The 90,637-nt window shown below is 73.1% G+C and carries 77 protein-coding genes, 1 tRNA gene and 2 riboswitches; of the genes, 45 read left to right on the forward strand and 33 right to left on the reverse strand.

Annotated elements, in window-relative coordinates; translation table 11 throughout:
- Positions 1-287 precede the first annotated feature (287 nt).
- The 4 genes from ACFQ8Y_RS18200 to pstB all read left to right on the forward strand — a co-directional run bounded on the left by ACFQ8Y_RS18200 (position 288) and on the right by pstB (position 4,286).
- Positions 288-1,397, forward strand: coding sequence for a phosphate ABC transporter substrate-binding protein PstS (locus ACFQ8Y_RS18200; RefSeq protein WP_430548604.1), 1,110 nt, complete (start codon positions 288-290; stop codon positions 1,395-1,397).
- A gap of 93 nt (positions 1,398-1,490) precedes the next feature.
- Positions 1,491-2,486 carry a phosphate ABC transporter permease subunit PstC gene (gene pstC, locus ACFQ8Y_RS18205; protein WP_430548605.1) on the forward strand — a complete coding sequence of 332 codons (996 nt, stop codon included), beginning with the start codon at positions 1,491-1,493 and terminating at the stop codon, positions 2,484-2,486.
- Entirely contained in the window at positions 2,483-3,451 is a 969-nt protein-coding gene (gene pstA / locus ACFQ8Y_RS18210) for a phosphate ABC transporter permease PstA (RefSeq protein WP_430586340.1), read from the forward strand. The genes pstC and pstA overlap by 4 nt, the downstream gene beginning before the upstream one ends.
- Positions 3,452-3,506: 55 nt before the next feature.
- The gene (gene pstB, locus ACFQ8Y_RS18215; RefSeq protein ID WP_430548607.1) at positions 3,507-4,286 is read left to right on the forward strand and encodes a phosphate ABC transporter ATP-binding protein PstB; all 780 of its coding nucleotides are present in this window, start codon (positions 3,507-3,509) and stop codon (positions 4,284-4,286) included.
- Positions 4,287-4,295: 9 nt separating this feature from the next.
- On the opposite strand, the gene ACFQ8Y_RS18220 is transcribed toward pstB, so the two are convergent.
- Positions 4,296-5,183, reverse strand: coding sequence for an oxidoreductase (locus ACFQ8Y_RS18220; protein ID WP_430586341.1), 888 nt, complete (start codon positions 5,181-5,183; stop codon positions 4,296-4,298).
- A gap of 66 nt (positions 5,184-5,249) precedes the next feature.
- On the opposite strand from ACFQ8Y_RS18220, the gene ACFQ8Y_RS18225 reads away from it, so the two are divergent.
- Positions 5,250-5,852 (forward strand): TetR/AcrR family transcriptional regulator, encoded by a 603-nt coding sequence (locus tag ACFQ8Y_RS18225; protein ID WP_430564353.1) that lies wholly within the window; start codon positions 5,250-5,252, stop codon positions 5,850-5,852.
- Positions 5,853-5,921: 69 nt separating this feature from the next.
- Here ACFQ8Y_RS18225 and ACFQ8Y_RS18230 read toward each other — a convergent pair whose 3' ends face one another.
- Positions 5,922-6,413: a hypothetical protein gene (locus tag ACFQ8Y_RS18230; protein WP_430586342.1), complete on the reverse strand. Its 492-nt coding sequence runs from the start codon at positions 6,411-6,413 to the stop codon at positions 5,922-5,924.
- Between the two features lie 270 nt (positions 6,414-6,683).
- On the opposite strand from ACFQ8Y_RS18230, the gene ACFQ8Y_RS18235 reads away from it, so the two are divergent.
- The 3 genes from ACFQ8Y_RS18235 to ispF all read left to right on the forward strand — a co-directional run bounded on the left by ACFQ8Y_RS18235 (position 6,684) and on the right by ispF (position 8,474).
- A complete protein-coding gene (locus ACFQ8Y_RS18235; protein ID WP_079570762.1) occupies positions 6,684-7,166 on the forward strand; it encodes a CarD family transcriptional regulator in 483 nt (160 codons plus the stop codon).
- Between the two features lie 82 nt (positions 7,167-7,248).
- A complete protein-coding gene (gene ispD / locus ACFQ8Y_RS18240; protein ID WP_430586343.1) occupies positions 7,249-7,977 on the forward strand; it encodes a 2-C-methyl-D-erythritol 4-phosphate cytidylyltransferase in 729 nt (242 codons plus the stop codon).
- Entirely contained in the window at positions 7,974-8,474 is a 501-nt protein-coding gene (ispF, locus tag ACFQ8Y_RS18245) for a 2-C-methyl-D-erythritol 2,4-cyclodiphosphate synthase (protein ID WP_430548612.1), read from the forward strand. The genes ispD and ispF overlap by 4 nt, the downstream gene beginning before the upstream one ends.
- Before the next feature lie 22 nt (positions 8,475-8,496).
- Here the strand turns inward: ispF and ACFQ8Y_RS18250 are convergent, their stop codons facing one another.
- Entirely contained in the window at positions 8,497-9,153 is a 657-nt protein-coding gene (locus ACFQ8Y_RS18250; RefSeq protein ID WP_430548613.1) for a D-alanyl-D-alanine carboxypeptidase family protein, read from the reverse strand.
- A gap of 86 nt (positions 9,154-9,239) precedes the next feature.
- Between ACFQ8Y_RS18250 and ACFQ8Y_RS18255 the strand changes: the two genes are divergently transcribed.
- Positions 9,240-9,947 carry a response regulator transcription factor gene (locus tag ACFQ8Y_RS18255; RefSeq protein ID WP_430548614.1) on the forward strand — a complete coding sequence of 236 codons (708 nt, stop codon included), beginning with the start codon at positions 9,240-9,242 and terminating at the stop codon, positions 9,945-9,947.
- Positions 9,940-11,070: a sensor histidine kinase gene (locus ACFQ8Y_RS18260; protein WP_430586344.1), complete on the forward strand. Its 1,131-nt coding sequence runs from the start codon at positions 9,940-9,942 to the stop codon at positions 11,068-11,070. The genes ACFQ8Y_RS18255 and ACFQ8Y_RS18260 overlap by 8 nt, the downstream gene beginning before the upstream one ends.
- On the opposite strand, the gene ACFQ8Y_RS18265 is transcribed toward ACFQ8Y_RS18260, so the two are convergent.
- Positions 11,067-12,494: a D-arabinono-1,4-lactone oxidase gene (locus ACFQ8Y_RS18265; RefSeq protein WP_430586345.1), complete on the reverse strand. Its 1,428-nt coding sequence runs from the start codon at positions 12,492-12,494 to the stop codon at positions 11,067-11,069. The genes ACFQ8Y_RS18260 and ACFQ8Y_RS18265 overlap by 4 nt on opposite strands.
- A gap of 135 nt (positions 12,495-12,629) precedes the next feature.
- Between ACFQ8Y_RS18265 and ACFQ8Y_RS18270 the strand changes: the two genes are divergently transcribed.
- From ACFQ8Y_RS18270 to rlmB, 3 genes are read left to right on the forward strand one after another with little or no spacing between them, the layout of a single operon-like run.
- Positions 12,630-13,829, forward strand: coding sequence for an alanine racemase (locus ACFQ8Y_RS18270; protein ID WP_430586346.1), 1,200 nt, complete (start codon positions 12,630-12,632; stop codon positions 13,827-13,829).
- A gap of 24 nt (positions 13,830-13,853) precedes the next feature.
- Positions 13,854-15,278 carry a cysteine--tRNA ligase gene (gene cysS / locus ACFQ8Y_RS18275; protein ID WP_430586347.1) on the forward strand — a complete coding sequence of 475 codons (1,425 nt, stop codon included), beginning with the start codon at positions 13,854-13,856 and terminating at the stop codon, positions 15,276-15,278.
- Positions 15,279-15,306: 28 nt separating this feature from the next.
- Entirely contained in the window at positions 15,307-16,287 is a 981-nt protein-coding gene (gene rlmB / locus ACFQ8Y_RS18280; RefSeq protein WP_430586348.1) for a 23S rRNA (guanosine(2251)-2'-O)-methyltransferase RlmB, read from the forward strand.
- A gap of 33 nt (positions 16,288-16,320) precedes the next feature.
- Here the strand turns inward: rlmB and ACFQ8Y_RS18285 are convergent, their stop codons facing one another.
- From ACFQ8Y_RS18285 to ACFQ8Y_RS18300, 4 genes are all read right to left on the reverse strand, one after another.
- Complete coding sequence (locus tag ACFQ8Y_RS18285; protein ID WP_430548620.1) at positions 16,321-17,631, reverse strand: DUF4032 domain-containing protein; 1,311 nt, start codon at positions 17,629-17,631, stop codon at positions 16,321-16,323.
- A 148-nt stretch (positions 17,632-17,779) separates the two neighbouring features.
- Positions 17,780-18,904, reverse strand: a complete 1,125-nt coding sequence (locus ACFQ8Y_RS18290; RefSeq protein WP_430548621.1) for an ABC transporter ATP-binding protein — start codon at positions 18,902-18,904, stop codon at positions 17,780-17,782.
- Positions 18,905-19,130: 226 nt separating this feature from the next.
- On the reverse strand, positions 19,131-19,985 hold the full coding sequence (gene otsB / locus ACFQ8Y_RS18295) for a trehalose-phosphatase (protein ID WP_430548622.1): 855 nt from the start codon (positions 19,983-19,985) through the stop codon (positions 19,131-19,133).
- 11 nt (positions 19,986-19,996) lie between these two features.
- Entirely contained in the window at positions 19,997-21,463 is a 1,467-nt protein-coding gene (locus tag ACFQ8Y_RS18300) for a trehalose-6-phosphate synthase (protein WP_430548623.1), read from the reverse strand.
- 264 nt (positions 21,464-21,727) lie between these two features.
- Here ACFQ8Y_RS18300 and ACFQ8Y_RS18305 point away from each other — a divergent pair, with 264 nt between their 5' ends.
- The 3 genes from ACFQ8Y_RS18305 to ACFQ8Y_RS18315 all read left to right on the forward strand — a co-directional run bounded on the left by ACFQ8Y_RS18305 (position 21,728) and on the right by ACFQ8Y_RS18315 (position 24,819).
- Positions 21,728-23,731, forward strand: a complete 2,004-nt coding sequence (locus ACFQ8Y_RS18305) for a protein kinase (RefSeq protein WP_430586349.1) — start codon at positions 21,728-21,730, stop codon at positions 23,729-23,731.
- 126 nt (positions 23,732-23,857) lie between these two features.
- On the forward strand, positions 23,858-24,697 hold the full coding sequence (locus ACFQ8Y_RS18310) for a DsbA family protein (protein ID WP_430586350.1): 840 nt from the start codon (positions 23,858-23,860) through the stop codon (positions 24,695-24,697).
- A 49-nt stretch (positions 24,698-24,746) separates the two neighbouring features.
- Positions 24,747-24,819 (forward strand) — tRNA-Thr (locus ACFQ8Y_RS18315).
- A 64-nt stretch (positions 24,820-24,883) separates the two neighbouring features.
- On the opposite strand, the gene ACFQ8Y_RS18320 is transcribed toward ACFQ8Y_RS18315, so the two are convergent.
- A complete protein-coding gene (locus ACFQ8Y_RS18320) occupies positions 24,884-25,774 on the reverse strand; it encodes an SGNH/GDSL hydrolase family protein (RefSeq protein ID WP_430564362.1) in 891 nt (296 codons plus the stop codon).
- Between the two features lie 71 nt (positions 25,775-25,845).
- Positions 25,846-26,496 (reverse strand): uracil-DNA glycosylase, encoded by a 651-nt coding sequence (locus ACFQ8Y_RS18325; RefSeq protein WP_430549028.1) that lies wholly within the window; start codon positions 26,494-26,496, stop codon positions 25,846-25,848.
- 227 nt (positions 26,497-26,723) lie between these two features.
- Here ACFQ8Y_RS18325 and ACFQ8Y_RS18330 point away from each other — a divergent pair, with 227 nt between their 5' ends.
- The 5 genes from ACFQ8Y_RS18330 to ACFQ8Y_RS18350 all read left to right on the forward strand — a co-directional run bounded on the left by ACFQ8Y_RS18330 (position 26,724) and on the right by ACFQ8Y_RS18350 (position 30,648).
- The gene (locus ACFQ8Y_RS18330; protein WP_430586351.1) at positions 26,724-27,071 is read left to right on the forward strand and encodes a DUF3263 domain-containing protein; all 348 of its coding nucleotides are present in this window, start codon (positions 26,724-26,726) and stop codon (positions 27,069-27,071) included.
- 144 nt (positions 27,072-27,215) lie between these two features.
- A complete protein-coding gene (locus tag ACFQ8Y_RS18335) occupies positions 27,216-27,881 on the forward strand; it encodes a LytR C-terminal domain-containing protein (protein ID WP_430548628.1) in 666 nt (221 codons plus the stop codon).
- A 142-nt stretch (positions 27,882-28,023) separates the two neighbouring features.
- Positions 28,024-28,227: a cold-shock protein gene (locus ACFQ8Y_RS18340; RefSeq protein ID WP_416344544.1), complete on the forward strand. Its 204-nt coding sequence runs from the start codon at positions 28,024-28,026 to the stop codon at positions 28,225-28,227.
- A gap of 328 nt (positions 28,228-28,555) precedes the next feature.
- A complete protein-coding gene (gene groL, locus ACFQ8Y_RS18345; RefSeq protein ID WP_430548629.1) occupies positions 28,556-30,181 on the forward strand; it encodes a chaperonin GroEL in 1,626 nt (541 codons plus the stop codon).
- A gap of 128 nt (positions 30,182-30,309) precedes the next feature.
- Entirely contained in the window at positions 30,310-30,648 is a 339-nt protein-coding gene (locus ACFQ8Y_RS18350) for an L-rhamnose mutarotase (protein WP_430586352.1), read from the forward strand.
- A gap of 57 nt (positions 30,649-30,705) precedes the next feature.
- On the opposite strand, the gene ACFQ8Y_RS18355 is transcribed toward ACFQ8Y_RS18350, so the two are convergent.
- The 4 genes from ACFQ8Y_RS18355 to ACFQ8Y_RS18370 form a co-directional block, all read right to left on the reverse strand.
- The gene (locus ACFQ8Y_RS18355) at positions 30,706-30,996 is read right to left on the reverse strand and encodes a WXG100 family type VII secretion target (RefSeq protein WP_430586353.1); all 291 of its coding nucleotides are present in this window, start codon (positions 30,994-30,996) and stop codon (positions 30,706-30,708) included.
- Between the two features lie 116 nt (positions 30,997-31,112).
- Positions 31,113-31,817, reverse strand: coding sequence for a hypothetical protein (locus ACFQ8Y_RS18360; RefSeq protein ID WP_430548632.1), 705 nt, complete (start codon positions 31,815-31,817; stop codon positions 31,113-31,115).
- 127 nt (positions 31,818-31,944) lie between these two features.
- Positions 31,945-33,555 (reverse strand): ATP-binding protein, encoded by a 1,611-nt coding sequence (locus tag ACFQ8Y_RS18365; RefSeq protein ID WP_430586354.1) that lies wholly within the window; start codon positions 33,553-33,555, stop codon positions 31,945-31,947.
- Positions 33,552-34,289 carry a response regulator transcription factor gene (locus tag ACFQ8Y_RS18370; RefSeq protein WP_430548634.1) on the reverse strand — a complete coding sequence of 246 codons (738 nt, stop codon included), beginning with the start codon at positions 34,287-34,289 and terminating at the stop codon, positions 33,552-33,554. The genes ACFQ8Y_RS18365 and ACFQ8Y_RS18370 overlap by 4 nt, the downstream gene beginning before the upstream one ends.
- 106 nt (positions 34,290-34,395) lie before the next feature.
- Between ACFQ8Y_RS18370 and ACFQ8Y_RS18375 the strand changes: the two genes are divergently transcribed.
- Positions 34,396-35,646, forward strand: a complete 1,251-nt coding sequence (locus ACFQ8Y_RS18375; protein WP_430564367.1) for a winged helix DNA-binding domain-containing protein — start codon at positions 34,396-34,398, stop codon at positions 35,644-35,646.
- Between the two features lie 15 nt (positions 35,647-35,661).
- Here ACFQ8Y_RS18375 and ACFQ8Y_RS18380 read toward each other — a convergent pair whose 3' ends face one another.
- The 7 genes from ACFQ8Y_RS18380 to ACFQ8Y_RS18410 form a co-directional block, all read right to left on the reverse strand.
- A complete protein-coding gene (locus tag ACFQ8Y_RS18380; RefSeq protein WP_430548636.1) occupies positions 35,662-36,276 on the reverse strand; it encodes an NYN domain-containing protein in 615 nt (204 codons plus the stop codon).
- 112 nt (positions 36,277-36,388) lie between these two features.
- Positions 36,389-37,141, reverse strand: coding sequence for a PspA/IM30 family protein (locus ACFQ8Y_RS18385; RefSeq protein ID WP_430548637.1), 753 nt, complete (start codon positions 37,139-37,141; stop codon positions 36,389-36,391).
- Positions 37,142-37,242: 101 nt separating this feature from the next.
- Positions 37,243-39,309: a TPM domain-containing protein gene (locus ACFQ8Y_RS18390; protein WP_430586355.1), complete on the reverse strand. Its 2,067-nt coding sequence runs from the start codon at positions 39,307-39,309 to the stop codon at positions 37,243-37,245.
- Between the two features lie 73 nt (positions 39,310-39,382).
- Entirely contained in the window at positions 39,383-40,405 is a 1,023-nt protein-coding gene (locus ACFQ8Y_RS18395) for a TIGR03557 family F420-dependent LLM class oxidoreductase (RefSeq protein WP_430586356.1), read from the reverse strand.
- 52 nt (positions 40,406-40,457) lie between these two features.
- Complete coding sequence (locus tag ACFQ8Y_RS18400) at positions 40,458-42,146, reverse strand: DNA repair helicase XPB (protein WP_430586357.1); 1,689 nt, start codon at positions 42,144-42,146, stop codon at positions 40,458-40,460.
- Positions 42,147-42,240: 94 nt separating this feature from the next.
- Positions 42,241-44,745 carry a helicase-associated domain-containing protein gene (locus ACFQ8Y_RS18405; protein ID WP_430586358.1) on the reverse strand — a complete coding sequence of 835 codons (2,505 nt, stop codon included), beginning with the start codon at positions 44,743-44,745 and terminating at the stop codon, positions 42,241-42,243.
- A gap of 106 nt (positions 44,746-44,851) precedes the next feature.
- Entirely contained in the window at positions 44,852-45,775 is a 924-nt protein-coding gene (locus ACFQ8Y_RS18410; protein ID WP_430586359.1) for an NAD-dependent epimerase/dehydratase family protein, read from the reverse strand.
- A 122-nt stretch (positions 45,776-45,897) separates the two neighbouring features.
- On the opposite strand from ACFQ8Y_RS18410, the gene ACFQ8Y_RS18415 reads away from it, so the two are divergent.
- The 5 genes from ACFQ8Y_RS18415 (at position 45,898) to ACFQ8Y_RS18435 (ending at position 52,012) form a co-directional block, all read left to right on the forward strand.
- Positions 45,898-46,611: a TetR/AcrR family transcriptional regulator gene (locus ACFQ8Y_RS18415; RefSeq protein WP_430586360.1), complete on the forward strand. Its 714-nt coding sequence runs from the start codon at positions 45,898-45,900 to the stop codon at positions 46,609-46,611.
- A 166-nt stretch (positions 46,612-46,777) separates the two neighbouring features.
- Positions 46,778-47,161 (forward strand): cold-shock protein, encoded by a 384-nt coding sequence (locus ACFQ8Y_RS18420; RefSeq protein WP_430548644.1) that lies wholly within the window; start codon positions 46,778-46,780, stop codon positions 47,159-47,161.
- A 73-nt stretch (positions 47,162-47,234) separates the two neighbouring features.
- Positions 47,235-48,140: a DUF3027 domain-containing protein gene (locus tag ACFQ8Y_RS18425; protein WP_430548645.1), complete on the forward strand. Its 906-nt coding sequence runs from the start codon at positions 47,235-47,237 to the stop codon at positions 48,138-48,140.
- Positions 48,137-51,370 (forward strand): sacsin N-terminal ATP-binding-like domain-containing protein, encoded by a 3,234-nt coding sequence (locus tag ACFQ8Y_RS18430; RefSeq protein ID WP_430586361.1) that lies wholly within the window; start codon positions 48,137-48,139, stop codon positions 51,368-51,370. The genes ACFQ8Y_RS18425 and ACFQ8Y_RS18430 overlap by 4 nt, the downstream gene beginning before the upstream one ends.
- Positions 51,371-51,403: 33 nt before the next feature.
- Complete coding sequence (locus ACFQ8Y_RS18435; protein WP_430586362.1) at positions 51,404-52,012, forward strand: TIGR00730 family Rossman fold protein; 609 nt, start codon at positions 51,404-51,406, stop codon at positions 52,010-52,012.
- A 12-nt stretch (positions 52,013-52,024) separates the two neighbouring features.
- On the opposite strand, the gene ACFQ8Y_RS18440 is transcribed toward ACFQ8Y_RS18435, so the two are convergent.
- Entirely contained in the window at positions 52,025-52,282 is a 258-nt protein-coding gene (locus ACFQ8Y_RS18440) for a DUF2530 domain-containing protein (protein ID WP_430548648.1), read from the reverse strand.
- 246 nt (positions 52,283-52,528) lie between these two features.
- On the opposite strand from ACFQ8Y_RS18440, the gene ACFQ8Y_RS18445 reads away from it, so the two are divergent.
- From ACFQ8Y_RS18445 to ACFQ8Y_RS18485, 9 genes are all read left to right on the forward strand, one after another.
- Positions 52,529-54,037, forward strand: a complete 1,509-nt coding sequence (locus tag ACFQ8Y_RS18445) for a sugar transferase (protein WP_430586363.1) — start codon at positions 52,529-52,531, stop codon at positions 54,035-54,037.
- Between the two features lie 97 nt (positions 54,038-54,134).
- On the forward strand, positions 54,135-55,598 hold the full coding sequence (locus ACFQ8Y_RS18450) for an NCS2 family permease (RefSeq protein ID WP_430548650.1): 1,464 nt from the start codon (positions 54,135-54,137) through the stop codon (positions 55,596-55,598).
- Between the two features lie 340 nt (positions 55,599-55,938).
- Positions 55,939-57,756, forward strand: a complete 1,818-nt coding sequence (locus ACFQ8Y_RS18455; RefSeq protein WP_430586364.1) for a glycosyltransferase — start codon at positions 55,939-55,941, stop codon at positions 57,754-57,756.
- A gap of 13 nt (positions 57,757-57,769) precedes the next feature.
- A complete protein-coding gene (gene wecC / locus ACFQ8Y_RS18460) occupies positions 57,770-59,032 on the forward strand; it encodes a UDP-N-acetyl-D-mannosamine dehydrogenase (RefSeq protein ID WP_430586384.1) in 1,263 nt (420 codons plus the stop codon).
- A gap of 35 nt (positions 59,033-59,067) precedes the next feature.
- Positions 59,068-62,397, forward strand: coding sequence for a glycosyltransferase (locus ACFQ8Y_RS18465; RefSeq protein WP_430586365.1), 3,330 nt, complete (start codon positions 59,068-59,070; stop codon positions 62,395-62,397).
- 36 nt (positions 62,398-62,433) lie between these two features.
- Positions 62,434-64,218: a glycosyltransferase family 2 protein gene (locus ACFQ8Y_RS18470; RefSeq protein ID WP_430586366.1), complete on the forward strand. Its 1,785-nt coding sequence runs from the start codon at positions 62,434-62,436 to the stop codon at positions 64,216-64,218.
- Between the two features lie 19 nt (positions 64,219-64,237).
- Positions 64,238-65,488 (forward strand): glycosyltransferase, encoded by a 1,251-nt coding sequence (locus tag ACFQ8Y_RS18475; protein WP_430586367.1) that lies wholly within the window; start codon positions 64,238-64,240, stop codon positions 65,486-65,488.
- Complete coding sequence (locus ACFQ8Y_RS18480; RefSeq protein ID WP_430586368.1) at positions 65,461-66,654, forward strand: polysaccharide pyruvyl transferase family protein; 1,194 nt, start codon at positions 65,461-65,463, stop codon at positions 66,652-66,654. The genes ACFQ8Y_RS18475 and ACFQ8Y_RS18480 overlap by 28 nt, the downstream gene beginning before the upstream one ends.
- Positions 66,651-67,781 (forward strand): polysaccharide pyruvyl transferase family protein, encoded by a 1,131-nt coding sequence (locus tag ACFQ8Y_RS18485; protein ID WP_430586369.1) that lies wholly within the window; start codon positions 66,651-66,653, stop codon positions 67,779-67,781. Before ACFQ8Y_RS18480 ends, ACFQ8Y_RS18485 begins: the two co-directional genes overlap by 4 nt.
- Positions 67,782-68,033: 252 nt before the next feature.
- Here ACFQ8Y_RS18485 and ACFQ8Y_RS18490 read toward each other — a convergent pair whose 3' ends face one another.
- Genes ACFQ8Y_RS18490 through ACFQ8Y_RS18505 form a run of 4 tightly spaced genes read right to left on the reverse strand, consistent with a single transcriptional unit; the run spans position 68,034 to position 73,028 of the window.
- Positions 68,034-70,013: a DUF6270 domain-containing protein gene (locus ACFQ8Y_RS18490; protein ID WP_430586370.1), complete on the reverse strand. Its 1,980-nt coding sequence runs from the start codon at positions 70,011-70,013 to the stop codon at positions 68,034-68,036.
- On the reverse strand, positions 70,010-71,152 hold the full coding sequence (wecB, locus tag ACFQ8Y_RS18495; RefSeq protein WP_430586371.1) for a non-hydrolyzing UDP-N-acetylglucosamine 2-epimerase: 1,143 nt from the start codon (positions 71,150-71,152) through the stop codon (positions 70,010-70,012). Before wecB ends, ACFQ8Y_RS18490 begins: the two co-directional genes overlap by 4 nt.
- Before the next feature lie 18 nt (positions 71,153-71,170).
- A complete protein-coding gene (locus ACFQ8Y_RS18500) occupies positions 71,171-72,115 on the reverse strand; it encodes an ABC transporter ATP-binding protein (RefSeq protein ID WP_430586372.1) in 945 nt (314 codons plus the stop codon).
- The gene (locus tag ACFQ8Y_RS18505) at positions 72,102-73,028 is read right to left on the reverse strand and encodes an ABC transporter permease (RefSeq protein ID WP_430586373.1); all 927 of its coding nucleotides are present in this window, start codon (positions 73,026-73,028) and stop codon (positions 72,102-72,104) included. Before ACFQ8Y_RS18505 ends, ACFQ8Y_RS18500 begins: the two co-directional genes overlap by 14 nt.
- Positions 73,029-73,107: 79 nt before the next feature.
- Here ACFQ8Y_RS18505 and ACFQ8Y_RS18510 point away from each other — a divergent pair, with 79 nt between their 5' ends.
- Both ACFQ8Y_RS18510 and rfbB read left to right on the forward strand, forming a co-directional pair.
- Positions 73,108-74,421, forward strand: a complete 1,314-nt coding sequence (locus ACFQ8Y_RS18510) for a UDP-glucose dehydrogenase family protein (protein WP_430586385.1) — start codon at positions 73,108-73,110, stop codon at positions 74,419-74,421.
- A 34-nt stretch (positions 74,422-74,455) separates the two neighbouring features.
- Positions 74,456-75,451, forward strand: a complete 996-nt coding sequence (rfbB, locus tag ACFQ8Y_RS18515; RefSeq protein ID WP_430586374.1) for a dTDP-glucose 4,6-dehydratase — start codon at positions 74,456-74,458, stop codon at positions 75,449-75,451.
- 12 nt (positions 75,452-75,463) lie between these two features.
- Here rfbB and ACFQ8Y_RS18520 read toward each other — a convergent pair whose 3' ends face one another.
- A complete protein-coding gene (locus ACFQ8Y_RS18520; RefSeq protein WP_430586375.1) occupies positions 75,464-76,081 on the reverse strand; it encodes a dTDP-4-dehydrorhamnose 3,5-epimerase family protein in 618 nt (205 codons plus the stop codon).
- A 62-nt stretch (positions 76,082-76,143) separates the two neighbouring features.
- Between ACFQ8Y_RS18520 and rfbD the strand changes: the two genes are divergently transcribed.
- Positions 76,144-77,028, forward strand: coding sequence for a dTDP-4-dehydrorhamnose reductase (gene rfbD / locus ACFQ8Y_RS18525; protein ID WP_430586376.1), 885 nt, complete (start codon positions 76,144-76,146; stop codon positions 77,026-77,028).
- A gap of 22 nt (positions 77,029-77,050) precedes the next feature.
- On the opposite strand, the gene rfbA is transcribed toward rfbD, so the two are convergent.
- The 3 genes from rfbA to ACFQ8Y_RS18540 are packed head-to-tail and all read right to left on the reverse strand — an operon-like array spanning position 77,051 to position 80,969.
- Positions 77,051-77,914 carry a glucose-1-phosphate thymidylyltransferase RfbA gene (gene rfbA, locus ACFQ8Y_RS18530; RefSeq protein ID WP_430586377.1) on the reverse strand — a complete coding sequence of 288 codons (864 nt, stop codon included), beginning with the start codon at positions 77,912-77,914 and terminating at the stop codon, positions 77,051-77,053.
- A gap of 26 nt (positions 77,915-77,940) precedes the next feature.
- On the reverse strand, positions 77,941-79,602 hold the full coding sequence (locus tag ACFQ8Y_RS18535) for a glycosyltransferase (RefSeq protein WP_430586378.1): 1,662 nt from the start codon (positions 79,600-79,602) through the stop codon (positions 77,941-77,943).
- Positions 79,599-80,969 (reverse strand): glycosyltransferase family 4 protein, encoded by a 1,371-nt coding sequence (locus ACFQ8Y_RS18540; protein ID WP_430586379.1) that lies wholly within the window; start codon positions 80,967-80,969, stop codon positions 79,599-79,601. The genes ACFQ8Y_RS18535 and ACFQ8Y_RS18540 overlap by 4 nt, the downstream gene beginning before the upstream one ends.
- 76 nt (positions 80,970-81,045) lie before the next feature.
- Between ACFQ8Y_RS18540 and ACFQ8Y_RS18545 the strand changes: the two genes are divergently transcribed.
- The gene (locus ACFQ8Y_RS18545; RefSeq protein WP_430586380.1) at positions 81,046-82,092 is read left to right on the forward strand and encodes an LCP family protein; all 1,047 of its coding nucleotides are present in this window, start codon (positions 81,046-81,048) and stop codon (positions 82,090-82,092) included.
- 30 nt (positions 82,093-82,122) lie between these two features.
- On the opposite strand, the gene ACFQ8Y_RS18550 is transcribed toward ACFQ8Y_RS18545, so the two are convergent.
- Positions 82,123-82,590 carry a hypothetical protein gene (locus tag ACFQ8Y_RS18550; RefSeq protein WP_430564079.1) on the reverse strand — a complete coding sequence of 156 codons (468 nt, stop codon included), beginning with the start codon at positions 82,588-82,590 and terminating at the stop codon, positions 82,123-82,125.
- Positions 82,591-82,749: 159 nt separating this feature from the next.
- Between ACFQ8Y_RS18550 and ACFQ8Y_RS18555 the strand changes: the two genes are divergently transcribed.
- Positions 82,750-84,096: an MFS transporter gene (locus ACFQ8Y_RS18555; protein WP_430586381.1), complete on the forward strand. Its 1,347-nt coding sequence runs from the start codon at positions 82,750-82,752 to the stop codon at positions 84,094-84,096.
- Positions 84,097-84,130: 34 nt separating this feature from the next.
- On the opposite strand, the gene ACFQ8Y_RS18560 is transcribed toward ACFQ8Y_RS18555, so the two are convergent.
- The gene (locus tag ACFQ8Y_RS18560) at positions 84,131-84,955 is read right to left on the reverse strand and encodes an MHYT domain-containing protein (RefSeq protein ID WP_430586382.1); all 825 of its coding nucleotides are present in this window, start codon (positions 84,953-84,955) and stop codon (positions 84,131-84,133) included.
- A 141-nt stretch (positions 84,956-85,096) separates the two neighbouring features.
- Positions 85,097-86,281, reverse strand: a complete 1,185-nt coding sequence (serC, locus tag ACFQ8Y_RS18565) for a phosphoserine transaminase (RefSeq protein WP_430586383.1) — start codon at positions 86,279-86,281, stop codon at positions 85,097-85,099.
- Positions 86,282-86,429: 148 nt separating this feature from the next.
- Between serC and ACFQ8Y_RS18570 the strand changes: the two genes are divergently transcribed.
- From ACFQ8Y_RS18570 to ACFQ8Y_RS18585, 4 genes are all read left to right on the forward strand, one after another.
- Positions 86,430-87,149 carry a metal-dependent transcriptional regulator gene (locus ACFQ8Y_RS18570; protein ID WP_430548659.1) on the forward strand — a complete coding sequence of 240 codons (720 nt, stop codon included), beginning with the start codon at positions 86,430-86,432 and terminating at the stop codon, positions 87,147-87,149.
- 131 nt (positions 87,150-87,280) lie between these two features.
- A riboswitch (cyclic di-AMP (ydaO/yuaA leader) is annotated at positions 87,281-87,458 on the forward strand.
- Positions 87,459-87,461: 3 nt separating this feature from the next.
- Positions 87,462-88,250, forward strand: coding sequence for a C40 family peptidase (locus tag ACFQ8Y_RS18575; RefSeq protein ID WP_430548660.1), 789 nt, complete (start codon positions 87,462-87,464; stop codon positions 88,248-88,250).
- A gap of 190 nt (positions 88,251-88,440) precedes the next feature.
- A riboswitch (cyclic di-AMP (ydaO/yuaA leader) is annotated at positions 88,441-88,627 on the forward strand.
- Positions 88,628-89,440: a C40 family peptidase gene (locus tag ACFQ8Y_RS18580; protein ID WP_430548661.1), complete on the forward strand. Its 813-nt coding sequence runs from the start codon at positions 88,628-88,630 to the stop codon at positions 89,438-89,440.
- A gap of 174 nt (positions 89,441-89,614) precedes the next feature.
- Entirely contained in the window at positions 89,615-90,583 is a 969-nt protein-coding gene (locus ACFQ8Y_RS18585; protein ID WP_430548662.1) for a universal stress protein, read from the forward strand.
- Positions 90,584-90,637 lie beyond the last annotated feature (54 nt).

Raw genomic sequence — 90,637 nt, forward strand, 5'->3', positions numbered from 1 at the left:
CGCCAACCGCCGCGGCCCCCCGCCCCCCTCGCCCCCCCTCCCAACCCCCCGCCGGGGTGTTGCGGGGGCCCCCCCCGGCGCCGGGGCCCCCCCCCGAACTACCTCGGCGAACTTCGTGCTACCTCGGCGGAACTCGTGCGACCTCGGCGGCTGGTGACCAGCCGCCCTGCACTGTTCACCCCTCGTTCACCTGCTCCTGGGTCCCGAGCCACCTTGCGTGCCTAGCGTTCCCGACGAACGCCGGTACTTCGCCGGTGTCCCTCCGTGTGAACAGGATGGAACGAGACGTGAAGCTCAGCCGATTCTCCCGTGCTGGATCCGCCGTGGCGGTCGGCGCGCTGGCCCTGACCCTCGCCGCGTGCGGCTCGGACCCGGCCGCCCCCGGCGCGGAGTCCACCGGTGGTTCGCAGGACGGCGGCTCGTCCCTCTCGGGCGAGCTCAGCGGCGGCGGTGCCTCCTCGCAGGAGTCCGCCCAGGAGGCGTGGCGCGCCGGCTTCCAGACGGCCAACCCTGACGTCACCGTCAACTACGACCCCGTCGGCTCCGGCGGCGGCCGCACCGGCTTCACCGACGGCTCGTACGCCTTCGCGGGCTCCGACGCCGCTCTGGACGAGGACGAGATGAAGGCGGCCGAGGCCCAGTGCGGCGAGGGCGGCGTCATCGAGTTCCCCGGCTACGTCAGCCCGATCGCCATCGCGTTCAACCTCGACGGCGTCGACTCGCTGAACCTCAAGCCCGAGGTCATCGCGGGGATCTTCTCGGGTGAGATCGCGACCTGGAACGACGACGCGATCGCCGCCGACAACCCGGACGCCGAGCTGCCGGACACCGCGATCACCGTGGTGCACCGCTCGGACGACTCGGGCACCACCGAGAACTTCCAGGCCTACCTGCACGAGGCCGCCCCCGACGCCTGGGACCACGAGCCCGAGGGCGTCTGGCCGATCGAGGGCCAGGAGTCGGCCCAGGGCACCTCCGGCGTGGTCTCGGCCGCGCAGTCCGGCGAGGGCACCATCACCTACGCCGACGCCTCCCAGATCTCCGACCTGGGCACCGTGGCGGTCGGCGTGGGCGACGAGTTCGTGCCGTACAGCGCCGAGGCGGCCGCCGAGGTCGTCGCGCAGTCGCCGCGGGCCGAGGGCACCGCGGACGGCGTGTACTCGATCGAGCTGAAGCGCGACGTCGCCGGCACCTACCCGGTCGTCCTGGTCTCCTACCTCCTGGCCTGCGGCACCTACGCCGACCAGGCGCAGGCGGACCTGGTCAAGGGCTACATGTCCTACCTCGTGAGCGAGGACGGACAGCAGGTGGCCGCCGACGCCGCGGGCTCCGCGCCGCTGTCGGCCGACATCCGCGACGCGGTGCAGCCGTCGATCGAGGCGATCACGGCCGGCTGACCCCGCCCGCAGGCCGCCGGTCGGGTCGTCGAGCAGTCCCTCGACGAGCCCGGCCGGCGGCCGTCACCACCGCACAGGCAACGAGGAGAACGAGTGACCACCACCGTCAGCCCGCCCCCGCAGCGGGTGCCGGGCAGACCGCGCCGACGCGGGCGGACCACCGACCGCGGCTTCAACCGGGTCTTCCGCTGGATCGCCGTAGGCGCCGGCGTCCTGATCCTGGCCGTGCTGGCCGCCGTCGCGGTGTTCCTGCTGCAGCAGGCCTGGCCGGCCCTGACCGCCGGGTCGGACGAGCTGGCGGCCTCGGTGCCGCGCTACCCCGAGGACACGTCGCTGCTCGAGTACGTCGGACCGCTCGTGTTCGGCACGCTGCTCGCGGCGGCGCTCGCCCTCGCGATCGCGACGCCGGTCGCGATGGGGATCGCGCTGTTCATCTCGCACTACGCGCCGCGGCGGCTGGCCCAGCTGCTCGGCTACCTCGTGGACCTGCTGGCCGCCGTCCCCTCGGTGATCTACGGCCTCTGGGGCATCTTCGTGCTCGGCCCGGCCGCGCTGCCGGTGTGGGAGTGGCTGAACTCGTGGTTCGGCTGGTTTCCGCTCTTCGCCGGCCCGGTCTCGCCCACCTCGCGGGTGCTCGCGACGGTGTCCGTCGTGCTCGCGGTGATGATCCTGCCGATCATCACCGCCGTCGCCCGCGAGGTCTTCCTGCAGACGCCGAAGCTCCACGAGGAGGCGGCGCTCGCGCTCGGCGCGACCCGCTGGGAGATGGTCCGCACCGCGGTGCTGCCCTTCGGCCGGTCGGGCGTGATCTCGGCCGCGATGCTCGGCCTGGGCCGCGCGCTCGGGGAGACGATGGCGGTCCTGATGATCCTGTCGCCCGGGTTCCTGTACTCGTTCAAGATCCTCGACAGCGCCCAGCAGCAGACCATCGCCGCGTACATCGCGCTCGACTTCCCGGAGGCGAGCGGGCTCGCGGTGAACACGCTGATCGCCACCGGCCTCGTGCTGTTCGTCATCACGCTGGCCGTCAACATGGCCGCGCGCGCGATCGTGGCGCGCCGCAAGGAATTCTCGGGGGCCAACGGATGAGCACCGCCACCATCGACCCTGCCGGCCCCACGGGCGACGCCACCGCGCGCACGCGGGCCGCGCTGACCGGCGCCGACGGCGCCCGGCGCCGCAAGGACCGCACGATGACGGTGCTGATCTGGGGCGCGTTCGTCGTGGCCATGGCACCCCTCGTGTCGCTGATCTGGACGGTGCTGAGCAACGGCGCCGGCCGCATCAGCATGGACTTCCTGACGCTGTCGATGCGCAACATCTTCGGCGGCGACCCGAGCGGCGGCATCTACCACGCCATCGCCGGCACGCTGATCATCACGGCCCTCGCCACGGTGATCTCGGTGCCGATCGGCCTGCTCACCGCCATCTACCTCGTCGAGTACGGCAAGGGCGCGCTGGCCCGCGCGGTGACGTTCTTCATCGACGTCATGACGGGCATTCCGTCGATCGTGGCCGGCCTCTTCGCCGTCTCGCTGTTCACCCTGATCCTCGGGCCGGGGGTGCGGATGGGCATCATCGGCGCCGTCGCGCTGTCGGTGCTGATGATCCCGGTGGTCGTCCGCTCCTGCGAGGAGATGCTCAAGCTCGTGCCGCACGAGCTGCGCGAGGCGTCGTACGCGCTGGGCGTGCCCAAGTGGCTGACGATCGTCAAGGTCGTGCTGCGCACCTCGGTGGCCGGCCTCACCACCGGCATCCTGCTCGCCGTCGCCCGCGTGATCGGCGAGACGGCGCCGCTCCTCGTCACGGTGGGCGTCACCGACTCGATCAACTTCGACCCCTTCGAGGGCCGGATGATGACGCTCCCGGTGTTCGCCTACCGCCAGTACAGCCAGGGGCTGGCCACCTGCCCGGGCGGGGAGTCGGCGACCTGCGTGGCCGACATCGCGATCCAGAACGCGTGGGGCGCGGCGCTCGTGCTGATCGTCCTGGTGCTCGCCCTCAACCTCATCGGCCGGCTGGTGAACCGCTGGTTCTCCCCGAAGCTGCGCTGACCCGCAGCCCCCGCCCGCCGCAGCCCACCGCGCAGCCCAGAGAAAGAGACAGACGATGGCACAGCGCATCGACGTGAAGGACCTCAACATCTACTACGGCGACTTCCTCGCCGTGCAGGACGTGTCGATGACGATCGACCCGAAGTCGGTGACGGCGTTCATCGGCCCCTCCGGGTGCGGCAAGTCGACGTTCCTGCGCACGCTCAACCGGATGCACGAGGTGATCCCGGGCGCCCGCGTGGAGGGCACCGTGGAGATGGAGGGCGTCGACCTGTACGGCGACGACATCGACCCGGTGGCCGTGCGTCGCAACGTGGGGATGGTCTTCCAGCGCCCCAACCCGTTCCCGACCATGTCCATCCGCGACAACGTGCTCGCGGGCGTGCGGCTGAACAACCGCCGCATCGGCAAGGCGGCCGCGGAGGAGCTCGTCGAGGGCTCGCTGCGTGGCGCGAACCTGTGGAACGAGGTCAAGGACCGCCTCGACCGGCCGGGCTCCGGCCTGTCCGGCGGGCAGCAGCAGCGTCTGTGCATCGCGCGCGCCATCGCGGTGAAGCCGCAGGTGCTGCTCATGGACGAGCCGTGCTCCGCGCTCGACCCGATCTCGACCCTCGCGATCGAGGACCTCATCGGCGAGCTGAAGCAGGACTACACGATCGTCATCGTGACGCACAACATGCAGCAGGCGGCGCGGGTCAGCGACCGGACGGCGTTCTTCAACATCGCCGGCACGGGCAAGCCCGGCCGCCTCATCGAGATGAACGAGACGTCGACGATCTTCTCCACCCCGTCCGAGCAGGCCACCGAGGACTACGTCTCCGGCCGCTTCGGGTGACCGTCCCGCTCACCGGGCGGCGACCTCGGCGGGGAACGTCGTGCCGGTGAGCTCTTCCGAGACCTCCCACAGCCGGTGTGCGACGGCGGTGTCCCTGGCTCGCGCCGACCGGCCGACGAGCGCCGGGGCACCGCGCCCTTCGAGGAAGCCGCTCGGCCCCGCGTAGCTGTCGCCCGGCACGTCGGCGACCGCCGCGTAGAGGGTGGGCAGGGCGCCGTCCTCGGCGCTCTGCGCGACGGGGACCGACACGCGGTGCAGCAGGTGCCGGACGCCGCGGCGCTCGCTCAGCAGCCGCGTGGCGGCCATCCCGGGATGGGCGGCGACGGCGGCCACGGAGGTCCCGGCCGCCGTGAGGCGTCGTTGGAGCTCCGCCGTGAAGAGCAGGTTGGCGAGCTTCGACTGCCCGTAGGCCGCCATCGGGCGGTACCGGCGGCGATCCCAGTTCAGGTCGTCGAAGTCGATGGCGCCGAACCGGTGCGCGTTCGAGGAGACGGTGACGACGCGCCCGCGCACCCGGGGCAGCAGCAGGTTCGTGAGCGCAAAGTGCCCCAGGTGGTTGGTGCCGAGCTGCAGCTCGAACCCGTCGGCGGTGCGCGAGAGCGGCGGCACCATCACCCCGGCGTTGTTGACGAGCACGTCGACGGGCTCGGCGAGGTCCGCGGCGAACGCCCGGACGGAGGCGAGGTCGGCGAGGTCGAGCGGCCGGACGACGACGTCGCCGGACATCGCGCGGGCCGCGGCGCGGCCCCTGTCGACGTCGCGGACGGCGAGCACCACGCGCGCCCCTCGCGCGGCGAGCACCTCCGCGGTGACGCGGCCGATGCCGCTGGTGGCTCCCGTGACGACGACAGTCCGGCCGGGCTGGGCGGGGACCTGGGCGAGCGTAAAAGTAGTCATGGACTACAAAGTAGTCAGTGGCTACTCATGTGGTCAACGGCAACATGGCGCGGCTAGGCTCAGGGCGTGCCCGAGCCCGTCGCCGAACGCCCCTACCACCACGGCAGCCTCCGCGCCGCGCTGCTCGACGCCGCGGAGCGCCGCCTGCGCGCGGACGGGGCGGACCGGCTCTCGCTGCGCGACCTCGCGCGCGAGGTCGGGGTCAGCCACGGGGCGCCCCGGCGGCACTTCGCCGACCGGCAGGCGCTCCTCGACGCGCTCGCGGAGTCCGGGTTCGATCGCCTGGACCGGGTGCTGCGCGAGGCGCTGGACGGCGCCGGCGACGAGTTCGAGCCGCGCCTGCGCGCCGCGGCCGTGGCCTACACCCGGTTCGCGACCGAGAGCACCTCGCTGCTCGAGGTGATGTACGCGGGGAAGCACGGCCCCGGTGCCGACCGGATCCTCGCCGCGGCGGCGGAACCGTTCGGGCGGTTGCACGCGCTCGTCGCCCAGGGGCGCGACGAAGGGCTGCTCGCCGGGGGCGACCTCGACCTGACGTCGACGGTCCTGCTCGCGACGCTCCAGGGGATCGCGGCGCTCGTCAACGGGGGTGTCGTCGACCCGCGGCGGTGCGACGGCCTCGTCGAGGCCGCCGTCGACCAGTTCCTGCACGGGGCGGGCCCGCGCTGACCTCGCCCGTGGGCGGGGACGACGCAGGGCGGGCCGCAGCACGTGCCGCGGCCCGCCCTGCGCGGTGGGTCAGACGCCCGAGGTGTTCGGCACCCAGGCCGCGTACTCGGGGAGCGTGCCGTCCATGACCGGCAGGAAGAAGTTCTCGTCCGTGCCGGCGCCGGACAGCGTCGCGTCGAGGTCGCCGCCCGGGTGGGTGGCCACGGTGCCGAGCTGGGCGTCGACGGCCTGGTCGCTCACCTGGTCGGCGCTCAGGTAGATGGTCTGCCCGGCCGGCACCGTGAGCGAGATCGGCTCGGCGCCCTCGGCGGCGAGCACGAAGTCGACGTCCTCGGCCGAGCCGTTCGCCAGCGCGCCGAGCACGGCGCCGGGCTCACCCTCGCCCTCGGAGACGATCATGAGGTTGATGCCACGCACCTGGTCGGTGAGGTTCACGCGGACGCCGTCGGACGGGGCGTACGGCTTGGTGGTGATCGTGGGGGAGCAGGCGGCCAGCAGCAGGGCGCCCGCCATGACGCTGGCGGCGGCGACGAGGCGTGCGGGGCGGGCGGAGCGGGACACGAGCTCTCCTTCGAAGGCGTCGGCTCGCGGGCGCGGGTGGCCGCGCGGGCGCGGGGCATCAGGGTTCCCCCACGTCAGGCGGGGAGGGGCGGGCCTGCAGGGCCCGCCGACATCTTAACGATGCCGGACGCGCGCTGCGTCCATGATTGCGCTTCCAGGCCTCTGACCTGCGCAAACGGGTTCGTCACAGGGCTGTGGAGAGGCCGTGGGGCGGGGGAGTGTCAGCCTCCCCGTGATAAACTCGTCGACTGGGAAAGGGGACATCTGCAGATGACGTTCACAGTAGGCGAGACGGTTGTCTACCCGCATCACGGCGCCGCGCTGATCGAGGAGATCAAGACGCGCAAGATCCGTGGCGAGGAGAAGATGTACCTCAAGCTCAAGGTTGCCCAGGGCGACCTGACGATCGAGGTCCCGGCGGAGAACGTCGACCTCGTGGGCGTGCGCGACGTGGTCGACCAGCAGGGGCTGGACCGCGTCTTCGAGGTGCTGCGCGCGCCCTACACGGAGGAGCCGACCAACTGGTCGCGCCGGTACAAGGCGAACCTCGAGAAGCTCGCGTCCGGCGACGTGATCAAGGTCGGCGAGGTCGTGCGCGACCTGTCGCGCCGCGACGCGGACCGTGGCCTCTCGGCGGGCGAGAAGCGCATGCTCGCGAAGGCTCGCCAGATCCTCGAGTCCGAGGTCGCGCTCGCGGAGGGCGTCGACGAGGAGAAGGCCGGCGCCATCATCGACGAGGTCCTCGCGTCCTGAGGCCTCCCGTCACCAGCGCTGCACGACGGCGACCTGCGGCTCCGGCCGCCGGTCGCCGTCGTCGTTCCGGTACCGTGACGCCGTGACGACGCTCGCGATCCTCACCGCCGCGGGGTCCGGCACCCGCCTCGGCCGGGACCTGCCGAAGGCCCTGGTCGACCTGGCGGGCTTTCCCCTCGTGGTGCACGCCGCCCGCCGCCTCGCCGCCTCGGGCGTCGTCGACTCCCTGGTCGTCACGTGCCCCGCGGGCCTCGACTCCGCGGTGCGCGACGTCGTCGCGCAGGACCCGCACGTGGACGTGCCGGTCCGCGTGGTCGAGGGCGGCGGCACCCGGCAGGCGTCCGTCGCCGCGGGCCTCGCCCTCGCCGGCCCGGACGACGACGTGGTCCTCGTGCACGACGCCGCGCGCCCGCTCGCCCCGCCGCGTCTGGTGCGCCGGGTCGTCGACGCGGTGCGTGCCGGCCACGGCGCGGTCGTGCCGGGGCTGCCGGTGACCGACACGGTGAAGCGCGTCGTCCCGGCGCCGACCGCGGGCGGGCCGGACGTCGAGCGGGTCGTCGAGACCCCGGACCGCGCGGTGCTGCGCGCGGTGCAGACGCCGCAGGGCTTCGACCGCGTGCTCCTGGCGCGCGCGCACGCGCAGGGCGCGGCCCGGGCCACGGCGGAGGGGCTGGCGGCGACGGACGACGCGGGGCTGGTCGAGGCGCTCGGCGAGACCGCCTACGTCGTCACCGGCGAGGAGACGGCCATGAAGATCACCACCGAGCGCGACCTGCAGGTGGCCGCGCTGCTGCTGGAGGAGGAGTCGTGACCGCGTCGCCCGCGGGGCTGCCGCGCACCGGGCTCGGCGTCGACGTGCACGCCTACGCCCCCGAGGGGTCCGACCGCGAGCTGTGGCTGGGGGGTCTGCGCTGGCCGGGGGAGCGACCGCTCGCCGGGCACTCGGACGCCGACGTGGCGGCGCACGCCGCCGCCGACGCCCTGTTCTCCGCCGCGGGCATCGGCGACCTCGGCACCCACTTCGGCACCAGCGAGCCCGAGTGGGCCGGGGCCGCGGGGAGCACCCTGCTCGCCGAGGCGGCCCGGCGCGTGCGGGCGGCGGGGTTCGAGATCGGGAACGTCGCCGTGCAGGTGATCGGGAACCGGCCCAAGGTCGGCCCGCGCCGGGCCGAGGCCGAGGCGGCGCTCACGGCCGCGGCCGGGGCGCCCGTCTCCCTGAGCGCCACCACGACCGACGGCCTGGGGCTCACCGGCCGCGGCGAGGGCGTCGCGGCGATCGCCACGGCGCTCGTGGTCGCCGCCGGCTGAGCCGGTCGGCACCGGCCCAGCCTCATTGCTGCAGCCGCGGGTCCTGCGACGGGTCGGCGTACGGCTCCGGGCAGCCCTGCGCGGCGGCGTCCGGGCGCAGCTCGACGTGCCACGGCTCGTTCGCGTACACCCGGCACAGCCCGTAGGCGGCGCCGTGGTCCGCCACCCACTGGCTGCCGCCCGACTGCTGCAGGTCGACGGCGTCGCCGCTGACGTGCGACGACGTGTCGGCCGAGGCCACCCAGCGGGCCGCCTCGGCCGCGGACCCGTACTGGGCGACCGCCTCGCGCAGCAGCCGGTCCTGGTAGGCGGCCGAGCGCCAGGCGCTGTTGACGAAGAACGTGACGCCGTCCTGCTCGGCGTCGGCCGCGGCCGCCTGCAGGGCGGCGAGCAGCGCGGGGTCGAGGTTCGCCAGGGCCGGGAGCGCGTCGTCGAACACGGTGGTGCCGTCGGGGACGTGGCCGGCGGCCTCGCCGTCCCGCGCCCCGCGGTCCGGACGGTCGGCGGGAGCCTTCGCCGGCGCGACCGACGTCGTCGCGGGCGGGGGCGACGACGCCTGGCAGGCCGCGAGCCCGGCCGCCGCGGCGGCGACGACGGCGAGCGCGAGCGCGGTGCGGGTCCGGCGGGCCGTCCGGGCGGCGGGGGTGCGGGACGCGAGGGCGTGTCGGTGGTGGAGCATGCCCCCAGTCGAGCCGGGGCGGTGTTGCCCGGGCGTATGCGCTGCTCGATACGCGGACGATAGGTGCCGCTCCGTAGCATCGAGGCATGCGTGTGCTGATCGTCGAGGACGAGCCGTACCTGGCCCAGGCCGTCCGCGACGGGCTGCGGCTGGAGGCCATCGCGGCGGACGTCGCCGGCGACGGCGGCACCGCCCTCGAGCTGCTGGGCGTGAACTCCTACGACGTCGCCGTGCTCGACCGTGACATCCCCGGCCCGTCGGGGGACGAGGTCGCCGCGAGCATCGTCGCGTCCGGGAGCGGGCTGCCGATCCTCATGCTCACGGCCGCGGACCGTCTCGACGACAAGGCCACCGGGTTCGAGCTCGGGGCCGACGACTACCTCACCAAGCCGTTCGCGATGCGGGAGCTCGTGCTGCGGCTGCGCGCCCTCGACCGGCGGCGGGCCCACAGCCGGCCGCCGGTGCGCGAGCTCGCGGGCCTGCGCGTGGACCCGTTCCGCCGGGAGGTCTACCGCGACGGGCGCTACGTCGCGCTCACCCGCAAGCAGTTCGCCGTGCTGGAGGTGCTGGTCGCGGCCGACGGCGGCGTCGTCAGCGCGGAGGAGCTGCTGGAGCGGGCGTGGGACGAGAACGCCGACCCCTTCACCAACGCGGTGCGCATCACGGTGTCGGCGCTGCGCAAGCGGCTCGGCGAGCCGTGGGTGATCGCCACCGTGCCCGGCGTCGGCTACCGCATCGCGACCGGGCCCGAGGACGGGGCCCCGCACGAGGCGCGCGAGGCCCGCCGTGGCTAGGAGCCCCGGCCCGAGCGTCCGGCTGAAGCTCACGCTCAGCTACGCCGGGTTCCTCGTGGTGGCCGGCGCGCTGCTCCTCGCCGTCGTGTGGGTCTTCCTGCTGCGGTACGTGCCGGACACGATCATCGTCGACGTCGCACCGTCCCGCCCCGGGCCCGGGCAGTTCGTCCCCAACCGCTCCGACCTGGAGCGCGCGTTCGCCCCACGGGTGGCCTGGGCGATGGTCTTCCTCCTGGTGTTCGGCCTGCTCGGCGGGTGGTTCCTCGCCGGGCGGATGCTCGCCCCGCTGGACCGCATCACCGACGCCACCCGCCGGGCGGCGGAGGGTTCGCTGTCCCACCGGGTCCGGCTCGCGGGCCGGCAGGACGAGTTCCGCGAGCTCGCCGACGCGTTCGACGCGATGCTGGCCCGGTTGGAGGCGCAGGTCGCCGAGCAGCAGCGGTTCGCGGCGAACGCCTCCCACGAGCTGCGCACCCCGCTCGCGGTGACGCGGACGCTGCTCGAGGTCGGTGCCCAGGACCCGGAACGGGACACGGAGGAGCTCCTGCGCCGGCTCGAGGCCGTCAACGCGCGCGCCATCGACCTCACCGAGGCGCTGCTCCTGCTCAGTCGCGCCGACCGGGGGACGTTCGTGCGGGAGCGCGTCGACCTGTCCCTCGTCGCGGAGGAGGCGGCCGAGACGCTGCAGCCGCTCGCGGACGGGCGGGGCGTCGACGTGCGGGTCGGGGGCGACGTCGCCCTCGCGGCGGGTTCGCACGCGCTCCTGCTGCAGCTCGCCACGAACCTCGTGCACAACGCGATCGTGCACAACCTCCCGGCGCGCGGCACGGTGCGGGTGGAGACCGCCGTCCGGGGCGACGACGTCGTGCTCACCGTCGAGAACTCGGGGGAGCCGCTCGACCCGAGGCTCGTCCCCACGCTCGTCGAGCCGTTCCAGCGCGGCGGCGGGCGCACGCACGGGGAGCACGCGGGCGTCGGGCTCGGCCTGGCGATCGTGCGGAGCATCGCCGAGGCGCACCAGGGCACCCTCGCGCTCGCCGCTCTGGGGGACGGCGGCCTGCGCGCCACGGTGCGGCTCCCGGGGGAGCGGGCCGCCCCACCGGGCTGGTGGCCCCCCGCCTAGTCCGTGCTGCTGTCGGCGGTGCCGAGGACGGTGTCGGTGTAGTCGTTGCGGAAGACGCCGTCCGGGTCGACGGCGGCCCGCACGCGTGCGACGTCCGCCAGGGGGTAGTGGTCGGCCAGGTACTCGGCCGTGCGGGTGTGCATCTTGCCCCAGTGCGGCCGCCCGCCCGCTGCGGCGAAGATCTGCTCGGCCGCGCTGAAGTACCGCTGGTACGGCATCGGCGCGTACTGGTGCACCGCGACGTAGGCCGTCTCGCGGCCGTGCGCCGTCGAGAGCCAGACGTCGTCGGCGGCGGCGAAGCGCACCTCCACCGGGAACGGGACGGGCTCGCCGGAGGCGCGCAGCCAGGCGTCCAGGTCGTCGAGCACCGGGCGCAGCGCGGCGCGCGGCAGGGCGTACTCCATCTCCACGAACCGCACGCGGCGGCGGGTGACGAAGACGTCGGCCGAGGGCGCCAGGTACGTCTTCGCGCCCAGCGCCCGGGCGCTCACCGCGTTGAGCCGGGGGACGATGCCGGGTGCGGCGAACGCGAGCCGGTTCGCCACCTCGAAGACGCCGTTGGACAGCACCTCCTCGTCGAGCAGCGCGCGGGCGCGGGCGCCCGCCGTGCGGACGACGCCGCGGGCGCCGGCCCGGCCGGCCGCCCACCCCTCGACCTCGTCCGCCGTCGCGCGGTTGTTGCGCTTGGTCAGCGCCCGGCGGGTGCCGGGGAACCAGTAGAACTCCGCGTGGTCGTTGCCGTCGACGTACTCGTCGAGCCCTTCCAGCACCCGGTCCAGCGGCCAGGGCTCCTCCTGGGCCCGCAGCCAGAACGCGGGCACCACCTCGAGCGTGACCGCGGACAGCACGCCCGCGACGCCGAGGCCCAGCCGCGCCACCTCGAACAGCTCGCGCTCGGGCGAGCCCGGGGCCGCGGCGTCCGACGCGGACCGGACGACGCCGTCGGCCCCGACCACGCGGACGCCGCGCACCTGCGTCGCGAGGCCGCCCAGCCGCGCGCCGGTGCCGTGCGTGCCGGTCGAGATCGCGCCCGCGACGGACTGGCGGTCGATGTCGCCGAGGTTGCGCATCGCCAGGCCGAGCGCCGCGAGCAGGCGGTTGAGATGGTGCAGCCGGGTGCCGGCCCGGACGGTGACCAGCGACGTGCCGTCGGCCTGCGGCGTCACCGCCTCGATGCCGCTGAGGTGGTCGAGGCCCACGTGCACGCCGTCCGTCACCGCCGCGGCCGTGAAGGAGTGGCCCGCGCCCATCGCGCGCACCCGCAGCCCGTCGGCGGCGGCCCCGGCGACGACGGTGCCCAGCTCGCCCTCGTCGCGCGGCGCGACGCGGCGCGCGGGCTGCCACGAGTGCGTGCCGCCCCAGGTGCGCAGCGGGGTGTCGGGGGTGGCGGGGGCCGGTGTGCGGGCGACGGTGCTCGAGGTCACGCGGCACACTCTGCCACGGGCGGAGGCCCCGGCGGATCCCCCTCCGGGTGGATCGTCGGCGACCCGTCGGATCGCCCGCAGGATCACCCCGCACGGCCGTCGGACGACGCCCCGCGCCCGGTGTAGCGTGCGGTCATGACCCAGACGGAGCGGCTGGCCCGCGCCACCGCGCACCTGCCCGCTCCCGTGGCCGTGGTCGACCTGGACGCCTTCGACGCCAACGCCGCCGACCTGCGCCGCCGCGCCCGGGGCATCCCCGTGCGGGTGGCGAGCAAGTCCGTGCGGGTGCGCTCGCTCGTCGGCCGGGCGCTCGACGCCGGGTTCCAGGGCGTCATGGCGTTCTCCCTGGCGGAGGCGCTCTGGCTCGTGCAGGAGGGGGTGCGCGACGTCCTCGTCGGCTACCCCACCGTGGACCGGGACGCGCTCGCGCGGCTCGCCGCCGACGTCCGCGCGCGGCGCGAGGTCACGCTGATGGCGGACGACGTCGCCCAGCTCGCCCTCCTGGACGCCGCCCTGTCGTCCGTCGAGGTGCCGGCGGGGACGGGCGACCTGCCCGACGTCGCGGTCTGCCTGGACGTCGACGCGTCGCTGCGCCTCGACGCCGGCCCGCTGCACCTGCACCTGGGCACGCGGCGGTCGCCGCTGCGCACCCCGGACGACGTCGCCGCGCTCGCCCGCCGCGTCGAGGCGCTGCCCGGCGCGCGACTGCGAGGGCTCATGTTCTACGAGGCGCAGGTCGCGGGCCTGCCCGACACCAACCCGGCCGTCCGGCTGGTCAAGAGGCTGTCGGTGGCCGAGCTGTACGGCCGCCGGTCGGCCGTCGTCGAGGCCGTGCGCACCGCCGTCGGGCGCGCCGTGGAGCTGGTGAACTCGGGCGGCACGGGCTCCCTCGAGACGTCGTCGGTCGGGCCCACCGTCACGGAGGTGACCGCGGGCTCCGGGCTGTTCGTCCCCGGCCTGTTCGACGGGTACCGCTCCTTCGACCCGCGGCCCGCCGCGTTCTTCGGGCTCGACGTCGCGCGGGTGCCCGCCCCGGGCTGGGCGACGGCGTTCGGGGGCGGGTACGTGGCCTCCGGGCCGGCGGGGCGCTCGCGGCTGCCACGGGTCGCGACGCCCGGCTGGTCGCTCACCGGCACCGAGGGCGCGGGGGAGGTCATGACGCCGCTGCGCGGGCATCGCGACGCGCCGCCCCTCGCCGTCGGGGACCGCGTGTGGCTGCGGCACGCCAAGGCGGGCGAGCTCATGGAGCGGTTCGACGTCGTCCACCTGGTGCGCGGCGACGAGATCGTCGAGTCGGTCCCCACCTACCGCGGCGAGGGACGCACCTTCGGCTGAGGGACCGGCCGGTACGCTGGACCGGTGAGCCTGCACCTGTACGACACCGCGACGCGCGACGTGCGCGCCTTCGTCCCCCTGAACCCGGGCGAGGTCGGTATCTACCTGTGTGGCGCCACCGTGCAGGCCCCGCCCCACATCGGCCACCTCCGGCCCGTCATCGCGTTCGACGTGCTGCGGCGCTGGCTGGAGCGCTCGGGGCTGCGGGTCACGCTGATCCGCAACGTCACCGACATCGACGACAAGATCCTCGCCAAGGCCTCCGCGGCCGGCGTCGCCTGGTGGGCGCACGCCGCCGCGCACGAGCGGATGTTCACGCGCGCCTACGACGCGCTCGGCGTCATCCCGCCGACGTACGAGCCGCGGGCCACGGGTCACGTGCTCGACATGGCCGAGCTCATGCAGCGCCTGGTCGACCGCGGGCACGCGTACACGACCGGACCGGGCGACGTCTGGTTCGACGTGCGGTCGTGGCCCGCGTACGGCGAGCTGACGAAGCAGCGGCTCGAGGACCTCAACCCCGAGCCCGCGGGCGACGACGCCGCGGCGTCCGCCAAGCGGGACCCGCACGACTTCGCGCTGTGGAAGGCGCCCAAGCCGGGCGAGCCGGGCACGGCGTCCTGGGAGACGGCGTTCGGCCGCGGCCGGCCGGGCTGGCACCTCGAGTGCTCCGCGATGGCCCGCCGCTACCTCGGCGACACGTTCGACATCCACGGCGGCGGCCTCGACCTGCGGTTCCCGCACCACGAGAACGAGCAGGCGCAGTCCCGCGCCGCCGGGTACGGCTTCGCGCAGCGCTGGATGCACTGCGCGTGGGTCACCCAGCAGGGCGTCAAGATGAGCAAGTCGCTGGGCAACGGCCTGCTCGTGAGCGAGCTGCTCGCGCAGGCGCCCGCGCCGGTGATCCGGTACGCCCTCGCGGCGGTGCAGTACCGCTCGATGCTCGAGTGGTCGCCCGACACCCTGGACGAGGCCCGCACCACCTGGGAGCGGCTGTCCGGCTTCGTGGACCGCGCCACCGAGCGCGTCGGCGGGGTGCCCGCCGACGAGGTCGCGAAGGCCGAGCTGCCGGTCGGGTTCGTCGAGGCGATGGACGACGACCTCAACGTGCCCGCCGCGCTCGCCGTCGTGCACGAGCACCTGCGCGCCGGCAACAGCGCGCTGGCGTCGCGCGACGACGCCGCGGCGCGTGAGGAGCTCGTCGCCCTGCGCGGCATGCTCGACGTCCTGGGCCTCGACCCGCACGACCCGCAGTGGGCCTCGGGATCCGACGACTCCACGGCGCGTTCCGCCCTGGAGTCGCTCGTCGCGGCCGAGCTCGACGCGCGGGTCGCCGCGCGCGCCGCGAAGGACTGGGCCACGAGCGACGCCATCCGCGACCGCCTCGCGGCCGCCGGCGTCGTCGTGCAGGACTCCGCCGACGGTGCCCGCTGGACGCTGACCGACTGACCCGCTCGACCACCTGAGAAGAGACACCATGGCAGGCAACACCCGACGTCCCGGCGCCGTCCGCAAGGCCGGCAGCAAGAAGGGCGCGCAGGTCGGCACCGGCGGGCACAGCCGCAAGGCGCTCGAGGGCAAGGGCCCGACGCCGAAGGCCGAGGACCGCACATACCACCCGGCGCACAAGCGCAAGGTGGCGGCCGAGAAGCGGCAGGCCGTGCAGGCGCAGAAGGGCGCCAGCAAGGGCGTCGTGCGCGGCACGCGCCGCCCCACCGGCGGCGCCGAGGTGGTCGCGGGCCGCAACGCCGTGCTCGAGGCGCTGCGCACCGACGTGCCGGTCACCGCGGTGCACCTCGCCGCGCGCATCGACCACGACGACCGCACGCGGGAGATCCTCGAGCTGGCGTCGACCCGCTCCGTGCAGCTGCTCGAGGTGAGCCGCACCGAGCTGGACCACCTCACCGAGGGTTCCGTGCACCAGGGCGTCGCCGCGCAGGTGCCGCCCTACGACTACGCGGACGTCGAGGACCTGCTGGACGCCGCCGCCGAGGCCGGCCAGCCGCCGCTGATCGTCGCGCTCGACGGCATCACCGACCCCCGCAACCTGGGCGCCGTGCTCCGGTCCGCCGGGGCCTTCGGCGCGCACGGCGTCGTCGTGCCGTCGCGCCGGTCGGCCGGCGTCACCGCGTCGGCGTGGAAGGTGTCCGCGGGCGCGGCCGCCCGGGTGCCCGTGGCCAAGGTGACCAACCTGGCGCGCACCCTCACCGACCTGAAGAAGTCCGGCGCGTTCGTCGTCGGTCTGGACGCCGGCGGGGACACCACCGTGCGCGACCTCGCGTTCGCCACCGACCCGCTGGTGCTGGTCGTCGGGTCCGAGGGGCACGGGCTCTCGCGCCTGGTGCGCGAGACCTGCGACGCCGTCGCGTCCATCCCCATCTCGTCCGACGTCGAGTCGCTGAACGCCGGCGTCGCCGCGGGCATCACGCTCTACGAGGTGGCCCAGGCCCGCCGCTGACCCGAGCCCACCGCGCCGCCCGGGAGCGGGCGGTCAGGTCGACAGGTGGAAGTGGTCGTCCTCGGGGGCGGCGTCCGGTCCGGCGCCCATGTCGACGATGTCGACGTCGCCCTCGCGGTCCGGCTCGCCCGGCGGCAGGCCGAGGATCGCCTTCTCGTCCCGGCGGTGGCGCAGCACGTGCTCCACGTAGGACGCCGTGGCCTCGGGCATCGGGACGTCGCGCCCCGCCTGCTCGGAGATGAACCAGCGGTGGTCGAGGATCTCGTGGAACAGCTGGGCCGGCTCGAGCTTGCGGCGCAGCTCGCGGGGGACGGCGCGGATGGTCGGCTGGAAGATGTTCTGCGACCAGTCGTGCGCGACCATCTGCGGGTCGTCCTCCTGGCGGTCCGTGGCCGCCACGTACGAGTCGAGGTCGTTGAGGAGCCGGCGGGCCTGGTTGTCCTGGACGTCCAGGCCGGTGAGGCGGAACAGGCGGCGCGAGTGGTGCCCGGCGTCGACCACCTGGGGCTGGATGCGCACGGTGGTGCCGTCGATGTCCGTGGTGATCGACAGCTCGCCGACGTCGAAGCCCAGGTCGTTGAGCCGGTCGATGCGCGCCGCGACCCGCCAGCGCTCGTCGGACCTGAACGACTCGACGCCCGTGAGCGCCTCCCACAGCTCCGTGTACCGGGACACGAGGGCGTCGCCGATCGCGATGGCGTCGACCTCCTCGTCGAGCAGCTCGCCCGCCTCGAGGTCGAACAGCTCGCCGATGATGTTGGTGCGGGCGAGGTCCACGTCGTAGGAGCGCTGACCGGGGGTGAGCTCGCGGTGCAGGTCGCCGGTCTCGGCGTCGACGAGGTAGGCGGCGAACTGGTGCGCGTCGCGCCGGAACAGGGTGTTCGACAGCGACACGTCGCCCCAGTAGAAGCCGACGAGGTGGACCCGCACCAGCAGGACGGCCAGCGCGTCGATGAGGCGGGCCGCGGTGTCGGGGCGCAGGGCCTGGCTGAACACGGCCCGGTAGGGGAGCGAGAACGCGAGGTGCTCCGTGACGAGCGCGGCCTCGAGCGGCTCGCCGTCGTCGTCCCGGCGGCCCGTCACGACGCCCACCGGGCGCACGGCGGGGATCTCGAGCTTGCGCAGCTGGCGCAGCAGGTCGTACTCGCGGAACGCGACCGCCTCGCTGATCTCCTTGATCGCGAGCACGCGCCCGTCGAGGCGGACGAACCGCACGACGTGACGCGAGATGCCGCGGGGGAGGGCGGCGAGCACGTCCGCGGGCCAGTCGGCCAGGGGGGCGCGCCACGGCAGGTCGAGCAGCGCGGAGTCCGGCGTCGCCGAGGTGATCTGCAGCTGTTCCACGTCGCTCCAGGTGTCGTACGGGAGGCCAGATGTCGTGCGGGAGGGCGGATGGCCCGGCTCGTCAGGGTACGCGACGAGGGGCGGGCCCGGCAGCAGCCGGACCCGCCCCTCGGGCGGTGCGGTGAGTCGTTGCCGACCCAGCGGCGACTCAGTTGAGGCGGTTGCCCGTCGCGGCCGAGAAGAGGTGCGACTGCCCCGGCTTGATCGTCACGTGGATCGTGTCGCCCTTCATGGGGACGTTGCGCGGGTCGATGCGCACGATCACCTGGTTGTCGCCGGCGCCCGAGCGGACCTCGGCCTCCTCGGCGGCGGGGCCGACGAGCGTGCCGTAGACGAAGGCGTCCGAGCCGAGCTCCTCGACGAGGTTGACGGCCACGGGCATCGCGTTCTCGGTGCCGTCCGAGACCACCTCGAGCGCCTCGGGGCGGAAGCCGATGGTGATCTTGCCGCCGTCGGCGTCGGTGAGCTGCTCCACGGTCGACCGCTCCAGCGGCACGCGGGCGGCGCCCACGTGGGCCACGCCCCCGTCGACCTTGAAGGTGGCGATGTTCATCGCCGGCGAGCCGATGAAGCCCGCGACGAAGACGTTGGCCGGGGTGTCGTACATCTCGCGCGGCGTGCCGACCTGCTGCAGCAGCCCGCCCTTGAGCACCGCGATGCGGTCGCCCATGGTGAGCGCCTCGGTCTGGTCGTGCGTCACGTAGACGGTCGTGACGCCGAGGCGGCGCTGCAGCGACGCGATCTGCGTGCGGGTCTGGACGCGGAGCTTGGCGTCGAGGTTCGACAGCGGCTCGTCCATGAGGAACACCTGCGGCTGGCGCACGATCGCGCGGCCCATGGCGACGCGCTGACGCTGACCACCGGAGAGCGCCTTCGGCTTGCGGTCGAGGTACTCGGTGAGGTCGAGGATCTTGGCGGCCTCCTCGACGCGCTGGCGGATCTCGGCCTTGGGGGTGCCGGCGATCTTCAGCGCGAAGCCCATGTTGTCGGCCACCGACATGTGCGGGTACAGCGCGTAGTTCTGGAACACCATCGCGATGTCGCGGTCCTTCGGCTGGACGTCCGTGACGTCGCGGTCGCCGATGAGGATGCTGCCGCCGTTGACGTCCTCCAGGCCGGCGAGCATGCGCAGCGAGGTGGACTTGCCGCAGCCCGAAGGGCCGACCAGGACGAGGAACTCGCCGTCCTCGACGTGCAGGTTGAGCTGGTCGACGGCCGGGCGCTCCGTGCCCGGGTAGATGCGCGTCGCGTGGTCGAAGGTGACCGTTGCCATGGTTGCAATCCCTCCACCGGCAGGTACGTGCCGGACGATCCGTTGTGGGTGGGTGCCGTTGCTTTCACGCTGGCGTGTCGGCGGTGACACATTCTGTTGTCGTGCGCTCCGGACCTCGGCCGGACCGGCCTCGGATCGGTGCGCCGGGATGATCGTACATGCCCCGGGCGTGAGTTCTGACACAGCCCAGGTCAGGGCCTCGCGAGGGTTCGGAAAGGGCTGTCCGTCAGGCCTCGAGCGCGTCCGCGAGACGCTCCAGGAGGGCCGCGAGCGCGTCCGCGTCCGCCACGCGCTCGCTCGCCCGCGTCGCCCCCGGGCCGACCTTCACGCCCAGGTCGCCCGGCCCGAGCACCTCGAACGCGGCCTCGTCGGTGGTGTCGTCGCCGGCGTAGAGGACGAGCCCCCGGAGGCGTTCGTCGCCCTCCTCCAGCTCCTGGCGCAGACGTTCGACGGCGATCCCCTTGGACGTGGGGACGACGGCGATCTCGACGACGTCCTTGCCGTGCATCGCGTGCAGGCCGAGGCGTGCCGCCACCGCGTCGGCGTCGGCGGCTGCGGCGCGCGCGTCGTCGGCGTCGCAGAGCCGGGTGTGCAGGACGGCGGCGCTGGGCTTGTCCTGCACCCACGCGCCGCGCCGGCCGTCGACCGCGTCCTGCAGCCCCTCGCGCAGCCGTTCCAGGCTGTCCGCCTGCGCGTCGGTGAGGCGCAGCGGCACGGCGTCGACGCCGTGCGCGGCGACCCGGCCGGTCTCCGCGCCGTGGCTCCCCACCAGGTACGTGCCGGCGGGGACGCCCGACCGGGCGGCGAGGTCCGTGAGGTTGCGGCCCGAGACGAGGGCGAGCCGCAGCTCGTCGCCCCCGGTCGGCACCGGCCGCGCCGCGAGCGCGGCGAGCCGGTCCACGGCCGAGCGCGCGGCCGGCGTCATCGTCGAGGCGGAGGGATCGTCGACCAGCGGCGCGAGCGTCCCGTCGAAGTCGAGCGCGACGAGCCGCGCGACCCGCGGCGTCGACCCCGGCCGGCGGGCGAACGCCAGCACCGCGGCCTCGGCCGCCTCGGTCCCGCCCGGCACGGGCCCGGTCATCTGTCGCCCGTTCACCCGCGGCTCGACCGGGCCGGCATGGCGGTGAGCACGCCGAGGAACGTCTCGGACCACTTCGCGACGTCGTCCGCCATCACCTTGCGGCGCAACCGGCGCATCCGGCGCCGCTGCTCGCGCGGGGGCATGTGCGCCGCCGCGACGATGGTGTCCTTCATCCCGTCGATGTCGTGCGGGTTGACCAGCAGCGGCCCGGGGGCGAGCTCGTCGGCGGCGCCGGTGAACTCGCTCAGCACCAGCACCCCCTGCTCGTCCGAGCGCGCCGCGATGTACTCCTTGGCCACGAGGTTCATGCCGTCGCGCAGGGACGTGACGAGCATGACGTCGGCCGCCAGGTACAGGGCGGCCATCTCGTCGGGCGGGTAGGAGTGGTGGAGGTAGTGGATCGCCGAGTGCCCGAGCTCGCCGAACTCGCCGTTGATGCGGCCCACGAGCCCCTCGACGTGCTCGCGCAGGTCCTGGTAGGCCCCGACGTTCTCGCGGCTCGGGCTCGCGACCTGCACCAGCGTGCAGTGCTCGACGTCGAGCCGGCCGTCCTGCAGCAGCTCGCCGTACGCCTTGATGCGGTGCCGGATGCCCTTGGTGTAGTCGAGGCGGTCGACGCCCAGCATCATCACCTTCGGGTCGCCCAGGTCGGCCCGGATCTCCTTCGCGCGGGCCTGCACCTCCGGCTCGCGGGCCAGGGCGTCGAAGTGGTGGGAGTCGATCGAGATGGGGAACGCCGCGGCGCGCACGTGCCGGGCGGGGCGGCCGTCCTCCTCCGCGACCGTGATGATCGGCCCGCGGGTGGTGTGCTTCGTGAGCCGGCGCACGGAGCGCACGAAGTTCGACGCGTCGCCCCCGCGCTGGAAGCCGATGAGGTCCGCGCCCAGCAGGCCCTCGACGATCTGCGTGCGCCACGGCAGCTGCTGGAACAGCTCCACCGCCGGGAAGGGGATGTGGTCGAAGAACCCGATCCGCAGGTCGGGCCGCAGCTCGCGGAGCATCTTCGGCACCAGCTGGAGCTGGTAGTCGTGCACCCAGACGACGGCGCCCTGGGCCGCCTGCGCGGCCGCGGCCTCGGCGAAGCGGCGGTTGACGCGGCGGTAGGCGTCCCACCACTGCCGGTGGTAGGTCGGGGGCGAGATGACGTCGTGGTACAGCGGCCAGAGGGTGTCGTTGGAGAACCCCTCGTAGTACCGCTCGATGTCGCCCTGGCTGAGGGAGACCGGCACGAGGAGCATGCCGTCGGCCTCGAAGGGCTCGTGCTCGAGGTCGGGGGCGCCGGACCAGCCGACCCAGGCGCCGTCCGCCTCGCGCATCACCGGCTCGAGGGCGGTGACGAGGCCGCCGGGGGAGCGGTGCCAGTCCACCCCGCCGTCGGCGTCGACCGTGAAGTCGACGGGGAGCCGGTTGGCGACGACGACGAGGTCGTACCCGTCGCCCTTCCGACGATGGCTGCTTGACGAACCTTTGCCTGCCAAGGGACCTCTCTCCACGGGTTCTGCCAGGAATCTCTCAAGACTCCGGAGGGCTTCGAAAGAACAGCGTCCTCCCCGGACAGGGTACCGACGCGGCCTCGGGCTCGCCCCGGCGCGGCGCGACGTCACCCGTTCGCGCACTCCCGTCGAGGGGCGCGCGGGCGCGCCACGACCTGCGCGCGACCCGTTCGAGACCCGACGGTGACCTGCCGCGGACCCGCGCGGCACGGCGCGCCTCGGAAGGTCCGGACGGATACGGTGTGCCCCATGGGTGAGGTCGACGCGATGCAGGTCCCGGGGCGGAACCCGGTGCCCGGTCCGCCGTCGGCCGCCCGCGACGGCGGCGCGAGGGGCCCGGGGCCGGCGCCGGACGGCGGGGAGGACGGCACGTCGTCGGACCGCGCGCCGCGCGTCTCCCGGACCCGTGACGGTGGCCTGGCCGAGGGTTCGGAGGTCGGCGGGTACACCGTGGTGCGACCGCTCGGGAGCGGCGCGATGGGCGCCGTCTACGAGGCGGTCGACGGCGGCGGCGGTCGCGTGGCGCTCAAGGTGCTGCACGCGCACGTCGACGCCGACCCCGCCGGGCGCGAGCGGCTGCGGCGCGAGGCCGCGGCCCTGCAGCGGCTGCGGCACCCTGCCGTCGCGCAGGTGCTCGACGCCGAGCTGGAGGGCCCCTACGCGTTCGTCGTGACCGAGCTGGTGGACGGCGTCACCCTCGAGGAGGAGGTGGACGAGCGCGGCCCGCTCGACGCCGCCGACGTGTTCTCCCTCGCGGACCAGCTCGCCGCCGCCCTCGAGGCCGTGCACGACGCCGGCGTGGTGCACCGCGACCTCAAGCCCTCGAACGTGATGATCACCGCGCAGGGGCCCGTGCTGATCGACTTCGGCATCGCGCAGGGCCCGGGCGACACCCGGACCACGTCCGCGGGGTTCGTCATGGGCACCCCCGGCTACATCGCACCCGAGCTGCTCGACGGCGGCGCGCCCGTCGCGGAGACCGACTGGTGGAGCTGGGCCGCCCTGCTCTCCTTCGCCGCCACCGGCCGCTCGCCGTTCGGCGTCCGGCCCACCGAGCTGGTGCTGCGGCGCTCGCGGGAGGGCCGGCCCGACCTGCACGGGCTGCCGGCCCGCACCGCGCGGGCGCTCGCGGGGGCGCTCCAGGCCGACCCGGCGCTCCGCTGGGGCCCCACCGAGGTGGCGCGTGCCCTGCGCCGGGACCTCGACGACGCCCTGGGCGGTGCGCCCGACCCCTGGGCCGCGCCGGACGCCACGCAGCGCATCGCGCAGTCCGTGGAGACCCAGCGGGTGGGGCTGCCGACGCAGGTCGTCGCGGCGGCCGCGGCCCCGGCGTCGTACCCCCCGACCGGCGCCGTCCCGATCGCACCCGGCACCGGGCCGGGGTCGCCCCCGCCCCCGCCGCCGGTCGCGCCGGACCGCCCCACCACGTCGGCCACCGTCGTGCCGGCGCCCACCACGCCGGCCGACGCCGAGGACCCCACGCAGACGATGACCGCGCTGGAGCGCGACCGGCTGCAGGCGCAGGACGGCGGCACCCGCGCCATCCCGGTCGGCGACGTCCGCTACAAGGGCTACGACCAGCTGGTCGAGGAGCTGCCGCCCGAGCCCCCCGGCCCGTACGAGCGACCCGTGCACCGGCGGCGCACGGGGACCGCCGTCGCCGTCGCGCTGCCGCTGGTGGCGCTCGCGGCCACCCGCCCGCTCATCGGTTTCGGCGCCCTCGTCGCGCTCGTCCTCGTGTGCCGCGCCGTCGCGACGTCCGGCGACCGGCTGCACACGCGGCGCGAGCACAAGGGAGTGCGCCGCTCCGACGGGTTCGTGGGCACGCTGCTGTTCCCGTGGCACGCGCTCCTGGGCGTCCTCGGGTCGATCCCCGCGGTGCTGGTCGGCGCGTGCGCCGGCCTGCTGACGCTGCTGGCGGGCTGGTGGCTGTTCGGCGCGGGGCACCTCATCGTGCTGCCCCGCGGGGACCTGGAGGCACGGTCCCAGGGCGGGATGAACGAGGACATCGTGTTCAACGGTGTCCTGGCGGGGGTGATGGTCGTCGCGCTCCTGGCCACGTGGTTCGGGCCGGCCGGCGGCACGGCACGAGAGGGCGGCCGCATCATCCTCGGCAAGATCGCCCCGGGGCGCGTCGGCGCCGCCGTCCTCGTGGGCGTCTGCCTGGTGCTGACGGTGATCCTCGTCGCACCCGTGCTCACCGACCCGACGATCGAGTGGTGGCCCATCAGCGGGCCGCCCGAGATCCTCTGACGACTCGCGCTCGTCGTCGCACGGCCCGGCAGGACATTCCCGGCGAACGTCCAGGTGCCGCGGGTAGGCTTCGCCCCGTCCGGCGCTGCCGCGCCGCCCCGCTCTCCCGAGATCCTCGAGGACACGATGTCGACGAAGAACCCGAACATGACGAAGGCGCAGCGCCGCGACGCGGCGCGCGCCGAGGCGCTCGCCCTGCGCGAGAAGGAGCAGCAGCGCGACCGTCGCAACCGGATCATCACCCTGTCCGTGCTCGGCGTCGCGCTCGTCGCCCTCGGCGTCGTGGTCTGGATGATCCTTCAGCAGGGTGCCAAGAACAACGTCGACGACGTCCCCCTGGCCGAGGTGACCATGCCCTCGACGGCGCAGGAGAACGGCGGCATCCCCGTCGGCGCCGACAACGCGGCCGGCACGACCAACGACGACGCCCCCGTCGTCGACGTCTACCTCGACTACATGTGCCCCGTGTGCGGCCAGTTCGAGCAGACCAACGCCGCCGACATCGACGAGATGGTCGCGGCCGGCGACGCGACCGTCGTCTACCACCCCGTGTCGATCCTCGACCGGCTGTCCGCCGGCACGGACTACTCGACGCGCGCCGCGTCCGCCGCGGCGTACGTCGCCGACAAGGCCCCCGACGCGTTCCCGGCGTTCCACGCGGCGCTGTTCACCAACCAGCCGGCGGAGAACACCGAGGGCCTCTCGGACGAGCAGCTCGGGTCGTACGCCGAGGAGGCGGGGGCTCCCGCCGACGTCGCGACCGCCATCGAGGACGGCACCGCCCGCCAGACCTTCGGCCAGTACGTCCACTCGGCCACGCAGGACGCGACCTCGGACGAGGCGCTGCAGAACCCGCAGTCGAAGTCGTTCGGCACGCCGACCGTCCTCGTCGGCGGCGAGCGCTTCGACAACTGGGGCACGCAGGGCGCCATCGGCGAGGCCGTCACCGCGGCCGCCGGCAGCTGACCGACGCGCGGCACGGCCTGCCCGCCCCGGTAGGCTGTGCCGCGCTCCCGCCGCCTTAGCTCAGCTGGTAGAGCTCCCGTCTTGTAAACGGAAGGTCGTCGGTTCGAATCCGACAGGCGGCTCCCCGCACGACGACGGGGCGGACCGTGGCCAGGCCACCGTCCGCCCCGTCGCCGTACCGGCGGGTTATCGCGCGTCGTCCGCCGGGGGCCAGGCGGCGGGCTCGCCCCACTTCGGCGCGCGGCCGTCACCGCTGGACGTGTGCTTGATCCGCCGCTGCACCCAGGGCACGACGTGCGTGCGCGCCCACTGCGCGTTGGCGCGGGCGCGCTCGACGAACGCCTGCGGCGGCAGCGGGTCGAGCGCGACGGCGTAGTCGGCGTCGTCGGGCTCCTGGCCGAGGCCGACGAGCGCGGCGTCGGCGACTCGGCGGTGCCCCTCGGGCGTGAGGTGGATGCGGTCGTCGGCCCACATGCGCAGGTCGAACAGCGGGTCGAGACCCCACAGGTCCAGCACGTGCGCGCCGTGCTTGCGCGCGATGGTCCAGATGTTCGCGTTGTACTGGCCCACGCGGCCGCGGGTCCAGCTCAGCCCCGCGCCCGCCTTGAAGCCCGTGCCCAGCAGCACGTCGGCCCCCGTCGCGCGGATCGTCGCCACGCCCTGCTCCAGCCGCGCGGAGAGCACGTCGATGTCGGCCTGCGGGCGCAGGATGTCGTTGCCGCCGCCGACGAACGACACCAGGTCGGGCTGCATCTCCAGCGCGACGTCGACCTGCTCGTCGAGGATGTGACGCAGCAGCCGGCCGCGGATCGCGAGGTTCGCGTACTCCAGGCCGGGCGCGCCCACGGCGGTGCGGCGGGTCGACAGCGCGTCGGCGAGCCGGTCGGCCCACCCGCGCTGCTTCGCCGGCGACTCGGTGCCGGCCGGTGCCGGGGTGCCGTCGGCGAACGGGTACGGGTCCCACAGGCCCTCGCTGAACGAGTCGCCGATCGCGACGTAGCGCGTCCACGGGGGAGCGGGGGCGGGGGTCGTGCCGTCAGGGGTCGGGGTGGAGTCCTGCGTGGTCACGTCCGCCATTGTGCTCCTCGTGCGGCGGTGCGCGCTCGGGGCGACGACGTCGGGCCGTGTCCCCGCGGTGCGGCCGGCCGTCAGGCGAGGCGCCAGTCCACCGGCGTCCCGCCCTGCGCCTCCAGCAGCGCGTTGACGCGCGAGAACGGGCGGGAGCCGAAGAACCCGCGGTACGCGGACAGCGGGCTGGGGTGCGCGCTCTCGACGGTCGGGACGTCGCCCAGCCACGGCTTGAGCGACGCGGCGTCGCGGCCCCACAGGATCGCGACGAGCGGGCCGCCGCGCGCCACGAGCGCCTTGATCGCGGCCTCGGTCACCTGCTCCCACCCCTTGCCGCGGTGCGACGCCGGGGTGCCCGGCCGCACGGTGAGCACGCGGTTGAGCAGCATGACGCCCTGGTCGGCCCAGGGGCGCAGGTCGCCGTTCGACGGCGTCGGCACACCGACGTCCTCCGCGAGCTCGGTGTAGATGTTCACGAGCGACCTGGGGACCGGCCGCACCTGCGGCTGCACGGAGAACGACAGTCCCATGGGGTGACCGGGCGTGGGGTACGGGTCCTGCCCGACGACGAGCACGCGCACGTCCGCGAGCGGCCGGGAGAACGCCGCGAAGATGTGCGGGCCGTCGGGCAGGTACGTGCGGCCGGCGGCGACCTCCGCGCGCAGGAAGTCGCCCATCGCGTGGATCTGCGGCTCGACGCCGGCCAGCGCGGCGGCCCAGTCCGGCGCCATCACCTGGTCGAGGGGCGGCCGCTCCTGCGTCGTCGTGCCGGTGCCGGTCGTCGTCGAGGTGTCCACGCCGCGACGCTAGCGCACCCCACCCCACGAGTTGTCAGGGCGAGCGCGGGGTATCCCGCGCGCACGCCCTGTCGACTCCTGGACGCCGACAGGGCGCGGGATCGCGGCGCGCGGGGCGACGTCGTCGGGTCGGGCGCACGGACGCGCCATACTGGTGCGCCATGAGCGAGATCCTGGTCCAGGAGGTCCAGCCGGACCCGGAGGCGTCGGGCACGACGGCGACCGAGTCGTCGACGGTGCCGACGTCGGCCGAGGGCGAACTCTCCGACCGCGACCGCGAGATCCTCGCCTTCGAGCGGCAGTGGTGGAAGTACGCCGGGGCGAAGGAGCAGGCGGTGCGCGAGCTGTTCGGCCTGTCCGCGACGCGCTACTACCAGGTGCTGAACGCCCTCATCGACTCGCCGGCGGCGCTCGCGCACGACCCGATGCTCGTCAAGCGGCTGCGGCGGATGCGCTCCACGCGCCAGCGCGCCCGGTCGGCGCGGCGCCTCTCCGACGGCCAGGGCTGACGGACGGGGCTGACGGACGGGGCTGACGGACAGGGCCGAGGGTCGGACCGACGGCCCGGCCGTGACCTGGGCGGACCGGCAGGCCAAGGCCTCGCTGAGAGCGGCCTGGACGGGCGGACACCTGGAACGGCTACCCTGTCCGCCGTGAGCAAGAGCCATTACCCCTACCCGCCCGACGAGTTCGACGTCCGCGGGCCCGAGGGCACGCCGGTCGGTGTGCATCGTGAGCCGCGCAGCGGGTGGAGCTCGGTGTGGCCGTTCCTGCTGATCGTCGTCGTGTGCGGCGGCCTCGCGGTCGGCATCGTGTCCTTCCTGTCCGACGACGGCGAGCCGGCCACGCCCCCCGCGGCCGAGCAGTCCGCGGGCGCCGAGCCCGAGGCCTCCGCGTCCGCCGACGCCGAGGGCGAGGAGCCGCCGGCCGACGGCGAGGCGAGCGAGGACCCGGCCGACGAGGAGCCCGGCGACGACGCCTCCGACGCGGCGACCGAGCTGCCCGGTGACCCGTCGGCCGCGAACCTCGAGGCGTCGGTCGTCGTCTACAACGACGGTGCGGGCCAGGGGCAGGCCGCGGCCGGCCAGGGCGTCCTCACGAGCGACGGCGGGTTCGTCGACGTCGCTGCCACGGACGCGCCGGACACGCTGAAGGGTGCCTACGAGGACACCACCGTCCTGTACGGCGCGGACCGCGCGGACACCGCCAGCGCCGTCGCGGAGGCGCTCGGCGTCGACCCGGCGAACGTGCAGGAGTCCGACGACGTCACGGCCAGCGAGCAGGCCGTCTGGGTGGTCCTCAGGTCGCCCGTCGGCTGACCGACGCCGCACCTCCGGAGCGCCGGCATCTCGGATGCCGACATTCCGGACATCGGTGCTTCCCTTGCCGCGATCGCCGCTACTAGGCTCCCGTTCACCGTGGGGTGCCTGCCCCGCGGCCGAGGAGCACGAGGAGAGGTACATGGCCCAGGGCACCGTCAAGTGGTTCAACGCGGAGAAGGGGTACGGGTTCATCACCCCGACCGCGGGCGGGCAGGACCTGTTCGTCCACTACAGCGCCATCCAGACCGACGGGTACCGCACCCTGGACGAGGGCCAGGGCGTCGAGTTCGAGGTCGGCCAGGGTCAGAAGGGCCCGCAGGCCGAGCAGGTCCGCCCGCTCTGACCGCGCCGTCGACCGCGCTGTCGACCGCGAGAGGCCGGCACCCCAGGACGCAGCGACGCGTCGGGGTGCCGGCCTTCGTCGTCCCCGGGCGTTGCACGCCCTCGGCGAACGTCTTGCACTCGCCACCCGAGAGTGCCAATAATGGCTTAGCACTCTCGGCCTGTGAGTGACAGCCGTCCCCCGGGGCGGCGTTCTCCTGGGCCGCGGGTGAAGCATTCGGGTCGTTCGGTGAGACCCTCCGCGCGTGCGTGACCTGAACGCCGCGGGGTGGGTCGTCCGTCGCGGGCGCCGGCCGGCCATCTCAGCCACCAGCGGAGGATCAGTCCCCATGGCCAAGATCATCGCGTTCGACGAGGAAGCTCGTCGGAGCATGGAGCGCGGGCTCAACCAGCTCGCCGACACCGTGAAGGTCACGCTCGGCCCCAAGGGTCGCAACGTCGTCCTGGACAAGAAGTGGGGCGCCCCCACGATCACCAACGACGGTGTCTCCATCGCCAAGGAGATCGAGCTCGACGACCCGTACGAGAAGATCGGCGCGGAGCTCGTCAAGGAGGTCGCCAAGAAGACGGACGACGTCGCGGGTGACGGCACCACCACCGCCACCGTGCTCGCCCAGGCGCTCGTGCGCGAGGGCCTGCGCGTCGTCGCCGCCGGCGCCAACCCGATCGCCGTCAAGCGCGGCATCGAGAAGGCCGTCGAGGCCGTCACCGAGCAGCTGCTCAACGCCGCGGTCGAGATCGAGACCAAGGACCAGATCGCCGCCACGGCCGCCATCTCGGCCGGCGACGCCTCCATCGGCGAGCTCATCGCCGAGGCCCTCGACAAGGTGGGCAAGGAGGGCGTGATCACGGTCGAGGAGTCGAACACGTTCGGCCTCGAGCTCGAGCTCACCGAGGGCATGCGCTTCGACAAGGGCTTCCTCGCCCGCTACTTCGAGACGGACCCGGAGCGCCAGGAGGCCGTCCTCGAGGACCCGTACGTCCTGATCGTCGAGTCGAAGATCTCGAACGTCAAGGACATGCTGCCGGTGCTCGACCAGGTCATGAAGGCCGGTCGCTCGCTGCTCATCATCGCCGAGGACGTCGAGGGCGAGGCCCTGGCCACCCTCGTGCTGAACAAGATCCGTGGCACCTTCAAGTCCGTCGCCGTCAAGGCCCCGGGCTTCGGCGACCGCCGCAAGGCCATGCTGCAGGACATCGCGATCCTCACCGGCGGCCAGGTCATCACCGAGACGGTGGGCCTCAAGCTGGAGAACGCGACCCTCGACCTGCTGGGCCAGGCGCGCAAGGTCGTCGTGACCAAGGACGAGACCACGATCGTCGAGGGTGCGGGCGACGCCGAGCTCATCTCGGGCCGCGTCAACCAGATCCGTTCCGAGATCGAGAAGTCGGACTCGGACTACGACCGCGAGAAGCTCCAGGAGCGCCTCGCCAAGCTGGCCGGCGGCGTGGCCGTCATCAAGGCCGGTGCGGCCACCGAGGTGGAGCTCAAGGAGCGCAAGCACCGCATCGAGGACGCCGTTCGCAACGCCAAGGCCGCGGTCGAGGAGGGCATCGTCGCCGGTGGTGGCGTCGCGCTGATCCAGGCCGGTGCCGCCGCGTTCCCGAAGCTGGAGCTCGAGGGCGACGAGGCGACCGGTGCGCAGATCGTGCGTGCCGCGATCGACGCCCCGCTCAAGCAGATCGCCGTCAACGCCGGCCTCGAGGGCGGCGTCGTGGCCGAGAAGGTCCGCAACCTCACCTCGGGTCACGGCCTCAACGCCGCGACCGGCGTGTACGAGGACCTGCTCGCCGCGGGCGTCAACGACCCGGTCAAGGTCACGCGCTCCGCGCTGCAGAACGCCGCGTCGATCGCCGCGCTGTTCCTCACCACCGAGGCCGTCGTGGCCGACAAGCCGGAGCCGGCCTCGGCCGCGCCCGCCGGTGACGGTGGCATGGGCGGCATGGACTTCTGATCCGGAGTCCTGCCAGAGCCTGACGGTTCGACGACGGGCCCTCACCCTCCGGGGTGGGGGCCCGTCGTGCGTGCGGGCGCCTGGCGCGAAGGTTGACAGCGCCGCGGCGCCACCTTGAGGATCCACGCATGATCGTCGCCCTGCACTCGGTCCTCAAGCCCGGCGCCGTCGACGGGTACCGAGTCGAGCACGCCGCCGTCCCCGACGACCTCGACGCCGCCTTCTCCCGGGTGGGCATCCGCGGGTGGACGATCTGGCGTTCCGGCGAGCGGCTCTTCCACGTCGTCGACTGCGACGACTTCGACGCCGCGATCGCCGCGCTCGACGGCGACCCGGCCAACGTGGCGTGGCAGGCGACGATCGGCCGCTGGGTCGAGGTGTTCCGCGACGCCGACGGCGCGGAGGGGTTCGCGCCCCTGGAGCAGGTGTGGTCGCTCGCGGCCCAGCGTGCGGGGAGCGCGCCCTGACGCCCGCACGCGGCTGAGGGCGTCCCGCGCGGCGCGGGACGCCCTCGACCGCCCGGGTCAGCGGGCCGCGAAGAGCCGCGTGGCCTGGGCCTCCGCGTCCGCGTAGGTGCGCGACGCCGACGACAGGGCCGCCGTCACGGCGTCGAGCGCCGCCTCGACCTGGGTCTGCGTGGCCTGCCACTGGCCCATGACGCCCGCGAACTGGGTCGCGGCACCGCCGTGCCAGCCGGACTGCAGGTCCTGCAGGTGCCGCATCATCGCCCCCACCTCGGCGCGGATCGCCGCCACGGAACCGTTCACCGCCGCGCTCGCCTGCGCGACCCGTTCGCTGTCGACCTCGTACCGCACGTGTCCTCCTTCGTCGCCGTTGCCCCCTGCGGGGTTGCCGACGACGACGTTACGGAGCGCGCACCACCCGCGGACGCCGTCGTCCACAGGCTGTGGAGAACCGAGCCCTGCCGGGGTCAGGAGGCCGGCTTCTCCTCGAGCAGGCGGCGCTCCTTGAGCAGCCGGTGCAGCTCGCCGTCGAGGTTCTGCCGCGCCGCCTCCTCCCATGCCGCGCCCATCGGGCTGAAGTACAGCGACGGGCGCTGCAGCAGCTTGGTCAGGACGCGCACGCGGGCGTCGAGATAGTCGGTCAGCGGGATGTGCGAGTACTCCGCCCGCACGTTGGCCATGTAGTCCTTGTAGCGCTGCGGCTCGGCCGCGAGCATGGCGAGGTCGGCGTCGTTGAGCACCGCGGAGTCGACGTCGTCGGGCAGCGGCTTGTGGCGGTCGATCGAGTCGACCAGCCGCGCCGTGCGCTCCACCGCCGTCTCCGGCAGGCCGAGCTCCGTGAGCTGCGTGCGCGCGAGGTTCGCGCTCACCGTGGTCTGCTCGCCGCCCTGGTTCGCCTGGGCGACCTTGCGCGTCGCGTCGAACACCGCGCCGTGGTACCAGGCGGCGAGGCGCACCAGGTCGGGCTCGTGCGTCTCCTGGGACAGCTCGTCCACGCGGTGCAGGACGTCGGCCAGGTGGCGCAGGTTGTGGAAGTGGCGCTCCGGGGCGGACCACCGGTCGATGAGGTCCTCCCCGACGGAACGGATCTCCGCGTCGTCGGCGGTCGCGCCCGCACCGTGACAGGTGCGGACGAACGCGGAGAGGAACCACTGGGGCGCGTCGGCGCTCATGACGCCCATCGCAATCAGACCTTCGGTCGTCGGACTCGGACTGTCCTCCTCCTCGTCAGACTACGACCGCGGGGCGACATCGCACCGCGGTGAGGGTGCTGGCCACGCCTTCTGGTCAGCCTTCCGGTCAGGCGGAGGAGGACGACGCGCCATCGTAGCCGTCCGCCGACGGGAGAAGAACCCGCACGGTCATCCCGCCGCCGGGCGTCTCGCTCACCGACACGTGGCCCTGGTGCGCGCCGACGATCGCCGCGACGATCGCCATCCCCAGGCCGGAGCCGCCGGACTCCCGGTTCCGCGACGAGTCCGCACGGTAGAACCGCTCGAACACACGCGTCGACTGCTCCGGCGTGATGCCGGGGCCGTGGTCGCGCACCTCGACGACGGCACCGCCGTCGGGCGCCCGGCCCGCCGCCAGCTCGGCCGGCGAGCCGGCCGGTGTGTGCCTCGCCACGTTCCCCACGAGGTTGGTCAGCACCTGGCGCAGACGGTCGGCGTCGCCCGTCACGACGAGGCCGGACGGCGCGGGGGAGCCCGGCGCGAGCCCGGTCACCGTGACCTCGCGCGTCGGGTCCAGGGCGTGCAGGTCCTGGGCCGCGTCGCGGGCCATCGCGGCGAGGTCCACCGGGTCCTTGCGCATCGGCCGGCCCTCGTCCAGGCGGGCGAGCACCAGCAGGTCGTTGACCAGCGTGCTCATGCGGCGCGCCGAGTCCTCGATGCGCCCCATGGTGTCGTCCACCTTGTCCGGGGTGTCCAGCGCGCCCAGCCGGTACAGCTCGCCGTAGCCCTTCACGGTGGCCAGCGGCGTGCGCAGCTCGTGGCTCGCGTCGGAGACGAACCGGCGCATGCGGCGCTCCGACTCCTCCTGCGCGGAGAACGCCTGCTCGATCTGGGCCAGCATCGTGTTCAGGGACGCGGACAGCGAGCCCACCTCGGTCGACGTCGGGCGCTCGGGCACGCGCTGCGACAGGTCGCCCGCGGCGATCTCCGCCGCCGTCGTCTCGATCTGGCGCAGCGGCCGCAGCGACCGGTGCACCAGCAGGAACGAGATCGCGCCGCCGAGGATGACGATGCCGAGCGCCGAGAACAGCAGCGAGCGCGTGAGGTAGGCGACCGTGTGCTGGACCTCCGCCAGGGGCAGGCCGACGTAGACGGCGCCCTGGATGGTGCCGGACGAGCCGTACGGCAGGGCGACGACCCGCCAGTCGCCGGGCTCGGTGCCGCCGACCGAGGCGACGGTGAAGGGTTCGAGGCCGCGGTCGACGACGGCCGAGACCGGCTCGTCCGGGATGTCGGGGATGCCGTACTTGTCCTGAGTCGCGGGCCACACGGTGGGCTCCGAGGTGGCGCCGTCGGCGTCGCGCAGGATGACGACGTACTCGCTCGGCGCGCGCTGCGCCAGGTCGCCGGAGGAGTTGAGCGTCATGTTCGCCACGCCCTTGGCGGACTGCGTGAGCTGCTGGTCCGTCTGGGCCACGAGGTAGCCGGAGACGACGGTGCGGGTCACCACGGCGGCCAGGATCAGCCCGGCCGCCAGCACCAGGACGGTGATCGTGACCAGCCGGGTGCGCAGGGGGAGCCGCTCGAGCCACGTCCACGGCGCGGACCGCGGAGCGGACCGGGGTGCGGGCTCCGGGAGGGGCGGTGTCGGGCCCGACCGCGGGTCAGCGGGCAGCGCCCGGCCGTCCGCCGTCGTCCCCGGGGCCGTGACCGGGGCGCCGGGCGTGGGCGTGCTCATCGCGGCGCCTGGGGCGCCCGCAAGAGGTAGCCGACGCCGCGCTTGGTGTGGATGAGCGGCGGCAGCGTGACGTCGTCGCCGTCGGGGCCGGTGACGGAGAGGTTGTCGATCTTGCGGCGCAGGTAGGAGATGTAGGACTCGACGATGTTCGCGTCGCCGCCCCAGTCGTACTGCCACACGTGGTCGAGGATCTGCGCCTTGGACAGCACGCGGCCGGCGTTGAGCATGAGGTAGCGCAGCAGCTTGAACTCGGTGGGGGACAGGTCGATCTCGACGCCGGCGCGGCGCACCTCGTGCGAGTCCTCGTCGAGCTCGAGGTCGCCGACGCGCAGGACGGCGTCGTCCTCGGGCTCGCCCGCGTGCGTGCGGCGCAGCACCGCGCGGATGCGGGCCACGACCTCCTCCAGGCTGAACGGCTTGGTGACGTAGTCGTCCCCGCCGACGGTGAGCCCCTGCACCTTGTCCTGCGTGTCGTCGCGGGCGGTGAGGAACAGCACGGGGGTGTGCCGGCCGGTGGAGCGCATGCGGCGGGTCACGGTGAAGCCGTCCATGTCGGGCAGCATCACGTCGAGCACGACGAGGTCGGGCTCGACGTCGCGGACGAGCTGCAGCGCCCCGTTCCCGTCACCGGCGGCGTGGACCTCGAACCCGGCGAAACGCAGGGACGTGGACAGCAGCTCGCGGATGTTGGGCTCGTCGTCCACGACGACGAGACGTGCCTCGGGTGCGCTCATGACCTCAGTGTGCGACCGGGGTCTGAGCGTTGCCTGGGAAGGGGCTCGGACGGCGCTGGTGCGCCGGGCGGGCGCGCGTGTGGGTGGCCGCACCCATGATGAGCGGGTGCGGATCACGGGGGAGCAGCGCCGGCGGCGCCTGGTCGTGCGACAGCTCGCGCTCGGCGCGGACCAGCCGGGGTCGCCGGCGGCGAGGACGCCGGAGGAGGTCACGCGGAGGCTGGTCGCCCTGCACGCGACGGACGCGCCGAGCGTGCACCTCGCGGTGCTCGCGCGGGTGCCGGGGCTCGGGCTCGACGACGTGCGCGACGCGCTCTTCGAGCGGCGCAGCCTCGTCAAGGTGCTGGGCATGCGGCGCACGATGTTCGTCGTGCCGCGCGACCTGGTACCGGTGGTGCACGCGGCGGCGTCGGCCCCGGTCGCGGCGCGGCTGCGGACGCGGCTGCTCAAGGAGCTCGCGACGCTGCCCACCGACCCGGCCGTCGACGACCCCGAGGCGCTGGTCGCGGCCGCCGAGGCGCAGGTGCACGCCGCGCTCGCCGCCGGGCCGCTCGACGGCGCGGAGCTCTCGCGGGCCGCGCCGCTGCTGCGCACCGCGTTCCTGCCCACCACGGACAAGGCGTGGGACGTGCGCCGCACCATGACGTCGCCGCTGCTGTCGGTGCTCTCCGCGGAGGGCTCCGTCGTGCGGGGCGAGCCCCGCGGGGCGTGGTCGTCGCCGCGGCACGTGTGGTCGCCGATGACCGACTGGTTCCCCGACGGGATCCCCGCGATGGACGAGGAGGCGGCCCGCGTCGAGCTCGCCCGCGCGTGGCTCGAGGCGTTCGGCCCCGCCACGGTGGCGGACCTCCGGTGGTGGACCGGCTGGAACCTCGGGCAGGCGCGCCGGGCCGTCGCCGCCCTCGACGTGCGCGAGGTCGAGCTGGAGGTCGGCCCGCCCGGTGGGGACACCGTCGTCGCCGACGGGGTCGTGCTGCGCGCCACCGACCTGGACGCCGACCTGGATCCCGCCCTGGACGACGTCGTCGGCGGTCACGCCGCGCTGCTGCCCACCCTCGACCCCACCACGATGGGCTGGACCGCCCGCGACTGGTACCTGGGTCCGCATCGCCCGCAGCTCTTCGACAGCGCCGGCAACGCGGGCGCCACGGTCTGGTGGCAGGGCCGGATCGTCGGGGCGTGGATCGTGCGGCCGGACGGCGAGCTGGTCTGGCGGCTGCTCGAGGACATCGGGACCGACGGCGAGGCAGCCGTCGCCGCCGAGGCCACCCGGCTCCACGAGGCGCTGGGCGGCAGCACCTTCACGCCCGGCTACGTCACCCCGGTGTACCGGGAGCTGCTCACCGCCGACACGTGACGCACCGGCGGGCTGTCAGAGGTAGCGCAGCGGGTCGAACTCGTCGAGCGGGATGATCCGGACGCGCGGCAGCGGGGCGGTGAACGCGTCGGCGTCGCCCTCGAGGTCGAACATCTGGAGCCCGCGCTCGGAGAGCTGCGAGAACTGCCCGTTGACGAACTCGCGGAACGCCAGCAGGCCCACCCGCCGCTCGTCGCCGAGCAGGGCCTCGATCTGCGGCAGGAAGTCGCCGTCGTGGCTGGCGAGCAGGACGTCGCCGTCGCGGTCCGCCAGGGCCTCCAGCGTGCGCTGGATACCGACGTCGACGACCTTCTCCGTGCCGGACGAGGCCAGCGGGATCGGCTTGTAGCCCATCGCGAGCAGCGCCTGCACGAACGCCATCGGCATCTGCCCGCTGCTGGCGTTGAGGAAGAACAGCGGCACGACGTCCTGGTCCCACAGCTTCTGCGCGAACGTCGAGATGCGGTCCCAGCGGGGGCGCTCCTCCGGGTTCGGCCGCCGGTTCAGCACGTTCATGCCCAGCGTGGCGTCGATGTTCTCGCCGTCCACCAGGAGGTAGGTGCGGCGGCCCGTGGCCTGCTCGGGGGCGGGCGCGCTCGCGGGGGCCGGGGCGGTGAAGGCGGGAGACATGCCTCTCAGGGTATCCGTGTCGGCTGCCGGGACGGTGCGCGGCCCGGCGAGGCAGGGGAACTACCTCGCCGGGCCGCGCACTACCTCGCGGGGTCTCGTGCTACCTCGCGGGTCAGGCCGGGTCGGACGGGGAGATCTGCGGCGCCGGCGCGTTGCCCGCCTTGAGGGCGGCGAGCCGGGCCTCGAGCTCGATGTCCTTGTCGGACGCCTCCAGCTCGGCGAACTGGGAGTCGAGCGACGCCGCCGCGACCTCGGCCTGGCCCATCGCCATGGCCTCCTCGCGGCGCACGGTCTCCTCGTAGCGGGCCAGCTCGCTGGTCGGGTCGAGCACGTTGATGGAGCTGATCGCGCCCTGCACGGTCTGCTGCGCCTGCGCCGCCTTCTGGCGGGCGACGAGCTGGTCGCGCCGGGACTTGAGCTCGCCCAGCTTGTCCTTCATCGCGGCCAGGCCGGTCTTGAGCTTCTCGACCGTGACGCGCTGCTGCTCGATCATCGGCTGCGCCGTCTTGACCTCGGACTCGGCGTCGAGCTGCTTGCGCAGCGCCACCTTGGCGAGGCTGTCGAACTTGTCGGCGTCGGCCGTGTTGCCGGCGGACCGGTACTCGTCGGCCTTGCGCGACGCGGCGAGGGCCTTGGTGCCCCACTCGCTCGCCGCCTGGACGTCCTCGTTGTAGTCCTGCTCGGCGAGGCGCAGGTTGCCGATGGTCTGGGCGATGGCCTGCTCGGCCTCCGCGATGTTGTTCGTGTAGTCGCGGACCAGCTGGTCCAGCATCTTCTGCGGGTCCTCGGCGCGGTCGAGCAGCGCGTTGATGTTCGCCTTCGCGAGCTGGCTGATGCGCCCGAGGATGCTCTGCTTCTGCGTCATGGTCGTGCTTCCTTCCGTCGCCCTGCTGAGATGGTGTGCCGTCGTCGTGTGCCTGCCAGAACGTGCGCCGCCCCGGACCGGTTCCGGCCCGTACGACGGGGTCAGAAGCGGCCGCCGCGCGACCTCCCGCCGCGGCCGCCGCCGCTGCTCCGGCCGCCGCCGAACCCGCCGCCACCGCGGCCACCGCCGAAACCACCGCCATAGCCGCCCCGGCGTCGGCCGCCCCCGTAGCCCCCGCCGAACCCGCCGCTGATGCCGCCGCCGGACCCGCGCAGCACGGAGTCGAGCAGGATCCCGCCCAGCACCATGCCGCCGACGTTCGGCCCGCCCTGCCCGCCCTGGTTCGCGCCCCACGACGAGGTGTCCTGCTCCGCGAGCCGCGTCGCCTGCTGGGCGTACCGCTCGGCCTGCTGGGCGCGCTCGAGGGCCGCCGTCGGGTCCTGCGACTGGAGCGCCTGGGCCTCGGCGACGAGCCGCGCCGCCTCGGCCAGGCGGGTCCGGGCCTCGGGGCCGACGGCACCGCGCCGCGTCGCGACGTAGTCCTGCGTGGCGCGCACCTGCGAGTCCACGCGGCCGAGCGTGTCGCGCAGCAGGGCGCGGGCGCGGGCGTCCGCCTCCGCCTTCTCGCGCGCCGGGGCGAGCGCGGTGTCCAGGGCGGCCTCGGCCGCGGTGAGCCGGTGCAGCGCGGCGAGCGGGTCGCCCCCGGACCGGGCGTCGCGCGCCTGGGTCATCGCGGACTCGGCCTCGGCGAGCGCGGCGGCCACGGCCGCCCGGTCCGCCTGGCCGTCGCCCGCACCGCCGGCGGGCACGAGGCGGGCGGCGTCGGCCACGTCCTGGCCGATCGACGCGAGGCCCTTGTCCAGGTCGGCGCCGGCGGTGGCGAGCTGCGCGCCCGCCTGGTCGACGGCGTCGAGCAGCGTCGCGGCCTGCCCGAGCGCGTTCTGCGCCGCCCGGAGGTGGGCGACCGAGGCGGCGCGGGTGCGGCCGGTGAGGGCGGTGCGGCCCGAGGCGACGGCCTCGCGGGCGTGCGCCACGAGGGCGGTCGCCTGGTCGGGGTTGCCGCGGACGGAGGCGAGCGCGGAGGCCGGGTACGACGCCGCGAGCCCGTCGAGCGTCTCGCGCGCCACCGGGACGCGGGCCTCGATCTCGCCGGCGCGCTGCTCCGTCTCGTCCAGCAGCTCGGGGGCCCGCTGCTGGAGGGCGCGCAGCTCGTCGAACGCGTCGGTCTGCGCATCGAGCGACGCCCCGGCGTGCTCGGTCAGCTCGAGGATGCCGGCGAGCAGCTGGCGGCGGCGCGGCTCGCTGTCCGGAACGTCGTCGTCGAGCTCCTGGCGCAGATGGAAGGCTTGCCCGACGTCGGCCTTCGCGACCTCCAGAGCCGCGGAGAAGTCCTGGGTGGCCTCCAGCCCGAACTCCGCCTGGGCGAAGCCCAGCTCCTGCTCCGACGTGCGCAGGGCGTCGTCGATCTCGACGAGCGCGGTGCCCACGCGGCGCTCGAGCTCCTCGGTCGGCACGGCGGACAGGTCGCCCGGACCGGCCGGGGCGGCGGTGCCCTGCTTCCTGCGGCGCGACCGGACCCAGAGCCAGCCACCGACCCCGCCCGCCACGGCGACGCCGCCCACCGCGGCCGCCACGCCCCAGCCGCCGCCGGACGACGTCGTGCCGCCGGTGCGGATCGTGTCCGCGGCGGCGATCGCCGCGCCGGCCCAGTCGTCGTCGCGCAGGTGGTCCTCGGCGACCTGCTCCACCTGGTCGAGCTGCGCGTCCGAGAGGCCGTTGTTCGTGTCCACCGACAGCCCGTACGCGCGGTCCTGGGTGGCGACGGCCAGCAGCAGGTCGTTCACCCCGAGGCCCGCGTCCGTCGCGGTGCGGTTCGCCCAGTCGCGTCCGTCGGTGCCGTCGAACGAGTCCACGTAGACGACGAACAGCTGGTACGGCGTGTCGTCCGCGAGCTGGTCGAGCGAGGCCTGCACCTGCGCCACGTCGCCGTCGTCGAGCACCCCCGACTGGTCGGTGATCTCGCTGTCGAGCTGGGTCAGGGGAGGGACGGCGGAGGCGCTGAGCGCGAGGACGGCGGCGCCGGCGAGCGCCAGCACCAGGGCCAGCACGCACGCACCGACGGCCGCTGCGGCGCGGCGCGGCGCAGCGGGGGCGACACGGGGATTCACGACCTGATCGTGTCGCGCGCGGGCATCCGACGCAATTGCGGCACCGACGCCGGCCCGCCGTCCGGGCCGGGCATCAGGGCTCGACGCCACCCTCGACGCCGCCCTCGACGTCGCCCGGGGCGGCGGACCGCAACCGCTCCAGGAGCGGGCCGGCCGCCTCGTCGAGGAACTGGCCCTGGTGCTCGTCCCCGATCTGCACGAGCGCCAGGTCCGTGAACCCCGCCTCCCAGTAGGCGGAGGCGGCCTCGACGACCGCGTCCAGGTCCGGGCCGCACGGGATCGAGCCCGCGACGTCCTCGGGGCGGACGAACGCGGTGGCGCGGTCGAAGGCCTCGGTGGTGGGCAGGTTGGCGTTCACCGGCCAGCCGAGGCCGAACCAGCGGAACTGCTCGTGTGCGCGGGCGATCGCCGCGTCCCGGTCCGGGTCCCACGAGATCGGCATCTGGCCGATCTTCCGCGACGGCGGCAGCGCCGCGTCCTCGCGGACGGCGTCCCACCGCTCGACCAGGCCAGCCTTCGGCTCGGTCGCCACGAGGTGGTCGGCGAGCGGCGCGAAGTGCTCGACCGACTGCCGGCCCGAGACGGCCACGCCGATGTCGACCGGCTCGTCCGGCAGGTCCCACAGTCGCGCCGAGTCCACCTGGAAGTGGTCACCGCGGTAGCTGACGAGGTCGCCGCTGAAGAGCACGGAGATGATCTCGACGGCCTCCGCCAGCAGCTCGTGCCGCTCGTCGACGGCGGGCCAGCCGGCGCCGACGACGTGCTCGTTGAGGTTCTCGCCGGCGCCGAGGCCGAGGGTGAACCGGCCGTCGGAGAGCAGCCCGACCGTCGCCGCCTTCTGCGCCACGACGGCGGGGTGGTAGCGCAGCGTCGGGCAGGTCACGTACGTCATGAGCCCCACGCGCTCGGTCGCGTGCGCCACGGCCCCGAGCACGCTCCACGCGTACGGGGAGTGGCCCTGCGCGTCCAACCACGGGAAGTAGTGGTCGCTCATGACCTCGAAGTCGAAGCCGGCCCGCTCGCCGCGCACCGCGTACTCGACGAGGGGCTTCGGGCCGGCCTGCTCGGTCATCAGGGTGTAGCCGAAACGGGTCATGCGGCCACCGTGCGACGGCGGGTGGATGCCCGCACGCCGTCGTCGTCCCGGACTACCGCGCGGCGTCGGGGGCCTCGAGGTCCTCCGCGTCGACGATGCGGTACGCGTAGCCCTGCTCGGCGAGGAACCGCTGCCGGTGGGCGGCGAAGTCCTGGTCCACGGTGTCGCGGGCGACGACGGCGTAGAAGTGCGCCGTCCGGCCGTCGGCCTTGGGCCGCATGACGCGCCCCAGCCGCTGCGCCTCCTCCTGCCGTGACCCGAACGACCCGGACACCTGGATCGCCACGGACGCCTCCGGCAGGTCGATGGAGAAGTTCGCGACCTTCGACACCACGAGGCGGCTGATCTCGCCCTCCCGGAAGGCGGCGAACAGCTTCTGGCGCTCGCGGACCGTCGTCGCGCCCGTGATGAGCGGCGCGTCGAGGTGCTGGCTGAGCTCCTCCAGCTGGTCGAGGTACTGGCCGATGACGAGCACCTGGTCGTCCGGGTGCTGCGCGACGATCCGCTCGACGACGCGGTTCTTGCCCGGCGCGCACGCGGCCAGGCGGTACTTGTCCTCCGGCTCGGCCGTCGCGTACACCATCCGCTCGTGCTCGGGCAGCGTGAGGCGCACCTCGACGCAGTCGGCGGGCGCGATGTAGCCCTGCGCCTCGATGTCCTTCCACGGGGCGTCGTAGCGCTTGGGGCCGATGAGGCTGAACACCTCGTCCTCGCGCCCGTCCTCGCGCACCAGCGTGGCGGTGAGGCCGAGGCGCCGGCGCGCCTGCAGGTCCGCCGTCATGCGGAAGATCGGCGCGGGCAGCAGGTGCACCTCGTCGTAGAGGATGAGGCCCCAGTCGCGGGCGTCGAGCAGCTCGAGGTGGCTGTACACGCCCTTCCGCTTGGTGGTGAGCACCTGGTACGTGGCGATCGTGACGGGCTTGATCTCCTTGCGGGAGCCCGAGTACTCGCCGATCTCGTCCTCGGTCAGCGTGGTGCGGCGCACCAGCTCGTCGCGCCACTGGCGGGCGCTGACGGTGTTGGTCACGAGGATGAGCGTGGTGGTGCCGGACTTCGCCATCGCGCCCGCGCCGACGATCGTCTTGCCGGCGCCGCAGGGCAGCACGACGACGCCGGAGCCGCCGTGCCAGAAGCCGTCCACGGCCTGCGCCTGGTAGGGGCGCATCTCCCACGTCTTCGGCTCCTCGTGCGGGGTGCGGGGGTGCGTGGGGGAGGCCAGCGCGATCTCGTGCTTCTCGCCGTCGACGTACCCGGCGAGGTCCTCGGCGGGCCAGCCGAGCTTCACCAGGACCTGCTTCAGATGGCCGCGCTCGGACGGGTGCACGACGACGGTCTGCTCGTCGACGTGGTCGCCCACCAGGCCGGCGGTGCGCTTCGACTTGAGCACCTCGGCGAGCACGGCCCGGTCCGTCGACTCGAGCACGAGACCGTGCGTGGGATGCGTCGCGAGCGTCAGCCGTCCGTACCTCCCCATCGTCTCCGCGACGTCGATGAGCAGCGCGTGCGGCACCGGGTACCGGGAGTACTCGATGAGCGTGTTGACGACCTGCTCCGCGTCGTGGCCCGCGGCGCGCGCGTTCCACAGCCCCAGGCTGGTGAGCCGGTAGGTGTGCACGTGCTCCGGCGCGCGCTCCAGCTCCGCGAACGGCGCGATGGCGCGGCGCGCGTCGTCCGCGCGCGGGTGGTCCACCTCCAGCAGGATGGACTTGTCGCTCTGCACGATGAGCGGGCCGTCGGTCATGCGGCTCCTTCCGAGGGGTGGCGATCCAGGGTCTGGACCCGAGGCGTCAACGTCGTGGGCGGGCGCGCTTGTTCCGTGGCGGCGTCCGGCGAGGTCAGCGGTCCACCGGCTCCACGCCGGCGATGCGGTGCACGGCGACGGTGAGCTCCGCCTCGCGCGCCGGGTCCAGCGCGCGCAGCCGGCCGCCGTCGAGGCGCAGCGGCTTGAGCGCGCGCCGCTCCAGCGTGCCCGACGCGCCGACCATCTCGATCCACACGACGCGGCCGTCGCGCAGCGCGTCGTGCAGGGTGGCCAGCGCGTCGCCGGGCTCGGCGGCGCGAGGGCGGCCGCCCGTCGCGGTGGCCCGGCCGCCGTTCGCGGGCCCCCGCGGGGTCGTCCCGACGGCGCCCGACGGTGCGGCGCGGTGCGCGCCGGCCAGCCGGTCCACGGCCGTCTCGTCGCCGGCGTCCGCGGCGCGCAGGCGGGCCACCAGGTGGGCGCGGGCGTCGTCCGACGTCGCCTCCGGCTCGGCGACCGGGCCGCGGCGCGGGTCGCGCGGGGAGCGGTCCGGACGCGGCGGCCGGCGCAGGCGCGCGCTGAGCACGCGGCCGTCGGGGCCCTCGACGGCGGACAGCAGGCCGCGGGCACGCAGCGCGTCGTGCAGCTCGACGGCGGGGACCGTCGCGGCGAGCACCGTGGGCGCCAGCCGCATCAGGCCCAGGTGGGCGAGCCGAGGGTCCGCCACCAGCCCGGCGAGCACCGCCGGGTCCGCCGCGCGCACGTACGAGCCGGCCGACCCCACCCGCAGCGACTCGTGCCGGCGCGCCGTGTCGCGCACCAGGTACTCCAGCGGCTGCGGCACGGGCACGCGGGAGCGGCGGGCGAACGCGTCCAGCAGCTCGTCCGCCGTCGTGCCGTGGTCCAGCGCGCGCGTCACCGACGACGGCGAGAAGCGCACCGTCGTCGCCGCCCCGCGCGACTCCACGTCGGCCGACCGCTCCAGCAGGAGGGCGAGGGCCTGCGACGGCCGTCCCGGCACGATGCCGGTGAGGTCGCCCTGCAGCAGCACCTCGTCCACCTCCGGCGGCAGCGCCGCGCGCAGCGCCGCCTCCAGGTCGTGCGGGGTGTCCGACCCCTGCGGGGTCAGGTGGGCGAGGACGGCGGTGCCGGGGCCGGACAGCGCCCCCGCGCCCGTCGCTCCGAGCAGCGCGGCCTCCGTCAGCAGGCCGGCGACCGCCTGCTCCGGGGGCACCGTGCGCGGAGCGTGCCAGCGCAGCACGGTCATGACGGCGTCGACGTCGAGCGCCGTGCCCGGCTGCGCCGCCAGGACCTGCAGCACCTGACGACGCAGCCGCGGCACCCAGCCGCGGTGCAGGTCGCCGGACAGCGGCGCCCGCAGGTTCCCCTTCTCGTCGCGCGAGCCCACCAGCCACGGCGTGCGTCGCGAGCCCGACCACGCCGCCGCGAGCAGCGCCCAGCGCTCGGCGTCGTCCATCACCTCCCAGCGGTCGGCGACGGTCGTGGGCCGGTACGACGGCGGCGCCTCGCCGTCGTCGGCCACCACGCCCGCGGCGGCCGCCAGCTCGACGACGAACGCCGTGTCCGCCTCGTCGGCACCGAGCGCCTGGGCCGTGCGGCGCAGGTCGCGCACGCCGAGGCCCCCGCTGCGCAGCACCGCCGGCGCCGTGTCGTCCCAGGCGGCGACCAGGAGGTCGACGCGGCGCACGAGCTCGAGCGCGGCGCTCGCGGCCTCCGCGTCGACGACCACCTGCGGCACCGCGCGGCCGTCCGGCCGGGGCGGCGCGAGCTCGGGGGAGCGGTGCGTGCGACCGCCGCGCAGCGCGAGCCCGACGTCGCGCGGCAGCGTCACGTGCCGGGCGTCCGTGCGCAGCAGCAGCCGCGCGTCGACCAGGGCGTCGACGGCCGCGCGCGCCGGTGTCCCCGGCGCCGGGACCAGGCCGATCGGCGGGCCCCACGTCAGCGCGTCCAGCACCTCCTGCCCGCCGCGCGGCAGGTCGGGCAGGTGCGGGCCGCTCGTGTCGCTGCCTGCGGTGCTTCCGGGCCCGGTCGGCGACAGGGAGGGACGGGAGTCGGGGCGGACGGGTCCGAGGCCCGCCGGGTGCGGGCCGAGGACGTCGTCCAGCCCGGGCGCGGGGCGCAGGTCCGGGCGGCCGGGCTCGCCCGCGTCCCACAGCAGCGCCGCGGTCAGCGCGTCGGCGAGCGATCGCTCGACGGCGGACCCGCCGTCGAGCGTGCTCCCGCCGTCGTCCGTGTCGTCGCTGTCGTCGGTGCCGTCCGCGCCGACCGCGTGCCGCACGTCGTCAGGGGACACCGGGCCGTCCCCGGCGAGCGCGACGACGGCCTCCAGCGCCTGCAGGGTGCGGGCGTCCGCGTGCGCCAGCGCCCGCTCGAGGGCCGTGCGGCTCGACGCGCGGGCGGCCAGCGACCGCAGCGTCGACGGTGACGGGGTGGCCAGGTCGGGCCGGGCGCGCAGCAGCGCGAGCAGCTCGGCGTCGTCGCGGCCGCGGATCGCCTCGGTGAAGGTCCGGGGCGCGCCCGTGGCGCCGGCGCCGTCCGCGACGTCGGCCTCCGCCGTGCCCCGGGGCGACGTGCTGGCCATCTGATCGATGCTACGCGCCGCCCCCTCGTCGCCGAACAGGTCGTTGTGCACCGAATACGGACTCAGAACGTGCGCAACTGCCTGTTCGGCGACAGCCCGACGGTCGTCAGCCCCGGGCCGTGCGGCGGCAGACCTCGTCCCACGGGGTGGGCTCGAGGCCCCAGCGGTCGCGGGCGGCGGAGTCGTCGAGGACGTACGGCCGCTCCCACTGGTAGCCGAGCTGGCGCAGCTCGCGCAGGAGCGGGGAGAAGGCGGAGACGGCGGCGAGCGCAGGGCCCCGCAGCGAGCGGACGCGGACGGGCGGGTGCCCGGCGGTGGCGAGCACGTCGGTCAGTGCCTGCGCCTGGGTGCGGGGCGCGCTGCTCGGCACGTGCCAGGTGCGGCCGTGGGAGCCCGGGTCCTCGGCCGCGGCGACCAGGGCGCGTGCGACGTCGCCCACGTCGGTGAACGTGTGCGGCTGGTCGGTGCGGCCCATCATCGTCACGGCCCGGCCCTCCAGGGCGGCGGGCAGGACGCGCGAGACGTGCCCGTTGCCGCCGACGCCGGGACCCATGTAGTCGGACGCGCGGACCTCGACGGCGCCGCGCAGCCGGCCCGCCTCGAACGCGTGCCGGGCGTCGGACCACAGCCGGGCGCGCAGGCGGCCCTTGTGGTCGGTGGCCGCGTCGGGCAGGTCCTCGGTCATCGGCCCGTCGACCGGGCCGTACGGGTAGAGGTTCCCGGTGATCGCGTAGACGGCGCCCGTGCGCTCGGCGGCGGCGAGGAACGCGGCCGCGAGCGGCGGCCAGGCGCGCTCCCACTGCGTGTAGTCGCCGGGGTTGGCGCAGTTGTACAGGACGTCGGCACCGTCGGCCGCGCGGCTCAGGGCGTCGGCGTCGGAGGCGTCGAGCGCGGCGTGCCCGACCCCGGCGATCCCGGTGTCGCGCCCGCTGCGGGTGACGACGGTGACGTCGGAGCCGCGCTCGGCGAGCAGGGCGGCGACGTGCCGGCCCACGGGCCCGGCGCCGACGATCAGGTGACGGTCGGTCATGACTGGTGCTCCAATCCGAGAGCGGTGCTCTCTGTCTGGTCGATCGTGGCACGCCGCCGACCGCCTGACAAGAGCGATGCTCTCGTTGGTGACGACTGCTCTCGCGTGACAGGCTGAGGCCCATGGTCGACGCTCCCCGCACCGCCCGCGCCCTCGCCCGCGAGACGCTCACCCGCGAGATCCGCGCCGCAGCCCGCGCCCGCCTCGCGACCGACGGCCCGGTCGCCCTGTCGCTGCGCGCCGTCGCGCGCGACGTCGGGATGGTCTCCTCCGCCGTCTACCGCTACTTCCCCAGCCGCGACGCGCTGCTCACCGCGCTGATCGTCGAGTGCTACGACGAGCTCGGCACCGCCGTCGAGGACGCGGACGCCGCGGTGGCCGACCGCGACGACGTCGCCGCCCGCTGGCTCGCCGCCTGCCGCGCGCTGCGGGCGTGGGCCGTCACGCACCCCGCGGAGCTCGGCCTGCTGTACGGCACGCCGGTGCCCGGGTACGCCGCGCCGCGCGACACCGTCGACCCGGCCACCCGCGTCGTCCGCGTGCTGGTGACCGTCGTGGCGCGCGCCCACGCGGCCGGCGCGACCCCGCGGCCCGCGCCGGACGGTGCCCCCGACGCCACCGCCGTCGTCGACCCGGCACGGCGGTTCGTCGCCGAGCGGGGGATCGTGCAGGACGCGCCCACGGAGCTGGTCGCCCGCACGCTCATGGCCTGGACCACCCTGTTCGGCACCGTGTCGTTCGAGATCTTCGGGCACCTCGTCGGCTCCGTCGCCGACCCGGAGGCGTGGTTCGACGCCGTCGCCCTCCGCCTGGCCGCCGACCTCGGCATCCGCTGACGACGCCGGGCCCGGGGCGCGGACCCGGACCGATGCGGCACCCTGCCGCACCGGCCGGTAGCCTGAGCCTCTGGCCGTGTGCCGGGCGCGCGCCCGTGCACCGGCCGGATCCGGCTCCGCGCACCGGCGCGGGGCCGTAGTCGACGACGAGCACGAAGAGGTTCAGGTGCCCACCGGCAAGGTCAAGTGGTACGACGCGGAGCGCGGGTTCGGCTTCATCGCCAGCGAGGACGGTGGGGAGATCTTCCTGCACGCGTCCGCGCTGCCCTCGGACGTCGAGGGCGTCAAGCCCGGTGCCCGGGTCGAGTTCGGTGTGGCCGACGGCCGTCGCGGCCCGTCCGCGCTGTCCGTGAAGCTCCTGGACCCGGCGCCGTCGGTGGCCAAGGCCAAGCGCAAGGCGCCGTCCGAGATGGCCGGCATCGTCGAGGACCTCATCAAGGTGCTCGACCGCGTGGGCGACCAGCTGAAGCGGGGCAAGTACCCGGACGCCGCGGGGGGCAAGCGCGTGGCCACGCTGCTGCGCGCCGTCGCCGACGACCTCGACTCCTGACGCTCCGGCCGACGACCACGCCCGAGACGAGGGCCCGAGACGAGGACATGACGAGCACGAAGAGGACGAGGACATGGTGACCGCTGCCGCTGACGCCCCCGCACGCACGACGCGGGTCAGCTCCCGCGCGCGCAAGGACGCCGTGCTGCTCGGCGCGGTCGACCTGGCACGCGAGGCCGCGCAGGAGGGCGCGTCGTCGCCGTCGGACGTCGGCGAGCACCTGGGCGCGGTCGCCGAGGGCGAGCGACTCATGTCCCACCGGTTCGCCGCGACGATGCCGGGCTACCGCGGCTGGCACTGGACCGTGACGCTGGCGCGCGTGCCGCGCGGGAAGGTCGCGACGGTGTGCGAGGTCGAGCTGCTGCCCGGCGACGACGCCCTGCTCGCGCCGGCCTGGCTGCCGTGGTCGGAGCGCCTGCGCCCGGGCGACGTCGGTCCCGGCGACACGCTGCCGTTCAAGGCCGACGACCCGCGCCTCGAGCCCGGCTGGAAGGCCACGGGCGACGAGGAGCTCGACTCCGTCGCGATCGACGAGCTCGCCCTCGCGCGCGAGCGCGTGCTGTCCCCGCAGGGCCGTGACGAGGCCGCCGAGCGCTGGTACCGCGGCTCGCGCGGCCCGACGGCGCCGGGCGCGGTCGCCTCGCCCGCGGAGTGCACGACGTGCGGCTTCCTCGTGCCGCTCCAGGGTCCGCTCGGCCAGCTCTTCGGCGTCTGCGCCAACGCGTGGTCGCCCGACGACGGCAAGGTCGTGTCGCTGGACCACGGCTGCGGCGCGCACTCCGAGACCGACGCCCCGCACCCGCCGAGCGACTGGCCGGCCGACGCGCCGCTCATCGACGAGCTCCGGGTGGAGGCCGTGACGGTCGAGCGGCGCGCGCCGCAGAGCGACGCGCCTGCCGACACCGCCGACGCGGCCCGTGACGGCACGACCGACGTCGCGGAGGCGGACGCCGCTCCCGAGCGCCCCGTCGCCGAGTGACGGGCGACGTCTTCGGGACCGCCGCGCTGCGGCACGCGGTCACGGAGGCGTGGCTCGGGTCGGGCACGCGCTTCCGGGAGGACGCGAACGCGGAGGAGGACCATGCGCGCGGCTACTACCGCGACCGCGTGGTGACCGAGCTCGCGCAGAACGCCGCCGACGCGGCCGCGCGGGCCGGTGTCCGCGGGCGGCTGCTGCTGCGCCTCACCGAGCTCACCGACGACCCGCGCGGCGTCGCGGTCCTCGTCGCCGCCAACACCGGCGCCCCGCTGACCGCGGAGGGCGTCGCGTCCCTCGCGTCCCTGCGCGCGTCGGCGAAGACGGGCTCCTCGGCGGCCGAGTCCGCCGAGACCCCCGCGGGGACCTCCGCCGAGGTGGGCCGCTTCGGCGTCGGCTTCGCCGCGGTGCGGGCGGTCGCCGACGAGGCCACGGTGCGCTCCACCACCGGCGGCGTGCGGTTCTCCCTCCCGGCGACGCGCGACCTGCTCGACGACGTCGCCCCGGAGGGCTCGCCGCTGCGGGACGCCGTCGCCGGGCGCGGCGACGACCTGCCGGTGCTGCGCCTGCCGTTCCCGGCGCCCGCGCTGGGCGAGGCGGCCGACGGGGCCGACGGGGCCGACGACGTGGGGGACGGCTTCGCCACCGTCGTCGAGCTGGTGCTGCGCGACGCCGACGCGGCGGGGTCCGTGCGCGCGCAGCTCGACGCCGTCGACGACGCGCTGCTGCTCGCGCTGCCCGCCCTCGCCTCGGTCACCGTGCACGGCGACGACGGGCGGACGCGGGTGCTCGCCGACGTCGACGACCGGTGGGCGGTGCTGCGCCGGTCGGGCGCGGTGGCCGACGACGAGACGGCGGACCTTCCCCTCGAGCAGCGCCGCCCGCGCTGGACCCTCGCGTGGGCGGTGCGCCGGCACGCGGGCACGCCGGGCGACGGCGCGGCGGCCGACCACGGCGCCGTGCTGCACGCGCCCACGCCGACGGACGTGCCGCTGACGTTCCCGGCGCTGCTGGTGGCGTCGTTCCCCGTGGACCCGGGCCGCCGGCGCGTGCTGCCGGGGCCGCTGACCGACCGCCTCACGGCCGAGGCCGGCCGCGCGTACGCCGACCTGCTGGCCGGGCTGGCGCACGAGCGGGGCGCGGACGTGCTCGACCTCGTGCCCGGCGGGATGCCCGCCGGGGACCTCGACGCCGCCGTCCGCGAGTCCGCCCTCGACGCGCTGCGCTCGGTGCCCCTGCTGCCCGCGCCGCCCGACACGTCCGCGGGCGACGACGCGCCCGTCGCGGCCAGGGTCGCCCCCGCCGACGCGACGGTGCTGGTGGGCGCGGCGGGGGACGACCCGCGGCTCGTCGGCGTGCTGGCCGGCGTCGTGCCGGGGCTGGTGGCGCTCACGACGGTTCAGCAGGGCGTGGCACGCCGGCTGGGCGCGACGCCCACGACGCTCGCCGACGTCGTCGCCGAACTGCCCGGCGGCCTGCCCCCGTCGCGCTGGCACGCGCTGTGCGACGCGCTCGAGCCGTACGCCGTCGACCCGGGGGTGCTGGAGGCGCTGGCCGGCGCGCGCGTGCCGCTCGCGGGCGGGCGCACGGCGTCCGGGGTGCGGGGCACGGTCGTGCTGCCGGAGGACGACGACGATCCCGCGCTCGCCGCGGTCGCCCGGACGCTGGGCGTGCGCGTGGTGCACCCGGACGCGGCGCACCCGCTGCTGGTGCGGGCGGGGGCGTCGTCCACCAGCCCGCGCGCGCTGCTCGACGACGCGGGGGTGCGCGCGCTCGCGCTGGCGGCGTCGGAGGCGCTGCTCGACGGCGCGCCCGAGGTGCCGGAGACCGGCGCGGTCGCGGCGCCCACCCTGGTGGGGCCGGTGGACGAGGGCCCGCGCGAGGTGGTGCAGAACGTGCTCGCGCTGGCGCGCCTGGCGCACGCGGGCGGCGGGCAGGACTTCCCGTTCTGGCTCGGCGAGCTGCCGGTGCCGACCGAGGACGGCTGGCGCCCCGCGCGCGAGGCCGTGCTGCCCGGGTCGTGGGCGGCCGGGGCGATGCCGGGGCTCGCACCCGTCACGCGCGCGGCCGTCGCGTACTACCCCGCGCCGCTGCTCGTGGCGCTGGGCGTGCGGGCGGACGTCGACACGTACCGCGTCAGCGACGTGCTCACGCCCGACCCCGCGGATCCCGAGGCCGAGCACGGGCCGGACGACCCGGCGGGCTGGCTGTCCGGGTGGGAGGACTACCTGGAGTTCCTCGCCGGCCGGCTCGGACCCGGCGTCGACGTCGGGGACGTGGAGGCGGTCGCGGACCTCGACGCGGTGGGCGACACCGGCACCGACGACGCCGACGACACCGACGACGCCGACGACACCGACGGCACCGACGAGGCGGACGCCGACCCGTGGGGGCCGGTGCTCGCCGCGCTCGTCGCGGACCCGGACGCGCGCCGCGCGCTCGTCACCCCCGTGGCCGGGGCGCCGTCGTACACGGCGTGGTGGCTGCGCGACCGCCTGGGCGCGCCGTTCGCCGCGCACGACGGGGTGCCGCTGCTGCCGCCCGCGCCGCCCGCCGTCGCCGCCCTGGACGCGGAGGCGCGCCGGGCGCTCGGCGTGGTCGACGGCCTCGACCGGCTCGACCCGATGGACTGGCCCGCGGCGCTCGACCGGCTGCCCGACGTCGGCACCTCCGTGCCGCTGCCCGTCGCGCTCGGCGTGTGGCGGGGCCTCGCGGGGCTCGCGGTGCGGCTCGCGCCCGCCGCCCGGGCCGCCGCGCTCGACCCGCTGCCGGACCGGCTGCCCGCGCTCGACGCGAGCGACGTCGTCGTGCGCCGGGCCGACGACGTCGAGGTGGCCGGCACGGCGCGCTGGGCCGTGCTGGGCGCGGTGCTGCCCGTGCCCGAGGCGGAGGTCGCGGCGGTGGCCGACCTGCTCGACCTGCCGGTGGTGGGGGAGGACGGGCTGCCCGCCCCTGACGGGCCGGGCCGCGAGCGGGCGCTCGACGAGCGCGTGGCCGCCCTCGACCCGCGGCTGCCCGAGGTGTGGTTCGAGCACGGCCGGCTGTCCGTGGCCGGCAGCCCCGTGCCGTGGTGGGTGGACGCCGACGGGCGCGCGCACGCCACCGACCGGGCCGGGCTCGCCGCCGCGCTCGCCGACGTGCTGGGCAGGCCGGACCGGTGCGCGCTGCTGGCGACGGTGCTCGCCGCGCCGGAGCGCGCCGCCGAGCTCTGGGTCACGACGGCCTGGGGCTGACGGGTCGCCGCCGGGCGTCCGTACGATGTCCGGGTGCTCGAACCGCAGAACCTGACGCCGTCGACCGCGGGCGCGCTGCGCCGCCTCACCCTCTTCACCGGCTCGTCGCCGGGCCACGACCCGCGGTACGCCGCGGCCGTGCGCGACCTGGCAGCGGAGCTGGCCGGCCGCGGCGTCGGCGTCGTCTACGGCGGCGGCCGCGTCGGGCTGATGGGCGAGGTCGCGGACGCCGCTCTCGCCGGCGGCGGCGAGGTGCTCGGCGTCATGCCGCAGGCGCTGGTCGACGGCGAGATCGCGCACCCCGGCCTCACGCGGCTGGAGGTCGTCGCCGACATGCACGAGCGCAAGCTGCGGATGGGTGAGCTCGGCGACGGGTTCGTCGCGCTGCCGGGCGGCGCGGGCACCCTGGAGGAGCTGTTCGAGGTGTGGACCTGGCAGCAGCTCGGCATCCACGCCAAGCCCGTGGCGCTGTACGACGTCGGCGGGTTCTGGCAGCCCCTGCTCGCGATGGTCGACCACATGGTCGCCGAGGGGTTCCTCGCGTCGGCCTACCGCGACGCGCTGGTCGTCGCCGACACGCCGGCGGCTCTCCTCGACGCGCTGGAGGCCTGGCGCGCGCCCGCTGCCAAGTGGGGGCGCTGAGGCCCGGGAGGCTCAGTCCTCGCCGCGGTACTCGTCGCGGTGCTTGCGCTCCCACAGCATGCCGGCACCGCCGAGGAGGACGCCCGCCACGCAGGTGACGACCGCCTCCTGGGTCCCGCGGCCCATCAGGTACACGACGAGCGTCGCGACGAGCGCGACCGCCCACAGGCCGATGCCGCCGAGCAGCACGCGCCGCAGGTCGACGCGCAGCGGCGGCGGACCGGGGCGGCGCTCCTCGGGATGGGTGAGCAGGCGGACGAGCGAGGGCACCCGCTCATCCTATGCCGCGGGTCCCGGGACCGTGGCCCGCGGCGGCAGTCGTCCGAGGCACGTCGCCCATGACGCGGGGGTGTGGTTGAAATGCGGGTGAAACCGCAGGTCAGCGGGTGAAAACCTGGTCGGGTGAAAGCCGGGGTGAAAGGGCCCCGGAAGGCTCTCCGCAAGCCCCGTGACGCTCCTACCTTGGTGACGCCACCGTGCACGGGCACGGTGCCCGACCCGGGAGAGGAGGCCGCCGTGATCACCGTCTCGGACATCGGCCAGCCCCTCCGGTCGCGCACCGCCGCGCTGCGGGCCGCGCGCCTCAAGGAGGTGCGGGACTCGTTCCGCGCGGAGTCGTGGCAGACCTCCTACCGCCGCCGCCTGGTGCGCACGGACGTCGTCGTGGTGGTGGCAGCGGCGGTGGCCGCCGCCGTCGTGCGGGGCCTCGCCGTGCACGACCACGTCACGCCCTGGGTGCTGGGGGACCAGCTGCTGTCCGTCGTCGTCCTGGTGACGACATGGCTCGGCAGCCTGTGGGTCGCCCGCGCCTACGACGTGCGGGTGTTCGCGTCCGGGCCGGCCGAGTACCAGCGGGTGTTCGACGCGTCGTGGCGGCTCGTGGCCCCGCTCGCTCTGCTCGCCCTGCTCGTCGCGCGGCCCGGGATCTCGACGTTCCTGCTCGTCGCGGTGCCCACCGGCATCGTCGCGCTGCTGCTCGGTCGGTGGCTGTGCCGCGGCTGGCTGCACCGGCAGCGCCGGCAGGGCGCGTGCGTCACGCTCGTCCTCGCGGTGGGGCTGCGCGACCAGGTGGAGCGGCTCGTGCACGAGCTCAACGACCGCACCTCCGGGTACCGCGTGGTCGGGGTGTGCGTGCCGACGTCCGACGACGTGCGGCCGGGCGAGGAGATCCTCGGGGTCCCCGTGCTCGGGGACCTGCGCACCGCCGGCACGATGGCGGCCCAGGTGGGTGCGGACTGCGTCGCGGTCAGCGGGTCCGACGCGATCACCGCGGACGTCGTGCGCAAGCTCGGGTGGGAGCTCGAGCCCGCCGGCGTGGACCTCATGCTCACCGCCGAGCTGGCCGACGTCGCGGGGCCGCGCATCACCGTCACCCCCGAGCAGTCGGTGTCCCTGCTGCACGTCGACGCCCCGCGTTTCACGGGGCCGCGGTACGTGCTCAAGTCGGTCGTGGACTGGACGGGCGCCGCGCTCATCACGCTGCTCCTGCTGCCCGTGATGGCGGTCGTCGCCCTCGCCGTGCGGGTCACCAGCCGCGGGCCCGTGCTGTTCCGCCAGGACCGGGTCGGGCGCGACGGCCACACGTTCGAGATGCTGAAGTTCCGCAGCATGCGCCAGGGCGCGGACCGCGAGCACACCGTGCTGACCGGGCCCAGCGACGGCGACGGCGTCCTGTTCAAGCTGCACGACGACCCGCGCATCACCCCGGTCGGGCGCGTGCTGCGCCGGCTGTCCCTCGACGAGCTGCCGCAGCTGTTCAACGTGCTCGCCGGCCAGATGTCGCTCGTCGGGCCGCGGCCGCCGCTGCCCGCCGAGGTGTCGAGGTACGAGGCGCGCGTGCGGCGGCGGCTGCGCGTCAAGCCCGGCCTCACCGGGCTGTGGCAGGTGGGCGGCCGGTCCGACCTGTCGTGGGAGGAAGGCGTGCGTCTCGACGTCTTCTACGCGGAGAACTGGACCGTGTTCGGCGACCTCCTCATCCTCGCCCGCACCGCGAAAGCCGTGGTCACAGGGCGCGGGGCGTACTGACAGGTCGTCGCCTCTCCCGGCGTCGCCGATGTGAAATCCGCGTCACCACGCGGTTTCCGTGCAAGAACCCTTCACAGGATCTGGCACGATTCTGCTCATGGCGAACCAGACCACCGCGCCGCCGCAGGGCGAGCTGAGCGCGATCGACCGCTTCTTCAAGATCACCGAACGAGGCTCCACCATCGGCGCGGAGATCCGCGGCGGTCTGGTGACCTTCTTCGCGATGAGCTACATCATCGTGCTCAACCCGCTGATCATCGGCACCGTGCCCGACGGCACGGGCCAGGTGCTCGGCGGCGGCACCGAGGCCACGCCGGAGACGCTCGGCATGGTCGCCGCCGCGACCGCGCTGATCGCCGGCGTCGCGACGCTCCTCATGGGCGTCTTCGCGAACTACCCCCTCGGCCTGGCCGCCGGCCTCGGCCTCAACGCCGTCGTCGCGTACTCCATCGCCGGCCTGCCGAACGTCACCTGGGCCGACGCCATGGGGCTCGTGGTGATCGAGGGCGTCATCATCCTGATCCTCGTGCTCACCGGCTTCCGTGAGGCCGTGTTCAACGCGGTGCCCGTGGAGCTCAAGACGGCGATCAGCGTCGGCATCGGCATGTTCATCGCGCTGGTCGGCCTCGTCAACGCCGGCTTCGTCGTGCCCGGCGAGGGCACCGTCGTCGCGCTCGGCAACCTCGGCACGTGGCCGATGCTCGTGTTCGTCGTCGGCCTCGTCCTCACCATCGTCCTGTTCGTGCGCAAGGTGCGCGGCGCCATGCTCGTCGCGATCATCACGGCGACGGCGCTCGCGGTCGTGCTCGAGAACACGCTGCACATCGGCGCCAAGAGCGCGGAGAACCCTGACGGCTTCAACCTCAACGCGCCCACCTTCTCGGGCGTGGTCACGACGCCGGACCTCGGCCTGATCGGCCAGTTCTCCCTGCTCGGCTCGTTCCAGAACATCGCGGCGGTGTCCGTGGTCCTCATCGTCTTCTCGCTGCTCATCGCGGACTTCTTCGACACGATGGGCACGATGGTCGCCGTCGGCTCCGAGGGGAAGCTCCTCGACAAGGACGGCAACCCGCCTCGCACGCGCGCCATCCTCGTGGCCGACTCGCTCGCCGCGGTCCTGGGCGGCGTCGGCAGCACGTCGTCCAACACCGCGTACGTGGAGTCGACGACGGGCGTCGGTGCCGGCGCGCGTACCGGCTTCGCCGCCGTCGTCACCGGCGTCCTGTTCCTGCTCGCGACGTTCCTGTCGCCCGTCGTCGCGCTGGTGCCCTACGAGGCCGCCGCGCCCGCCCTCGTCTTCGTGGGCTACCTGATGATGGCGCAGGTCGCGGGCATCTCGTGGCGCAACGTGGAGATCGCCATCCCGGCGTTCCTCACGATCATCATCATGCCGTTCACGTACTCCATCGCCGACGGCATCGGCGCCGGCTTCATCGCCTTCGTGATCATCAAGCTCGCGCTCGGCAAGGTGCGCCAGATCCACGCGCTCATGTGGGTGGCCGCGGCCATGTTCCTCGTCTACTTCACGCTCGAGCCCATCCAGGCGGCACTGGGTCTCTGACCTCGCGCGACGACGTCGCGCCCCGACGGCCCCGGACGGTCCTCGCGACCGGCCGGGGCCGTCGTCGTGCCAGGGTGAAATGTTCCGCGGCTTCTGCCCGGTTGTGGCGGATCTCCGCGGCTGAGCGTGACCGATCCGTGGTCATACGGTGTGGTGCAGGGGGAGGCCGCCGCTACGATTGCCCCGGCCGTCGGGCAGGGTCTCGACGGCACCCGGGAAGCCTTGTCCGACGAAGCGCACCCGCCCCGACCAAGGACTGGAAAGCATGCCCGTAGGAGCCGAACGCCGGTGGTCGTCGACCACTGCCCGCAAGGCTCTGTGGCACCTGCGTCACGGCGGTGTGACCCAGCTGAGGGCGTTCCTGCGGCGGCGCCGTGCGACGGGGGAGCAGCGGTCGGGCGCCGGCCGGATGACGAGCGAGGGCCTCACCTTCGACCCCTGGGACATGCCGCGCCGCGCCCCCGGCCGCGACCTTCGGGTCGGCGTGATCCTGGACGACTTCTCGCGACTCGCGTTCGGCTACGAGTGGGAGCAGGTGCTCCTCAAGCCGTCGTCGTGGCGCGAGCAGCTGGACGGGCTGGACCTCGTCTTCGTGGAGTCCGCGTGGCGCGGCAACGGCGGGGCGTGGCAGTACCACCTCACCGGCGCGTCGGCCCCGCGTCCCGCGCTGGTGGAGATGCTCGACGCGGCCCGCGAGCGGGGTGTCCCGACGGTCTTCTGGAACAAGGAGGACCCGGTCCACTTCGAGGACTTCGTCGACACGGCGGCCCTGTTCGACCGCGTGTACACGACCGACGTCGGGCGCCTCGACGCCTACCGCGAGCGGCTGGGCCACGACCGCGTGGGCGTGCTCGAGTTCGGAGCGCAGCCCGCGATCCACAACCCCGTGCGCACCCACGGCGACGGCCCGGGGCGGGACGTCGCGTTCGCCGGCACGTGGTTCGCGCACAAGTACCCGGAGCGTCGGGAGCAGGCCGAGATGCTGCTGGGCGGCGCCCTCGACGTCTCGCCGCGCATGGCCACCGGGCTGGAGATCTTCTCGCGGTTCCGCGGGCAGGGGGACCGGTACGAGTTCCCGGAGCCGTTCGCTTCGCGCGTCGTGGGATCCCTCGACTACGCGCAGATGCTCACGGCGTACCGCGACTACAAGGCGTTCCTCAACGTGAACTCGGTGGTCGACTCGCCGAGCATGTGCGCACGACGGATCTTCGAGATCACCGCCTGCGGCACCCCCGTCGTGACCGCGCCCAGCGCCGCGACGGGGGAGTTCTTCCCGGCCGACGAGGTCTTCGCCGTCACGTCGCGCGCCGAGGCCGCCGACACGGTGCGCGCGCTGGTGCGCTCGCCAGAGCTGCGCGACCGCGCCGTCCACCTCGGGCAGCGGCGCATCTGGCGGGAGCACACCTACGGGTCGCGCGTGCAGCGCGTGCTGCACGACGCCGGCCTGGCGCCGTCGGCGGACGTGCCGCGGCAGAGCGTCACCGCGCTGGTGTCCACGAACCGTCCGCACCGGTTCGACGACGTGCTGCGCACCGTCGGTGCGCAGACCGGTGTGCCGGTGCAGCTCGCGCTGCTGACGCACGGCTTCGAGGTGGACGAGGCGGATCTGCGCGGGCGCGCAAAAGAGGTCGGCGTCGAGGACATCGTGCTGCTGCAGGCGGGGAGCGACGTCCCCCTGGGGACGTGCCTCAACCGGCTCGTCGACGTCGCGGACGGCGACGTCGTCGCCAAGCTGGACGACGACGACCTGTACGGCCCGCAGTACCTCTCCGACCAGCTGTACGCGCTGGACTACAGCGGCGCCGAGGTGGTCGGCAAGCAGGCGCACTACATGTACCTCGAGGGCCACGACGCGACCGTGCTGCGCTTCGCGGAGCGGGAGCACCGGTTCACAGACTTCGTCATGGGACCTACGATCGTCGCGCGTCGTTCTGTTGCCACGGGCGTGCGATTCGGCGACACGTCGCGAGGTGAAGACACAGCCTTCCTGAACAGGGCAGTGGATGCGGGCGCTCGGATCTACTCCGCGGACCGATTCAACTTCGTCCAGGTGCGTTCCGGCGAGGGCCGGCACACCTGGACCGTCACCGACGCCGCGCTGCTCGCAGCCGGCGACGTCATCTGCTACGGGCGTGCCGACCGGCACGTTCTCGTCTGACGAAGGTCGCAGGATGGGAATCAACACGGTCTGCGTCGTCGGGCTGGGATACATCGGCCTGCCGACCGCGGCGATCTTGGCGTCCAAGGACGTCAAGGTGATCGGCGTGGACGTCAACCCTTCCACGGTCGAGGCCGTGAACAGAGGTGACGTGCCGTTCGTCGAGCCGGACCTGGCGACCTACGTGGCGGGCGCGGTGCGTCAGGGCAAGCTGCGTGCCACCGAGACGCCGGAGCCTGCGGACGCGTTCATCGTCGCCGTGCCGACGCCGTTCCACGGTGACCACGAGCCCGACCTGTCGTACATCAGGGCCGCCGCCCAGGCCATCGCGCCCGTCCTCCAAGGGGGCGAGCTCCTCATCCTCGAGTCGACGTCACCTCCTGGTGCGACCCGCAAGATGGCGGAGTGGGTACTCGAGGCTCGCCCGGACCTCATCCAGGACGCCGCGGACGGACGGCCGCGGATCCACGTGGCGCACTGCCCGGAGCGTGTGCTGCCCGGCCGCGTGATGATCGAGCTGGTCACCAACGACCGCATCGTCGGCGGACTCACGTCCGACGCCGCGCAGATGGCGAAGAACCTGTACGCGACCTTCTGCCAGGGCGAGATCGTGTGCACCGACGCGACCACCGCCGAGATGGTCAAGCTGGTCGAGAACTCGTTCCGCGACGTCAACATCGCCTTCGCGAACGAACTCTCGCTCATTGCGGACCGGGTCGGAGTCGACGTGTGGGAGCTCATCCGCCTCGCCAACCACCACCCGCGCGTCGATGTCCTGCAGCCAGGCCCAGGCGTCGGCGGGCACTGTATCGCCGTCGACCCGTGGTTCCTCGTGGACGCCGCGCCCGAGCAGGCACGCCTCATCCGCACCGCGCGCGAGGTGAACGACAGCAAGCCGCGCGCAGTCGCCGATCGGGTGCTCGACGCCGTGCGTGGGATCGAGCGCCCGACGGTCGCTGCGCTGGGGTTGTCCTTCAAGGCGGACATCGATGATGTCCGAGAGTCGCCGGCAGTGGAGATCGTGAAGCTTCTCGCGACAACTCGCCACGACATCGACGTTCTCGTCGTAGACCCGCACGTGCGGACGCTTCCCGCTGCCCTTGCCGCGTTCCCTCATGTCCGACTCGTGGGGCTCGAAGCCGCGGTCGCGGCCGCCGAGGTGGTCGCACTCCTGGTCGACCATTCGGCATTCAAGTCGAAGCGTGAGGTGTTGAGCAGCGCTCGCGCGCTGGTCGACACGCGCGGTCTCGTTGACGCCGGATTCACCACTCCATGACCGGTCTGAGAGCAAGGAACCTTGTGAAGATTGACATGCGGACGCCCGTGATCGGCTCAGGTGCGCTCGGTGCGCTCGCGATGATCGTCGTCGCGTTCGCCGACCTGTCGGTCACGTCCGTGGCGCTGGCGGTGGGCTCGTTGGCCCTGACCGCGACCGTGTGCGCCGTGGTGATGCGGGCCGCTCGGCAGATTCACCGCGCCCAGGTGCGGACCGAGCAGCTCATCATCGAGAACCACAAGCGGGCTTCCGTCTGGAACCACCACCTGAAGGAGGCCGGCGTCGGAGGGCATGGGCGCGGCGGCAGCCAGGCGGCGGCCACGGTGACACGGTCGACTTCCGCGACGTCGTCCTGGAAGGATCACGCCCAGGCCGCACGCCTGGCACGATCGGGCGCCTTCGACGCCGAGCACTACGCGGCGCTGGTGGGGGCCACGTTCGACAGCCCGATCGACGCCGCGTCCCACTACCTCAACCTCAACGCTGCCAAGGGCGTCATGCCCTCACCGTTTCTCGACAGGACCTTCCTGCCCTCCGCGGTCACCAGTGCGCTCGCCCGTGGCGACGCCAAGCCCCTGCTGGCCTTCCTGCGTTCGCCGAAGGCTTTCGAGCGGCCACTCAGCGAGCTCTTCGACGCGCGGTACAGCGACGTGAGCCCCGAGGCCGCCGGGATCCACCCCGGAGGTGTGCTCGGAGCGTTCTTCGAAGGCGTCACGGAGAGCACGGAGCTCGCGCTGGCTGACGACTCCGTGATCTCCGGGGCACGTGTAGCCACGGTGCGCCGGGCGCTCGTCCAGCACGGAGTGCGGTACTACGCTGGCGCGCCCTCCACGGAACCTCGAGAGCAGTCGACCTGGGACCACGACGCCGAGATCCAGTGGCTGGGCAGCGTCCGGGCCACGGCACCCGGGCCCTTGCCCTCGGTCTCGGTAATCATGCCGGTCAAGGACCGAGCGGGCTGCATCGAGGCGGCGATCGCGTCGGTGCAGCGGCAGACGCACGGCAACTGGCACCTCGTCGTCGTCGATGACGGCTCCACGGACGACACCGCCTCACGGGTGCGTGCGATGGCGGAGCGAGACGCGCGCATCACGCTTCTCCAGAACGACGGAGCGGGGGTGTCCGCCGCCCGGAACACCGGACTCGACGCTTCGGCCGGTGAGTACATCGCCTTTCTCGACAGCGACAACGAATGGCGTGAGCACTTCCTCGAGACGTCGCTGCATGCCATGACGACGCGTGCCATCGGTGCCGCCTACGCCGCCGTGGCCATCGGCGACGACAAGGGTGGCGTCCGGTACCGCGCCTTCGCGGGCGGGCTCGACCAGCTCCGTCTGCTCAACCACATCGACCTCAATGTCTTCGTGGTGCGGTCCGACGTCATCGCAGACGTGCGTTTCGACGAGACCCTGCGGCGGTGGGTGGACCATGATTTCGCCATCAAGGTGGCGACACGGACCTCACCCGAACTCCTGCCCTTCATCGGGTGCGAGTACGACCACTCGACCGAGGCCGTCGACCGCATCACAGTGAAGGAGTCCGAGCACTGGCAGTGGGCCGTCCTGGGCCGTCACTGGGTCGACTGGGAGTCGACCGCATCCACCGTCGCGGGACGTCTGTCGGTCGTCGTCCCCACCTACAACGACCACGTCATGACCGCGCGGGCGGTGACGAGCGTGCTGCGCGACGCCGATGCGTGGGGCGTGGACGTCGAGGTCGTCGTCGTCGACAACGGATCGCGGATCGAGATCGGCCAGCAGATCCTGGCCGGCGTCGGTGCTGCTGACCGCGTGCGCTACCACCGTCTGCCGCGCAACCTCAACTTCGCGATCGGCTGCAACGTCGGCGTGGTGGCCGCGACCGGTGAGCACGTCCTTTTCCTCAACAACGACACCGTGGTGCGCAGCGGGACTCTCGTCCGTCTCCTCGGCGTGATGGATCGGCCCGACGTCATCGGCGCGCAGCCCGTGCTGGTCTACGACGACGAGACCATCCAGACCGCCGGTTCCGTGTTCTCCACGCGCAACTCGTTCCCGAGCCACCTCCTGACGGGCCACCCTCCGGCCGACGCTGCGTCGCTCGACGGCGTCGAGCTGGATGCCGTCACCGCGGCCGCGTTGGTGATGCGTACCGACGACGTGCGATCGCTGCGGGGGTTCGACCCGATCTTCGTGAACGGGATGGAGGACGTGGACCTCTGCCTGCGGGCGAGGGAGGCGTTCGGTGGTCATTTCACGGTCGTCCCGACCGCGCTGGTCACCCACCTGGAGAGCAAGACGCCCGGTCGTGGCAACAACGTGGACGAGAATAGGCGGATCTTCCTGGAACGCTGGAGCGGGATGCTTCCGGGTCCGCAGGACACCGTCTACGAGCGGTGCGGGTTCGCGGTCGCCCACGTCGGGACCGACGGCCGCGCCGTCCCGGGGCCGAAGCCGGTGATCGTGCGCAACCCCGAGGACCGTCGGACGCGGTGGGGGATCAAGATCGCGAGCATCCCCGGAGAACGCGGTGACCAGTGGGGCGACACCCATTTCGCCGAGTCGTTGCGCGTCGCGCTCGAGGACCAGGGCCAGACGGCGGTCGTCCACCGGCACGGGGCGCACTCGACGCCGGCTTCCTCCTTCGACGACGTCGTGCTGGTCGTCCGCGGCATCGACCGTGTCCGCCCCATGCCGGGCAAGCTCAACATCCTGTGGGTGATCAGTCACCCTGACAAGGTGACGATCGACGAGATCCGCGAGTTCGACCTGGTCTTCGCGGCCTCCGTCCCCTGGGCGGCGAAGATGTCGGCTGCCTCGGGGCGCGATGTGGTGCCCCTGCTGCAAGCGACCGACATCCGACGGTTCAACACGTCGGTGGAGCCCGTGCAGCTGGGCGTTCCGCTCTTTGTGGGGGGCGTTCATCCAGGACGCGAGCGGCCCGTCGTCGAGGCAGCGCTCGGTGCGGGCGTCGACCTTGCCGTGATCGGGCCGGGATGGGGCGACTCCCTCCCGGCGGGAGTCCACCGTGGGCACTACGTCGACAACGAGGAGCTCGCCGCCTACTACCGCGGCGCGAGCAAGGTACTTGCGGACCACTGGGGAACGATGTCCGCCGAGGGGTTCATCCAGAACCGCGTCTTCGACGCGGTCGCCGCGGGCTGCCGCGTCGTGTCGGACCCGGTGGACGGGCTCGACGAGACCTTCATGGGGGCGGTGCGCACGTACGACTCGCCGGACGACCTCACGCGGCTCTGCGGTGACGACGCGGGTAGCGAGTTTCCCAGCGAGGCCGAGATGGACAAGATCGCGGCCGCCGTGCGCGAGAACCACTCGTTCCAGAAACGAGCCAAAGAGCTGGTCAGCGCGGCATCGTCCGTTCGCTGACGAATGACCGACTGCGAAAGAGAGTTGGGCAGGTCAATGATTTCGAACGACGTCCAGAAAGCACGCATCCAGATCCCGCGTGCCGGTGGACAACCGCCTGTCTGGCTCAGGGTGGAGGCCGCACTAGAACTGGATGACTTCTTCGTTGTCGCCGGTTGGCGGTCCGAGCCGATCGAGGTCGAGGTGCGGAGCGGTGGCGTGGTGCTCGACGTCGACACGTATCTGCGTCCGCGCAACGACGTCGCCGCCAGCCTGGATCTGAAGTCGGGCGACGACCTCGGATTCGCGATCGTGGGGAGGGCGCCGAAGGGTGATCGGATCGACATCGCCTGGCGCGAACCGATGGCGACACGCATGCCGATCACCCTCACTCAGTTCGATGAGTTCGAGGGTGGCAAGCTCCCGCTCCCTGACTCCGAGGTGCTTCGTGTGAGCCGATCCTTGCCGATTTTCGGTGACGACTGGCGCCGTGTCGTCGTCGGGACGACGGGGCGACGCCCGCGGACGGGCGAAGCCGTAGGAAATGTCGAGTTCGCGGTCGCCAACCCGCAGGCGAGAGACGGCATCGTGAGCGGATGGTGCCTCACAGGTCAGCACTCCATGGTCACCTGGGTGGAGACGTCGTCCGGCGAGGTGACCGCTCTCTCGGCCGCGACCCCCCGTGAGCGCCAGGACGTCGTGGAGGCCTTCGCGGGCTCCTACCCGGGAGGGGACCGTCAGCCCGGCTTCGCGCTCCGGGTCCCGGGCGTCGTCAAGGGCGACGTGGTGAGGCTTCGCGCGCAGACGGAGGACGGTGTCGTCGACCTCAGCGAGGGGACGGTGGCGGAGCTCCCGCACGATCCCGTGAGGGCGGCGGAGACGATCTTTGGGCTGAGCGCGCCCTCGCCCAACCGTTTCGCCGGCTACGTCGGTCAGATCGCGCTGCCGGCCCTCGGCGGGATGATCGAGAGCCGACGCGATGAATGGACCCGCCAGTCGATCCTGGTAAGGGAGTACGGGAACCTGCACGAGCGGCCGCGGGTCTCGATCGTCGTCCCGCTGTACGGGCGGACCGACTTCGTGGAGCACCAACTCATCGAGTTCGCGCGGGACGAGTGGTTGCTGGATCACGCGGAGCTCGTCTACGTCGTCGACGACCCGCAGATCCTCGACAAGTGCATCACCGATGCGGCTGGCCTCCACAACCTCTACGGTGTGCCCTTCCGGCTGGTGTGGGGAGGCGTCAACCGGGGCTACTCGGGTGCCAATAACCTCGGTGCCGAGCACTCGCGAGGAGATCTCCTGCTCTTCCTCAACAGTGACGCGATCCCCCAGAAGCCGGGTTGGCTCGAGAGCCTCGTCGGCTCGCTCGAGGAGCATCCGGACATCGGCGCCGTCGCGCCACGCCTGGTCTTCGGCGACGGATCGATCCAGCACGCAGGGATGACGTTCCGGCAGCGAGCCGACCTCGGGGTCTGGGTCAACCACCACCCGCACATGGGCCTGGACCCGGAGCTCGACCCCGCGGCGGGCCAGGACGTCGACGTGCCTGCTGTGACGGGGGCGTGCCTCCTGGTGCGTCGGGAGGACTTCGACGCTATCGAGGGCTGGGACACCGGATATCTGATCGGGGACTTCGAGGACTCGGACTTCTGCCTCAAGCTGCGATCGAACGGCAAGCGGATCATCTACAGTCCTGCGGTCCAGCTGACGCATCTCGAGCGTCAGTCGTTCGCACTCCTGGGCGACTCGAGCTTCCGGCTCAAGGTCGTCATCTACAACGCCCACCGCCACCAGTCCCGCTGGGGAACGATGCTTGAGGAGCTGGCCGATGCCCGCTAGTGGTCGCGAACGAATCCTGGTGGTCTCGCATGCCCACCCCGACTTCAGCCTGGGCGGGGGAGAGATCGCCGCGTACAACCTGTTCAAGGCGTTCCGACGGAGCGATGACGTCGAGGACGCCTGGTTCCTCGGCCGCGTGGATCGCGGACGCGGCGCGACGGGGATGATCGGCAAGCGCCGTGATCACGAGTACATCTGGGAACAGGGCGTCGCCGACTGGACGATGAAGGCGGCGCACAGGGACTCAGTTCTGACATGGTTTGCCGACCTGATTCGCGCGCTTCGGCCGACCATCATCCACGCCCACCACTACGTGCATCTCGGCCTCGACTTCGTCCGTGTCGTGAAGCAGATCGACCCGTCGATCCGGATTTATCTGACCTTGCACGAATACATCGCAATTTGTGCCAACAATGGTCAGATGATCAAGACGAACGGCCGTTTGTGCTCCCGAGAGTCTCTCGACGAGTGCCGGATGTGCTTCCCTCACAGGTCGGCCGAGGACTTCTGGCTCCGCAAGCACTTCTTGAAGAGCCACTTCGATCTCGTCGACGGATTTGTGTCACCCTCGGAGTTTTTGAGAAGGCGTTACATCGAGTGGGGCGTGCCGGCCGAAAAGATCGTTGTTATCGAGAACGGGCAGGCCGACGAGCCGGCGATTGATCCACGGCCGTTGGACAAGGGCACACGTAATCGCTTCGCATACTTCGGCCAGATCAACAAGTACAAGGGCCTCGACGTCGTGCTCTCCGCTCTTGTAAGCATGACGAAGAAGGAACGCTCCGGCATCGCGCTCGAGGTGCACGGTGCCAATCTGGAACTCCAGTCCGGTGAGTACCAGGAGGAGATCGAGAAGCTTCGCCGTCCCTTGATGAAGGAGGGCGTCCTTCGTTGGGCAGGACCGTACCAGCCGCATGAGCTGCGAACTCGGATGACCGGCGTCGACTGGGTGATCGTGCCGTCGGTGTGGTGGGAGAACTCACCGATGGTGATCCAGGAGGCGTTGAACTTCGGGCGTCCGCTGGTCGTGTCCAACATCGGAGGCATGGCCGAGAAGGTCGAAGACGGTGTCACGGGGGTTCACGTACCTGTCGGCAATCCTCTAGCCTGGGCCGAGACGCTGCGGCAGCTGTCGGGGTACGACCTCGAGTGGAACGCCCTGCAGAGCCAGATCATCAAGCCGATCACGCACGACGAGTGCGCTCGGGAACATCTCGAGATCTTCGCCGAATGGAGCAGCCAGTGGACTACTATCCGCGTGTCGGCCTGATCGACAATCTGCAGAACCCTCACGAGCTCATACTTCGTGAGGGCTACGAGGCGCCGGTCGATCGATACATGGCCGCGGTCGGGGGGAACACCGGCAATCTGGCGTTCGTCCACGGCGCCCACAAGATCATCGGGCCCAAGCTGACGCGCGTCGGCTGGGGTTGGAGCGTCGAAGCGGTCCGCGACGTCGCTGACGTGATCGTCATCTCGTGCGCGAACCAGATCGGCGCGCACGCTGATCTGGGAGGTTGGGCAGACGCTCTGGAGCGGTTCGGCCTCCCGGTGGTGCTCCTTGGCCTGGGTGCGCAGACGCCCAACTACGAGGCCGGGATGGAGATCCCCGAGGGCACGAGGCGGTTCCTCCAGATCGTGGAGAAGTTCCGACCGGCGGAGGCGTCCAACACCGGGGTCCGAGGCACGTTCACCCAAGAGGTGCTGGCCGGGCTCGGGTCGGAGAGCGTGCCGCTCGGTTGCCCCTCGCTCTTCATCTCGCCCGACGTGAAGCTCGGTGCGAGCATCGCGAAGCGGTCGGGTTCTCGAGAGATCGGCCGGGTGGCTGTCGCCGCCGGCAACCCGTTCCACCTGGGAAACCGTGCGGTCGAGAAGCAGATGATCGCCCTGTGCGAGGAGTACGACGGGGCCTACGTCGTGCAGCATCCGGACTCGATCGTCGGGCTGGCGCTCGATGGAGCCAGGCTGGACGTGGAGAAGACGACGGTGATCGGTGAGCTCCTCGGATTCTCAAGCGCCGCAGAGTGCGCGGAGTGGTTCCGCCGCAACTCGTACTCTTTCCACGAGTCCCAGACCTGGATGCACGCACTTCGCCACTACGACGCTGTGGTGGGCGCGCGCTACCACGGCGTGGCGTTCGGGGTGCAGATCGGTATCCCTGGCCGCGTGCTGCACATCGATAACCGCACGAAGGAACTGGCGACCACGACAGGGATCCCGTCCACGGCCGTCGAGGACATCGTGGGGATGACGTCGGACGAGATCGTCGGCCTGCTGCCCTGGGACGACGCAGCGGGACGTGAGTTCGACGCGAACCGGCAGAGCAAGGCACAAGCGATGATCGACTTCCTGACGGCGAACGGCCTTGAGCCGTCCGCACAGCTGAGGGCGATCGCTGCTGCGTCCGCCGGTGCCGAGGAGCGAACGACCGCATGACCGCACAGGCACTCCTGCTCGGCATCGCTCGCACGGTTCCTGACGCGCCGTTCATGGATGCAGCCCAGCTCAACGCCGCCGTGGGCAACAACACCGGGAACCTGGCGTTCGTCCAGGCGATCGACCAGCAGCTGGGCGGTGGACTGCCGCGGTATCGCCGGCTGGAACGGGCCGAGATCATCAACGCTCGCCCGGAGCCGGTCGCCGTCGTCCCATGTGCCAACCACCTGGGGACGCATCTGGACCTCGCGGGGGAGGCGGCACACTTCGCCAAGATCGAGAAGCCGATGATTGCTATCGGACTCGGCGCCCAGGCGAATGTCAGCATGAACGACCTCCCGGACCTGCCCGAAGGCTCGGCCCGGTGGCTGCGGGAGCTTGCCGAACGGTCCCCGAACGGCGCGCCGAACATCTCTGTGCGCGGTGAGTTCACTCGTCGAGTGCTCGAGAAGTACGGCGTCGACGACAAGGCCGTCGTCCTCGGCTGCCCCACACTGTTTCTTGGTCCTGCGCAGATCGGCAAGACGATTGCCGAGGCGGCGGAGCGGCCCATCAGGCGTGTCGCGGTTGCCTCAGGGCACTATCGGTGGCGCCACCTTCACAGACTAGAGCGGTCGCTAGCGCGCATCGTCGAAGAGACGCATGGGGCGTATGTGCTGCAGAGCCCGCTCGAGATGCTCCGGGCCTACCGTGAGGAGTGGGAGGCGCTGCCGGCCGACGTGACGGATGACATGAGTCTCTCCCTCTTCGACGACGGCAATGACCTGGATCGTCTCCGCTCGTGGTACCGCGCGTACTCCATCGCCCTCTTCGACGTTCCCGCTTGGATGAACTACCTGCGCTCGTTCGATTTTGTGATCGGGCCGCGAATCCACGGTGTGATGCTTGCCCTGCAAGCCGGTGTGCCCGGACTGTGCATCGCGCACGACTCTCGGACCGCCGAGCTGTGCCAGACCATGGGTGTGCCGCACGTCCGAGCTTCCGAGGTGCGCAACGGTATAGCACTCCAAGATATTCGCCGACTCTTCCAGTTCGATCCCGCCGCGTTTGATGCGCGGCGCCAGCAGCTCGGCGAGGACTATGTCGCATTCCTCAGCGGCAACGGGCTGCGGGCGGACCTTCTCTGAGATCTGGGCGATAGGTGCTGCAGGAATCGGCTGATCGCACGTTGAGCAGCCTCGGGGCAGCGGCGCCGCGGGTGCGCGAAGGCGGGTAGCCAGCCCTTGTCGGGGTGAGATGAGGCAGGGGTGGGCCACCGCCGTCCCGAACGAAAGGGGGCGACGTTCCGGTCCGGCACCGTCCGGGGTGCAATGCGACGGCTCGTTGAGGGCAGTGCAGCGCGTGAAGACGGGCTTCGAGCTGGAGGGTGATCGCTGACGCTAGCCTGCGAGAAGCCCTGCCACCCGCGCGGTGAGTCGCGGGACGTTGATCGTGTATGGCTTGTGGGGGCCGGACGCGCCAGGGTCCGGCTTGCCGAAGAAGAAGCCGTGGCGCATTCCAGTTGACGCAAACAGGTTGTTGTGCGCGTGGAGCCAATTCGGTTGGCTCTCGATGTCAACGATGACAGTGCCAGGGTTGCAGAAGACAGTGTTGAACATCCCTGCACCCGACGGTCCGACGACGAGGTTCGCTGCCGCGAACGTCTCGATCTGCTGCGATACGGTGAGCTCGTCTGGCACCACGGGCTCGAGTCCGAGGCTCGCCATCGCGTCCTCGACTTCGTCAGCATTTAGGCAGACACGCTTGCTGCGTGCGGCGATCCCGGTTCGGCGGGAGATGTAGATGTTCCTGTTTGCAGGCTTCCCTCCCATTGTTCCGAGCAGGTCAGCGGCGTAAGGCGAGAGATACAGTCCGTCGGTGGGCTCGGCCGGAACCACCGAGCTTTCGATTCTGTAGCGTGCGCCGGGTCGGTAGTCGATGATGTCGTCGTCGGCCCAGCCGACCAGTCGCAGCATTTCACGCTGACGCTCGTGGCGGCAGTAAGCGAGCAACTTGTCGCAGCCGAGGCGTCGGAGCATGATCGCCTTGGGGACGATCCGGGTGATGAACGAGCCCCAGTTGCTGGGCTCGACCGAGAGGGCGACGCCCACTCGACCGGCGATATGGATCGGCTCGCGATGGCGAGACCCGGCGAGCCAGAACTGCTCGGCGTCGCGGTCGAAGGTGACATGCGTGTCTCGGTCGGTCAATAGCAGTCGATGGTCGTCCTTTCGGCCCGCCGGAAGGACGCGATCGAGCATGAGGTGTCCATCCTCGTGGACGAAAAAGCGGTGGCCTTCCGGGCGCCACCGCTCTGACAGCTCGATGGCGAACTCATGCAGCTGCACGTACTCGCGCCTTGCCACCGGCTTATAACCGACGTTGTCGGGGTCGTCCCAGAACTCCCAATGGCTCCGCGGTGCCACACGGGTGTTCTGCTTCGAGATGAGCCGGCTGTCAGGGACCTCAAGGCTGGGGTTGCGGATCAGGGTGAGTGGCTCGAGGTCTGCAAGGTCTGCACTCGGAGCCTGCGGCGCGTCCGCGGTCCTGGCCCGGGTGGGTTCCTGTGGAGCCGCGGGCTGCTCGGCAGTTTCCTGGGTCGGCAGCGCGTCAACGGACGGTGAGTGAGTCCGGCTCGCCGCAAGACTGTCCGCGAAGTCGGTGAGCGCAGAAACCAGCTTGCTGTAGACAGGCTCCGCGTAGTGGAACGGCGCGGCGCCCCAGGGATGGTCAGCTCCGGACACGGCCTCGGAAGGCGAGATCGAGAGCGTGTAGGCCTGCAGCGCGGTCGCAGCAGACGCCGCGTACATGCGGAACAGAGGGTTGGCCGTCTTTGCATCCATCCCGAAGCTGAGCGGGGCTTCGGTGCCGTTCTCCGACATGCTCGCCCATGCGACATCGAGGATGACGATGGGGATTGTGACCAGGACGTCTTGACTGTGGCGGGCCACGGTTTCGATGGCTGATGTCCAGAAGCGGAAGTGTTCGCGGCTGCCGAAGGGGACGTGCCGGGCCCCGGACGGGAGGTGATCTTCTGCACCGGACTGGATCAGCTCGATCGATCTGGTGATCACGCTGCCGTCGGGCAGGACATAGACACCGAGCCGCTCGTCGGTCAGGTCGAACAGAATCAGATCGGTGTGTCCTGCCGCCGTTCGAAGCCGGGTGAGGAGCTCCGATGAGAAGTCGCCGGTGACCATCCTCTGCTGGAACGGCGATTCGAGCACAGGTGGGCTGACCGACGTCACAGGCGTGGAACCTGCGCTGATCGCCGACTGCCGCGCGACGTAGTCCACAAGCTCGAACTGCGACGTATCGAGGCGTTCGAACGTGTCACGGGAGACGCAGGAGCCCCAGATGAACACACGGGTCTTGCTCATGATTGTCCTTCGGTTCCCCAGTCCGCCGGACGCGGGCCGAGATCGAGCAGGTGAGTGATGGCGGCCACGGAGCGCATCGCTCCGTGGCCGTCGCCGTACGGGTTGGTCGCGTGGGCCATGGCGCGGTGCGCGGTGGAGTCGGTCAGTAGCGTCGCGACTTCCTCGACGATGCGGTTCTCGTCCGTACCGATGAGCCGGACCGTGCCGGCTTCCACTGCCTCGGGGCGCTCGGTGTTCTCGCGCATCACGAGCACCGGCTTGCCGAGACTGGGCGCCTCCTCCTGGACTCCTCCCGAGTCTGTGAGCACCACGGACGCGAGTGCGAGGAGGCGTGTGAACTCGCCGTACCCCAAGGGTTCGGTCACGGTGACGTTGCTGCGTCCCTCGATATACGGGAGCAGTGCCGCACGCACGAGCGGATTGCGGTGGATCGGGAGCACGACGGCGATGTCGGGAAAGCGGTCCGCGAGGCGTCCGATCGCGCGCCCGATCCCCTTCATCGTGTCGCCCCAGTTCTCCCGCCTGTGCGTCGTGACGAGTACGACGCGTCCGCCTGCGTCTGCCAGGCTCTCGAGCTCAGGGTCGGTGAACGAAGGCTTCCTCTCGACGGCCGTAAGAAGGGCGTCGATCACGGTGTTGCCCGTGATCACGACCTGGTCCGGCGAGATGGTCTCGCGCAGGAGGTTTGCCTTGCTGGTCGCCGTGGGCGCGAGGTGCAGCGCGGCGAGCTGCGAGGTGAGCCGGCGGTTGGCCTCCTCCGGGAACGGGGTGGAGATGTCTCCCGACCGCAGTCCCGCCTCAAGGTGGACCACAGGTATGCCGCGATGGAAGGCCGCCACCGCGGCCGCGGTGGATGTCGAGGTGTCGCCCTGGACGACCAGCGCCGCTGGCTTCTCTGCTTCGAGCACCGGGTCGAGGCGCTCAAGCACGCGCGCGACGATCAGTGACAAGGTCGCTCCGTGCTCGAAGATGTCGAGGTCGTGGTCTGGGGTGATGCCAAAGATCTCGTTGACCTGGTCGAGCATCTCGCGGTGCTGCCCGGTCACCACGGTCACGGAGTCCAGCGCGTCGCTGGCTTCCAGGGCCCGGATCACGGGCGCGACCTTGATGGCCTCCGGGCGGGTGCCGTACACCGTCATGACGCGCGGCCGCATCGGCTACCTGCCCTTCCTGCTCGAGATCGAGACGCCACGCGGACTCACGTGGCGGGAAGTGTATCGACGCGACGACCGCGATCCCTCCACCCGGACGGTGGTCTGCTCGCGTTCCGCGAAGGCGGTCTCGATGATGACCTTCGCTTCGTCGGGCTTGTCCTTGGCGACCGCCCAGGCCCACTTGCGGTAGCGCAGCGCGACGTCCTCGGCGGCGCCGTCGAGGACGAGGCGGCCGTGGTTGAGCCAGATGGCGCGGGTGCAGGTCTCCTCGATGGTCTGAGCGGCGTGAGACACCAGGAAAACGGTGCCGGCGCCGTCGCGCAGCCGCTGCATCCGAGCCTCGCTGCGTTCCTTGAACGCGGCGTCTCCAGTGGACAGGGCTTCGTCGATCAGAAGGATGTGCGGGTTGGCCGCCGTGGCGATGGCGAACCGGAGCCTCGCAGCCATTCCGGACGAGTAGGTCTTCATGGGGAGGTAGATCGACTTGCCGAGGCCTGCGAGCTCCTTGACCTCCGGAACCGCGGCATCCGCCTGGGTGGGCGTGAGGCCCATGGCCAGGCAGCCGAGCCGGATGTTCGCCTCGCCGGAAAGGTCGGGCACCAAGGCAGCGTTCACGCCGATGAGCACCGGCGTGCTCTCAGCGAGCACGCGACCCTTGGCGGGGTTCTCCAGCCCCGCGATGATCCGGAGTAGGGTGCTCTTGCCGGAGCCGTTCTGTCCGACCAAGCCGATCTGCTCGCCCGACCGCGCGACGAACGAGATGCTGGACAAGGCCCGTACCAACACCTTGGGATCGTTGCCCAGCACCGTTCGTGCGGCTCGAACCAACGGGTTGACACGTCGCCGGCGTTCGGCCGCGTCGGTGGACGGCACGCGGTAGCGGACACTGACGTCCTGGACGGCCACCGTAGCCTGGGCGAACGGGTCAGCGAGCTCAGACACGGCCATAGGACTCCTCGGCCTGCCAGAACACGAAGAACCCCACGACGAGGGTTCCAAAGGCCCAGGCGCTGAGACCGGCCCACGTCGACAGGGCCGGCACGGTGCCGTAGAGCAGAGTGTCCCTGGCTGCGTCGAGCACCATGTACATGGGGTTCGCCTCCATGGCTCCGACCACCCATGGGTACGCCTCGAATCGATCGATCGAGAAGAACACGGCCGATCCGTAGAGCCAGAACCGCATCGCGACGCTGATGAGCTGGTTGAGGTCGGGTATGGCGGCCGCGGCACGGGCGAGGAGGAGCCCCAGCCCGGTGACGAAGATGAACTGAAGCGCGAGCACCGCGGGAAAGAGCGCTGCGGCCGGTGTCCAGTGCTCCTCCTCAGGCAGGACGAGGATCAGCACGAACATGGCCCCGAGCGTTGGGATCAGATTGAGGACTCCCCGGAGCACGACAGATATGGGGAGCGATGCTCGGGGGAAACTGAACGCACGGATCAGGTTCCGGCCGTCAGAGATCGACTTCGCGGCGCGAGCAACGGTCTGGGACGTGAACTGGAAGAGGAAGATGCCGACGATGAGGTAGCCCAGGAAGTTCGGGATGCCGACGGCGGAACCCAGGACCTTGCCGAAGATGAGGAAGTACGCGACCCCGTCCAGCATCGGTTTGATCACCAGCCACAACTGTCCCAGCAAGGTCTCTCGTGTACCGCTGGACACCTTGGCGCGCGCCTCGGCCCAGAGGAAATGCCGGCGCCTCCAGAGCTGGGACAGGTACCTGTCGACGGGAGGGCGCGCACCAACGGGCGAGAGCCTGCCGGTGGTGACGACCTCGAGGGCGGCCGATTGCCTGCCGAACAGCTCGGCATACAGGTCGACGGGGCGCGTCGCGCCCTGTCGAACCTCACCCTCGTACGTCATCGCCCCGCATCTTAGAGTGAGCGCCGGTGTCCGAGGACACACCGTCGTCCTCCGGACGTTCCTACGAAGGGCAGTGAACGTGCAGATCTCGGTGATCGGTCTGGGCTATCTCGGCGCGGTGCATGCGGCGAGCCTGGCCCATCTCGGCCACGACGTGGTCGGGGTCGATGTCGACGCGGAACGGGTGGACGCGCTGGCCGCGGGCAAGGCGCCGTTCTTCGAACCAGGGCTGGACGAGCTGTTGTCGCAGGTCATGGGCACGGGCCGCCTGACCGTCTCGACCGACATGGCGGCGGTCGCCGGGTCGCAGGTGCACTTCGTGTGCGTCGGGACGCCCCAGCGGAAGGACGGCCCCGCGGCCGACCTCGCCTTCGTGGACGCCGCGGTGGATGAGCTGGTCGAGTACCTCGCGGCGGGTGAAATCGTCGTCGGCAAGTCCACCGTCCCGGTGGGCACGGCGCAACGACTCGCGGGCGTCGTCGCGGCGGCGCGGCCCGGGGCGGTGCTCGCCTGGAACCCGGAGTTCCTGCGCGAGGGCTTCGCCGTGCAGGACACGCTGCACCCCGACCGCCTCGTCTACGGCGTGCCCGACGGCGCGGCGGGGGAGCGGGCCACGGCGGCGCTCGACGCCGTCTACGCCCGGCCGCTCGCCGAGGGCGTGCCGCGGATCGTCGCGGACTACCCGACGGCCGAGCTGGTGAAGGTGGCCGCCAACTCGTTCCTCGCCACCAAGATCTCCTTCATCAACGCCATGGCCGAGCTGTGCGAGGTGGCGGGGGGCGACGTCGCCCGCCTCGCGGACGCGATCGGCCACGACGCGCGCATCGGGCGCCGCTTCCTCAACGCCGGCCTGGGCTTCGGGGGAGGCTGCCTCCCCAAGGACATCCGCGCCTTCCGCGCCCGCGCCGACGAGCTCGGGGCGGGCGACGCCGTCGCCTTCCTCGGCGAGGTGGACGCCATCAACACGCGCCGTCGTACCCGCATGGTGGACCTCGCGTCCGAGGTGCTGGGCGGGATGGTGGAGGGCGCCGAGGTCACGGTGCTCGGCGCCGCGTTCAAGCCCGACAGCGACGACGTCCGCGACTCGCCCGCCCTCGACGTCGCGGCCCGCCTGGCGGAGCTGGGCGCCGTCGTGACGGTGCACGACCCGCAGGCCATCGACAACGCCCACGCGAAGCAGCCGCACCTCCACTACGAGCGGGACCTGGAGGCCGCGCTCGCCGGCGCGGACGCCGTCCTCCTCCTCACGGAGTGGAAGCAGTACCGCGACCTCGACCCCGAACAGGTAGGGAGGCTGGTCGCGCAGCGCACGATCCTCGACGGCCGCAACGCCCTGGACCGTGCCGCGTGGACCGGCAGCGGCTGGCAGTATCGTGCTCTCGGCCGGCGCTGAGCCGGTCGCCCCTCCACGGATTGGTTCAGGTGTCATGCGCGTTCTGGTCACCGGCGGCGCCGGTTTCATCGGGGCGAACTTCGTCCAGCAGACGGTGACGGAGCGCCCGGACGCCGTGGTGACGGTGCTGGACGCGTTGACGTACGCCGGGGACCGGTCGTCGTTGGACCCGGTCGCGGACCGGGTGAGCTTCGTGGAGGGGTCGATCACCGACGCGGAGCTGGTGGACGGCCTGGTCGCGGACGCGGACGTCGTCGTGCACTTCGCCGCGGAGTCGCACAACGACAACTCGCTGACGGACCCGTCGCCGTTCGTGCAGACCAACCTGGTGGGCACGTTCACCCTGCTGGAGGCGGTGCGCCGCCACGGGGTGCGGTACCACCACATCTCGACGGACGAGGTGTACGGCGACCTGCCGCTGGAGGGCGACGAGAGGTTCACCCCGGCGACGCCGTACAACCCCTCGAGCCCGTACTCGTCGACGAAGGCCGGCTCCGACCTGCTGGTGCGCGCGTGGGTACGCTCGTTCGGCATCGAGGCGACGATCTCGAACTGCTCGAACAACTACGGCCCGTACCAGCACGTGGAGAAGTTCATCCCGCGGCAGGTCACCAACCTCATCGACGGGACCCGGCCCCGCCTGTACGGGGCAGGGCTGAACGTGCGCGACTGGATCCACGTCCACGACCACAACACCGCCGTGTGGGCGATCATCGACCGCGGCCGCGTCGGGGAGACGTACCTCATCGGCGCCGACGGCGAGACCAACAACCTCGAGGTGGTCCGCACCCTCAACGAGCTGTTCGGGCGCGACGCGGACGACTTCGACCACGTCGCCGACCGGCCCGGGCACGACCTGCGCTACGCGATCGACGCCACGAAGCTGCGGACCGAGCTCGGCTGGACCCCGCAGTTCACCGACTTCCGCTCCGGCCTGGCCGCGACGGTCGACTGGTACCGGACGAACGAGGACTGGTGGCGCCCGGCCAAGGCGGCCGTGGAGGCGAAGTACGCCCGCAGCGGCCAGTAGGGGTGCGCGGCGTCAGCCGCGGAGCGACGCGAGGTAGTCCTCGACGGCGTCGTGGGTGGGCAGCAGGCCCTGGGCCCTCGCCTCGGCCAGGCCGGGGGCGGCGGTGTCCTTGTCGGACAGCTGCGCGACCAGCGGCGACCCGTCGCGGGCCGTCGTAGGCCACTCGATGCCGACCTCCGGGTCCAGGGGGTGGATGCCGTGCTCGTGGCCCGGGTTGTAGCCCGCGGAGCACAGGTAGAGCACGGTCGAGTCGTCCTCCAGGGACATGAACGCGTGCCCGAGACCCTCGCCCAGGTAGATGGCGCGGCGGTCGACGTCGTCGAGCAGGACGGAGTCCCACCGCCCGAAGGTGGGTGAGCCGACGCGGACGTCGACGACGACGTCGAGGACGGCGCCCTTCGCGCAGGTGACGTACTTCGCCTGGCCGGGCGGGACGTCGGCGAAATGAATGCCGCGCAGCACGCCGGCGGCGGACACCGAGGCGTTGGCCTGCCGCAGGTCGAGCGGGTGGCCGACGGCGTCCGCGAACGGCCCGGCCTTGAACCACTCGAGGAAGACGCCGCGAGGGTCGCCGTGCTGCTGCGGCGTGATCTCGTAGGCGCCGGGGGCGGTCAGCTCGCGGATCTGCACGGGTGCTCCTTCACGGGTCGGCCAGGTGTTTCTTCGGCGGGCGGCGCCCGTAGGATCCTACGGTGACCGAGCCGACGACCGCGCCCCCCGCCGCCCCCGCTCACCGCCGCTGGCTGGTCATCGGCGCGGCCGGGATGCTGGGGACCGACCTGCTGGCTCGTCTCCGGGACGTCGGCACGGACGTCGTCGGGCTGGGTCGGGCGGACCTCGACGTCACGGACGCCGACGCCGTCGTCGCCGCGGTGCGCGGGTACGACGTCGTGGTCAACGGCGCGGCGTGGACGGCGGTCGACGACGCCGAGGCCCACGAGGGCGACGCGTTCCGCGTCAACGCGACCGGGGCGGCGCACCTCGCGCGGGCCGCGCACGCGGCAGGCGCCCGCCTGGTGCAGGTGTCCACCGACTACGTGTTCGACGGTGCCGCGACCGCGCCCTACGACGAGGACGCGCCGCTCACGCCCGTGTCGGCGTACGGGCGCACCAAGGCCGCGGGGGAGTGGGCCGTGCGTGCGGAGTCGCCGGACCACCTGATCGTGCGGACCGCCTGGCTGTACGGGGCGCACGGAGGCTGCTTCCCGAGGACGATGGCGCGCCTGGGGGCCGAGAAGGACCGCCTCGCGGTCGTGGACGACCAGGTCGGCCAGCCCACCTGGACCCGCGACCTGGCCGACCTGATCGTCCGCCTCGTCGAGGCGGGCGCCCCGGCGGGGACGTACCACGGCACGGCCTCGGGGCGGACGTCGTGGTTCGGGTTCGCCCGCCGCGTCCTCGCGTCCGCGAGCTTGGACACCCCGCTGGAGCCCACGACGTCCGACGCGTTCGTGCGCCCCGCGCCGCGGCCGGCGTTCTCCGTGCTCGGCCACGACGCCCTGCGGGCCGCCGGTGTCGCGCCCATCGGCGACTGGGCGGAGCGCTGGGACGCCGCCGCGGCCGAGGTGCTGGCCTGAGCCTGGCCGGTCGTCGGTCGGGCTACTGCTCGAGCAACCCGAGCAGGTACGTGCCGTAGCCGGACTTGGTGAGCTTCTCGGCCCGCTCGCGGAGCTCGTCGTCCGACAGGAAGCCGCGCCGCCACGCGACCTCCTCGGGCGCGCCCACCTTGAGCCCCTGGCGACTCTCGATCGTGCGGACGAAGTCGGACGCCTCCAGCAGGGAGTCGAACGTGCCCGTGTCGAGCCAGGCCGTGCCGCGGGGCAGCACCTCCACGTGCAGGTCCCCGCGCGCGAGGTAGGCGCGGTTGACGTCGGTGATCTCGTACTCGCCGCGCGCCGACGGCTCCAGTCCCTTGGCGATCTCGACCACGTCGTTGTCGTAGAAGTAGAGGCCGGGCACGGCGTAGCTCGACTTCGGCTGCGCCGGCTTCTCCTCCAGAGACACGGCGCGCCCGTCGGCGTCGAACTCGACCACGCCGTACGCCGTCGGGTCCGCGACCCGGTAGGCGAACACGGCGCCGCCGTCGACAGAGGTGTACTTCTGCAGCTGGTCGCCCAGCCCTTGCCCGTAGAAGATGTTGTCGCCCAGCACGAGGGCCGCGGCGTCGGTGCCGATGAACTCCTCGCCCAGCACGAACGCCTGCGCCAGCCCGTTCGGCACGTCCTGTACCGCGTAGCTGATCGAGATCCCGAACTGCGACCCGTCGCCCAGCAGCCGCCGGAACTGCTCGGCGTCGTGCGGCGTCGTGATGACCAGCACGTCGCGGATGCCCGCGAGCAGCAGCGTCGACAGCGGGTAGTAGACCATCGGCTTGTCGTAGACCGGCACCAGCTGCTTGCTCACCCCGAGGGTGATCGGGTGCAGCCGCGTGCCGCTGCCGCCGGCCAGGATGATTCCGCGCATTCTTCGTCCTCTTGTCGGGTCGGATCTCACGAGTGTGCCGTGACGCGCGCGTACACGTCGGCGTACCGGCCCACGAGCCGCTCCCACGTGCGCTCGGCGGCGACGTGGCGGCCGGCATCGACGAGCGCGGCGCGGTGGGCGTCGTCGTCGAGCACGCGCGCGACGGCGTCGGCCCACGCGGCGGTGTCGTCGGGCTCCACCAGGACGCCGGCGGGCGCGCCTCCACCTGGTCCGGCATCGAGCGGCGAGAGCACCTCGGCGAGCGCGGGCAGGTCGCTGGCGACGACGGGCCGCCCGAGGGCCATCGCCTCGACGGGCTTGAGTGGCGTGACGAGGCGCGTGACGCGGTCGGGGCGGCGCGGCACGAGCACGACGTCGAGCGCGGCGAGGTAGGTGCGCGCCACGTCCCGCGGCACGCGCCCGGGCAGGTGGGCGTGCTGGCCCAGCCCGAGCTCGTCGGCGAGCCGCAGCAGGCGCGGCCGGTCGACGCCGTCGCCCACGACCAGGGCGGACACGTCGACGCCGCGCGACCGCAGCAGGGCGACCGTGCGCAGCACGGTGTCCAGGCCCTCGTACCCGACCACGCTGCTCACCGTGCCGACGACGAACGGCGCGGTGCGCAGGCCCAGCGCGGCGCGTGCCTCGACGGCCGACGGCGCGGGGCGCAGCAGGGCGGCGTCGACGGCGTTCGGCACCACGGTGATGCGCTCGTCGGGCACGCCGCGCCCGACGAGCTCGTCGCGCATCGTCCCGCTGAGGGTGACGACGTGGTCCGCCGTCAGGGCGAGGTCGGTCTCGCGGGCGCGCACCAGCGCGAACCGCTCCGAGGCGGCGGCACGCTCGCGCCCCTCGGGCGTCGGGTGCGACGCGGCCCACGTCTCCTCCGGCAGCCCGCGCACCTCGTAGACCCAGGGCAGGCCCGCCCGGGCGGCGGCGGCGCGGGCGGCGTCGCCGGTGGTCCACGGGGTGGTGGCGTGCACGACGGCGGGGCGCGCGTCGTCGAGCGCGCGGGCCAGCAGGTCGACGCCGTCCGCGGCGCGGCGCCGGTGGTCCGCGGGCAGGGACCGCGGCACGAGGCGCCGGTAGGTCACGCCGTCGACGATGTCCGCGCCGCGGGCGCCGAGCGCCCCGATCATCAGGGGATAGCCGGCCCGCGTGGTCGCGGTGACCTCGTGCCCTGCGGCGCGCTGCGCGGCGAGGACGGCGTGGGTGCGCAGCGTGTACCCGCTCTGCGTGTGCGGCAGCGAGTTGGTGAGGTGGTGGTGGACTGCCACCGGGTCGGCGGGGCGGGCCGGATCTTCACCCGGTCCGGTGGGGGACCTCTTTTCACCCGCTCGCCCCGGGAGATCGTCCGCATCCCGAGACGGTCCGGGGCCGGGGACGGCCTCGAGCACGGCCACCTGACCCAGCAGCGACGCCCGGACCCGGCGGCCGGCGCGGGTCGTCGGGGCGGCCGCGCGCAGGGTCGCGACGTCTCCGTCCTGCCATGCGGCACGCAGCCGCCCGGCCTCGCCGGAGGTGCCGTCGCCCAGCGCCCGTTCCACCCACGGCACGACGACGGCGCTCACCCGGGTCGGGGTGCGTCGCGCCGCCTGGAGCACCAGCCACGCCGGGTCGGTACGCAGGGCCCCGCCCACGAAGGACGCGGCGAACCGCGCGTCGCGGGCCAGCTCGCGCACGCGCGTCATCGCGCCTCCGTGGCCGCCGGGTCGGTGAGCTCGCGCAGCAGGTCGACGTACCGCGCGGCGAGCGTGTCGTCGTCGGCGTTGCGGGCCACCCACTCCGCGGCGCGCGGGTCGGCGACCGGCACGTCGCCGGACGAGGCCCAGCCCGACCACAGCTCGGTGAGCGCGTCGACGTCGCCGGGCGGCACCACCGACCCGGCGCCGGAGCGCTGCACGAGCGCCGCGGCCTCGCCGGCCACGCACGCGGTGGCGTACGCCCCCGACGCCATCACCTCGTACAGCTTCGACGGCACGGTCCACTCCAGGGGCTTCCAGTCGCGCAGCGACACCACCACGGTGTCCGCCCACGCGTAGTAGCGGCGGATCTCGTCGTGCGGCACGGCCCCCACGAACGTCACCGGAGCGTCGAGCTCGGCCACCAGCCCCTCGAGGAACGGCACGCGCGCGCCCGCCCCCACGATGCGGACGTCGAGCCGCAGCCCGCGACGGGACACCTGGGCCGCGGCGCGCACCACCGACTGCAGGTCCTGGGCGCGCCCCACCGTGCCCGCGTACACGACGCGCAGCGCCCGGGCCGGCGGGGCGTCGTCGGGCCGGCCGCCGACCTGGTCGTCCGGGGTGAGCGGCTGGAACGACGTGCCGTTGCGCACGACGGCGACGCGTCGCACGCCCCGCTCGAGCAGCACCTGGGCGAACGTCTCGGTCGTCGTGACGACGACGTCCGCGCGCGACTGGAGCCGCGTCACCGCCCGGTGCACGACGGCGCGCGCGCCCGCGAGGGCACGGGAGGTGGCGGACCGTCGCGTGTCGAGCACGCCGCTCGGCTCGATGAGGTCCGGCCAGGCGTCGCGCATCTCGATCACGAGCCGGGCGCGCAGCAGCCGCGCCAGCAGCCACGCGGCGAACATCGACGGGATGCCGGGCACGGTGCCGACCACGACGTCGGGCCGCTCGGCCCGCTGCCGGAAGTGCCGGACGCCCAGCACGACGGCGCTCGCCGCGGCCACAGACTGGTCCATCGTGCGCGAGAGCAGGTCGGCGGCGTGCGGACGGAACCTGGTGCGGACCACGCGCTCGCCGTGCCGGCCCCGGGAGACCGACCCTGGCCGGTGGTCGGCGGCCGCGCCCTGCAGCCGTCCGCTCGGGTAGTGCGGGGGTGGGGTGAGGACGGCGACGTCGACGCCCGCGTCCATGAGGCGCGGCGTCAGCGAGTCCCACCGACGTTGCGGGGCGCCGTGCTCGGGCGGGTAGTGGTGCGTGACCAGCAGCACGCGGGAGCGCTCCGACGACGACGGCGGCGTCGCCCGGGTGCCGTGCATGGTCGTGCCTCTCGTCTCGCTCGCGTGCCCGCGGGCCCTGCGGCGGCGCACCCGGCGAATGGTACGGCGGGAAGCCTCACGAGCGGAACACGCCGTCGTCGCGACCAGGCCCGTAGGATCCCGCCCTGTGAGCCGAGCCACCGCCCCGCACCGCCACGCCCGTACCGAGGCGCGCCGCAGCCGTCGTGCGCTTGCCGTTGTCCTGGTGGTCGTGCTGCTGGTCGCCGCCGGAGGTCTCGGAGCGGCCTGGTGGTTCCAGCGCAGCCTGGACGGCAACATCGAGCGGATCGGCGACCCGTTCGCCGAGATCCCGGCCGGCAGCAGCCCCGAGGTCGAGGCGGAGACCGAGGCGGTCAACCTGCTCGTCCTGGGCTCGGACAGCCGGATCTCCGCCGGAGACCCGTCGCAGTGGAAGGCCGGCGCGCAGCGCACCGACGCGATCATGCTGGTCCACCTCCCGGCGAACCGGAAGAGCGCCCAGGTGGTCTCGATCCCGCGCGACTCGTGGGTCGACGTCCCCGGGCACGGCGAGGCCAAGATCAACGCGGCCTTCTCCTACGGCGGCCCGGCGCTGATGATCCAGACTGTCCAGGAGCTCACCGGCGTGAAGATCGACCACTTCGTGGTCACCGACTTCGAGTCGTTCACGTCGATGACGGACGCGCTCGACGGCGTGCGCATCCGCGTGCCGGAGGACATCGGCGACGGCAAGCAGGTCTTCTTCTCGAAGGGCGTCCACATGATGTCCGGCGAGGAGGCGCTGAAGTACACGCGCCAGCGCCACGGTCTGGCCAACGGCGACTTCGGCCGCGTCCAGCGGCAGCAGAACTGGATGCGCGCCATCCTCGCCAAGGTCAACAACAACCGGAACGACGTCGGCATGATGACCGAGTTCTTCACCACGGTGAGCAGGTCGGTCGCCGCCGACGACGGGTTCACCATCGACCGGATGCGCAACCTCTACATGAGCGCGCGCGGGCTGAGCACCAACGACGTCGACTTCATGACCGCGCCGTACTCGGGCACGGGGCGCAGCGACGACGGGCAGTCGATCGTCGTCCTCGACCGCGAGCGGTTCGACCCGCTGATGACGGCGATCGCCAAGGACGAGGCGGGCAGCTACGTCAAGGAGCACACCGACGACCTCGAGGTGCTCCCGGCGACGGTGAAGTAGGCGGGCGGCGCACGCCCACGACGCGCAGGGTCAGGCGGCGGTGTCGACGGCGACGCGGCCGTCGGCGAACGTCATGCCCTGCACGACGGTGCCCGGGTAGCGGGCGGCGAGCAGCCGCTGCACGTCCAGCGCGATGCGGGCGTCGGGGCGGATCTGGACCGACCCGGCGGGCAGGCCCTTCGCGGACAGGACGGACTCGATGCGGTTCTTGGCGAGCCCCAGCAGCTTGTGCGCGGGCAGGCCGCCGGCGCTGGCGTCGACGGACAGCACGGCGACACCGCCGTCGAAGCCCTCGACGCGCAGCCGCGACCGGACGGCGGGCACCAGACGGGTGGCGAGCTTGAGCGCGCCGGGCAGGTTCTTCACCGCCCGGGCGTCGGCGACGACCTCGAGCTCGTCGCCGGCCCCGCCGACGGACGTGACGAAGCGGGGCAGGGTCCGGCCTCCCAGGAGGCCGAGCTCGTTCAGGGTCTCCGCGAGGGACATCTCGGTGCGCACGGCGCATACCGTACTGGACTCGGTGGGACGCGTGGGCCGGGTCACTCACCAGGCGGGGAATAGAACGATTCGATAGTCTGTTGCCACGGTCGACGACACCCCGAGGAGAAGGAGATCCGTGGCCCCCGCGAGCGACGAACGAGCCGGGGAGCTCGACCGATGAGCGCCACCTTCTCCTCCCTGAAGTACACGAACTACCGCATCTGGTTCGCAGCCGCCCTCGTCGCCAACGTCGGCACGTGGATGCAGCGCATCGCCCAGGACTGGATCGTCCTCACCGACCTCAGCGACGACTCGGGCATCGCCGTCGGCCTCACCACGGCCCTCCAGTTCGTGCCGTTCCTGCTGCTCTCCCCGTGGGCGGGCGTGCTCGCCGACCGGCTGCCGCGCCGTCGTCTCCTCATGGCCACCCAGGGCGGGATGGGCGTGCTGGCCCTCGCGCTCGGTGCCCTCGTGCTGTCCGGCCGGGCGGAGCTGTGGCACGTCTACGTCTTCGCGCTCCTGCTCGGCGTCGTGTCCGCGCTGGACAACCCCGCGCGCCAGACCTTCGTCGCCGACATGGTGCCGGCCGACAAGCTGCCGAACGCCGTCGGCCTGAACAGCGCGTCGTTCAACGCCGCGCGCCTCATCGGCCCCGGCGTGGCCGGGCTGCTCATCGCCGCCGTCGGCGCCGGCTGGGTCTTCATAATCAACGGCGTGACCTTCGGGGCGACGATCGCGGCCCTGGCCCTCATGCGAGTCCGCGAGCTGCGGCCCCAGCCGGCCGCACCGCGCGCCAAGGGTCAGATCCGCGAGGGCGTGCAGTACGTGCGCCGGCGGTCCGACATCGTCGTGATCATGGTCGTGATGTTCGTCGTCTCGACGTTCGGGCTGAACTTCCAGCTCACCTCCGCGCTCATGGCGCGGGTCGAGTTCGGGCGCGGGGCCAGCGAGTACGGCATCCTCGGCTCGGTCCTCGCGATCGGCTCCCTCGCGGGAGCCCTGCTCGCCGCGCGCCGGGACCGCCCGCGGGTGCGCCTGGTCATCGGCTCGGCGTTCGCCTTCGCGCTCTCGACGGCGGTGCTCGGCCTCATGCCGACCTACCCGGCGTTCGTCGTCGCGTGCATCCCGGTGGGGCTGTCGTCGCTCACGATGATGACGGCGGCCAACAGTGCGCTCCAGGTGTCCACGGACCCGGCGATGCGGGGCCGGGTCATCGCCCTGTACGTGATGGTCTTCCAGGGCGCGACGCCGATCGGCTCGCCCATCGTCGGCTGGATCGGCGAGGCGTGGGGCCCACGCTGGTCGATCCTCGTGGGCTCGATCGCCACGTTCCTCGTCGCCGCCGGCGCGACCGCCTGGGCGGTACGGCGCTGGCACCTGCGGGTGCGCTACCGGGTGCTGTCGCGCCCGCACCTCGAGGTCGTCTACCTCGACCGCGAGGTGCTCGAGGGCGTCACCACGCGCGACGGCGTGCGGCGCGAGCTGAGCCGCGCCGACGCCGAGCGGGTGCCGACGACGGCCTGACGGCGTCGGGCCGTCCGCGGCGCAGGCGCCGCGCTCAGTGCCGGTGCGTGGCCGGCTCGCGCCGCGAGGCGCGCCGCGCCGGCGGGGTGATCCCGTTCGCGCGCCGCTGCATCCGGGCCTCGAACTCCTGCTGGTCCCGCATCTCCTCCTCGTTCGGCCACATCAGGACGACGAAGATGAGCGCGACCGTGAGCGCCGCGATCCCGAGGATGAGCGGGCCGAGCAGGTCGATGGCGGTCGTGCCGGTCGTCGGCACGCCCGAGGCTCCCGTGATCGTCAGGGCGGCCATGCCGGTGTAGTGCATGCCGCTGACGGCGACGCCCATGATGAGGGCCGCACCGAACGTCGCGGCGCGGCCGCGCACGTTCACGCTGAGCCAGAGGGCCGCCGTCGCCGCGACGATCGCGATGAGCACGGAGAGCCCCACCACGGGCAGGGAGAACTCCATGTGGCCCGTCATCCGCATGGCCGCGATGCCCATGTAGTGCATCGCCGCGACGCCGAGCCCGGCGACGATGCCGCCGGAGACCAGCCACAGGGGGCGGTCGCCCGCGAAGCCGACCAGGAACAGCCCCAGCGCGACGACGACCACGGCCACGAGGGCGCTGAGGACCGTCTGCGGGACGTCGTAGTTGATCGTCATGTCGGTGACCGTGAAGCCGAGCATGGCGATGAAGTGCATGACCCAGACGCCCGTGCCGCCGATGGCGACGGAGGCCACCAGCAGCCAGGCCGCGCGGGTCTTCGTGTCAGTCGCGGCGCGGGCTCGCGCCGTCGCGGACAGGCCGGTGGCCGCCCCGAGGCACGACGCGGCGTACGCGAGCAGCGGGGTGATCAGCCCGTAAGTGAAATGGTGCATCTCCGGCATGCGGGGCCTCCCGGCAACATCGCCCGTCTGTGACGAGGCGGCACGTTATCAGCCCGTGACCTAACGGGTGAAAAATGCCCGCTGAACTGGGACGATGTGAGGCGTGCTCGGGAGGCCCCGCCGGAGGGGACGTCAGCCGAGGTGTGCCACCACGTGGTCGACGCAGGCGGTGAGGGCCCGGACGTCGTCGGGCTCGACGGCGGGGAACACCCCCACGCGCAGCTGGTTGCGGCCGAGCTTGCGGTACGGGAACACGTCGATGACGCCGTTCTCCCGCAGGACGCGGACGACGGCGGCGGCGTCGATCGCGTCGTCCAGGTCGATCGTCGCGACGACCGTGGACCGCTCGGCCGGGTCGGCGACGAACGGCGTCGCCCAGTCGCGCGCGTCGGCCCAGTCGTAGAGCACGCCCGCGGACTCCGCGGTACGGGCGCTCGACCATGCGAGGCCGCCCGACCCCAGGAGCCACTCGACCTGCTCGGCGAGCAGCACCAGCGTGGCGACCGCGGGCGTGTTCAGCGTCTGGTCGAGGCGCGAGTTGGCGAGCGCGGTCGTCAGGGACAGGAACTCCGGCACCCACCGCCCGGTAGCGGTCCCGGCGGACGCCTCCACGCGCTCGGCGCGCTCGACCGCGGCCGGCGAGCAGACCGCGAGCCACAGGCCGCCGTCGGCCGCGAAGACCTTCTGCGGGCCGAAGTAGTAGACGTCGGTGTCGGCGACGTCCACCGGCAGCGCGCCCGCGCCCGACGTCGCGTCCACGAGGAGCAGGGCCCCGTCGGCGCGGGCGCCGGGCACCTGCCGCACCGGCGCCATCGCGCCGGTCGAGGTCTCGTTGTGCGGCGTCGCGTACACGTCCACGCCGTCGACCGGCGTGAGGTGCGCCACGGTGCCCGGCTCGGCCGACACCACGTCCGGGTCGGCGAGGAAGGGTGCGCGCGTCGTCGCCGCGGCGAACTTCCCGCCGAACTCCCCGAACACCGCGTGCTGTGCACGGCGCTCGACGAGGCAGGCCGCGGCGACCTCCCAGAACGCCGACGCGCCGCCGTTGCCGAGGGCCACCTCGTACCCGTCGGGCAGGGCGAACAGCTCGCCGAGGCCCGTGCGGACGCGCCGCACGAGGTCCTTCACGGCCGGCTGCCGGTGCGACGTCCCCAGCACCGGGGCCGCCGGGTCGCCCGAGGCGGCCAGCGCGGCGACCTGGGCGGGGCGCACCTTGGACGGGCCGGAGCCGAAGCGGCCGTCGGCCGGAAGGAGCGACGCCGGGATGACGACGCTCGGGTGGCTCGAAGGGCTCGGGTGGCTCGACGCAGCGGGCATGGTGTCTCCGGTTCCGGGCGAGTGGGAGCGGGTCGTCGGTGGGGCAGGGCAGGATGTCTCGTCAGGAGTGCGCACGACGGCGCCGCGCGACCCGGCCTGCGCCCACGCGTGCGAATAGACTAGGCCGCGCCGAATGACGGGAGTGGACGTGACCGACCTGATCGACACCACCGAGATGTACCTCAAGACGATCTACGAGCTCGGTGAGGAGGGCATCCCGCCGCTCCGCGCCCGCATCGCCGAGCGACTGGGGCACTCCGGGCCGACGGTGTCGCAGACGGTGGCGCGCATGGAGCGCGACGGTCTCGTCGTCGTGACGGGGGACCGCCACCTGGAGCTCACCGAGGCGGGGCAGACCAAGGCGACCCGCGTGATGCGCAAGCACCGGCTCGCCGAGCGGCTCCTCACGGACGTCATCAAGCTCGACTGGGAGCACGTGCACACCGAGGCGTGCCGCTGGGAGCACGTGATGAGCGACCTCGTCGAGAAGCGGCTCGTCACCCTGCTCGACCACCCCCACGCCGACCCGTACGGCAACCCGATCCCGGGTCTGTCCGAGCTGGGGGAGCAGTACAAGGACGTGCCGTTCCTCGAGGGCGTGCAGTCCCTGCCCGGCGTGCTCGAGGCGCGCAGGGCGAAGGGCCTGGCGGACGGCGACGGCGTCGAGCTGGTGCTCCAGCGGATCGCCGAGCCGCTCCAGGTGGACATCGAGCTGCTGGCGCGTCTCGCCGAGTCCGGTCTCGTGCCGGGCGCGCAGATCGTCGCGCGCACCGCCGGCGACGACGTCGCGGTCGAGGTCGAGGGGTCCGGCATCGTGCTCGACCTGCCCGAGGAGCTGGCGAAGCACCTGTTCGTCGCGAGCCGCTGACCTGCGGTCCGGCTCCTGAGCCGGGGCGGCACGCCACATCGTGACCGCAGCGTGACATCGCCCGGGGTTGTCCGGTACGGTCGGGGCGCTCGTCGGAGTTCATCCTGCGAGCGCTCGACCGGACCGCCGAACCCTGCCACCGGCCGAGCTCCACGGACATCCGCACGGCAGGAGCGGGGGACCCACTTCGGGCGTCGGTGACGACGTCCTTGGGGTGAAGCCGGACGGGCCCGGTCACGGGCACGGACGGCCGGGTGTTTCTCCCACCCGAACCCGACAGCTGACCTCGCAGGCGACAGGAGAGGTAGACACGTGAGCGCACGCACGAACCATGGCCGGCACCGCGCCGCCCGTCGTCCGATCGCCCTCGCCCCGTCCGGCGTCGCCGGCCGCCGTGTGGCCGTGGCCGCCGCCGCCGGTGGCCTCCTGGTCTCGACCTTCGCCAGCGCCGGCGCCGCGCAGGCCGCCCCGGTCGACACCGACGCCGCCAAGAAGCTCAGCACCGTCGACCTCGGTGCCCTGACCGACCAGGCCCGCGAGGCCCTCGAGGCGGCCCCGGTCGTCACCGTCGACGCCAAGGCCAAGGTCGACGTCGAGAAGGTCACCGCGAAGATCGCGGCCGGCGCCGAGATCACCCCGGCCCCGGAGCCCGAGCCGGAGCCGGAGCCCGTCGTCGAGGAGTCGTCGGTCGACGCGGACCGCTCCACCAGCACCGTCTCCCGCTCCGAGGAGCGCGCCGAGGTCGAGACCGCCGTCCCGGCGTCCGCCAACGGCTCGGCCATCGTCTCCATCGCGATGCGCTACGTGGGCGTCCCGTACGTCTCCGGCGGCTCCAGCCCGTCCGGCTTCGACTGCTCCGGCCTGACGCAGTACGTCTACGCGCAGGTCGGCATCAACCTCCCGCGCACCTCGTCCGCGCAGCGCAACGCCGGCACCGTCGTCTCCGCCTCCGAGGCGAAGCCGGGCGACCTGGTCTGGACCCCGGGTCACGTCGCGATCTACGCCGGTGACGGCATGCAGATCGACGCCCCGAAGCCGGGCGACGTCGTGAAGTACCGCGCCATCTGGCAGTCGAACCCCACGTTCATCCGCGTCGGCTGAGTCTGTCCGACACGTCACACGGAGCCCCGCCGCGCCCTTGCGCGGCGGGGCTTCGTCGTGCGCGGGTAACCGGTTCGACCTGGGCGGACGCACGTCCGGGAGCGTCGTCCACAGACGCTGTGACCGAAACGTGACATCGCCTCGCGCGTCCGCTACGGTGTCAACCACTCGGCGGGTGATCCGCCGGGTCTCGACCGGAACGCCGAGCCCTGCAGCCGGTCGGGGACCTTGACCGCACGCAGGGGCGGGGGACCCAATTTCGGGCGCTGTTCCACGGCGTCCTTGGGGTGAAGTCGCACGGACCTGGTCCGTGAGGCCGGGTGTTTCTCCCACCCGAACCCGACAGCTGACCTCGTAGGCGACAGGAGAGGGAACACGTGAACGCACGTACCACGCGCGCCCGGCACCGTGCCGCGCGCCGTCCGCTCGGCGGGCTGGTCCAGAGCGTCGGCTCCTCGGTGACCGGCCGTCGGGCCGTCGTCGCCGCAGCCGCCGGCGGACTGCTCGTCTCGACCTTCGCCAGCGCGAGCGCCGCCCAGGCGGCCCCGGTCGACACCGACTCGGCGAAGAAGCTCAGCACCGTCGATCTGGGCGCCCTGAGCGACCAGGCCCGCGAGGCGCTCGAGGCGGCTCCGGTCGTCACGGTCGAGTCCAAGGCCAAGGTCGACATGGAGACCATCAACAAGAAGATCGCGGCCAAGGCCGAGATCACCCCGGCGCCTGAGCCCGAGCCGGAGCCGGAGCCCGTCGTCGAGGAGCAGAGCACCGAGCGCTCCACCGAGACCGCCTCGCGCTCCGCGGAGCGCGAGGAGGCGCCGGCGGCTGCCGAGACCTCGTCCAACTCGTCGCTCGGCCAGCAGGCCGTGTCGATCGCGATGCGCTACATCGGCACGCCCTACGTCGTCGGCGGCGCCAGCCCGTCCGGCTTCGACTGCTCGGGCCTCACGTCCTACGTCTACGGCCAGCTCGGCATCGACCTGCCCCGTACCTCGTCGGACCAGCGCTACGCGGGTAAGCAGATCCCGTTCTCCGAGCTGCAGCCGGGTGACCTCATCTGGAGCCCCGGCCACATCGGCATCTACGCGGGCGACGGGATGGTCGTCGAGGCCTCCCGCCCGATCAACTGGGAGACCGGCTACCACAAGATGTGGCAGTCCGAGTCGGAGGCCGTCGCGCTGCGCGTGTTCTGACGCCGCCCGGCCGACTGGCCGCACCTGGACGCCGTCGACCCCCGTGCCCACCGGCACGGGGGTCGACGTGTCTGGCGTCGCTTTGCTGTGACTTGCGCGATCCTTTCGCTACGCTTGAACCAGGCGCCCTCGACGACGAGGGCGAGCTCCTCGCCAGCGGACAGGAGGCGCGAGATGACACGGCCTGAGGTCGTCCTGGTAGGTGTCGACGGGTCTGCAGCCAGCCTGCACGCCCTCGACTGGGCTGCCGCGTACGCGCGGCGTGTGGGGTGGGGGCTGCACGTCGTCTGTTCCTACTCGTTGCCGTCGTTCACGGCCGCTTCGCTCGACGGCGGGTACGCCGCCCTGGACGACACCGCGATCCAGGAGGGCGCCAAGGCGGTCCTCGCCGAGGCGGAGGAACGGGTCGCCGCCAGCGGGGTCCCCGTGACCGGCACCGTCGCGACGGGGGACGCGGCAGGCGTGCTCGTCGAGATGTCGCGGGAGCACGCGCTCGCCGTCGTGGGCACGCGGGGCAAGGGCGGGTTCACCGAGCGGCTGCTCGGCACCGTCTCCTCGGCCCTGCCGGCGCACGCGCACTGCCCCACGGTGGTGGTGCCCTACCGCGGCGACGGGGGCGGCAGCACCGACGCCGCGGATCGCCGCGACGGCGACGTGGTGCACGAGGTACGCCGCATCGTGGTGGGCGTCGACGGGTCGCCGTCGGCCGAGGTCGCGCTGAAGCACGCCGTCTCGCAGGCGAAGGCGTGGGACGCGGAGCTCGTCGCGGTCGCCGGCGTGCCGCTCGGCGGCGGGGCGGGGATCCTGGCGTGGCTGCCGTCGCAGATCGACCACGAGACGGTCCTGGCCGACGTCAAGGCCGGCCTCGACGTCACCGTGGACCGGGCCCAGGCGGCGAACCCGGGCATGACGATCAAGCGGCACGTGCTCGACGGGACGGGTGCCGAGCTCCTCACCGAGTTCTCCACCGGGGCGGACCTCGTCGTGGTCGGCTCTCGCGGCCGCGGCGGGTTCCGCGGCCTGCTGCTCGGGTCCACCAGCCAGGCGGTGCTGCACCACTCCGCCTGCCCGGTGCTGGTCGTGACGCGAAAGTGCGACGAGGAGCTCAGCGAGGACGGCGCCGACTCCGCCTCCGCCGCCTGAGTGTCGTGAGCATGGTTCTGGCCCGCTTCCGAGCTCGGAAGCGGGCCAGAACCT

The organism is Isoptericola sp. NPDC056605, from assembly GCF_042792795.1.
Lineage (GTDB): Bacteria > Actinomycetota > Actinomycetes > Actinomycetales > Cellulomonadaceae > Isoptericola.

Bases quoted from the DNA above. Each gene is read 5' to 3' on its own strand.
- ACFQ8Y_RS18250 (WP_430548613.1), bottom strand. From the start codon at position 9,153: ATGCTCCACCACCGACACGCCCTCGCGTCCCGCACCCCCGCCGCCCGG.
- otsB (WP_430548622.1), bottom strand. From the start codon at position 19,985: ATGACCGGGCCCGTGCCGGGCGGGACCGAGGCGGCCGAGGCCGCGGTG.
- ACFQ8Y_RS18465 (WP_430586365.1), top strand. From the start codon at position 59,068: ATGCGGACGCCCGTGATCGGCTCAGGTGCGCTCGGTGCGCTCGCGATG.
- ACFQ8Y_RS18555 (WP_430586381.1), top strand. From the start codon at position 82,750: ATGAGCGCCACCTTCTCCTCCCTGAAGTACACGAACTACCGCATCTGG.
- ACFQ8Y_RS18255 (WP_430548614.1), top strand. From the start codon at position 9,240: ATGCGTGTGCTGATCGTCGAGGACGAGCCGTACCTGGCCCAGGCCGTC.
- ACFQ8Y_RS18450 (WP_430548650.1), top strand. From the start codon at position 54,135: ATGGCGAACCAGACCACCGCGCCGCCGCAGGGCGAGCTGAGCGCGATC.
- groL (WP_430548629.1), top strand. From the start codon at position 28,556: ATGGCCAAGATCATCGCGTTCGACGAGGAAGCTCGTCGGAGCATGGAG.
- ACFQ8Y_RS18290 (WP_430548621.1), bottom strand. From the start codon at position 18,904: ATGGCAACGGTCACCTTCGACCACGCGACGCGCATCTACCCGGGCACG.
- ACFQ8Y_RS18305 (WP_430586349.1), top strand. From the start codon at position 21,728: ATGGGTGAGGTCGACGCGATGCAGGTCCCGGGGCGGAACCCGGTGCCC.
- ACFQ8Y_RS18505 (WP_430586373.1), bottom strand. From the start codon at position 73,028: ATGACGTACGAGGGTGAGGTTCGACAGGGCGCGACGCGCCCCGTCGAC.
- rlmB (WP_430586348.1), top strand. From the start codon at position 15,307: ATGGCAGGCAACACCCGACGTCCCGGCGCCGTCCGCAAGGCCGGCAGC.
- ACFQ8Y_RS18410 (WP_430586359.1), bottom strand. From the start codon at position 45,775: ATGACCGACCGTCACCTGATCGTCGGCGCCGGGCCCGTGGGCCGGCAC.
- ACFQ8Y_RS18405 (WP_430586358.1), bottom strand. From the start codon at position 44,745: ATGGCCAGCACGTCGCCCCGGGGCACGGCGGAGGCCGACGTCGCGGAC.
- ACFQ8Y_RS18500 (WP_430586372.1), bottom strand. From the start codon at position 72,115: ATGGCCGTGTCTGAGCTCGCTGACCCGTTCGCCCAGGCTACGGTGGCC.
- ACFQ8Y_RS18350 (WP_430586352.1), top strand. From the start codon at position 30,310: ATGATCGTCGCCCTGCACTCGGTCCTCAAGCCCGGCGCCGTCGACGGG.
- ACFQ8Y_RS18340 (WP_416344544.1), top strand. From the start codon at position 28,024: ATGGCCCAGGGCACCGTCAAGTGGTTCAACGCGGAGAAGGGGTACGGG.
- ACFQ8Y_RS18270 (WP_430586346.1), top strand. From the start codon at position 12,630: ATGACCCAGACGGAGCGGCTGGCCCGCGCCACCGCGCACCTGCCCGCT.
- ACFQ8Y_RS18395 (WP_430586356.1), bottom strand. From the start codon at position 40,405: ATGACCCGTTTCGGCTACACCCTGATGACCGAGCAGGCCGGCCCGAAG.
- pstB (WP_430548607.1), top strand. From the start codon at position 3,507: ATGGCACAGCGCATCGACGTGAAGGACCTCAACATCTACTACGGCGAC.
- wecB (WP_430586371.1), bottom strand. From the start codon at position 71,152: ATGACGGTGTACGGCACCCGCCCGGAGGCCATCAAGGTCGCGCCCGTG.
- ACFQ8Y_RS18320 (WP_430564362.1), bottom strand. From the start codon at position 25,774: ATGGCGGACGTGACCACGCAGGACTCCACCCCGACCCCTGACGGCACG.
- ACFQ8Y_RS18310 (WP_430586350.1), top strand. From the start codon at position 23,858: ATGTCGACGAAGAACCCGAACATGACGAAGGCGCAGCGCCGCGACGCG.
- pstA (WP_430586340.1), top strand. From the start codon at position 2,483: ATGAGCACCGCCACCATCGACCCTGCCGGCCCCACGGGCGACGCCACC.
- ACFQ8Y_RS18220 (WP_430586341.1), bottom strand. From the start codon at position 5,183: ATGACTACTTTTACGCTCGCCCAGGTCCCCGCCCAGCCCGGCCGGACT.
- ACFQ8Y_RS18535 (WP_430586378.1), bottom strand. From the start codon at position 79,602: ATGACGCGCGTGCGCGAGCTGGCCCGCGACGCGCGGTTCGCCGCGTCC.
- ACFQ8Y_RS18325 (WP_430549028.1), bottom strand. From the start codon at position 26,496: ATGGCGCCGGACTGGGCCGCCGCGCTGGCCGGCGTCGAGCCGCAGATC.
- ACFQ8Y_RS18235 (WP_079570762.1), top strand. From the start codon at position 6,684: ATGACGTTCACAGTAGGCGAGACGGTTGTCTACCCGCATCACGGCGCC.
- ACFQ8Y_RS18470 (WP_430586366.1), top strand. From the start codon at position 62,434: ATGATTTCGAACGACGTCCAGAAAGCACGCATCCAGATCCCGCGTGCC.
- ACFQ8Y_RS18585 (WP_430548662.1), top strand. From the start codon at position 89,615: ATGACACGGCCTGAGGTCGTCCTGGTAGGTGTCGACGGGTCTGCAGCC.
- rfbA (WP_430586377.1), bottom strand. From the start codon at position 77,914: ATGCGCGGAATCATCCTGGCCGGCGGCAGCGGCACGCGGCTGCACCCG.
- ACFQ8Y_RS18385 (WP_430548637.1), bottom strand. From the start codon at position 37,141: ATGACGCAGAAGCAGAGCATCCTCGGGCGCATCAGCCAGCTCGCGAAG.
- rfbB (WP_430586374.1), top strand. From the start codon at position 74,456: ATGCGCGTTCTGGTCACCGGCGGCGCCGGTTTCATCGGGGCGAACTTC.
- ACFQ8Y_RS18360 (WP_430548632.1), bottom strand. From the start codon at position 31,817: ATGAGCGCCGACGCGCCCCAGTGGTTCCTCTCCGCGTTCGTCCGCACC.
- ACFQ8Y_RS18425 (WP_430548645.1), top strand. From the start codon at position 47,235: ATGGTGACCGCTGCCGCTGACGCCCCCGCACGCACGACGCGGGTCAGC.
- serC (WP_430586383.1), bottom strand. From the start codon at position 86,281: ATGCCCGCTGCGTCGAGCCACCCGAGCCCTTCGAGCCACCCGAGCGTC.
- ACFQ8Y_RS18560 (WP_430586382.1), bottom strand. From the start codon at position 84,955: ATGCACCATTTCACTTACGGGCTGATCACCCCGCTGCTCGCGTACGCC.
- wecC (WP_430586384.1), top strand. From the start codon at position 57,770: ATGGGAATCAACACGGTCTGCGTCGTCGGGCTGGGATACATCGGCCTG.
- ACFQ8Y_RS18380 (WP_430548636.1), bottom strand. From the start codon at position 36,276: ATGTCTCCCGCCTTCACCGCCCCGGCCCCCGCGAGCGCGCCCGCCCCC.
- ACFQ8Y_RS18485 (WP_430586369.1), top strand. From the start codon at position 66,651: ATGACCGCACAGGCACTCCTGCTCGGCATCGCTCGCACGGTTCCTGAC.
- ACFQ8Y_RS18415 (WP_430586360.1), top strand. From the start codon at position 45,898: ATGGTCGACGCTCCCCGCACCGCCCGCGCCCTCGCCCGCGAGACGCTC.
- ACFQ8Y_RS18370 (WP_430548634.1), bottom strand. From the start codon at position 34,289: ATGAGCGCACCCGAGGCACGTCTCGTCGTCGTGGACGACGAGCCCAAC.
- ACFQ8Y_RS18365 (WP_430586354.1), bottom strand. From the start codon at position 33,555: ATGAGCACGCCCACGCCCGGCGCCCCGGTCACGGCCCCGGGGACGACG.
- ACFQ8Y_RS18490 (WP_430586370.1), bottom strand. From the start codon at position 70,013: ATGAGCAAGACCCGTGTGTTCATCTGGGGCTCCTGCGTCTCCCGTGAC.
- ACFQ8Y_RS18400 (WP_430586357.1), bottom strand. From the start codon at position 42,146: ATGACCGACGGCCCGCTCATCGTGCAGAGCGACAAGTCCATCCTGCTG.
- ACFQ8Y_RS18330 (WP_430586351.1), top strand. From the start codon at position 26,724: ATGAGCGAGATCCTGGTCCAGGAGGTCCAGCCGGACCCGGAGGCGTCG.